The organism is Sphingomonas quercus (assembly GCF_018863195.1).
Classification (GTDB): domain Bacteria; phylum Pseudomonadota; class Alphaproteobacteria; order Sphingomonadales; family Sphingomonadaceae; genus Solisphingomonas; species Solisphingomonas quercus.
Genome location: NZ_JAHKRT010000003.1, coordinates 1 through 114763, shown reverse-complemented (window position 1 = coordinate 114763; position 114763 = coordinate 1). Strand labels below are relative to the sequence as shown.

The 114763-nt window shown below is 68.3% G+C and carries 97 protein-coding genes, 2 pseudogenes and 1 other annotated feature (1 of these 100 cut by a window edge); of the genes and pseudogenes, 53 read left to right on the top strand and 46 right to left on the bottom strand.

The features are described 5' to 3' along the window. The 8 genes from KOF26_RS06480 to KOF26_RS06445 form a co-directional block, all read left to right on the top strand. Window positions 1–971, top strand: partial view of an MFS transporter gene (locus KOF26_RS06480; RefSeq protein ID WP_216322070.1) — the 3' portion only. Its footprint begins 334 nt before the window's first position; only the last 971 of its 1305 coding nucleotides appear in the window; the start codon falls outside the window, past its left edge; the stop codon is at window positions 969–971. A gap of 77 nt (window positions 972–1048) precedes the next feature. After that, window positions 1049–1927 (top strand): MurR/RpiR family transcriptional regulator, encoded by an 879-nt coding sequence (locus tag KOF26_RS06475; protein ID WP_216322068.1) that lies wholly within the window; start codon window positions 1049–1051, stop codon window positions 1925–1927. A gap of 73 nt (window positions 1928–2000) precedes the next feature. Beyond that, the gene (locus tag KOF26_RS06470) at window positions 2001–3923 is read left to right on the top strand and encodes a bifunctional 5-dehydro-2-deoxygluconokinase/5-dehydro-2-deoxyphosphogluconate aldolase (RefSeq protein ID WP_216322065.1); all 1923 of its coding nucleotides are present in this window, start codon (window positions 2001–2003) and stop codon (window positions 3921–3923) included. A gap of 146 nt (window positions 3924–4069) precedes the next feature. Beyond that, window positions 4070–6694: a TonB-dependent receptor domain-containing protein gene (locus KOF26_RS06465; protein ID WP_216322062.1), complete on the top strand. Its 2625-nt coding sequence runs from the start codon at window positions 4070–4072 to the stop codon at window positions 6692–6694. 77 nt (window positions 6695–6771) lie between these two features. Then, on the top strand, window positions 6772–8619 hold the full coding sequence (gene iolD / locus KOF26_RS06460; RefSeq protein ID WP_216322060.1) for a 3D-(3,5/4)-trihydroxycyclohexane-1,2-dione acylhydrolase (decyclizing): 1848 nt from the start codon (window positions 6772–6774) through the stop codon (window positions 8617–8619). Continuing rightward, entirely contained in the window at window positions 8616–9419 is an 804-nt protein-coding gene (gene iolB, locus KOF26_RS06455; protein ID WP_363181955.1) for a 5-deoxy-glucuronate isomerase, read from the top strand. The genes iolD and iolB overlap by 4 nt, the downstream gene beginning before the upstream one ends. A gap of 43 nt (window positions 9420–9462) precedes the next feature. Further along, window positions 9463–10017 carry a methylated-DNA--[protein]-cysteine S-methyltransferase gene (locus KOF26_RS06450; protein ID WP_253201246.1) on the top strand — a complete coding sequence of 185 codons (555 nt, stop codon included), beginning with the start codon at window positions 9463–9465 and terminating at the stop codon, window positions 10015–10017. Between the two features lie 134 nt (window positions 10018–10151). After that, window positions 10152–11027, top strand: a complete 876-nt coding sequence (locus tag KOF26_RS06445) for an SMP-30/gluconolactonase/LRE family protein (protein ID WP_216322056.1) — start codon at window positions 10152–10154, stop codon at window positions 11025–11027. A 27-nt stretch (window positions 11028–11054) separates the two neighbouring features. Here the strand turns inward: KOF26_RS06445 and KOF26_RS06440 are convergent, their stop codons facing one another. Beyond that, window positions 11055–11234 carry a hypothetical protein gene (locus KOF26_RS06440; protein WP_132907286.1) on the bottom strand — a complete coding sequence of 60 codons (180 nt, stop codon included), beginning with the start codon at window positions 11232–11234 and terminating at the stop codon, window positions 11055–11057. Between the two features lie 66 nt (window positions 11235–11300). Further along, window positions 11301–12047 (bottom strand): glucose 1-dehydrogenase, encoded by a 747-nt coding sequence (locus KOF26_RS06435; protein ID WP_216322053.1) that lies wholly within the window; start codon window positions 12045–12047, stop codon window positions 11301–11303. A 113-nt stretch (window positions 12048–12160) separates the two neighbouring features. On the opposite strand from KOF26_RS06435, the gene KOF26_RS06430 reads away from it, so the two are divergent. Beyond that, window positions 12161–12499, top strand: a complete 339-nt coding sequence (locus KOF26_RS06430; RefSeq protein WP_216322050.1) for an ArsR/SmtB family transcription factor — start codon at window positions 12161–12163, stop codon at window positions 12497–12499. Between the two features lie 36 nt (window positions 12500–12535). On the opposite strand, the gene KOF26_RS06425 is transcribed toward KOF26_RS06430, so the two are convergent. From KOF26_RS06425 to KOF26_RS06405, 5 genes are all read right to left on the bottom strand, one after another. Then, window positions 12536–14704, bottom strand: a complete 2169-nt coding sequence (locus tag KOF26_RS06425) for a TonB-dependent receptor (RefSeq protein ID WP_216322048.1) — start codon at window positions 14702–14704, stop codon at window positions 12536–12538. Window positions 14705–14738: 34 nt separating this feature from the next. After that, entirely contained in the window at window positions 14739–14921 is a 183-nt protein-coding gene (locus tag KOF26_RS06420; RefSeq protein ID WP_253201278.1) for a hypothetical protein, read from the bottom strand. Window positions 14922–14926: 5 nt separating this feature from the next. Next, a complete protein-coding gene (locus KOF26_RS06415; RefSeq protein ID WP_216322044.1) occupies window positions 14927–16111 on the bottom strand; it encodes a PepSY-associated TM helix domain-containing protein in 1185 nt (394 codons plus the stop codon). Window positions 16112–16218: 107 nt separating this feature from the next. Continuing rightward, window positions 16219–17316 (bottom strand): catalase family protein, encoded by a 1098-nt coding sequence (locus tag KOF26_RS06410; RefSeq protein ID WP_253201194.1) that lies wholly within the window; start codon window positions 17314–17316, stop codon window positions 16219–16221. Next, window positions 17316–17513: a hypothetical protein gene (locus tag KOF26_RS06405; RefSeq protein ID WP_216323170.1), complete on the bottom strand. Its 198-nt coding sequence runs from the start codon at window positions 17511–17513 to the stop codon at window positions 17316–17318. Before KOF26_RS06405 ends, KOF26_RS06410 begins: the two co-directional genes overlap by 1 nt. A gap of 51 nt (window positions 17514–17564) precedes the next feature. On the opposite strand from KOF26_RS06405, the gene KOF26_RS06400 reads away from it, so the two are divergent. From KOF26_RS06400 to KOF26_RS06390, 3 genes are read left to right on the top strand one after another with little or no spacing between them, the layout of a single operon-like run. Further along, entirely contained in the window at window positions 17565–17975 is a 411-nt protein-coding gene (locus tag KOF26_RS06400; protein ID WP_253201193.1) for a hypothetical protein, read from the top strand. Window positions 17976–17985: 10 nt separating this feature from the next. Next, entirely contained in the window at window positions 17986–19254 is a 1269-nt protein-coding gene (locus KOF26_RS06395; protein WP_216322037.1) for a hypothetical protein, read from the top strand. Further along, window positions 19241–20671, top strand: coding sequence for a Dyp-type peroxidase (locus KOF26_RS06390; protein ID WP_216322034.1), 1431 nt, complete (start codon window positions 19241–19243; stop codon window positions 20669–20671). Before KOF26_RS06395 ends, KOF26_RS06390 begins: the two co-directional genes overlap by 14 nt. Here KOF26_RS06390 and KOF26_RS17395 read toward each other — a convergent pair. The 3 genes from KOF26_RS17395 to KOF26_RS06375 form a co-directional block, all read right to left on the bottom strand. Beyond that, window positions 20658–22439: a GMC family oxidoreductase gene (locus tag KOF26_RS17395; protein ID WP_216322032.1), complete on the bottom strand. Its 1782-nt coding sequence runs from the start codon at window positions 22437–22439 to the stop codon at window positions 20658–20660. The genes KOF26_RS06390 and KOF26_RS17395 overlap by 14 nt on opposite strands. Then, the gene (locus tag KOF26_RS06380; protein WP_216322030.1) at window positions 22436–24859 is read right to left on the bottom strand and encodes a cytochrome c; all 2424 of its coding nucleotides are present in this window, start codon (window positions 24857–24859) and stop codon (window positions 22436–22438) included. Before KOF26_RS06380 ends, KOF26_RS17395 begins: the two co-directional genes overlap by 4 nt. A gap of 183 nt (window positions 24860–25042) precedes the next feature. Continuing rightward, the gene (locus tag KOF26_RS06375; protein WP_216322028.1) at window positions 25043–27658 is read right to left on the bottom strand and encodes a T6SS phospholipase effector Tle1-like catalytic domain-containing protein; all 2616 of its coding nucleotides are present in this window, start codon (window positions 27656–27658) and stop codon (window positions 25043–25045) included. A 217-nt stretch (window positions 27659–27875) separates the two neighbouring features. Here KOF26_RS06375 and KOF26_RS06370 point away from each other — a divergent pair, with 217 nt between their 5' ends. Then, on the top strand, window positions 27876–30674 hold the full coding sequence (locus KOF26_RS06370; protein WP_216322025.1) for a M14 family zinc carboxypeptidase: 2799 nt from the start codon (window positions 27876–27878) through the stop codon (window positions 30672–30674). Window positions 30675–30692: 18 nt separating this feature from the next. Here the strand turns inward: KOF26_RS06370 and KOF26_RS17390 are convergent, their stop codons facing one another. The 5 genes from KOF26_RS17390 to KOF26_RS06345 form a co-directional block, all read right to left on the bottom strand. Next, window positions 30693–32783, bottom strand: a complete 2091-nt coding sequence (locus KOF26_RS17390; protein ID WP_216322022.1) for an ATP-binding protein — start codon at window positions 32781–32783, stop codon at window positions 30693–30695. Beyond that, window positions 32776–34251 (bottom strand): ATPase domain-containing protein, encoded by a 1476-nt coding sequence (locus KOF26_RS06360; protein WP_253201192.1) that lies wholly within the window; start codon window positions 34249–34251, stop codon window positions 32776–32778. The genes KOF26_RS17390 and KOF26_RS06360 overlap by 8 nt, the downstream gene beginning before the upstream one ends. A gap of 262 nt (window positions 34252–34513) precedes the next feature. Further along, the gene (locus KOF26_RS06355; RefSeq protein ID WP_216322016.1) at window positions 34514–37285 is read right to left on the bottom strand and encodes a M14 family metallopeptidase; all 2772 of its coding nucleotides are present in this window, start codon (window positions 37283–37285) and stop codon (window positions 34514–34516) included. 74 nt (window positions 37286–37359) lie between these two features. Next, a complete protein-coding gene (locus KOF26_RS06350) occupies window positions 37360–40257 on the bottom strand; it encodes a TonB-dependent receptor plug domain-containing protein (RefSeq protein ID WP_216322014.1) in 2898 nt (965 codons plus the stop codon). Window positions 40258–40389: 132 nt separating this feature from the next. Then, window positions 40390–41295 carry a polyprenyl synthetase family protein gene (locus KOF26_RS06345; protein WP_216322011.1) on the bottom strand — a complete coding sequence of 302 codons (906 nt, stop codon included), beginning with the start codon at window positions 41293–41295 and terminating at the stop codon, window positions 40390–40392. 238 nt (window positions 41296–41533) lie between these two features. On the opposite strand from KOF26_RS06345, the gene KOF26_RS06340 reads away from it, so the two are divergent. Together KOF26_RS06340 and KOF26_RS06335 are read left to right on the top strand one after the other, a co-directional pair. After that, on the top strand, window positions 41534–43006 hold the full coding sequence (locus KOF26_RS06340; RefSeq protein ID WP_216322008.1) for a phytoene desaturase: 1473 nt from the start codon (window positions 41534–41536) through the stop codon (window positions 43004–43006). A gap of 31 nt (window positions 43007–43037) precedes the next feature. Continuing rightward, window positions 43038–43550, top strand: a complete 513-nt coding sequence (locus KOF26_RS06335; RefSeq protein WP_253201191.1) for a sterol desaturase family protein — start codon at window positions 43038–43040, stop codon at window positions 43548–43550. Here KOF26_RS06335 and KOF26_RS06330 read toward each other — a convergent pair. Both KOF26_RS06330 and crtY read right to left on the bottom strand, forming a co-directional pair. After that, window positions 43528–44454, bottom strand: a pseudogene (locus tag KOF26_RS06330) (phytoene/squalene synthase family protein); the annotation flags it as partial. The gene KOF26_RS06335 and the pseudogene KOF26_RS06330 overlap by 23 nt on opposite strands. Continuing rightward, the gene (gene crtY / locus KOF26_RS06325; RefSeq protein ID WP_216322002.1) at window positions 44451–45614 is read right to left on the bottom strand and encodes a lycopene beta-cyclase CrtY; all 1164 of its coding nucleotides are present in this window, start codon (window positions 45612–45614) and stop codon (window positions 44451–44453) included. The pseudogene KOF26_RS06330 and the gene crtY, both read right to left, overlap by 4 nt. Window positions 45615–45710: 96 nt before the next feature. On the opposite strand from crtY, the gene KOF26_RS06320 reads away from it, so the two are divergent. Together KOF26_RS06320 and KOF26_RS06315 are read left to right on the top strand one after the other, a co-directional pair. Then, window positions 45711–46463 carry a sterol desaturase family protein gene (locus tag KOF26_RS06320; RefSeq protein WP_216321999.1) on the top strand — a complete coding sequence of 251 codons (753 nt, stop codon included), beginning with the start codon at window positions 45711–45713 and terminating at the stop codon, window positions 46461–46463. After that, window positions 46423–46818: a DUF2141 domain-containing protein gene (locus KOF26_RS06315; protein WP_216321996.1), complete on the top strand. Its 396-nt coding sequence runs from the start codon at window positions 46423–46425 to the stop codon at window positions 46816–46818. Before KOF26_RS06320 ends, KOF26_RS06315 begins: the two co-directional genes overlap by 41 nt. Here the strand turns inward: KOF26_RS06315 and KOF26_RS06310 are convergent. The 3 genes from KOF26_RS06310 to KOF26_RS06300 all read right to left on the bottom strand — a co-directional run bounded on the left by KOF26_RS06310 (window position 46815) and on the right by KOF26_RS06300 (window position 50715). After that, window positions 46815–47399: a PAS domain-containing protein gene (locus tag KOF26_RS06310; protein WP_216321993.1), complete on the bottom strand. Its 585-nt coding sequence runs from the start codon at window positions 47397–47399 to the stop codon at window positions 46815–46817. The genes KOF26_RS06315 and KOF26_RS06310 overlap by 4 nt on opposite strands. 75 nt (window positions 47400–47474) lie before the next feature. Continuing rightward, complete coding sequence (locus KOF26_RS06305) at window positions 47475–48395, bottom strand: hypothetical protein (protein ID WP_216321991.1); 921 nt, start codon at window positions 48393–48395, stop codon at window positions 47475–47477. Window positions 48396–48525: 130 nt separating this feature from the next. Further along, window positions 48526–50715, bottom strand: coding sequence for a methyl-accepting chemotaxis protein (locus KOF26_RS06300; RefSeq protein ID WP_216321988.1), 2190 nt, complete (start codon window positions 50713–50715; stop codon window positions 48526–48528). Window positions 50716–50951: 236 nt separating this feature from the next. On the opposite strand from KOF26_RS06300, the gene KOF26_RS06295 reads away from it, so the two are divergent. Then, window positions 50952–51314, top strand: a complete 363-nt coding sequence (locus KOF26_RS06295) for a hypothetical protein (protein WP_253201190.1) — start codon at window positions 50952–50954, stop codon at window positions 51312–51314. Here KOF26_RS06295 and KOF26_RS06290 read toward each other — a convergent pair. Together KOF26_RS06290 and KOF26_RS06285 are read right to left on the bottom strand one after the other, a co-directional pair. Then, window positions 51303–52217 (bottom strand): NAD(P)/FAD-dependent oxidoreductase, encoded by a 915-nt coding sequence (locus tag KOF26_RS06290; protein WP_216321985.1) that lies wholly within the window; start codon window positions 52215–52217, stop codon window positions 51303–51305. The genes KOF26_RS06295 and KOF26_RS06290 overlap by 12 nt on opposite strands. After that, window positions 52210–52977 (bottom strand): metallophosphoesterase family protein, encoded by a 768-nt coding sequence (locus KOF26_RS06285; protein ID WP_216321981.1) that lies wholly within the window; start codon window positions 52975–52977, stop codon window positions 52210–52212. The genes KOF26_RS06290 and KOF26_RS06285 overlap by 8 nt, the downstream gene beginning before the upstream one ends. A gap of 92 nt (window positions 52978–53069) precedes the next feature. Here KOF26_RS06285 and KOF26_RS06280 point away from each other — a divergent pair, with 92 nt between their 5' ends. Both KOF26_RS06280 and KOF26_RS17385 read left to right on the top strand, forming a co-directional pair. Then, window positions 53070–53321: a DUF6894 family protein gene (locus KOF26_RS06280; protein ID WP_216321979.1), complete on the top strand. Its 252-nt coding sequence runs from the start codon at window positions 53070–53072 to the stop codon at window positions 53319–53321. Between the two features lie 76 nt (window positions 53322–53397). Beyond that, window positions 53398–53556, top strand: coding sequence for a DUF3309 family protein (locus KOF26_RS17385; RefSeq protein WP_216321975.1), 159 nt, complete (start codon window positions 53398–53400; stop codon window positions 53554–53556). Here the strand turns inward: KOF26_RS17385 and KOF26_RS06270 are convergent. Further along, window positions 53484–54686, bottom strand: coding sequence for a LysR substrate-binding domain-containing protein (locus KOF26_RS06270; RefSeq protein ID WP_216321972.1), 1203 nt, complete (start codon window positions 54684–54686; stop codon window positions 53484–53486). The genes KOF26_RS17385 and KOF26_RS06270 overlap by 73 nt on opposite strands. Before the next feature lie 101 nt (window positions 54687–54787). Between KOF26_RS06270 and KOF26_RS06265 the strand changes: the two genes are divergently transcribed. Beyond that, a complete protein-coding gene (locus KOF26_RS06265) occupies window positions 54788–55069 on the top strand; it encodes a DUF4242 domain-containing protein (protein WP_216321969.1) in 282 nt (93 codons plus the stop codon). 25 nt (window positions 55070–55094) lie between these two features. After that, on the top strand, window positions 55095–55808 hold the full coding sequence (locus tag KOF26_RS06260) for an isoprenylcysteine carboxylmethyltransferase family protein (protein WP_216321966.1): 714 nt from the start codon (window positions 55095–55097) through the stop codon (window positions 55806–55808). A 16-nt stretch (window positions 55809–55824) separates the two neighbouring features. Here the strand turns inward: KOF26_RS06260 and KOF26_RS06255 are convergent, their stop codons facing one another. Together KOF26_RS06255 and KOF26_RS06250 are read right to left on the bottom strand one after the other, a co-directional pair. Then, on the bottom strand, window positions 55825–56805 hold the full coding sequence (locus tag KOF26_RS06255) for an SGNH/GDSL hydrolase family protein (RefSeq protein ID WP_435876842.1): 981 nt from the start codon (window positions 56803–56805) through the stop codon (window positions 55825–55827). A gap of 150 nt (window positions 56806–56955) precedes the next feature. Next, the gene (locus KOF26_RS06250) at window positions 56956–57348 is read right to left on the bottom strand and encodes a YybH family protein (RefSeq protein ID WP_216321961.1); all 393 of its coding nucleotides are present in this window, start codon (window positions 57346–57348) and stop codon (window positions 56956–56958) included. Window positions 57349–57425: 77 nt separating this feature from the next. Between KOF26_RS06250 and KOF26_RS06245 the strand changes: the two genes are divergently transcribed. Next, on the top strand, window positions 57426–57665 hold the full coding sequence (locus KOF26_RS06245) for a hypothetical protein (RefSeq protein ID WP_216321956.1): 240 nt from the start codon (window positions 57426–57428) through the stop codon (window positions 57663–57665). Window positions 57666–57715: 50 nt separating this feature from the next. On the opposite strand, the gene KOF26_RS06240 is transcribed toward KOF26_RS06245, so the two are convergent. Continuing rightward, window positions 57716–58204, bottom strand: a complete 489-nt coding sequence (locus KOF26_RS06240; RefSeq protein WP_216321953.1) for a DUF421 domain-containing protein — start codon at window positions 58202–58204, stop codon at window positions 57716–57718. Then, window positions 58204–58728: a hypothetical protein gene (locus KOF26_RS06235; protein WP_216321950.1), complete on the bottom strand. Its 525-nt coding sequence runs from the start codon at window positions 58726–58728 to the stop codon at window positions 58204–58206. Before KOF26_RS06235 ends, KOF26_RS06240 begins: the two co-directional genes overlap by 1 nt. 160 nt (window positions 58729–58888) lie before the next feature. Here KOF26_RS06235 and KOF26_RS06230 point away from each other — a divergent pair, with 160 nt between their 5' ends. Further along, window positions 58889–59059, top strand: a complete 171-nt coding sequence (locus tag KOF26_RS06230; protein ID WP_216321947.1) for a DUF465 domain-containing protein — start codon at window positions 58889–58891, stop codon at window positions 59057–59059. Here KOF26_RS06230 and KOF26_RS06225 read toward each other — a convergent pair. From KOF26_RS06225 to KOF26_RS06215, 3 genes and pseudogenes are all read right to left on the bottom strand, one after another. Continuing rightward, complete coding sequence (locus tag KOF26_RS06225; RefSeq protein WP_216321944.1) at window positions 59026–59556, bottom strand: hypothetical protein; 531 nt, start codon at window positions 59554–59556, stop codon at window positions 59026–59028. The genes KOF26_RS06230 and KOF26_RS06225 overlap by 34 nt on opposite strands. Window positions 59557–59573: 17 nt before the next feature. Next, on the bottom strand, window positions 59574–59714 hold the full coding sequence (locus KOF26_RS06220; RefSeq protein WP_216321941.1) for a hypothetical protein: 141 nt from the start codon (window positions 59712–59714) through the stop codon (window positions 59574–59576). Further along, a pseudogene (locus tag KOF26_RS06215) lies at window positions 59711–61193 on the bottom strand (SulP family inorganic anion transporter). Before KOF26_RS06215 ends, KOF26_RS06220 begins: the two are co-directional and overlap by 4 nt. 21 nt (window positions 61194–61214) lie before the next feature. Further along, window positions 61215–61270: a sequence feature (sul1 is cis-regulatory element that is thought to sense ions involved in sulfur or methionine metabolism; They are found in Alphaproteobacteria), on the bottom strand. Window positions 61271–61607: 337 nt separating this feature from the next. Here KOF26_RS06215 and KOF26_RS06210 point away from each other — a divergent pair. Genes KOF26_RS06210 through treF form a run of 3 tightly spaced genes read left to right on the top strand, consistent with a single transcriptional unit; the run spans window position 61608 to window position 64950 of the window. After that, window positions 61608–62789, top strand: a complete 1182-nt coding sequence (locus KOF26_RS06210) for a serine hydrolase (protein WP_216321938.1) — start codon at window positions 61608–61610, stop codon at window positions 62787–62789. A gap of 56 nt (window positions 62790–62845) precedes the next feature. Further along, the gene (locus tag KOF26_RS06205) at window positions 62846–63370 is read left to right on the top strand and encodes an MgtC/SapB family protein (RefSeq protein WP_253201189.1); all 525 of its coding nucleotides are present in this window, start codon (window positions 62846–62848) and stop codon (window positions 63368–63370) included. Then, the gene (treF, locus tag KOF26_RS06200) at window positions 63370–64950 is read left to right on the top strand and encodes an alpha,alpha-trehalase TreF (protein ID WP_216321935.1); all 1581 of its coding nucleotides are present in this window, start codon (window positions 63370–63372) and stop codon (window positions 64948–64950) included. The genes KOF26_RS06205 and treF overlap by 1 nt, the downstream gene beginning before the upstream one ends. 20 nt (window positions 64951–64970) lie before the next feature. Here treF and KOF26_RS06195 read toward each other — a convergent pair whose 3' ends face one another. Beyond that, on the bottom strand, window positions 64971–65828 hold the full coding sequence (locus KOF26_RS06195; RefSeq protein WP_216321932.1) for a trypsin-like serine peptidase: 858 nt from the start codon (window positions 65826–65828) through the stop codon (window positions 64971–64973). Window positions 65829–65962: 134 nt separating this feature from the next. On the opposite strand from KOF26_RS06195, the gene KOF26_RS06190 reads away from it, so the two are divergent. Continuing rightward, complete coding sequence (locus KOF26_RS06190; protein WP_216321929.1) at window positions 65963–66502, top strand: hypothetical protein; 540 nt, start codon at window positions 65963–65965, stop codon at window positions 66500–66502. 62 nt (window positions 66503–66564) lie between these two features. On the opposite strand, the gene KOF26_RS06185 is transcribed toward KOF26_RS06190, so the two are convergent. Further along, window positions 66565–67368 (bottom strand): SDR family NAD(P)-dependent oxidoreductase, encoded by an 804-nt coding sequence (locus tag KOF26_RS06185; RefSeq protein WP_216321926.1) that lies wholly within the window; start codon window positions 67366–67368, stop codon window positions 66565–66567. Between the two features lie 156 nt (window positions 67369–67524). Here KOF26_RS06185 and KOF26_RS06180 point away from each other — a divergent pair, with 156 nt between their 5' ends. The 4 genes from KOF26_RS06180 to KOF26_RS06165 are packed head-to-tail and all read left to right on the top strand — an operon-like array spanning window position 67525 to window position 72386. Beyond that, window positions 67525–68106 carry a TetR/AcrR family transcriptional regulator gene (locus tag KOF26_RS06180; protein WP_216321918.1) on the top strand — a complete coding sequence of 194 codons (582 nt, stop codon included), beginning with the start codon at window positions 67525–67527 and terminating at the stop codon, window positions 68104–68106. A 58-nt stretch (window positions 68107–68164) separates the two neighbouring features. Beyond that, window positions 68165–69892 carry an efflux MFS transporter permease gene (locus tag KOF26_RS06175; protein ID WP_253201188.1) on the top strand — a complete coding sequence of 576 codons (1728 nt, stop codon included), beginning with the start codon at window positions 68165–68167 and terminating at the stop codon, window positions 69890–69892. Further along, window positions 69889–70998 carry an HlyD family secretion protein gene (locus KOF26_RS06170; RefSeq protein WP_216321915.1) on the top strand — a complete coding sequence of 370 codons (1110 nt, stop codon included), beginning with the start codon at window positions 69889–69891 and terminating at the stop codon, window positions 70996–70998. The genes KOF26_RS06175 and KOF26_RS06170 overlap by 4 nt, the downstream gene beginning before the upstream one ends. Beyond that, window positions 70998–72386, top strand: a complete 1389-nt coding sequence (locus KOF26_RS06165) for an efflux transporter outer membrane subunit (protein ID WP_216321912.1) — start codon at window positions 70998–71000, stop codon at window positions 72384–72386. Before KOF26_RS06170 ends, KOF26_RS06165 begins: the two co-directional genes overlap by 1 nt. 52 nt (window positions 72387–72438) lie before the next feature. On the opposite strand, the gene KOF26_RS06160 is transcribed toward KOF26_RS06165, so the two are convergent. Continuing rightward, window positions 72439–72753: a hypothetical protein gene (locus KOF26_RS06160; RefSeq protein WP_216321909.1), complete on the bottom strand. Its 315-nt coding sequence runs from the start codon at window positions 72751–72753 to the stop codon at window positions 72439–72441. Between the two features lie 316 nt (window positions 72754–73069). Here KOF26_RS06160 and KOF26_RS06155 point away from each other — a divergent pair, with 316 nt between their 5' ends. The 6 genes from KOF26_RS06155 (at window position 73070) to KOF26_RS06130 (ending at window position 80597) form a co-directional block, all read left to right on the top strand. Then, window positions 73070–74083, top strand: coding sequence for an alpha/beta fold hydrolase (locus KOF26_RS06155; protein ID WP_216321892.1), 1014 nt, complete (start codon window positions 73070–73072; stop codon window positions 74081–74083). After that, a complete protein-coding gene (locus KOF26_RS06150; RefSeq protein ID WP_216321889.1) occupies window positions 74080–74670 on the top strand; it encodes a peptidylprolyl isomerase in 591 nt (196 codons plus the stop codon). The genes KOF26_RS06155 and KOF26_RS06150 overlap by 4 nt, the downstream gene beginning before the upstream one ends. 136 nt (window positions 74671–74806) lie before the next feature. After that, window positions 74807–76135, top strand: coding sequence for a heavy-metal-associated domain-containing protein (locus KOF26_RS06145; RefSeq protein ID WP_216321886.1), 1329 nt, complete (start codon window positions 74807–74809; stop codon window positions 76133–76135). Next, the gene (locus KOF26_RS06140; protein ID WP_216321883.1) at window positions 76132–76740 is read left to right on the top strand and encodes an HdaA/DnaA family protein; all 609 of its coding nucleotides are present in this window, start codon (window positions 76132–76134) and stop codon (window positions 76738–76740) included. The genes KOF26_RS06145 and KOF26_RS06140 overlap by 4 nt, the downstream gene beginning before the upstream one ends. A gap of 25 nt (window positions 76741–76765) precedes the next feature. After that, window positions 76766–78961, top strand: a complete 2196-nt coding sequence (locus tag KOF26_RS06135) for an RNA degradosome polyphosphate kinase (RefSeq protein WP_216321880.1) — start codon at window positions 76766–76768, stop codon at window positions 78959–78961. 82 nt (window positions 78962–79043) lie between these two features. Beyond that, the gene (locus tag KOF26_RS06130) at window positions 79044–80597 is read left to right on the top strand and encodes a Ppx/GppA phosphatase family protein (protein WP_216321877.1); all 1554 of its coding nucleotides are present in this window, start codon (window positions 79044–79046) and stop codon (window positions 80595–80597) included. Between the two features lie 154 nt (window positions 80598–80751). Here the strand turns inward: KOF26_RS06130 and rnd are convergent, their stop codons facing one another. Then, window positions 80752–81927, bottom strand: a complete 1176-nt coding sequence (gene rnd, locus KOF26_RS06125) for a ribonuclease D (protein ID WP_216321874.1) — start codon at window positions 81925–81927, stop codon at window positions 80752–80754. A 93-nt stretch (window positions 81928–82020) separates the two neighbouring features. On the opposite strand from rnd, the gene aspS reads away from it, so the two are divergent. From aspS to KOF26_RS06110, 3 genes are read left to right on the top strand one after another with little or no spacing between them, the layout of a single operon-like run. Next, complete coding sequence (aspS, locus tag KOF26_RS06120; protein WP_216321872.1) at window positions 82021–83811, top strand: aspartate--tRNA ligase; 1791 nt, start codon at window positions 82021–82023, stop codon at window positions 83809–83811. Beyond that, window positions 83808–84572: a polyphosphate kinase 2 family protein gene (locus KOF26_RS06115; RefSeq protein ID WP_216321870.1), complete on the top strand. Its 765-nt coding sequence runs from the start codon at window positions 83808–83810 to the stop codon at window positions 84570–84572. Before aspS ends, KOF26_RS06115 begins: the two co-directional genes overlap by 4 nt. Continuing rightward, window positions 84572–84895, top strand: coding sequence for an HNH endonuclease signature motif containing protein (locus tag KOF26_RS06110; protein ID WP_216321868.1), 324 nt, complete (start codon window positions 84572–84574; stop codon window positions 84893–84895). The genes KOF26_RS06115 and KOF26_RS06110 overlap by 1 nt, the downstream gene beginning before the upstream one ends. Window positions 84896–85136: 241 nt before the next feature. Here KOF26_RS06110 and KOF26_RS06105 read toward each other — a convergent pair whose 3' ends face one another. The 3 genes from KOF26_RS06105 to KOF26_RS06095 all read right to left on the bottom strand — a co-directional run bounded on the left by KOF26_RS06105 (window position 85137) and on the right by KOF26_RS06095 (window position 88615). Further along, the gene (locus KOF26_RS06105) at window positions 85137–85886 is read right to left on the bottom strand and encodes a class I SAM-dependent methyltransferase (protein WP_216321865.1); all 750 of its coding nucleotides are present in this window, start codon (window positions 85884–85886) and stop codon (window positions 85137–85139) included. Between the two features lie 68 nt (window positions 85887–85954). Next, window positions 85955–86434, bottom strand: a complete 480-nt coding sequence (greB, locus tag KOF26_RS06100; RefSeq protein WP_216321862.1) for a transcription elongation factor GreB — start codon at window positions 86432–86434, stop codon at window positions 85955–85957. Between the two features lie 150 nt (window positions 86435–86584). Next, window positions 86585–88615 (bottom strand): lytic transglycosylase domain-containing protein, encoded by a 2031-nt coding sequence (locus tag KOF26_RS06095; RefSeq protein WP_216321859.1) that lies wholly within the window; start codon window positions 88613–88615, stop codon window positions 86585–86587. Window positions 88616–88697: 82 nt separating this feature from the next. Between KOF26_RS06095 and dapA the strand changes: the two genes are divergently transcribed. From dapA to alaS, 7 genes are all read left to right on the top strand, one after another. Then, window positions 88698–89573, top strand: a complete 876-nt coding sequence (gene dapA / locus KOF26_RS06090) for a 4-hydroxy-tetrahydrodipicolinate synthase (protein WP_216321856.1) — start codon at window positions 88698–88700, stop codon at window positions 89571–89573. 4 nt (window positions 89574–89577) lie between these two features. Then, window positions 89578–90060, top strand: coding sequence for an SsrA-binding protein SmpB (gene smpB / locus KOF26_RS06085; RefSeq protein WP_216321853.1), 483 nt, complete (start codon window positions 89578–89580; stop codon window positions 90058–90060). After that, entirely contained in the window at window positions 90057–90620 is a 564-nt protein-coding gene (locus KOF26_RS06080; protein ID WP_216321852.1) for a DUF2062 domain-containing protein, read from the top strand. The genes smpB and KOF26_RS06080 overlap by 4 nt, the downstream gene beginning before the upstream one ends. Window positions 90621–90719: 99 nt before the next feature. Beyond that, entirely contained in the window at window positions 90720–93161 is a 2442-nt protein-coding gene (locus KOF26_RS06075; RefSeq protein ID WP_216323057.1) for a hybrid sensor histidine kinase/response regulator, read from the top strand. Between the two features lie 116 nt (window positions 93162–93277). Beyond that, a complete protein-coding gene (locus tag KOF26_RS06070; protein ID WP_216321850.1) occupies window positions 93278–93628 on the top strand; it encodes a response regulator in 351 nt (116 codons plus the stop codon). Window positions 93629–93726: 98 nt separating this feature from the next. Next, the gene (recA, locus tag KOF26_RS06065) at window positions 93727–94800 is read left to right on the top strand and encodes a recombinase RecA (RefSeq protein ID WP_216321848.1); all 1074 of its coding nucleotides are present in this window, start codon (window positions 93727–93729) and stop codon (window positions 94798–94800) included. Window positions 94801–95069: 269 nt separating this feature from the next. Then, on the top strand, window positions 95070–97736 hold the full coding sequence (alaS, locus tag KOF26_RS06060) for an alanine--tRNA ligase (RefSeq protein WP_216321846.1): 2667 nt from the start codon (window positions 95070–95072) through the stop codon (window positions 97734–97736). A 174-nt stretch (window positions 97737–97910) separates the two neighbouring features. Here alaS and KOF26_RS06055 read toward each other — a convergent pair whose 3' ends face one another. From KOF26_RS06055 to KOF26_RS06035, 5 genes are all read right to left on the bottom strand, one after another. Then, window positions 97911–99086, bottom strand: a complete 1176-nt coding sequence (locus tag KOF26_RS06055) for an acetyl-CoA C-acyltransferase (RefSeq protein WP_216321844.1) — start codon at window positions 99084–99086, stop codon at window positions 97911–97913. A 14-nt stretch (window positions 99087–99100) separates the two neighbouring features. After that, entirely contained in the window at window positions 99101–99562 is a 462-nt protein-coding gene (locus KOF26_RS06050; protein ID WP_216321841.1) for a MaoC family dehydratase, read from the bottom strand. Between the two features lie 84 nt (window positions 99563–99646). Further along, entirely contained in the window at window positions 99647–100654 is a 1008-nt protein-coding gene (locus KOF26_RS06045) for a DNA topoisomerase IB (protein WP_253201187.1), read from the bottom strand. Window positions 100655–100808: 154 nt separating this feature from the next. Next, window positions 100809–101105 (bottom strand): hypothetical protein, encoded by a 297-nt coding sequence (locus tag KOF26_RS06040; RefSeq protein ID WP_216321835.1) that lies wholly within the window; start codon window positions 101103–101105, stop codon window positions 100809–100811. Continuing rightward, on the bottom strand, window positions 101102–101290 hold the full coding sequence (locus tag KOF26_RS06035) for a hypothetical protein (RefSeq protein ID WP_216321832.1): 189 nt from the start codon (window positions 101288–101290) through the stop codon (window positions 101102–101104). The genes KOF26_RS06040 and KOF26_RS06035 overlap by 4 nt, the downstream gene beginning before the upstream one ends. Before the next feature lie 86 nt (window positions 101291–101376). Between KOF26_RS06035 and KOF26_RS06030 the strand changes: the two genes are divergently transcribed. After that, window positions 101377–102033, top strand: coding sequence for a S24 family peptidase (locus tag KOF26_RS06030; RefSeq protein WP_216321829.1), 657 nt, complete (start codon window positions 101377–101379; stop codon window positions 102031–102033). Between the two features lie 10 nt (window positions 102034–102043). On the opposite strand, the gene KOF26_RS06025 is transcribed toward KOF26_RS06030, so the two are convergent. Further along, on the bottom strand, window positions 102044–102226 hold the full coding sequence (locus KOF26_RS06025; protein WP_216321827.1) for a hypothetical protein: 183 nt from the start codon (window positions 102224–102226) through the stop codon (window positions 102044–102046). A gap of 97 nt (window positions 102227–102323) precedes the next feature. Between KOF26_RS06025 and KOF26_RS06020 the strand changes: the two genes are divergently transcribed. Next, complete coding sequence (locus KOF26_RS06020; protein ID WP_216321826.1) at window positions 102324–104312, top strand: autotransporter assembly complex protein TamA; 1989 nt, start codon at window positions 102324–102326, stop codon at window positions 104310–104312. Continuing rightward, complete coding sequence (locus tag KOF26_RS06015) at window positions 104312–108502, top strand: translocation/assembly module TamB domain-containing protein (RefSeq protein WP_216321825.1); 4191 nt, start codon at window positions 104312–104314, stop codon at window positions 108500–108502. Before KOF26_RS06020 ends, KOF26_RS06015 begins: the two co-directional genes overlap by 1 nt. Window positions 108503–108891: 389 nt before the next feature. Here KOF26_RS06015 and KOF26_RS06010 read toward each other — a convergent pair whose 3' ends face one another. The 3 genes from KOF26_RS06010 to KOF26_RS06000 all read right to left on the bottom strand — a co-directional run bounded on the left by KOF26_RS06010 (window position 108892) and on the right by KOF26_RS06000 (window position 112367). After that, window positions 108892–110466 carry a M28 family metallopeptidase gene (locus KOF26_RS06010; protein WP_216321824.1) on the bottom strand — a complete coding sequence of 525 codons (1575 nt, stop codon included), beginning with the start codon at window positions 110464–110466 and terminating at the stop codon, window positions 108892–108894. A gap of 112 nt (window positions 110467–110578) precedes the next feature. Then, window positions 110579–111991 carry a type I glutamate--ammonia ligase gene (gene glnA, locus KOF26_RS06005; RefSeq protein ID WP_216321823.1) on the bottom strand — a complete coding sequence of 471 codons (1413 nt, stop codon included), beginning with the start codon at window positions 111989–111991 and terminating at the stop codon, window positions 110579–110581. A gap of 37 nt (window positions 111992–112028) precedes the next feature. After that, the gene (locus KOF26_RS06000; protein ID WP_216321813.1) at window positions 112029–112367 is read right to left on the bottom strand and encodes a P-II family nitrogen regulator; all 339 of its coding nucleotides are present in this window, start codon (window positions 112365–112367) and stop codon (window positions 112029–112031) included. Between the two features lie 197 nt (window positions 112368–112564). Here KOF26_RS06000 and KOF26_RS05995 point away from each other — a divergent pair, with 197 nt between their 5' ends. Together KOF26_RS05995 and KOF26_RS05990 are read left to right on the top strand one after the other, a co-directional pair. Further along, window positions 112565–113338 carry a phosphocholine cytidylyltransferase family protein gene (locus KOF26_RS05995; protein ID WP_216321810.1) on the top strand — a complete coding sequence of 258 codons (774 nt, stop codon included), beginning with the start codon at window positions 112565–112567 and terminating at the stop codon, window positions 113336–113338. 8 nt (window positions 113339–113346) lie between these two features. Then, window positions 113347–114474, top strand: coding sequence for a CDP-glycerol glycerophosphotransferase family protein (locus KOF26_RS05990; RefSeq protein ID WP_216321808.1), 1128 nt, complete (start codon window positions 113347–113349; stop codon window positions 114472–114474). Window positions 114475–114763 lie beyond the last annotated feature (289 nt).

Here is a 114763-nt window from a genome sequence, read left to right as displayed (position 1 = left end):
AGGCGATCTGGCTCGGCATGTTCGTCAACGGCCTCGGCTGGGGCGCGACCGAGGGGACGATCAACCCGATGGTCTCCGCCCTCTATCCGGAAGACACCACGCACCGCATGAACATCCTCCATGCGTGGTGGCCGGCGGGGCTGGTGGTGGGCGGGCTGCTCGGCATCCTCGGCACCGGCGGGGCGATGGACTGGCGGCTGATGTTCGCGCTGGTGCCGCTGATGGGCATCGCCATCGCGCTGTGGGCCGCCACCAAGCGCTTCCCGCAGACGACCAGCGCCGCGCTCGGCGTGTCGCGCGGCGGGCAGATGCGTGAGCTGATCCGCAGGCCGAGCTTCTTCATCTGGTTCGCGCTGATGCTGCTCACCGCCGCGTCGGAGCTGGCGCCGGGCCAGTGGGTGGACGTGTCGCTGAGCAACGTCGTCGGCATGCGCGGGGTGCTGCTGCTGTCCTATGTCGCGGCGATCCAGTTCGTCGGCCGGCATTTCGCCGGGCCGATCGAGCGGCGCTTCTCGACCGAGGGGATGCTGTGCCTGTCCTGCGTGCTGTGCACGATCGGCCTGTTCTCGCTCGGCTATGCGCGCTCGCCGGCGATGGCGATCCTGTCTGCGACCTTGTGGGGGGCCGGCGTCTGCTTCATCTGGCCGACGATGATCGCCGTCGCCGCCCAGCGTTATCCGCGTGCCGGCGCGCTCAGCATCGGGCTGATGGGCGTGGCGGGCTCGATCTCGACCTGGTTCGTGCTGCCGGTGCTCGGCGCCATCTATGACAGCGCGAAGATCGAGGCCGCGGGCGGCGCGGCCCGGTTCGAGGCGCTTGGCGGCGAACAGCTGCAGGCCGTGCTGACCTATGCGGCGTCCCAGTCGTTCAAGGCGGTGGCGGTGATTCCCGCGGTGCTGGTGGCGGTGTTCGGCCTGCTGTGGCTGCTGCGCGGCCGCACCGCGCGCACGGCTTCCGCCGCAGCCGAATGATCCGCCGGCAACGGGCGATTGTGCGATCCGAAACTTTGGCGGTAAGGATCGGCATAGACACGACAGATGGCCTTTGAATGTCCAGGAATGAGGATACGCCGCTCGCCTCCGTCGAACGGCTGCGGCAGGAAATACTCGATCGCTACGACTCGCTCAGCAAGCGGCTGAAGCAGATCGCCCGCTACGTGCTGGACGAGCCGCATGCCTTCGGGCTGGAGACGCTGGCCGAGATTTCCGAGCGCTCGGGAGCCCAGCCCTCGGCGATCGTCCGCTTCGCCAAGCATTTCGGCTTTTCCGGCGCCAGCCAGATGCAGCGCGTGTTCCGCGACGGCCTTCTCTCCAACCACGCCCAGCTCGGCTATAACGAGCGGGTGCGCGCGTTCAGCGCCTCGATGGAGGGCGCGAACCCGGTGGATTCGCACGCCGTGCTGATGGAGTTCGTCCATGGCAGCACCATCGCCCTGGACAATCTGCCCGAGACGGTGACCGGCGAGGATCTGCAGCGGGCGATCGATCTCGTCGCCGAGGCGGAGACGATTTACATCATCGGCTATCGCCGTTCCTTCCCGGTGGCGAGTTACCTCGCTTATTCTCTGCAACAGACCGGCAAGCGCACCACGTTCGTCGACGGCATCGCCGGCCTTTCGCTACAGCAGGTGCGCGCCGCGGGCGCCCGCGACCTGCTGATCGCCGTCAGCTACCATCCCTATTCGCCGGAGACGACCGAAGTCAGCGAGTTCGTGGTCGAACGCGGCGCCGCGCTGCTCGCGATCACCGACACGCCGGTCAGCCCGATCGCCAAGCTCGCATCCTCGATCCTGCTCGTGCGCGAGACCGAGGTGCGGTCGTTCCGCTCGCTGTCGGCATCGCTATGCCTCGCCCAGGCGCTGGCGATCGGCTTCGCCTTCCGCCATTCCGGGCCGGCAGACGCACCCGGAATCGAGGCACAAGGCTGATTGGAACAGTTTTGGCACTTGAAAGCATAATAGAATAAGTGTTACGCACCCGGCGAAACATCGGCGGGGCATCATGACCAACAACGCACCCACCCTCGATTTCATCGCCATCGGCCGCTGCGGCGTCGATTTGTACGGCGAGCAGATCGGCGGCCGGCTGGAGGATATGTCCTCCTTCGCGAAATATCTGGGCGGCAGCCCGACCAACACCGCCGTCGGCGCCGCCCGGCTCGGCCTGCGTCCCGGCATGCTGACGCGGGTCGGCGCCGATCATATGGGTCGTTTCCTGCGCGACGAGCTGGTGCGCGAGGGCGTCGACGTGCGCGGTGTGGTCTCCGATGCGGAGCGGCTGACGGCGCTGGTCATCCTCGGCATACGCGATCGCAACACCTTCCCGCTGATCTTCTATCGCGAGAATTGCGCCGACATGGCGCTGTCGGCGGACGATATCGACGAGGCATGGCTGGGGACCGCCGGCGCGGTACTGCTCAGCGGCACGCATCTTTCGAAGCCCAACGTGTTCGCCGCCAGCCTCAAGGCCGCCCAGCTCATCAAGGCCAGGGGCGGCAAGGTGATGTTCGACGTCGATTACAGGCCGGTGCTGTGGGGGCTGACCGGGCGCGACATGGGCGAGAACCGCTTCGTCCATGACCGCGGGGTCACCGAACGGCTGCAGCAGATCCTTCCGCTATGCGACCTCATTGTCGGCACCGAGGAGGAGATGCACATCCTCGGCGGCTCCACCGATACGCTGACCGCGCTGCGCGCCATCCGTGAACGCACGCCGGCACTACTCGTCTGCAAGCTTGGCGCGGAGGGCTGCGTCGCCTTCCCCGGGCCGATCCGGCAGGCGTTGCGCGACGGCTGCTATGCGCCGGGCTTCGCGACCGAGGTCTATAATGTGCTCGGTGCCGGCGATGCGTTCATGGCCGGCTTCCTCAGCGGCTGGCTGCGCGGCGAGGATCTGGCACAATGCTGCCGGCGGGCCAATGCCTGCGGCGCGATCGTGGTGTCGCGCCACGGCTGCGCGCCGGCGATGCCGACCGCGATCGAGCTCGCCTATTTCCTGGACCGGAGCGATCATTTCTTCCGCCTTCGCGACGACCACATGCTCGATCACATCCATTGGGCAACGACGCGGGAGGGCCGCTACGAGGACCTCACCGTGCTGGCGATGGATCATCGCAGCCATTTCGAGGAGATGGCCGAGGAATTCGGCGTCGGCGAGGATCGCATCACCAGCTTCAAGGCGCTGGCGCTGCGCGCGATCGACGCCGTGGCGAGCGACGCCGGCGCGTTCGGCGTGCTGCTCGACGGGCGCTACGGCGCCGAAGGGCTCGCCGAGGCGGCGGAGCGGCCCTACTGGATCGGCCGCCCGATCGAGGAGCCGAAATCGCGCCCGCTCGCCTTCGAGGGCGGCGCCGATGTCGCCGCCGAGCTGCGCACATGGCCGCGCAACCATGTCGTCAAATGCCTGGTCTACTATCACCCCGATGACGAGGCGGAGCTGCGCGAGCGGCAGGAACGACAGCTGCTGCGTCTGTTCGACGCATGTCGCAAGACCGGCCACGAACTCCTGCTGGAGGTGATCCTGCCGCCGGGCATGCCGAGCGCGCCGACCACCGTCGCCGAGGCGATGCGGCGCCTCTACGCGATCGGCATCCGGCCGGACTGGTGGAAGCTGGAGCCGCTGTCGGACCCGGCGTCGTGGGACGCGATTCAGGAGACGATCCTCGACAATGACCCGCTCTGCCGCGGCGTCCTGCTGCTCGGCCTGTCGACCCCGGCGGGCGAGCTGATCCAGTCGCTGTCCTGCGCGGCCGCGTTCCCGATCGTGAAAGGCTTCGCGGTCGGACGCACCATCTTCGACGACGTCGCCCGCGGCTGGCTGGCCGGCCAGCTCGATGACCAGGGCGCCGTCAAGGCGATGGCCAGCCGGTTTGCCGGCCTGGCCGATGCCTGGCGCCACGCCCGTCTCGCCCAGAAGGCGGCCTGACGAATGAACCGCCAGTTTCGGTATACAGTGTAATACGAAATTTCAGACCGAGTCTAATTTGCTATTTACATTCCATTTCGCCGACCATACACAATGGAACCCACAAGCGCGGCCACCCGAAGAGCGCGCGCATCCGGAGGGGTCCAATGGAAAATCTGCTATCGAATGCGCGCGCCTCCCGTTCGCGGCGGCGCCTGTTGCGCGGCACGGCGCTGCTCATCGCGACCGCGATGCCGGCGGCAGCGGCGATCGCCCAGCAGGGCGCGCAGGCGGCGCCCGGCGCGCCCGGCGCGACCACGGCTCTCGACGAGATCGTCGTCACCGGTACCAGCATCCGCGGCGTCGCCCCGACCGGCTCCAACCTCATCTCGGTCGGCCGCGACACCATCACCAAGACGGCCCCGGCCAATGCCAGCGACATCATGTCGCAGGTGCCGCAGCTCGGCAGTTTCAACACGCCGTCCGAGACCTCGACGCCCAACCGTTTTCGCACGCCCGGTTTTCAGCCGAACATCCATAATCTCGGCATCTATGCGACGCTGACCCTGTTCAACGGTCATCGCTTCGCGGCGGTCGGCGGCGAGGCGGTGTTGCCCGATCCGTCGATCATCCCGGTCAACGCCATCGAGCGGGTCGAGGTGGTCGCCGACGGCGCCTCCGGCGTCTACGGATCGGACGCGGTGGCGGGTGTCGTCAACTTCATCTATCGCCGCAACGTCAATGGCTTCGAGGCATCGGGCACGTGGGGCTTCAGCCCCGACAACGCCTATGAGCAGCGCAGCGCCTCGGCCCTGTGGGGCAAGACATGGTCGGGCGGCGGCGTGATGGTCGCCTATCAATATTCGGACCGGGATTCGCCGTTGCAGGGCGATATCGATTATCTGCGGCTCGACCAGCGTTTCCGCGGCGGCCGCGACCTGCGCACCACCGTCTGCTCGCAGCCGAACGTGCGCATCGGCAGCGTCACCTATGCCTATCCCAGCTTCTCGACCACCGCCAACCGCTGCGAGAATGCGCTGGAGCGGACGCTGGTGCCGATTTCGCATCGCCACGCCGTGCTCGTCACCGCCCATCAGGAGATCGGCGACCGGGTCGAGCTGTGGACCGAGCTCAACTATTCCAACTACAAGACCCACGGGATCAGCGCGCCGCGCGCCATTTCGGTGACGGTGCCCAGCACCAATCCGTATTTCGTGCTGCCCCCGGGCGTCTCGGCGTCGTCGGTGCTGGTGACGCGCGACGGGCGCGGCCTGTTCCCCAACCCGGTCTCGCGGCAAAGCTCCGAAGTGATGGGCATCACCGCCGGTGCCGATATCGATCTTGGCGGGGATTGGGCGCTCAACATCATGGGTCATGTTTCCAAGACCAATGATTTCAACGACGATCCCGAGATCGACACCGGCGTCGCCGCGGCGCTTGCCCGCGGCACGACGCGGACCACCGCGTTCAACCCGTTCGGCCAGGCGGCGGACAATGATCCCGGCGTGCTCGCCCAGATCAACAACGGCTATCAACAGGCCAATTTCGCCAGCCAGTATCTGCGCGAATTGCAGGCCAAGGCGGACGGCACGCTGTTCACCATGCCGGGCGGGCCGGTGAAGATCGCGATCGGCTCCAGCTTCCGCCAGGAACAGGCGGTGCAGTTGCAGGTCGCCGGGCCCAAAGGAGCGAACGAGATCGTCGCCCGCGACGACGACATCAGCCGCACCGTGATCGCCGGCTTCGCCGAGGTGCATGTGCCGTTCTTCGGCCCCGACAATGCGCGGCCGGGCCTCCAGCGACTCGAACTCGCCGTTTCCGGCCGCTACGACTATTACGACAAGCTCGGCGGCCGCTTTAATCCCAAGTTCGGGCTGGTCTGGGACCCGTTCGAGATGCTGACGTTGCGCGGCAGCTACGGGACCTCATTCGTGGCGCCCAATCTCGGCAAGATCACCGCCACGTTCGGCGGCCCGCAGGAGGCGCAGACCATCTCCGGCCTCGGCGTGTTCAACACCTACAACATGGCCGGCGGCAATCCCAATCTGGAGCCGGAGCGCGCCAAGACCTGGTCGGTCGGCGGCGATTTGAAGCCGGCGCGCAATCTCCGCCTGAACGCCACTTACTTCAACGTCCGCTACAGCAATCTCATCTATCAGCCGTCGACGACGGACCTGTTCTTCAACCCGGCCTTTGCCTCGATGGTCATCGCCAACCCGACCGCACAGCAGATCGCCGACACCATCAAGGCGGCGCCGCCGGTGCGGCCGGTGCCCCCGACGATCGACTATATCTACTTCACTTATGGGGTGAATCTCGGCGTGCGGAAAGTCGCCGGCCTCGATCTGGCAGTAAACTATGCTCTGCCGGCGACGGGTTTCGGCGATTTCCTGTTCGGCCTCAACGCCACCCGCTTCCTGACCTTCAAGCAGGAGATCGTGCCGGGCTCGGGTTATACCTCGCTGCTCGACACCAACGACGCGATCAAGTGGCGCGGCCGGGCTAATCTCGGCTGGAACCTCGATCCCGTGTCGCTGACGCTGTTCGCCAATTATACCGGCCGCTATTACAACCGCACGCTGACGCCCAACCAGCACGTCAAGGCGTGGACCACCTTCGACCTCGTCGGCTCCTACAAGATACCGGTGCTTGAGGAGACGACGCTGCAGGTGCGCATCTCCAATTTGTTCGATCGCAAGGCCCCGTTCTATAACGCCGGCAACGGCTATGACGCGCGGGCGGCCAATCCGTTCGGCCGGCTCGTCGAGGCCACGGTGCGGGTGAGGTTCTGAGGCGGCGGGGGCGGCCCGGCGCCGCCCCGCCATGAAGGTTTGCAAATGATGGGCTCGAATGATTGCGGAGTAACGGGGTGAGCCGCCAGCGCCGGACGGCGGCACAGGCCGCGATCGCCTTCCTCGCCCGCCAGCTGGTCGATTGGGGCGAGGGGCCGCAGCCTTTCTTCGCCGGCGCCTGGGCGATCTTCGGCCACGGCAATGTCGCCGGCGTTGGCGAGGCGCTGCACGCTTCCCGCCGCGAACTGCCGACCTGGCGCGCGCATAACGAGCAGGGCATGGCCCATGCCGCGATTGGCTATGCGCGCCAGATGCGGCGGCGGCGGGCGATGATCTGCACCAGCTCGATCGGGCCGGGCGCCACCAACATGGTGACGGCGGCCGCACTCGCCCATGTCAATCGCCTGCCGGTCATGTTCCTCCCCGGCGATGTCTATGCGAGCCGCCGGCCCGATCCGGTGCTGCAGCAGATCGAGGATTTCGGAGACGGCACCGTCTCCGCCAATGATTGTTTCCGCCCGGTCTCGCGCTATTTCGATCGCATCACCCGGCCCGAGCAACTGCTCGAGGCGCTGCCGCGCGCGATGGCGACCTTGCTCGATCCGGCCGATTGCGGCCCGGTGACACTCGCCTTCTGCCAGGATGTGCAGGCCGAGGCGTTCGACGTGCCGGACGATTTCCTCACGCCGCGCCTGTGGCGGCCGCGCGTCGTCCAGCCGGATCCGGCCGACATCGCCATGCTCGCCGGGCGGCTGCGCGACGCGGCCCGGCCGCTGCTCATCGTCGGCGGCGGCGTGCGCTATGCCGGCGGCGAAGCGGCGCTGGCGCGGCTGGTGTCCGCGACGGGCCTTCCCTTCGCCGAGACCCAGGCAGGCAAGGGCAGCCTGCCGCATGACCATGCCGGCAATCTCGGCAGCATCGGCGTGACCGGCAGCACGGTGGCCAACCAGGCGGCGGCGGAGGCCGACCTGATCGTCGCCCTGGGCACGCGGTTGCAGGATTTCACCACCGGCTCGCGGGCGCTGATCACCGGCGGTCCGCGGCTGGTGCAGGTCAATGTCGCGCCGTTCGACGCCTACAAGCATCGCGCCACACCGGTGGTCGCCGACGCGCGCCTGATGCTCGAGGCGCTGACGGAGGCGCTGGCCGAAAGCGCCGGCGTGCCGGCGGCGTGGGCGGATCGGCTCGTCGAGGCCCGGCGCGGCTGGCAGGCGATGGCGGCGGAGGCGATGGCGCCGCCCGCCGGCAACATGCTGCCGTCCGACGCGCAGGTCATCGGCGCGGTCGCGCGCGGGGCGCCGCGGGATGCGGTGGTGGTCGGCGCTGCCGGCGGCCTGCCGGGCGAGCTCCACAAATTATGGCCCGCCGGGCAGAGCGGCGGCTATCATGTCGAATATGGCTTCTCGTGCATGGGCTATGAGATCGCCGGCGCGATTGGCGTGAAGATGGCCGCGCCCGGTCGCGATGTCTATGTGATGCTCGGCGACGGCAGCTACCTGATGATGAATTCGGAGCTGGCGACCGCCGTCTCGCTCGCCACCAGGATCATCGTCGTGCTGCTCGACAATCGGGGTTTCGGCTGCATCAACCGGCTGCAGCACGCGACTGGCGGGGCGCCGTTCAACAACCTCCTCGTCGATGCGCCGCATCAGGGCTTTGTCGGCATCGACTTCGCCGCCCACGCCGCCAGCCTCGGCGCCCATGCCGAGAAGGTGGATTCGATCGAGGGGCTGGAGGAAGCGCTCGATCGGGCGCGGCAGCGCGACGGCAGCAGCGTCATCGTCATCGACACCGATCCGATGATCACCACCGGGGGCGGGGCGTGGTGGGACGTTGCCGTGCCCGAGGTGTCGGATCGCGGCGATGTCGGCGTGGCCCGGCGCGCCTATGAGGATCGCCTCACCGACAAGGAGACTAGGCTGTGACCCTGCGCGTCCGCCCGCACGCCCCCGACGCCACCGGCTGCGTCCTCGACATCACCCCGGACAGCGCCGGCTGGCAGCATGTCGGCTTCAAGATGGTCGTGCTGGCGCCGGGCCAGCCGCTCGCCGGGCGCGACGATGGCCGCGAGACCTGTCTGGTGATCCTGAGCGGCGTCGCCGACATCGTCGCGGGCACGCACCGCTGGACGGGGCAGGGCGGCCGCGCGAGCGTGTTCGAGGATCGGCCCCCGGCGGCGGCTTATGTGCCTGCCGGTACGGCGTGGTGCGTCGAGGCGGGAAGCCGCGTCGAGCTTGCGATCTGCACCGCGCCGGGTGAGGACGGCCTGCCGCCGCGCCTGATTGATCCGGCGGCCATGTCGCGCGAGGTGCGCGGACAGGGCACCAACCAGCGCTTCGTGCGCAATATCCTGCCGGAGACCGAGCCCGCCTGTGGTCTGCTGGTGGTCGAGGTGATCACGCCGGGCGGGCATTGGTCCAGCTACCCGCCGCACAAGCATGACCGCGACACGCCGGGCGAGGAGACGATGCTGGAGGAAACCTATTATCACCGGCTCGACCCGCCGCAGGGCTTCGCCTTCCAGCGCGTCTACACCGACGATCGCTCGATCGACGAGGCCATCGCGGTCGAGGATGGCGATGTCGTCATGGTGCCGCGCGGCTATCATCCGGTGGGCGCCCCCCATGGCTATGACCTTTACTATCTGAACGTCATGGCCGGCCCGCGCCGCCAATGGATGTTCCGCAACGATCCCGCCCATGACTGGATCGTCCGGCGCGCCTAGTCTTGCGTCGCGGCGCGGAGGCGCCGACATTGCGCGGGTGAGCATGCGCCGCCATTTCCTGTTCGAGACCTGCGCCGGCTTCGCCGCGATCGGCTGGGGCGCGTCGGGCATCTCCTGCTTCCGCCTGCCGGCAGCCGGTCGTGGCGCGGCGGAGCATTCGCTGTTGGCGCGTTTTCCGTCCTCCACAGCAGCCGAGCCGCCCGGCGAAATCGCGGCGGTGGTCGACGCTGCCTGCCGCTATTTCATGGGCGAGCGGATCGACTTCTCCACCGCGCCGGTCGACCTCGGCGCGCAGGTGCCGTTCTTCGCGCGCGTCTATGATTTCGTGCGCCGGCTCGGCTGGGGCGAGACGACCACCTATGGCGCCGTCGCCAGGGCGCTCGGCGAGGGGCCGGAGGCGGCGCGCGCCGTCGGCGAGGCGATGGCGCGCAATCCCGTGCCGCTGATCGTGCCCTGCCATCGGGTGACGGCAGCGGGCGGGCGGATCGGCGGCTTCTCGGCACCAGGGGGCGCGACATCCAAGGCCCGCATGCTCGCGCTGGAAGGCGCCGCGCCGGCCGCGCCGTCCGCCAGCCCGCAAATGGGTTTCGGCTTCTGATCCGGTCGTCGCGGATGCGGGGAAACGTGACGAAGCGTGACCAGGCGCGATGCGGACGAGATATGGCTAGAAGATCATGGCGCTCAGCGGCTATCGATCCGCTCATCCGGGGTTAATTGACAAAGGACAGGACCATGATCCGCGCCGCCTCCCTCGCTCTGGCCGCTTTTGCCCTCTCTCCCGCTGTCGCCAGCGCGGCGGAGTTCGTCATCAACGACGACAAGTCCCAGCCCGAGAATCTGGCAGTGGCGCCGGACGGCACGCTCTATGTCGGCAGCGCCAGCAGCCCTTATGTCTATCTGGTCAAGAAGGGCGCCACCACCGCCACCCGCTTCGTCGATGTCAGCGCCGCGGGGCCTGGCACCTTCTTCCTCGGCGTGCTTGCCGAGCCGGCGACCAATACGCTGTGGACCTGCCAGCTCACCCCGCAGCCGGGCGCGCCGCAGCGCCGCACCACCGTGCTGCGCGGCTTCGACATGAAAACCGCCGCGCCCAAGCTGAGCTGGACGCTGCCCGGCGAGAGCTCGACCTGCAACGACTTCGTCGTCGGGCCGGACAAGGCGCTCTATATCAGCGACACCTCCAACCAGAAGATCTACCGCCTCGCTCCCGGCGCGCAGACCCCCGAGCTTTATCTCGAGCATCGCACCCTGCTCGGCATCGACGGCATCACCTTCCTTGACGGCACGATGTATGTGAACAACGTCTTCTTCAACAAGCTGTACCGCATTCCCGTCGGCGCCGACGGCAAGCCCGGCGCGCCGGTCGACATCTGGATGGATGCGCCGGTGCGCGGGCCGGACGGCATGCGCGCCGCCAATGGCAAGCTGTTCGTGGCCGAGAATGCCGGCGGCAAGATCAGCAGCCTGACGATCAACGGCGACACTGCCCACGTCACCGTCATCAAGGACGGGCTGAAGACCCCGACCGGCATCGAGCCCGCCGGCGACACGCTGTGGTTCACCGAGCGTGGCACCGGCAAGGTCGGGTCGGTGCCGATGCCGAGATAACTGGAGGAGGGGAGCGCGCCGGCCGCCTCAGTGCAGCTTGGCGATCGACAGCCCGTCAAGCTTGGCGCGCTCCTTCACCGATTCCTCGCTGCGGGTCAGCGCCTTGGCGATCGCCTTTAGCGCCATGCCCTTCTTGGCGAGGGTGTGGAGTTTCTGGATTTCGTCGGGCCGCCAGGGCTGGCGGTGTCGTTCGAAGCGTTCGGCCATGCCTGAGCTTAGCGGCCTGGGGCGGCGCTGGCCAGAGAGCGGCTCGCTCCCGGCCAGCGCGCGCGCTCAGCGCAGGCCGCCGCTCGCGGTGATCTTCTCACCGGTCAGCCAGCGCGCGTCGTCCGAAGCGAGGAAGACGGCGATGCCGGCGATGTCGTCCGGCTGGCCGGTACGGCCGAGCGGCGTCTGGGCGACGATGCCGGCCTCGAAATCGGTGCCGAGGAAACCGGCGCTATGCACGCCCTCGGTCTCGACCATGCCGGGATTGATGGCGTTGACGCGGATCTTGCGCGGGCCGAGCTCATTGGCGAGCACGCCGGTAATGGCGTCCACCGCGCCCTTGGTCCCCGAATAGATGGCCGAGCCCGGCGGGTGCAGGCTGGTCACCGCCGAGGAGATGTTGATGATGCTCGCGCCCTCGCCGAGATGCGGCACGGCGGCCTGGGTGGTGAGCAGCAGGCCGAGCACGTTGACGCCGAACTGCTGGTGATAGAGCGCTTCGGTCGTCTCCTCGATCGACGCGAAGGCATAGACGCCGGAATTGTTGACGAGCACGTCGAGCCGGCCGAATTCCTTTACCGCGGCCGCGATCAGCCCGGCCGCCTGATCGGCCTTGCTGACATCGCCCTGCACGGCGACGGCCCTGCCGCCGGCATCGGTGATCGCGCTGACCACGGCGTCGGCGCCGGCCTTGCTGGAGGCGTAGTTGACGACGACGGCGGCGCCTTCGGCCGCCAGCGCCCTGGCGATGGCGGCGCCGATGCCCTTCGATGCCCCGGTGACCACTGCCACCTTCCCTGCGAGTTTCGACATGCAACACTTCCTTCTTCGCCGGGAGTGGGCGAGCCGCCATGGCAGGCCATCGTCCCGTTGTTCGGGAATTTGGAACTGTTGAACTCTCCGTCAAGCCCCCCTAATTATTTTTCATGAGACCCTTGTTTCATCCGTCGGTGGAGGAGTTGCGGCCGGAGGCGATCCTGCATGCGCTGTCCGATCCGGTGCGCGCGGCGATCTTTACCGATATCGCGCGCGAGGGATGTGTGCAGGCCTGCTCCACCTTCGCCTCGGTGGGCGACCGGGTGATCCCGAAATCGTCGCTGTCGCAGCATTTCAAGATCCTGCGCGAGGCAGGCCTGATCCGCTCCGAGCGTCAGGGCGTGGAGATGCGCAACACCTCGCGTTGCCCGGAGGTGGAAGCGCGCTTTCCCGGCCTGATGGCGGCGATCCTTGCCGCCTATCAGCTCGTCCCGCCGGCCACGCGCTGACGGGGCGCGCGGCAGCGCCGCGCTCCCGTGCCATCGCTAGAGGTCGATCGAGGCGGACAGCTTGAAGGTTCGTGGATTGCCCTGCAGGAGCTGCGGCGAGAAGGTGTCGAACGCCGATGACCAATAGCGCTTGTTGGCGACGTTATCGACATTGGCGCGCAGCGTCAGCGGCTTGCCGCCGACCACCACGACATAACGGGCACCAAGGTCGAAGCGGGTCCAGCCGGGGATTTCCAGCGTGTTGAGCGCATTGACCTGCTGTTCGCCGGTGCGCACGACGCGGCCGGTCAGCGTCAGCGCGGGCATGAACGGCACATCCCATTCGACGTTGGCATTGGCCAGATAGTCGGGCACGCCGGGCGCCTTCTTGCCCTGTTCGGCGGCATTGCCCGTGTCGCGCAGCCTGGCGTCGATCACCGACAGGCCGCCGATCAGCCGCAGCCCTTCGGTCACCTCGCCGTCTAGGCTGAACTCGACGCCGCGATTGCGCTGCTCGCCGAACGCGGCGAAGCGGAAGAAGCCCGGCGCGGCGGGGTCGGGCGCCGCATAGGTGCGCAGCCGCCTCGTCTGGAACAGCGCGACGCTGGCATTGATCGCGCCGACGCGCACCTTGCCGCCGATCTCATATTGCGTCGACTTATAGGGCGGCAGCGCCTCGCCGGCATTGATCACCGGTATCGAATTGCCGTTGGCGTCGCTGGCGGTATTCGGCGCGGTATCGCCAGCCACCAGCGCCTGGATGCGGTTGGCGAACAGTGAGACGCCGGCGACCGGCTTGACGACAAGCCCGATGACTGGCGTCACCGCGTCCTTGTCGTAGCCGCCGCTGCGCAGGCTGGTCGCGGCGTCATAGCCGATGGTGCGGATGGTCTGCAGGCGGAGGCCGGCGGTGAGCAGGATGCGATCGTCCCAGATGCCGATCGCGTCGGACGCGAAGGCGCTGGTCAGGCGGCTGCGGCTGATCGGGAAGGGGTGGTCGAGATCGCCGCCGACAAAGCCGCTGCCGGGCAAGGGCACCACCGGCGGACTGTAGAGATTGGTCGCGAAGCCGCCTGAACCGCCAAGGAAATCATAGGCGTTGCGGTTGACCTGCCAGGATGCCGAGCCGCCGAGATTGAACTCGTGGCTGACGCCGCCCGCCGCGAGCTTGACGCGGATGCCCGCCTCGCCGGCCTCATTATTGTCGGTACGCGGCACGAACAGAGCGCTGCCGGTGCCGTCGCCGGTGGCGGCGTCGTTGACGGTCAGGCCGTCATAGATGCCGGTCTCCGACCCGTCGCGCGCGCCGAACGAGGCGTAGAGCATCGCGTTGTCGGCGATGTCCCATTCGGCATGGGCGACCCCGAACAGGTCGCGAAGGTTGGAATAGCCCCAGGCCTGCGCGAAATTGGCCTTGGCGCGCGGCACGCGCGGCACAGCGGTGACGCCCGCGCCGAGCGCTACCTTGGGCCGCAACCGGCTGACCCGGATGCGCTGATAGGCGAGGTCGAGCGACAGGCGGACCGCCTCGCCGCGCCAGTCGACCGCGCCGCCCGCGACATAGGTGCTGCGGAATTCGTCGTCGACCGACACGTCGCCGCGCCGCACCGCGCCGTTGAGCCGGACACCGAGCGCGCCGTCCGGCCCAAGCCGGCGGGCGACGTCGAAGCTGCCGCCGAGATGCGCGTCGGAGGTGTAACTGGCGGTGACACGGGCGAGATCGCTGCCGCCGGCGCGCTTGGGGATGAGGTTGACGGTGCCGCCGATCCCGCTGCCCCCCGGCGCGGCGCCGAACAGGAAGGCGCTGGCCCCGTTCAGCACCTGCACCGAATCATAGAGCTCCGGGGCGACCAGCTGGCGCGGCGCGATGCCGTACAGCCCGTCGATGGCGACATCGTCCCCATTCAGGGTGAAGCCGCGGATCACGAATTGCTCGGCGGCATTGCCGAAACCGTAGGTGGTGCGGACCGAGGGATCGTTCTCGAGCAACTGGCCGAGCGTCTGCGGCTGTTGGTTGAGGATCAGTGCCTCGTTGTAGCTCTTGATGCTGAACGGCACGTCCTCGGCCAGCTTGTCGCCGAGGGCGCCGAGTTGGCCGGCGCGCGTCACCTCGGTGCGGTTGAGCTTCTGGGCGGTGATGATGATCTCGGCGTCGTCCTGGGCGAAGGCCGGCGATGCGAGGGCCAGCGTCGACACGGCGACGACGGGGAGGAGCTTGGCGGACACGAACGATTTCCCTTTTTATGGACTATGCGATTGATCAGCTGGGACGGGCCCATGCCGCCCAGGCAGCGGCGGCGACGGGCACGGCCAGCCCGAGCCACGCCGTTGCGTCGCGCGCGCCGTCGCCGGTGAGCGCGATGACGAGGCCGGACAGGCTGGCGAGCGCGATCAAGACGAGCGGGCCGAAGATCGCCCGGTTGCTCTGGCGGCCTCTCTTCACGGCCCTCATTCCACCTCAACCAGCGCCGCGCCGGTCTCGATCTCGCGGACCTGCGCGGCGGTCGACGCGCGGCCATGACTGCGGCTGATCCAGAGGTAGATGCCGGAGCCGAGCACTGCGATGGTCATGGCGGTGAGCAGCGCCCACAGGATCTTGAGCGGCAGCCCGCCATAATCGCCGAAGTGCAGCGGCTGGGACAGCGCCAGCGCGTGTCCGTACCACGGCATCGGGGCGACCGCCGTCACCGTGGCGCGCTCGGCGTCGATCAGCGCCACGGTCAGCATGCGCTGGGTAAGCGGGGTGCTACCCTGGAAGAACACCGCATAGTGATGCTTGCTGCTGAATGCGCCGCCGGGAAAGGCGATGAACTGGGGGTTATAGCCGGGGATGGCGGCGCGGGCGGCGGCCATCGCCCTGTCGAGCGAGCCGTAGCGCGACGGCGGCAGGGCCTCGCGCCCGGCATAGGCACGCGTCATCGCCGCCAGTTCGTTGCGCTGCCAGAGCTGGTTGATCGGCGTGGCGAGGGTGTTGACGACGCCGGTCAGCCCGACGACCAGCGCCCAGGCGAGCGTCACCGCGCCGAGCAGATTGTGATAATCGAGCCATTTGATGCGCCGGCTGCGGCTTGCGCGCACCGTTCCGAACGGCAGCTTGCGCATGAACGGCGCGTAGAGAATGACGCCGGAGACGAGCGCGGCGGCGAACGACAGCCCCATCGCGCCGAGGAACAACATCCCCGGCAGGCCGAGGAACATGTCCGTGTGCAGTTGCAGCAGGAAATGCATGACGCCGTCGTCCGATGCGAGTGCGACCGGCCGCCCGCTGGCGCGGTCGAACGACTGCAGGGTCATGTCCGCGGCCGGCGCGTCGGGGGTCGGACCGGTGGTGATCGTCATCAGCGTCCGCTCATTGTCGAACGCCATGAACAGCGGCACCTCGCCCACCGGCCGTCTCGCCAGGGCGCCGGCCAGCATGGTGTCGAGCGGGCGTAGAAACGGCGCCTCGGCGGAGGAGCCGACCGGGACGATGCGCAGCGCGGGATCGCGTCCGCCGGGCGCGGCAAGGGTGTCGAGCTCGTCGTGGAAGATCAAGGGCAGGCCGGTGAGGCACAGCATCAGGAGGAAGAGAGTGCAGATCAGGCTGGTCCATTTATGGACCAGAAACCAGCCGCGGATGGCGCGCTGGGTCATCGCCTGATGATGTTATTGCGAGGCATTATCGCTACGAACTAGCAGCCTTGTCGCATCGTCGCAAGCGGCTGCCGCGCCTTGATTCCTGCTCCTCCCGGGGCCCCAGGTCAGTCGAACGCCTCATCTCCGGTCGGCTCGACATGGGTGACGCCATTCTGCGCCTGGCGGAAGCGCGACAGCTCTTCATAGAGCCGCCGACGGGCGCGGTTCTGGTTGCCAAGCGGGCGATGCTCGGGAATGGCATGCCACGGATTGAAGCTCAGCCGGTCGGCGAAGGCGAGTTGGGCGGGGCTGTCAAAGCGCTGTCGCGGGATGTGGAGCGTCGCCACCGGCACGCGCGGCGACAGCCGCTCGGGCCACAGCACGCCGGCATGCTCGATCGGCATGCGATGGGCGTCGTTTTGCACCTGCACCGTCATGGTGAAGCTGGCGTCGGTGCGCGCCAGCGTCTTCGCCATATTCTCGCGCAGGTAATTGTCGGACGGGCGGCGGGGCAGGCGGGGGACTGCCATGTCGACCGGGCCCGCTGGCAGAAAGGCATATTGCATCGCCGTCCCCTCGCCGAGGAGATAGGGCACGCAGCTATAATAGCCGGTGCCCAGCGGATTGCCCTGCGTCCGGCTCCACAGTCCCTGCATCAGGAGATCGCAGAGATGCGGGCGGCGCGGGTCGAGGAAGTACCAGAGCGGCAGCTCGTCGCGGCTCCACTGTTGCAGGATCGCATTCTCGGTGATGTTCGGTGTGGTGAAGGTGGGGCAGCTTATGCCGGTGAAATCCTGCGTGTGCGCCTCGTCCGCCATCAGCTTGGCGCCGGGCACGCCCATCAGCTTCACGCCGATGCTGAGCACGCCGACATCGTCGATATCGGGCGGCGTATGCGGCCCCGGGCCACCGAAGCGCACCCAGCATCTGAACCGTTGTGGTTCGCGGAAGACGCCGTGGGCAAGATGCCCGGGCAGGCCGGCATGGACGACCAGCTCGCCGCGCACCACGCCGTGCGTCTTGGTGTTTCCGCCGCGCTCCATGCGGCCGGGCGGGAAATCCTGCGCCATATGGGCACGCATCCGCTCGGTGATGCGCGCCAGGATCGCCTCCTCGTCGGGGCCGATCTTCTCCTCGGCCAGCGCCAGCCCGTCATTGCGGCGCCTCGCATTGACGATGGCCTGGACGATCGCCGTGCCGGGCCTCTGCAGCAGCCCGTCCATCAGCGGACGGATCCACGGATCGATGCGCCGCTCTGCATAAAGAACGCGTTGAAAAAGATCGTGAAGCCAGCGCAGGCGCATGCCGATCCCGCCATTTTGATGCCCTTGGCCAGTGTATCGGCAATGTCCAGTGATGGCCAGTAACGATGCCGTGACATGCGGATATGCTTGCAACAGCAGGCGACATGAACGATCATCGACGCCGACAATGAGGGGGAGTCGGGGCCGTGACTTTAGCTGTCGCTGATTTGCTCAAGAAAAGCCAAAGCGAGCTTGACGATCTGTTTCGCGCCGCCCGGCCCGGACCGATCCCGGACGGGGAGGCCAAGGGCACCGCGATCATCGCCCCGGGGACCGCGTTCAGCGATGAAATCGCCCAGGTCGTCAGTATCTTCGCCTGGCAGGGCAAGGTGTTCGATGCGGAGCGCGGCTTCCTGCGCAATCACATCCTGCCATTCGGGCTGAAGGCGATCGTCGCCAAAGTCTATATGGGGCCGAGCTGGCTCGACCAGAATGAATGCATCGTCATCGATTATTCGGAAACGTCGCTGGTCGCCTCGCGCGTGCGGGACGAAATCCGGCTGATCCAGCCCGGCCTCTATCTCGGCAAGGTCTATTGGGGCAAATCGCGGCTGATCGACTTCGCACTCGAAGTCTGAGGGCACAGCCATGCCCCGCCAGTCGCAGCTCCTCGTCGCGGCCGAGCTGCCCGACGCGGCGATCGCGCCGCTGAAGGCGTTGCTGGCGACGATGGAGCTGGCGGCCGGGCAGGCCGATCCGGACAATGCGCTGCTGCCGTTCGGGCGGATCGAGGGGCTCCACGTCGCCCGCTTCGTGATCCTCGAAGACCCTTCCCTGCCGGATCGCGCCGGGCTCACCGACCTGCCGCCGTGCGAGCCGGTGCGGCTGGCGCTGGTCGCGGAGGGCGATGGCAGCGCTGACGCGCTGATCGACCGCTTCGCCCGGGCCGCGACACCCGGTCTGGTGCAGATTTTCGGCCATTGCGCCGCTGGCCCGACCCCGGCCGACCTTGTCGGCTGGATGCGCCGCCATCGCGTGCCGGCGGCCGCCACCTATGCCAATTGGCCCGGGCGCAGCGCCGCTCAGGTGACCGAGGAGGCGCGGCTGCACGCCGCCCTGCTCGCCGTCCGTCTGTCCCATCCGGAGAGCACGCCCGAGCAATTATGGCCGGCGCTGGAAAAGGCCGGGGGTGCCATCGCGCTGACGCCGCTCGACCGGCCGGGTCTCGGCGAGAGGGTTGCCGAGCTTTGCCATTTCCTGTTGGTACCGGTCCTCGGCCTGATCCTCGCGCCCGTCCTGCTGATCGCGGCGCCGGTGCTGGTGGTGATGCTGCGCCGGCGCGAGACGACCGATCCGGTGATCGCGCCGCGCCCCTCGCGTGAGCGCAACCGGACGCTGTCGGCGATCGAGGATCATGACGTCGCGAACCAGTATAGCGCGATCGGCAGCCTCAAGCCGGGCGCGTTTCGCCGGTGGCTGACCGTGCTCATCCTGTGGCTGATCAACTGGAGCACGCGGCACATCTTCCGTCGCGGGCGGCTGGCGCGGGTCAATACCATTCACTTCGCGAGCTGGACGTTCTTCGACGACAGGAGGCGCGTATTCTTCGCCAGTAATTATGACGGCAGCCGCGAAGCCTATAACGACGATTTTATCAATAAGGTGGCGTTCGGCCTCAACGTCTCCTTTTCGAACGGCCTCGGTTATCCGCGTACGGATTGGCTGATCATCGGCGGCGCGCGGCACGAACAGGACTTCAAATATTATCTGTTCCACCACCAGATCCCGACCCAACTCTGGTACAACGCCTTCCGCGGCCTCACCACCTACGACATGGCGCGCAACGCGCGGTTGCGGCGCGCCTTCGAGGCGCGGCCGACGGGCGAGGCATTGCGCCGCTTCGTTGCGGAGATCTGAGGCGATGGCGGCGCGCGACGAGATGGACGACATCCAGGCACTGGTCCGCTCCGGGCTCGGCTCGCTCGGCAGCGCGCGCTATCTGCTGCTCCGCATCGGCGATGCCGCTCGCGCCAGGGCGTGGCTGCGCGGGCTCGCACCGACGCGGGCGAGCGAGGTCGGCGGCGGCAAGACGGTCGATCGCGCGATCCAGATCGCCTTCAGCCGCGCAGGCCTGGTGGCGCTGGGATTTGCCGATGCCGACCTTGAGGGGCTCGCCCCCGAATTTCTCGACGGCATGGCCGGCGACGAGCGCCGCTCGCACCGCCTCGGCGATGTCGGCGCCAGCGCGCCGGAGCATTGGCGGTGGGGCAGGCGCGAGGCCGAGCCGCATATCCTGGTGATCCTCTGCGCCCGTAGCGCGCTTTTCAAACCCTGGGCCGACGGCATCGAGGCGGACGCGCTGGCGTCGGGCTGTCGTCGCACCGCTGCTTTCGACAGCTGCCCGGGGCGCGAGGACGGATCGGTCGCGCAAGAGCCGTTCGGTTTCGCGGACGGCATGTCCCAGCCGGATATCGACTGGGACGGGCGGCTTGCCGTCACCGGGGCGGTCAATCGCGATTATCGTGCCGGCATCGCGCCGGGCGAGGTGCTGATCGGGCACAACAATGAATATGGCTTCGTCGGCGATATGCCGCAGGGGCGGTTGTCGGCCCGCAACGGCAGCTATCTCGTCTATCGTCAGCTGGAGCAGGACGTGACCGGCTTCTGGCGCTGGGCGGCGGCCGAAGCGGGGCCGGAGCGGGCGGTGTGGCTGGCCGAGCAGATCGTCGGCCGCTGCCTCAATGGTACGGCGCTGCCCGGCCTGGGCGGCAAGGACAATGATTTCCTGTTCAAATCCGATCCGGAGGGTCGCGCCTGTCCGCTCGGCGCTCATGTCCGCCGCGCGAATCCGCGCTCCGGCGACGATCCGCTCGGCCGACGGGGTTTCGTGCGCGACGTCATCGCCTCGCTCGGGCTCGAAGGGAGGGCGGCCGACGATGCCGTCGCCTCCGCACGCTTCCACCGGCTGCTGCGGCGCGGGCGGCCCTATGGCCGCATGCTCTCGCCGGCGCAGGCGATGGCGCCGGGCCAGCCGCCGGTGGAGGCCGGGCTGCATTTCGTCTGCCTCAACGCAAGCCTCGCCCGCCAGTTCGAGTTCGTGCAAGGGGCGTGGCTGACCAGCGCCACCTTCGGTGGCCTCTCGGGCGAGGGCGATCCGCTGACGGGCCAGCGCCTGCCCTTTCCCGATGAGGGGCGCACTGATCTGTTCCGCTATCATGACGAGGCCGGCCTGCCGCGCATCGCCCAGCGCCTGCCGGCCTTCGTGACGGTGCGCGGCGGCGCCTATTTCCTGCTGCCGGGCATCGCCGGGCTGGCGAGCATCACCCGCGGCTGAGCATGTCCGCGGCGATCTTCTCCGCCGCCATCATGATCGGCGCGGCGATGAACAGGCCGGGGATGCGCGGGAAGATCGAGGCATCGACCACGCGCAAGCCCTCGACGCCGTGCACCCGCGCCTGGGCGTCTAGCACCGGGCCGATCGCAGCCGTGCCGCAGGCGTGATGGCCCCAGGCGTTGCAGCTGATCCATTGGCGCAGCGCCTCGCCGGTGACGCTGCTGCCGGGCACTTCCTCTTCCGCGATGAGGCCCTCGTCCAGCAGCGCCGCGGAAAGGGCACGCGCCATGCCCACGCTTTCGACCAGCGCATCGAGGTCGGCATCACCGCCCTGCTCGAAATTGTGGAAGTCGATCTCCGGCTGGCCGCGTGGATCTCGCGGATCGAGACGGACGGTGCCGGCGCGATTGCGCGTCTGTCCCTTGAGGATCGCCCAGGTGAAGCCGTCGAGACCGGGCCAGGTCTCGGCCGCATAGCCGGTGCGATAACCGCTGAACCGGCCGAGCAAGCCCATCAGGATCAGGTCCGGGTCGCGCCCTTCGGACTGGCGCGAGCGGCGCAACGCTGCGATGGCGCCGCCATTTGAGGTGTACATGCCGCGCCTCAGCCAGCGCCACTGGCGATAGAGCCGGTCGCCGGGCGCAAAGCTGGCGCCGCGCAGCGATGCCCAGGGTCGTGCCATGCGATGGACGATGCCGATCTCATAGCGATCCTGCAGGTTGCGGCCGACCTCCGGAAGGGCGGCGCGCACGGGGATGCCGTGGCGTCCGAGCTGCTCCGGATCGCCGATTCCGGAGAGCATCAGCAGCTTCGGGGTCTCGAACGTGCCCGCGGCGAGGATCACGTCGCCCGTCGCATGGTCCTCGCCGGCGGCGGTGACGGGGGCGCCCCGGCCGGCCCGCTGCTCCCAGCGCACGCCGCTCGCGCGCCCGCCGTCGAACAGCAGCGCGCTCGCCCAGACATGGGTGCGGATCTCCAGCCGGTCGGGATGGCGCCGGGCAACGTCCAGCAGCCGCTCGCGCGTGCCGGTGCGGGCGTGGTGGCGGGTCGCGATCGGCAGATAGCAGAGCTGCTCGCCGCCGCCGCGACGGACGTCGTTGGGATCGCCCCAATTTGCCAGGAACAACGCGAGCCGCTGTCGCCAGCCGGCGTCGCGACCGAGGTCGGCCAAGGCGAGCCGCGCCAGCATCCGCACCAGCCGGAGGTCGCCGAGGGCCTTCAGCGGCATCGCCCTCTCGACGCTGAGCCAGCCCCTCCAGCCATGGCCGGTGGGATCGTGGCCGAGCATCGCCAGCAGCCGGCGCACCAGCCGGTGGCGGCATGCCTCGAGCGACAGTCGATGGCGCCGCATCGCCGCCGCCGACCAGCCGGCATCGCCGGTGAGCGCCGCGAGATGATCCCAGTCGGCATCCGGCGGCGGCAGGAAGATCATCGCATTATGCGCGGTGCAGCCGCCCAGCGCTGCGGCGCGCGGGTAGAAGATGCCCTTGTCGCAGAGGTTGCGATCGCCCTTGCTGCGCGCCGCATCGGCGAAATGGCGAACGAAATAGGGCCAGTCGAACGCGCTGTTCTCGGACGCCATCGGGTGGAAGACCGGCACCCGATAATCATCGGCTGTCCGGCCTTCGCCGGCCGTCAGCGGATCGCCGCCGCCTTCGAGAACCAGCACCGAGCGCCCCGCCTCGGCAAGCCGGGCGGCGATGGTGCCGCCGCCCGCGCCCGACCCGATGACGATATGGTCGTAGCGCGGGCCGGCGCGGCCCGTCACAGCGTCTTGAGGAAGGCGATCAGCGCCCGCTTGCGATCGTCGCTGAGCGGCGCCTCCTGCCCGAAGCTGCGCTCCTCCGGCGTCAGCCCGTGCTGCTGGTTGAACTGCGCCGTGCCGAAATAATGGCCGCGATTGACGACGAAGTCCGGGCATTTGCTAAGCGCCATCAGCTTCGCCCGCATCGGTGCGAAATGGGCGCGGAGCGCGGCATCGTCGGCGCCGCGAGGCAGCGTCAGCAACAGCCGCTTGAGCTCGACCAGCGCCACCAGCACCTCATGATAATGGCGTGCGATGGCGACCGGGTTGGCGCTTTCGGCGAGCGGCTGGAAGGAGGCGAGCAGGTTGACCGGCATGCCCTTGGGGATCGGGCCGATGCTGATATCGCCATTGGCGTTGACCAGCGACTTCAGCAGCGCATTGTCCTCGGGGCTGGTGCCGGGCAGGCGCGGGATCCAGCTTTGCGGCACGAAGAAGAAGCTGCGCGCGGTGGTGCGGTCGATGACGCCCGTGGCGTTCGGCGTCTCGCCGTCGCGCGGCCGCCGCTCCGGCCAGAGCATCTGCTGGATGGCGACATCGAACATCTTCATGCGCCCGGCCACCGAAGGATCGCCGTTGAAGTCGCCCACCGAATTGTTGAGCAGATAGGGCGCCGTCGACCACAGCGAGATCAGCGAGGGCGGCCGCGTGAAGCCGCGCCCGCCGGCGGGCATGGTGTAGACCAGCATCCTGCCGGTAAATGGATCCTGATAGGAGGATTGCCCGATCGACGGGAGGTCCTTGTAGGTCTCGGACGAGAAATTGTCCCAAATATTACCGCGCAGGGCATTTGTGGCGAGCGGGCTGCACATGTTGGTGCGCAGCAAGGTCTGCGGCACGCGAATATCGCTGCTCAGGAAATTATTGTCGAGAAAGTCCGGTCGCGCCGCGATCGCCCGCATCCTCGACTTGAAATCGTCGGTCTGCGTCCAGCGCCACCAGGCATGAAAGCGCTTTACGTAATCGGCCCCGATCGGATCACCGAGCGAGGCAGCGGGCGGGGCGTCCGGCTGCTTGCTCGAATGGCAGCGTGCGCAGGTCGTGGCGAACACGTCGCGACCCTGTGCGACCAGCGCCGCATCCTGCGCGAGATAGGCCGCGCCGCCCGGCGCCGCGCTCAGCCGATCCGGCCGGGCCGCCTTCAGGAAGAAGAGGGCGGTGGCCGGCGTGCCCATTTCGGTGGCACGCCAATAGGCGTTCTTGCGGGCGCTCTCGATGGTGATCGGGCTGATCGGCTTGCCGCCGACGACCGGATTGAAATGCTTCAGCCATTCCTCGCTGTCGAGGCCGATATTGATATAGACGCGGTTGAGCGCGCCCAATGCGCCGACGGAGTCCGAGCCGTCCTTCAGCACATGCGGTGTCCACACATCGCGCGGCGCATTGAAATAGCGGGTGAGGGGGCCGTCCTTCACGAACTCGTTGAACTGGCGATTATTGTCGCTGCCCTTGCCAAGCTGTTCGTGCGCCAGTCGCCTCGCGATCTCGAGGCGTGGCCCGAGGCTGTAGACCGCGTTCATCGTGCGCGGGTTGTTGATATTGTCGGTCGACACCAAAGACGTGTCCATGGAGCCCGGCCGATAGGTCTTGACGAGCTGGTACATGAAATTGGCGGGATTGGGCGACCAGAAGAAGATCCGGTCGACCCACATATATTGCGCGCCGACTGTCGAGTTAAGCTCGGCGAAAGTCGGATGTTCCGGGTCCTTGGGTGGATGGATCGGGCTCGGCCCGACGTGGCAGAAGCCGCAGCTCATGCCGACCCGATAGGGGCGGATAAGGTCCTTGCGGTTGTAATAGTTGGGATCACTGTAATAACGCTTGCCGTCCCAGGCGGCGCGCGCCTTCTCGTCGAAGTCCGGATTGGGGAACAGTCGCAGCCCGACTATGCCAGTCGGCTCGCCATAAAAGGAGCCCGCCGGCAGCACGCGGCCGAGCGCGCCGCTCTTCACGCCGGGATATTTCTGCGCGTTGGCGAAGGGATCGGGCGGGCAGCTCGTCTGCCGCTGGTCGCGCCACAGGCCGAACTGATCCGGCCGGGCGGGGGCCGCGAAGCACGGCTCGTTGACGATGCCAAGCTGGCGCCAGCGATTGTCGCGGCGGTTGGGGCCGTTGGGATCGGGTGCGACGATCTTCAACAAGTCGAAGCCGCCAAGCGTCGGCTTGTTCATGAAATCCCAGAAGCGATCATTGCCGCCCGACCAGACCAGCCACATGTTGCGGCCCTGCACTTCCTCGCGGGTGAGTGCGACGGCATTGTCCATATCGTGGAAATAATCTTCGTCGGCGTGGACGAAATTGTCCTGCTTCGCCTTGCCCTGACAGCCGGCAAGCGCCGCCAGCGCAGTCAGCGCAAGAGCGGCGCGCATGGCGTTAGACCGCATGACCCTGTTCCCCTCCCAAGACGTGCCGATTGTCCCGGCTTGTCGTGCAACGGCCCCGATCCGCATGCCTATAGTGCTGGATGAATCCGCTGTTCGTCAAGCGCTGTATTTCAAGATAAACTATTGTAAAGCCACAGTTATGACCACAGGGCACGCAAGTCCTGTCTACGGAAATGGCGAGACTCATTCGCCGACCGGCTCGATCGTCACACGCGCCGATCCGTGATTGCCCCGGCGGGGACTGTCGTAGAACCATGTCGGGCCGCCATTATGGATGAAGTCCGGTATCAGCCAGTCCGGGAAGGCAGCGTCGTTGACGAACATATAAGGCCGGCCGGTCCGGTGTGCGGTGTAGAAGGCGGTGTAGAGGCGTTTGCGCCGCTCGGCGGTGATCGCCGGGGCCGCAACCTCGCCACGACGCGGCCGCGCCCGGCGCGTCGCCGAGGCCGGCATCATCGTCAGCGTGTCGATGCTGATCGACGGCAATTGGCGGCCATTGGCGGGCGCGGAGCGGATTTCGATCAGCGGCACCATGCCGTCCGCGCCGACCACCCGGCGGAACGGCGCGCCGAGCCATTGCGGCAGGCGTTGCAGGAGTGTGGCGGGATGGAGCCCGGTCGGATCGGCCGGCGTGCCGCCATCGTTCCACGCCTCCAGCACCTCGAGCGTGATCCGGTAGGTGCGATCCTTCTCGAGCGTTTCCGGCAGATCGGCGGCGCCGCTCGGGCTGGTCACGCTGATCGCGTTGCACGGCAGGCCGGTGCGGAAGTTGGCGCCGGCCGGATCGGTGGACGGAGCGGTGCGGGCGCCGCAGAACAGGTCGCGCCGTTCCTGCACGGTGAGCAGCCCCTGCGTGACGATGATGACGATCGCGTAGAGGATCAGCGCGATCATCGCCGGCCCGATCACCGACGGCAGCAACCGCCACTTCACCCATTGCAGCGGCGCCTGATAGGCCCTGGACGTGCGGATGCGGCTCAGGCGGGAATCGGTGGCCCCGGGCAGCGGGTCGCCCGGCGCGCGTCCGGGCTCCATCGCCTTCCACCAGAGCTCGCGCGTCCGGTCGCGCAGCTTGAGTTCCTGCGCCGTGGCGACGATCATCAGCACGCCGATGCCTGCGCAGATTCCGAGAAAATAGATCGACCCGGCGGCAAATGCCTCCACCCAGCGATGGGCGAAGCTCGGCAGCACATAATCCAGCCAGCCGATCACCGAACCGAGGAACCAGCGCCCGTCCGAATAGGCGGGGATGGTCGGCGCGCTCGGTTGCCACCACGGCATCGCGACGAGGCTCAGCGACAGGAACAACGTCGCGAAATAGGTCCAGCGGCGCAGCCAAACCCAGTTCCAGATCACCTCCTGTCGCACGGCGCGCTCTTCGGCGGCAGCGCTGAGCGCCTGGACTACTGCGGGCGCGATCAGCGGCGGCGCCGCCGGCGCATTGCCATCGCCCGGAGGCGGCGGGGGCGCCACCGTGAAGCAGCGCGGCAGCACGATCGGGGCATAATTGTCGGTGCCAGTGGCGATGCGGGCGAGCACGCTTTCATGCACCGCGCAGGACAGCAGCAGCCCGCGCGGCCGCTCCGGCTTCTCGCCGACGCGCGGATCGCGCAGGATAAGAGTCTCGGACATCGGCCGCGCGCCCGGCGCCCCGGGCGCCTCGGCCGTGCCGACATGGAGCAGTGCCTCGATCTTGCGCGGCTGGTAGCGATAATAGACGCCCATGCCGTCACGGCTGTCATGCATCGGTCCGAAGCTGTTGGCGGTGGCGGCGATGCGCTGGGCCTCGCCGCCGAGGAAGACGAGGCCCGCCGCCCGCGCGTGGCCGATCATCCAGTTCAGCGAAACATAGCTGAGGCTGTCGTCAGGGTAGCCGCCGCCGACATCGGCATGCATGCCCGTGAACCACACTTGCTGGAGCCGGGCGGCGGCAGCTTCGCCGGCCTGCGCGTCAGTTTCGGCGATGGCGCGGGCGCGACGGCGTTCATGGAATTCGTCCCACAGCAATGGCTGGAACGCGTCGCGTTCGTCGTCGAGCGCCAGTGCGTGGCGGGCGGCGACGACATGGTCGCCGAGCCGATAGTCGGTCATCGTCAGCGGCCACAGCCAGTCGTCGATGGCGCGCGTGATCTCGATGATCGGGCCGCCATAGGCCGCCACCGTGTCCCACACGCCGACGAAACGAACCGGCGTATTCTCGCGGCCCGGCCGATAAGGCGGCTTGTTCCATCGCCACACCCGCAGGAACAGGTCGCGGAACCAGCGCGTCACGCTGGTGCCCCAGCTCAATACGTTGGCGCGGTTGGCGCGGCAGAATTCGCGATAGGCGTCGGCGGACTGGCGGGCGAGGTCGCGCTCGTCGGTATAGGGCACGACACCCTGCGATCCGATCAGCGCCACCAGCAGACGGATCGTGAATGCACCTCGGCTGAAGCCGAATGCGAAGATCTCGTCACCCTCAGTATAGTTGCGGCAGAGATAGCGATAAAGATGGAGGATGTTGCGTTTGAGGCCGATGCCGAACACGCCGCCGAGGATCGCCAGCGGCTTGAAGGAGGAATTGCCGACGCCGTTGTCGTAATTGGCGATCTGGATGGTCTGGGCGCCGCCTGGGCCGAGGTCGAGCGCCTGATACATCCGCCAGACGTTGGTCTTGAACAGCTTGCCGCTGCCGTTGCCGGTGCCGTCCGACAGCAGGATGATGCGCTTGCGCGTGGCGACCGGCGGCTGCGGGGTGATCGTCGCCCCGGCCGCGTCGCCCGGCTCGGGCCTTTCCGGCGCCTCGTCCTGCCCCAGCATATCGCGCTCACCCCATGACGTGCCCAGCCTGTGATCGGTCCGCGGTAGCCATTCGTCGCGGCGCCGGCGCGCCCGACGCGACGAACCCCGCAGCATCGGCGCCCAAACTGCCGCGCGGGCCGCGATCTGTGGCATCGGCCCGGCATTCCGCGCTTGCAGCCTCTCCGTCACACGCCATACGATCGCGCCGGGCAGATCGACCCGGGGGGCAATCGGAATGAAGCTTGGTGCACGCATCTTGATGGCGACGACGGCGCTCGCCCTCGCCGCGCAGGCAGCCGCCCAGACGATGGACGCCGACTTCGCCAGCATGGTGAGGCAATGGACGACGAGGCCCGAATTCATCAGCCCGCTGGTCGATCACCTGCCGGTGTCGACGACGATCCCGTCGCCAAAGCAGGTGTTCGGCGACCACATCGGCGTGCCCAACAAGCTGCATAGCCAGGAGGAGATCAACGCCTATTTCCGACGCCTGGCCAAGGCTGCGCCGGATCGGGTGCGCATCCTCGACATCGGCAAGACGAATGAAGGCCGCGACAATATCGTGGTGATGATGTCGAGCGCCGCCAACATGGCCAGGCTGGACAGCTACAAGAGCAACCTCGCGCTGCTCGCCGATCCGCGCCGTACCACGCCCGATCAGGCAGCGAGGATCATCGCCACCACCAAGCCGATCTATCACCTCACCGCCTGCCTCCACAGCGCCGAGACCGGCCCGTGCGAGATGCTGATGGAACTCGGCTATCGTCTGCTCACCGAGGATTCGGCGCTGATCCGCAAGATCAACGACAATCTCATCGTCGCGTTCAGCCCCGTGCTGGAGGGCGACGGCCGCGACCGCTATGTCGACTGGTATCACCAGAGCCTCGTTGACGAGACGGACGATCTCGCCAAGCCGGGCGGTCCGCCTTATTGGGGGAAATATATCTATCACGACAATAATCGTGACATGAACTATTCCGATCCGAGCGCCCGGGAGCTGCTCGCCTATTATCTCGAATGGCACCCGCCAGTCATGCATGAATTGCATGAATCCGTGCCGTTTCTCTACACCTATTCCGGGCAGGCGCCGCAGAACCCGGATCTCGACCCGATCCTGTACGGGGAGCTGCCCTTCTTCTCCAATTTCGAGATGTCGCAGCTCACCAAATACGGCATGCCCGGCGTTTGGACGCACGGCTATGTCGATGCGTGGTCGCCCGGCTATGTCGGCTTCATGTCGTCGAACCACAATGGCATGCTGCGCATGTACGAGACCTTCGGCAATGGCGGTGCGACGACGATGCTGCGCCACGTCGACAACGGCCTGAGCGAGCCGGGCGCGCGCGCCACCGGCCAGCTCGCCCGCGACTGGTTCCGGCCCTTCCCTCCCTATCGGGAAGTGATGTGGTCGATGCGCAACAACGTCAATTATATGCAGACCGGCGTGCTCACCGCGCTCCAGCTGGCTTCGAGCTTTCCGGAGGTGATCCTCGAGAATTTCTACAAGAAAAGCCTGAATGGCATTCAGGCCGGGCAAGCCAAGGCTCCCTATGCCTATGTCATTCCGGCCGGCCAGAAGGATGAGAGCCGGATCAAGTTCGTCGTCGATCAGTTGTTGATGCAGGGCGTCGAGATCGGCCGCCTTTCCTCGCCGATGAAGGTGAAGGAGGGCGAATATCCCGCCGGCTCCTTGCTGGTGAAGCTGGACCAGCCATATGGCCGCCTCGCCAAGACCCTGCTCAAGGTCCAGAACAATTATCCGAACCCGAACGTCATGACTTACGACGACGCGGCATGGACGATGGGCCTGATGGCGCATGTCAATATTGTCGAGATCGCCGACAAAGCCGTGCTCGCCGCCGCCACCGCGCCGGTGACCTCCTTCGCGCTGCACGGCACCGCCGCCGACGCCGGTCCGGGCGGGTTCGTCATCCTCGACAATGGTTCGGTCAATCTCGCGCGACTGCGCTATCGCCTGCCGAAGGTAGCGATCCGCGTCGCCGAAAAGCCGTTCAGGGTGGGCGCCACGGACGTTCCGGCCGGCTCGTTCATCGTCCCGGCCAGCGCCGCTGCAACGCTGAAGCCGCTCGTCGAGCAGTTCGGCCTCACCGCGGTCGCCGCCCCGGCGAAGATCGAGGCGCCGACCCATGAGATCGGCGTGCCGCGCACCGCCTTGTTCAGCACCTGGGGCTCGACCCAAAGCGTCGGCTGGGTGCGCTACGCCTTCGATCAGGACGAGACGCCCTATGATCTGATCTACAAGGAACAGGTCCGCGCCGGCAATCTGCGCGCAAGATATGACGTGATCATCATCCCTAATCAGGGCAATAGCGCGCAAAGCATCGTCTATGACGTTCCGATGAAGGGCAAGCCCTTGCCCTATAAGCCCAATGCCAAATTCAAGTCGCTCGGCGAATATGGCCAGTCGGACGACATTCGCGGCGGCATGGGAAATGAGGGCGTGGCCGAACTGCGCAAGTTCGTCGAGGCCGGGGGCACGCTGATCACCACCGGCAATGCTTCCACCGTGCCGGCGGCGTTCGGCATGGTCGACGATATCAGCGTCGGTGCCGCCGGCGGCAATTTCTACGCGCCCGGCCCGATCGTGAAGGCGAAGCTGCTCGCCCCCGCCAACCCGATCTTCTACGGCTATACGGACGAGACGATGCCGGTGCGCTGGGCGACGAGCACACTGTTCGCGGTGCGGCCGGCCTCGCGCGAGCAGGTGCTGATGGAATTCCCGGGCGGCGCGGGTTCGGTGATGAGCGGGCTGATGCGCGGCGCCGATCAGGTGCGCAACCGTCCGGCGATCATCAACGTGCCGCGCGCCCGCGGCCGCATCGTGATGTTCGCCACCAACCCGATCTGGCGCCGCCAGACGATCGGCGAATATCGCATGCTCTACAACGCGATGCTCAACTGGAACGCGCTCGGGGTGATGGCGCCCAAGCGGTCGGACCCGGGCCTGCCGGCAGATGCCGCGCCGGTTTACGACGACGGCTCGCGCGGAGCAGGGGACGGCCGCGGCGGCTGAGCGGCTCGCCGGCGACGATCAGGGTGGGCTCAGCATCTCGCTGATCTTCGCCGACAGCACCTCGATCTGGAACGGCTTGGTGATCATCGCCATGTTGGTGCCGAGGAAGCCGGCCCGGATGGCGGCATTCTCGGCATAGCCGGTGACGAACAGGATCGGCAGGTCGGGGTGGTTCTCCCGCGCGATCTCGGCCAGCTGTCGGCCGTTCATGCCTGGCAGGCCGACATCGGAGACCATCAGGTCGAAGCGCTGGCCGGATCGCAGCAGTTCCGTGGCCTTCAGCGCCTCGGCCGCCTCGAAAGTCTCGTAGCCCAGCTCCTCCAGCACGTCGCGCACCAGCAGGCGAACGGAATCATCATCCTCGACCAGCAGCACGGACTGGCCCGAGCCTTCGTGCACATCGCCGCCGGCACTGCGGATATCGCCCTGCGCCGGCGCCTCCGCGGCAGGCACGAAGATGCTGACGGTGGTGCCGCTGCCCGGCGCCGAGTGGATGCGCACCTGCCCGTTCGATTGCTTGGCGAAGCCATAGACCATGGACAGGCCGAGGCCGGTGCCCTGGCCGATCGGCTTGGTGGTGAAGAACGGGTCGAATACCTTGTCCACCGTCTCCCGGTCCATGCCGACGCCGGTGTCGGACACTGCGATGACGACGTAGCGGCCCGGCTTCACGCCGGGGCGGGCCTCGCAATAGGCTTCGTCAAGATTGGCGACGCGCGTCTCGATGGTCAGCTTGCCGCCCTCGGGCATGGCGTCGCGGGCGTTGATCGCGAGGTTCAGCACCGCGCTCTCGAGCTGGTTGGCGTCGACGATGCCGGCGGGCAGATCGGCGGCTGGCGCGATCGACACCTCGATCTTCTCGGTCATCGTCCGGCGGAGCAGCTCTTCCAGCGAAATGATGAGGGCGTTCACGTCCATCGCCCGGCTGTCGAGCGACTGGCGGCGGGAGAAGGCCAGCAGCCGCGCGGTGAGGCTCGCCGCGCGCTGTGCCGAAGTGGCAGCAGCGTCCATGAACCGGCCGAGGTCGTCATAGCGGTTCGCCGCCATCCGCCGCTTCATGATGTCGAGGGCGCCGATGACACCGGTCAGCATATTGTTGAAATCATGGGCGATGCCGCCGGTCAGCTGGCCTACCGCCTCCATCTTCTGGGATTGGCGGAGCGCTGCCTCCGCGCGTTCGCGATCGGCGGCCTCGGCCTTGAGCCGCTCGAGCGCGCCTTCCAGGTCGGCGGTGCGCGCAGCGACCTGGGCTTCCAGCGTGCGGGCGGCGGCGGCCAGCGCCTCCTGGCTGCGTTTCTGCTCGTCGATGTCGACGATCACCGAGATGGCGCCGGTCACCACGCCATTGTCGTCATGGAGCGGGACCCCGCTGATCCGCGTCCATATCTCGGCATCGCCGCCGCAGTAGATGAACTCCATGCCGTGGACGACTTCGCCGCGCAGCGATCTGGAGCCGGGAAAACCGTCCGGCTCGATCCGGTTTCCCCCGGGATCGACCGCCCTCCATCGCTCCTGCGCCCGCTGATCCATCGAGGGGATGACGCCTTCCGGGCTGAACCTGCGGAACGCCGGATTGGCGAGCTGCGTCTCGCCGGACGGGCTGACGAAGGCGACGCCGACCGGCAGGTTCTCGAGCAGCGTCGACAGGCGCCGCCGCTCGGCATCAAGCTCTGCAACCTGATCGCGGATCAGGAACTGCTTCTGCCGGGCGCGCAGCGCCGACGCGACCGCGCTGACCAGCGATTCGGTGCTAAGCGGCCGCTCCAGCAGGACGACATTGGTGGCGTTGGCGGGCAGCCGCCGGCGCACCGCTTCGGCCGGGCTGTGGCGCTTCGCCTGACGCCCCGCGAGCAGGATGAACGGGATGTCCGACCAGGTTGGCTGAGCCTCCAGCGCGCGATGGAGCGGCCCGAGATCGGTGGCGAGCGCCTCCTCGGTGACGAGGATCGCGCCGGCATGCTCGTCGAGGCGCCGCGACAGATCGCCAAGATCCGCGCAGACCTGCGCCCGATAGCCGCGCTCCTCGAGCAGCGCGGCGACGCTCTCGCCGTCGCGGCCATAAGGTGCGGTGACGAGGACCGGATAGCCTTCTGACGTCGCCCTATGCACCGGTCCCACGATCCTCCATCAGTGGAGACTGGGACCCGACATATTCGGGCGTGCCGGTGAGGATGCCGCGGAAATTGGCCAGCGGCGCGCCGACGCGGGTCCCCTGTCCATCAATGCGGAACTCCCGGATCGCGTCTTCGTGCGCGCCGCTGCGATTCTTGACGATCGAGATCGCCTTGCGGATTCGCCCCTCGGCTTCGAAGAAGCGCAGCAGGATGACGACGTCGGCGATGTACGACACATCCAGGCCATGGGTATGCATGTTGCCGAAAAAGCCCTGCTGCGGATTGACCAGCAACGTCAACACCCCCGCCTGGCTGAGATAGGAGAGCAGCTCGTGGAGCTGGAGGATGAGCTGCTGTTCCTGCGGCATCGCCGCCAGATAGCCGTTGAGGCTGTCGATCAGCACCAGCCTGGCGCCGCGGTTCTCGACCTGGTCGATCACCATCGACGCGAACTGCCCCGGCGCCACTTCGGCCGCGTCGATCTGGCGAAGGGTCAGGCACCCATCGTCGATGAATTTCTGGAGGTCGATGCCGAACGCCTTGGCGCGCGCAATCAGCGTGCCGATGCGCTCGTCGAACTGGTAGATGGCGCAATGCTCGCCGCGCTTGCAGGAGGCGGCGATATATTGGAGCGCGAGCGAGGTCTTGCCCGATCCCGCCGGCCCGGTGATCAGCGTGCTGGTGCCACGCGCCGGCCCGCCGCCGAGCAGCGCGTCCAGTTCTGCGACGCCGCTGCCCACGGCCTCACCGGTGAACTCGCCGCGATGTTCGGTGGCGATGAGGCGCGGGAAGACGTCGATGCCGCCCTTGCGGATGATGAAGTCATGATAGCCGGCCCGGAAGTCGACGCCACGCATCTTCTGCACCTGCAGCCGCCGGCGCGCCGCACCGAAATCCAGCGTCAGCCTCTCCAGCGTGACGACGCCATGGCACAGGCTGTGCAGGTGGCTGTCGCGCTCGTCGCGGGTGCCGGTCATGTCGTCGATCAGCAGCACGGTAGTGTGCAGCCCGCCGAAGAACTGTTTGAGGAGCAGCAGATGGCGACGATAGCGGAGCGGATCCTGGGCCAGCAGGCGCAGCTCGGAAAGGCTGTCGAACACGACACGGGTCGGCTTTACCCGCTCGACCTCCCGCTTGATCAGGTCGATCGTGCCACCCAGTTCCATTTCCCAGCTGTGCAGGATCGACTGGTCGCGCCCGGCGCCGAGCACCTCTTCGGCGGAGGCCAGCTCGAACAGGTCCATGCCGTCCAGCTTCCAGCCATGGGAGCGGGCGACGACCTGTAGCTCCTCGCCGGTCTCGGAAAGCGTGATGTAGAGGACGGGTTCGCCCTTGGCGACGCCGTCTAGCAGGAATTCCAGCGCCAATGTGGTCTTGCCGGATCCAGGCGTGCCCTCGACAAGGAAGAGGCGATTCTGCGGCAGGCCCCCGCGGAGGATTTGGTCGAGCCCTGCATTACCCATCGAAATCCGCGCGTCTGTGCCGCTCATCGATTCACCCAGCTGTTACGACGGGGCTTAACGCATATCGGCGCGAAAGGACCCCCCTCTGCGCGAATGTAGAGCATAGGCCGGACGTTCGGGAGATGCTCCTTGGGGCATGTTCACCGTTGCGTTCGGCTTTGAACGCAAGCGCCTGGCGCTCGCCGCGAAACGTCCGCAGCGAGGGCCAGGTCTGTGCCGTCGACAATGGGGTCGGGCGGGGCGGGGAAGGGCAGCTCGGGCTTTATCGGCTGGCCTGTGCCGGGCCGTAGAGCACGGCGTTGAAAAGGAACTTGAACGTCGAATAGGGCTGGCCGCGCTGGGTGACTTCGGGCCCGAGCAGATAGACATGGCCCTTGCCGAGCGTGCCGTCGACCACTGCCGTGGTGCCGTTGAGCCGCTTCTGCCCCCACGCCCAGCCGGAGCGCAGCGGGTCGTCGCTGGCGAACCAGGCGACGCGCCGCACGCTCGGGTCGCCGTCCGGCAAGCTGTAGACCGGGTTGTTATAGTAGAATACGTCCGCCGTCGCCGGCAGCCCGTAGGCCAGCGGATCGCTGACATCGACCTGGGCGCTGAGGATCGATCCGGGGACGTAGAATTGCGTGCCCGGCACCGGCACGCGCTTGCCGTCCTTCTCGGTGGTGAGCGCGTTGACCACCGGCAGGCCGAGCTTGGCACCCACCGCCGTGGCATCGCCGACCGCGACGACGGTGCCCCCCGCCCGGGCGAAGGCGGCGACCTGCGGCAGCGTCCTGTCGTCGGTCATGGCGCCGAGCATGTGGCGATATTCGGCCGGGATGTCCTCGGCCCGGGGCCCGCTGCGGGTGCCGCGACCCTCGCGGCCGAACACGTCGCTCTGGAAAACCAGCACGTCATATTTGGCCCTGAGGTTGCCGGCATCCAGCTCCTGCGGGAATACCTTGGTGTAGGGGAATTCGAACTGCTCGAAGATCCAGCGATTCCACCCCGACGCCATCGAGCCGCCATAGATGTCGACCAGGCCGATGCGCACGGGACGGATCGCCACGCTCTCGCCCGCCGGTCTGGCGGCGAGCGCATAGGCATCGATGCCGAGCGGCGCCACCGCCGCTTCCACGATCGCCCGGGACCTGGCCGAGGCCGGAATCCACAAGGCGCCCGGCGCCAGCGTCTGTCCGCCGGCCGTTACCGAGCCCTTCAGCCAATAGACCGGCAGTTTCGCCTTCAGCAGGCGGTTGGTGAGGCGGAAGCTGTTGTTGGTGGCGTGGCTGACGACATAGCCGGCCTTCCCGGTCCCGACGATATGCCCCGCCGGCGGTGTGGCGATGAGATCGGGCACGGCCGGCATTGCCGGCGGCGCGCTGTCCAGCAGCCGGTCGAACCTGACGTTCATCTGGAAGGCGAGCGTATAACCGGTAATGTCGTACGGACGTAGCGGCGGTCCGCCCGGATAGGCGAAGTCCTGCGGGTGATCCTGCGGCTCGAACATGTCGAGCACATGCGGGCGGAACGCCTGATCGGCGCGCACGATATAGGAGCCTGCCGGATAGGATTTGCCGTCATGGGTGAAAGCGGCATCGGCCTGCTGCACCTCGACGCCGTTCTTGATCAGCGTGTTGAGGAAGGCGACCGTGGTCGGCATGTCCGGCTGGGCATCGGCGGGAAGGATGTAGGCGCGCGGCGCCCGCTTCGCCGGATCCTGAAGCACCGTCTTGTAGAGGCTCGACGGCACCACGCCTTCGCCAGCCGGCGCGCGCGCCTCCCCGGCGGCGGCCGGCTTCAGTGCCTTCGCCGCCGCGGTGACGGCATCCACCCGCTTCGGCGTGATCACCCAGCTGTCCTGGCTGCCGTTGCGGATCTGGTTCCGGCCCATGACAAAGCGGTTGTAGAGCACCGTCTCGCGATTGCGCGAGGCATAGTCGAGCGTCGCGCGATCCAGGGTCTTCATATAGTCCAGCGATTGCTGGAAATGCCAGGTCTGCGGCGCGATCGGCGCGGCGAGATCCTCGCGGGCGAGCTGGTTGCGCGGCACCAGGGGGATTTCCATCGGCGTCGGATTGCCGATGATCTCGGTGAGGATGCCGGGCACATTATGGAAATAGCCGACGGTGCGCAGGCCGCCGTTGAACCAGGTCGAATAAGGCGCGCCGGAGCGCATGATCGAGCCCGGCTTGCCCTCCGCGATCAGCCGGCCGTGCATGGCATAGGCGAGGCTGTCCGTCTCGTTGATGACCAGCGGCTCGTTATTGTAATTATAGGGATCACGGAACGGCGGAATGAAGACGACGGTGCCGACCGGCCCGGTCTGGTGCTGGTTGTAATTGAGTTGCGGAAACCAATCCCGATACATCGCCTTGTTGATATTGGTCGTCTCAGCCTGGGTGACCGCGAAGCTGTCGCGATTGTCGTCGTGGCCGATATAATGCTGGTAGAGAAGCGGGATATCCATCTTGCGCTTCTTCGGATCGGCCTCGCGCATATACCAGTTGGCGACCAGCTCCAGCCCGTCGGGATTGGCGTAGACGAACAGCGCGATGTCGTCGTTGAGGAAGCGCAGCATCTCCGGATCGTTGGCGGTCAGCATCTCGTGGATGAACTGGATATGCGCCTGCCCGTTGACGGTCTCGGTGGCGTGGATGCCGGCATCGATCCATACCATCGCCTTGCCCTCGCGGGCGAGCGCATGCGCCTCCTCGTCCGAGAGGCCCCTGGCGAGGGCGAGCTTCTTCGCGATTTCCTTCTGGCGGTCAAGATTGCGCAGGTTCTCCGGCGAGGAGATCACTGCCATCCATTGCTCGCGCCCCTCGGCGGTCTTGCCGATCGAGACCAGCTTCATCCGGTCGCTTTCTCCGGCGACCTTTTGCAGCCACTTGCCGATATTGGTGTAGTTGGCGAGGAAATAGTCGGAGCCGACCACGCCACCCACCACATCCTTGGGATCGGTGATACGGGCATTGGTCGGCGGCGCGAGCTGCGCCGGGGCGGGCGTGGCCGCGATCGCGGCAAACATGGTGGTCGTCAGCAGGAAACCGCGCATCGTCTTACCCCCGGGAATCGCCACATGGCAGGTATCGGATAAGGGCCCCGCAGTTGCAACGGGGCCGGTCAACATCAGCCGAGATTGAAGCGCAGGCCGATGCGGAAGCTGCGGCCGAGGAAATCATAGAGCGAACGATTGGTGCCCGGATCCGGACTTGAGGTGTCGGATGGGCCGTTGCCGACCAGCCCCGGGTCGCGATTGAACAGATTGTTGACCTGTACATAGAGTTCGCTGGCGAGGCCGCCGAATTGCAGCTTCCGGGCGAGATAACCATCGACGTAAAAGGCGCTGGGCAAGTGATTGTCCGAAATCGTGCGATTGAGCGCGGTAGACGCCGGGCAGCCGCTGGTGCATTCGATATAGGTGTTGCTGTAGACCCCGGCGCTGAAACCGCGGCCGGTCAGCTGGAATGTCCAGTCTTCCAAAGCGTAATTCGCCGTCACGCGATATTTCCACTTGGGCAAGGCGCCGCTGTTCTGCCCGACGCTGTTGGTCGGCGGCTGCGTGCCATTGTCCGAGGTGCGCTCGATGAAGCGGGTGGCGAGGCCGCGAAGCGAAAGCGTGCCCGGCAGGCTTTCCGCGATGCGGGCGAGCGGGGTCTGGTAGCTCACCTCGAGATCGACGCCGCGCGTGCGCTCGACGACATAGTTGAAGCTGGTGGTGTAGACCCAGATGTCGCCGAGATTGGGGACGGCATTGGGGCCGGTCGTGCGGTTCCAGCCATTGCCATAGGCATAGGTCGGCGCCACTGCGTTATCCGCCGTGGCGAGCGAGATCTGCCGGCAAAGATCCTCATTGCCCTCGAAGCAACGGTCGACGATCTGCTGCGCGCCGAGCGATCCGATCGATCCCTTGATCTTGATGTCATAATAATCGACCGACAGACCGAAGCCCGGAATGAAGGACGGGCGGTAGACGAGGCCGAAGTCCCAGGTGTCGGCCTTCTCCGGCCGCAAGTCGAGATTGCCCTGCGGCACGCCGCGATAGCGCGCCGTCTTGCCGGTCCATGGATTGAGCAGCGAATTGGTATTGCCGCCGCCCGACTGGAACAGTTCGGACAGATTGGGGGCGCGGATGTCGCGTGATCTGACGCCGCGCAGGCGCAGGTCGCCGATCGGGCTCCACGTCAGCCCCGTCTTCCAGGTCACGACGCGCCCGGCCTGACTGTAGCTGGTCAGCCGCGCGGCGCCGTTGAACTCGACATTGAGCGGCAACGACACCAGCGTCTCGACATAGCCTTCGGTGACGTCGTAATGGCCGGCGACCTGCTCGTTGTCCGGGAAATTGCCGCTATACCAGCCGCTCTGCGCGAAAGGCGGCGTATAGGCCGAGGTCGCCTCGCGCCGATGCTCGACGCCGAAGGCGAGCCCGATCGGCTTCAGCCACGGGTTGGCGATGTCGGTGCTGAAATTGAGCGCCGCGACATCCTGGGTGAAGCGCGTGTTGGTCCAGGGATTGCCCATGATGTAATCGACGGCGGCCTGCGAATTGACGCCGATGCCGAAGCTGTTCCACGGCACGCAGCCCTGCGCGAGCGGGTCGCTGCTGCCGTCGCGGGTGACACGGCAGACGATCTGGCTATGCGCCGCATTCCACACCGCGTCGCGCGCATAGCCGAGCTGGATGCGATTGGGCGAGATCAGCGAGATATGGTTGTCGGTGACGCCGCGCTGATAATAGCCGTCCCATTTCCAGTCGGCGAACAGTGAAAAACTGCCCTCGGCGCCGATCACATAGCGCTGGACTTCACGGCGATTATAGCTTTGCCGGGTCGGATAATCGGCATTGAACGAGCCGAGCGTCAGTCCGCTCGTCGCCAGCGTGGGATATTGGGCGAGCAGCGCCGCCGGGATGAACGCATTGTCGCCCCTGATCGCGATATTGCCGCGATCGGTCTGCCGCCCGCCCCAGTTGAGGCCGAGGGTGCGATTGTACGATGCTTCGCCATAGACGGTGACTCCGTCGACAATTTCGTAGCTCAGCCGGCCATAGACGCTGCGGATGCGCTCGCCCGGTTGCAGCGAAGTGCCGTCGATATGCTGATTGACCCGCCAGTCGCCGCCGACCGTCCATTCGCTGTTGCCCGCAAGATTGTAGTTTTCCCCATAATCATAACGGTTGATCGTGCCGCCTTGCCCGAAGTAGACGCCGCGCGCCGGGCCGCTGACGACGATGCCGCCGCCGGTCACGCTGTTAAGCCCGGCGCGGGTCGTCGGCAGATATTGCGGCTGGCCGTTGCCCGCGACATAGGCCGGGTTCTGGGTCATATACATGCCCCTGGCCGCCCAGGCGCGCGGCACGCCGTTGATGCCATCGCGCTGGATGAAGGTGCCGTTGAGCAGCACGTGGCCGCGCCCGCCGGCGAGTTTCAGCCCGGCCGTCAGCGTCGCGCGATAGCTGTCATCGTCGCCGTAGGTGGTCTGGCCATAGCTGATGTCGCCCTTGATGCCGGTATAGTCCTTGTCGAGGATATAGTTGACCACGCCCGCCACCGCGTCCGACCCGTAGACTGCCGACGCGCCGCCGGTGACGACCTCGACGCTCTTCACCAGCCCCTGCGGGATGGTGTTGATGTCCACCGTGCCGTCGGTCGTCGATGCGACCGAGCGTCGCCCGTCGATCAGCACCAGCGTACGGTTGCTGCCGAGGCCGCGCAGATTGACGGTGTTGAGGCCGGCGGCCCCGCTGGCCAGCGAGCGGTTGGAATTGGCCGGCGTGGTGCTGCCGGCCACGGAGGGAAGCTGGTTGACGAAATCTGCGAGGTTGGCCGGCGCGGATGCTTGCAGATCCTGGGTGCTGATCACGGTCAGCGGGGTCGGCGCGTCATAGCCGTTGCGGATGATGCGCGACCCGGTGACGGTGACCTCCTCGATCTTCGCGCCGCCATCGCCCGCCGTCTGCGCGGACAGCGCGGTCATCGGCAGCGACGCGACGGAGACGAGTAGCGCAAGACGAACGGCACGGAGCATGCAGGCTTCCCCCAATGAGCACATGTCGGCGGTCCGGCCCGGCGGACGGCGACAGGGCGGGGGGATAGGCGCTAATCCCTAGTTATTCGATAGGAGAAATAGTTTTTGCCGGTAAAGCGGTTCGCGCCCCGGTCAGGACGATCGGCACACCGCGAACTCCGCGATGTCGTTGAGGGTGCGCGCCGTCCGCCCGAAGCGGGACAATTCGTCCCGGCAATGCCGCGCCAGCTGGCTGGCACGGGCGCTGGCGCGGCCGAGGCCGAAAGTGGCGACGGCGTTGCGGCGGCCGGCCCTCTCGTCCTTGCGCAGCTTCTTGCCGACCGCCGTGGCGTCCCCGGTACGATCGAGCAGATCGTCGCGGATCTGGAAGGCGAGGCCGAGGCTGTCCGCGAAGCGCAGCAGGCTCGCCCGATCCTCCGCGGTGCAGTGGCCGAGCATCGCTCCGGCCTCGACCGCGAAGCGGATCAGGCCGCCGGTCTTTTTCGCCTCGCACTCCATCACATGCGCCGGGCTCGGCGCAGCAGGCGGATAGAGGTCCATCATCTGCCCCGCGGCCAGCCCGTCATTGCCGATGGCACGCGCCAGCTTGACGACCAGCGCGATGCGCACGCCGGCGTCCGGATGGGTGCCGGCATCGCCCAGTATCTCGAACGCCAGCGCCAGCAGCGCGTCGCCGGACAGCACCGCCGTCGCCTCGTCGAACCGCCGATGCAGTGTCAGCCGGCCGCGCCGCATATCGTCGTCGTCCATGCACGGCAGGTCGTCATGCACCAGCGACTGGGCGTGCACGCATTCCACCGCCGCGGCGACGCGCAGCGCCTGCTCATAGGGTGCGCCGACCAGTTCGGCGACGGCCACCGTCAGCATCGCGCGAAAACGCTTGCCGCCCCCGACCACCGCATAGCGCATCGCCTCGTTGAGCTGCCCGGCGGGGCCGCCCGTCTCGGGAATCAAGGATGTCAGCAATGCGTCGACATCGCGGCGCAGGCGAGCGAGGCGATGCTGGAGCTGATCCTCCGGATCGTCGAGGAGCGGCATCACGCGGCGAGCCCGTGGCCGCACGTGGCCCGCCTGATGGCGTCCGGCACGTCCAGAGCGAATCTGTCAGCAATCATCTGAGCCCTCTCGACGATCCTTATCCATCAGGGATCGCAATTCCGCCATACGCCCGTAAGGGTATGTTGATCCGGGGCGTTCAGACTTTAGCTAATTTGGCGGAGCTGGTCGGAGCCGGCATTCATGACGCGCGTTGGGCGTGTCACCGGAAGGGGTTTCGATGCGGCCAGGCCAAAGCGCCATCATCATCGGCGCCGGCTTCGGCGGACTGGCGCTGGCCATCCGCCTCCAGTCGGCCGGCGTCGCCACGACGATCATCGAGGCGCGCGACCGGCCCGGCGGCCGCGCCTATGTGTGGCGAGAGCGCGGCTATGTGTTCGATGCCGGGCCAACCGTCATCACCGATCCGGCCTGCCTCGAGGAATTGTGGGCGCTATCCGGCGACACGCTGTCGCGCGATGTCGATCTGATCCCCGTCCAGCCCTTCTACCGGCTGTTGTGGAACGACGGCACGCGCTTCGATTACGGCAATGATGATGCGCTGCTCGATGCCGAGATCGCCAGCCTCGATCCTGCCGACGTCGCCGGCTATGCCCGCTTTCTCGACTATGCGCGCGGCGTTTACGACGAGGGCTATGTCAAGCTCGGCGCGGTGCCGTTCCTGAATTTCGGAGCGATGATCAAGGCGGCGCCGGCGCTCGCCCGCTATCAGGCGTGGCAGTCGGTCTACGCCGTCGTCTCGCGCTTCGTGCGCAACGAGAAATTGCGCCAGGCGCTGTCTTTCCACACGCTGCTGGTCGGCGGCAATCCGATGCGGACGAGCAGCATCTACGCGCTCATCCACCAGCTGGAGAAACAGGGCGGCGTGTGGTTCGCGCGCGGCGGCACCAATGCGCTGGTCGCCGGCATGGCCGCGCTGTTCGAGCGGCTGGGTGGCACCCTGGTCCTCGGCGATCCCGTAAGCGCCATCACTCATGAGGGGCGCCGCGTGTCCGGTGTCACCACCATGGGCGGGCGGCGCCTTGCTGCCGACATGGTCGCCACCAACGGCGATCTCGTCCACAGCTACGGGCTGATCCACGGCTCGGCCTATGCCGCGCGGCGGGTGGCGTCGCTGCGTCGCAAGCGCTTTTCGCCGAGCCTGTTCGTCGTCCATTTCGGCCTGCGCGGCAGTTTCCCGGATATCGCGCACCACTCCATCCTGTTTTCCGATCGCTACGGCCCGCTGCTCGAGGACATCTACGACCGCGGCCGGCTGGCGCCCGATCCGTCGCTCTATCTCCATCACCCCAGCGCCACCGATCCCGGCATGGCGCCGGAGGGCCATTCCACCTTCTACGCGCTGGCGCCGGTCCCGCATCTCGGCAAGGCGCCGATCGACTGGGTGACGGAAGGCCCGGCCTATCGCGAGCAGGTGCTCGATCGCGTGCAGGCGATGCTTATCCCCGACCTGCGCGACCGGCTCGACCTCTGCTTCCACTATACGCCGGAGGATTTCCGCGACGATCTCGGCGCCCATCTAGGCAGCGCGTTCAGCCTCGAGCCGCTGCTGACCCAGAGCGCGTGGTTCCGCGCCCACAACCGCGATGATCACTTCGCCAACCTTTATTTCGTCGGTGCCGGTACCCACCCGGGCGCCGGCATCCCCGGCGTCGTCGGCAGCGCCAAGGCGACCGCCGGGCTGATGCTTTGAGCGGCGGCGGCCCGGCCCTATATTCGCCGCGATGACCCTGCTTGCCGGCCTCGCCCTGTTCATCGCCACCGTCGCCGTGATGGAAGGGGTGGCCTATGCCGCGCACCGCTGGGTGATGCACGGGCCGGGCTGGTTCCTCCACGCCAGCCACCATCGTCCGCGCACCGGCGCGTTCGAGCTCAACGATCTCTACGCGGTGATTTTCGCCTTGCCCTCGATCGTGCTGCTGGCGGGCGGAGTGCGCTGGGGCTGGTGGCCGGGCTGCACCTGGATCGGCGCCGGCATCGCGGCCTATGGCGCGATCTATTTCGGCTTCCACGACTGGATCGTGCATCGCCGCCTGCCGCACCGCCACGTTCCGCGCTCCGGCTATATGAAGCGGATCATCCAGGCCCATCGCCTCCATCATGTCGTCGAGACGAGGGAGGGGGCGGTGAGCTTCGGCTTCCTCGTCGCCCCGCCGCCAGAGGCGCTGAAGGCGGAGCTGGCCCGCCGTCATCGACAGGGCGTGCGCGCGCCCAGCGCGGCCGCGTCCACAGATTGAGGCGCGGCGGCTCTGGCGTGCTCGCCGGCAGCGCCGCCGACACCGCCGCGCTGATGATGAAGCCGAGCTTCTCCAGCTTGCCGGTGACGACCCGCTTCGTCAGCGCGGCCTCGCCCTGATCGGCTACCTTGCGCGCGACGGCACCGTAAATCCCCGCCGCCGCCAGCACGGCCCAGCGGGAGCGATAAGGCAGGCGCCGCGCGCCGATGCGGGCGCTCTCCTCATAGCCGAGCGCCGCTTCCGCCAGCCGCGCCGTGAACCGCGCCAGCGCCGTCGGATGGTCGAGCATCGCCAGGCCCGGCACGATGCCGTCCTCAGCCAGCCACTCGCCCGGCAGATAACAGCGCCCGACCGCCGCATCCTCGCCGACATCGCGCGCGATATTGGCGAGCTGGAAGGCGATGCCGAGGTCGCAGGCCCGGTCGAGCGTCGCATCGTCGTGCGGATCAACGCCCATCACGATCGCCATCATGCAGCCGACACTGCCCGCAACGTGATAGCAATAGCGATAGAGGTCCGCCTCGCTGTGCGGCCGCCAGCCGGCCGCGTCCAACGCGAAGCCGGCGATCAGATCATAAGGATAATGGGCGGGCAGGCGCGTCTCGCCTGCCACCATCGCCAGACAGTCGAACGCCGGGTGGCCGGTCGCCTCGCCCTCCAGCGCCTTGCCGGTCAGCGCCTGGATCGCCTCCAGCCGCGCCGCGCCGTCGTCCAGCCGGCGCATGCCATGCCCCATTTCCTGCCCGTCGATCATGTCGTCGCACGCCCGGCACCAGGCGTAGAGCAGCTGCGCGCGCGCCCGCACAGCCGGTGCGAACAGGCGCGATGCGGCGGCGAAGCTCTTCGATCCCGCGGCGATCGTCTGCGCGGCATAGGTGACCAGCGCGTCGCGACCCGCGGTCATCGTCGCCACCCCATGATCGCCGGAATGGCGTGCAGAATCGGCACCGGCGGCCGCCCGGCGACGATGCGCAGCCGGTCGAACGCGGTCGACCGCGCCGCATAGAAGCGCGCGACCAGCCCCTCGTCGAGTCGATAGAACCGCTCCAGCACCCGCCAGCGGTCGGCCGGCGGCGCCGCGCGGAACAGCATCCGGTCGAGCATCCGGTAAAAGCCGCGGCTCTGCCACCGCGCTCTCGCGAAGGCGTGGAGTTGCGCCGGCAGGTCTGGCGCGGCCGGATCGGGGAGCGCCGCGACATGCCGCGCCAGCGCCACCGCATCGGGCAGCGAATAGCCAGTGGTCGGGTGGAACAGCCCGGCGCGTACCCCGGCCTTGGCGATGCCGTCGCCGGTTGATCGCCAATAGCGCTCGAAATCGCCACCCATCACCACCGGCAGCACGCCGCGCTCCTCATGCTCCACCGCCTGCACCCGCCAGCCCCGCGCCGCCGCATATGCGGCGATGCGGCCGGCGAGCCGGTCCCGGTCTAGCTCGGGCGTGTCGCTGTAATAGGTATCCTCGACGAACAGCCGGTCCGCTGCGACCGGAAGTACGTAAACGAAGCGATAGCCCTCGCTCTGGTCGACCGTCGCATCCATGATGATCGGGCGGGCGAGGCCGTGCGGCGCCTCCAGCCGCAGGGTCTGGCCGACGAATTTCTGCCAGCCGCAATCGAGCCGGCCGAGGTCGCCGGCCCCGCGCGCGTCGATCACCGCCCGCGCCGCGATCACGCTGCCGTCTGCCAGCGCCACCGCCTCGGCCGTGACCTGCGCGACGCCGCGTCCGGTGAGGATGCGCGCTGCCGGGATCGCCTCGCGCAGCACCGCATCGAACCGCGCCGAGGTGATCGAGCGATAGCCGCCCGCCAGTGTGCGGCGGAGCGTCGGAAAGGCGACGTCATGGCCCTCCCAGCGATGGGCGACGAGCGGCGCGAGCAGCGCCGCGTCCTCGGCCTCGACGTCACTCGCGAAGAAGGACCATACATGATTGCCGCCAAGCTGGCCGGCCTGCTCGATCAGGACAATGTTCAGGTCCGGCCGCCGGCGGGCGAGGGCGAGCGCGGTCAGCCCGCCCGCGAGGCCGCCGCCGACGATCGCCAGATCGGATCGCAAGGGGAGCCGCATGGCACCGGCTTAGCCGGCTGCCGGCCATACGTCACCTGCCCATAAGGGAAAGCCATGGCGGCTGGCTTTCGGGCGCGACGATGGTAAGTCGGTGCCATGGCTCTGCCCATCCTGCTGGCGGTGGTGGCGATGACGTTGATCATCGCCGTGCGATACCTCGCCGTCTCGGGCGCCTTCGCCTGGGCGACGGCGCGGCGCATGCCCGGCGTCTATGCCCGCCAGCGCCGCCAGATCGGGCGGGAAATCTACTGGAGCCTGTTGTCCGCCGGCATTTATGGCCTGCCGGCCGGCGTCGTCGCCTGGGGCTGGCAGCATCGCGGCTGGACGCTGATCTACGCGCGCCTCGGCGATTATCCGCTCGCCTGGTATCCGCTGTCGATCGTCGCCTTCCTGCTCGCCCATGACGCCTGGTTCTACTGGACGCACCGGCTGATGCATCGCCCGGCGCTGTTCCGCATCGCCCATGCCGTCCACCATGCCAGCCGCCCGCCCACCGCATGGGCGGCGATGAGCTTCCATCCCTGGGAAGCGCTGACCGGCGCGGTCGTCATTCCGGCACTGGTGTTCGTGGTGCCGATCCACATCTCGGCGCTTGGCGTGGTGCTGGCGATCATGACGGTGATGGGCGTCACCAATCACATGGGTTGGGAGATTTTCCCGCGCCGGTTCGTGGAGGGCCGGGGAGGGCGCTTCGTCATCACCGCCAGCCATCATCAGCGGCATCACAGCGATTACAGGTGCAATTATGGGCTGTACTTCCGGTTCTGGGATCGGCTTTGCGGTACGGACCGGGGCCTTGGCGTGTTTCATGACGATCCTCGTCGGGGCAGCGCCGACGGCAAGCCTTGACGTCCATGTCATCGGCCTGCGCGCGGCGAGCGGAATGATCCGCATTTGCCTGACGGCCAACCCCAAGGCCTTTCCGGATTGCGACGGCGATCCCGCGGCGCGCCACAAGAGCGTGGCGGCCGCTCAGGCCGGCGATGTCCGGTTCGACGATCTGGCGCCCGGTGACTATGCGGTCTCGCTGTTCCACGACCAGAACGGCAATGGCCGGCTCGACAAGATGCTGATCGTGCCGACCGAGGGCATCGGCTTTTCCAACAACCCCCGGCTGCGCTTCGGCCCGCCCAGCTTCGCCCAGGCGCGCATCGCCGTCACTGGTCACGTCGAGGCGACGGTGGCGCTGCGTTATTTCCTCTAATAACCGGCCTCGATCGCCAGCCGGATCGCTTCGGCCGCCGATCGCACGCCCAGCGCGCGGACCAGCCCGGTGCGGTGCATCTTGACGGTGCGCTCGGCGAGGCCGAGTTCATGGGCGATCTGCTTGTTCATCCGGCCGGTGGCCATCGCCGCCAGCACCGTCTTCTGACGGGGCGACAGCGCCGCCACGCGCCGCGCCGCCTCCGCTCCGCCGAACCGCCCGCGCTGCCGCTCGTCGATCTCCACCTGCGATCCGAGGAAATAGCGCAGGCTCCCGTCAGCCTCGAAGATCGGTGCCACCAGCACGGCGTTGCGGAACGGCGTTCCGTCCTTCTTGTAGTTGAGGATCTCGACCATCACCGGTCGCCCGGCGGCGATGCCCTGGCGCAGCGCCTCGGTCGCCGCCGGGTCCGTGCCCGGTCCGGCGAGGAACCGGCAGTTGCGACCGATAATCTCCTCGCGCGGATAGCCGGTCAGCGCCGCGAACGCCTCGTTGCATTCCACGATCGGGTTATCGGGCAGGCGCGGATCACTGATGACGGCGGCGATCGCGCTGCCTGAGATCATTTCCGAAAGCGACATGCCGTCCAGCGTCTCCGATCAGGCGGGCCAAGGCAAGGGAGCGATTGCATTTTCCCCCTGCCAGCGGCCAGCCCGTTATTTCGCGGCGGTCGCCGGGGCAGGGGCCGTCACCACCGCCGCCCACGCCTGCGCGGCGGCAGCGCTGGGCAGCCAGGCGCTGGTCTGGTCCGCGGTCTCACCGGGTCTGGCCGGGCGCACCGCGCCGGTCCTGGGGTCGCCGATGAAGCCGCTGTCCTGCGTCAGGGCCTTTAGCGGGCCGTCACCCCGGCCTAGCCGCTGCGCCAGCACTTCGGAGAAGAAGGTCCGCGCCAGCGCCGGCGAATGGCCCTCGACATGCGCCAATCCCTTTTCCTGAACATAGCCCCACAGGGCTCCCGCGCGGCGGTTCATCAGGAACAGGCCCGAGACGATGCCGGTACGCGACGGCATGTCGGCCTCGCCGGCGAAAAACAGGCCCGGCGTGCTCCGCGCCACGTCGCCGAGGATGCCCGAATAATAGACGCCGCCCTTGTTGACGATGAACGCGGCGACCCGCTCCGGCTTCCATGCGGTGAACTCGTAATTGAACTCGCCGCCCGCCGACATGCCCCACAGCAGCAGCGGGGCCGTCGCCAACTCGGCGTGACCGGCCGTGGCGCCGAGGCGGGCGATGGCGGTCAGCAACGCATCGCCGCTGCCACGCTTCACATCGATATATTGTTCGATGAAGCCGCGCGGCGGCTTGTCGGCGAACTGCACGCCGATCAGCGCGACATGCTCGCGCGTCGCGAACGCCTGCCATTCCGGATCGTCGACCGCGCCGCGTCCGTCGCCGTTCGAGCCCGGCACCAGCACCAGCGCCGCCCGCACAGCGCCGCTGCCCTGCGGCAGCCACAGGCGGAACGCCGCGGTCTGGTAATTGGCGCCGGCCGGCATTGCCTCGTCCCAATGGCCGGCCGTGGCCGCTGCCGGCTGCGCCGCTGCCGGTGCAGCCGTGGCGAGCAAAAGCGCCGCCATGGCCATTCCGCCCGCGCGCGAAATCCCGTTCGCAAATCTCATCGCATTCCCCCCCCGCTTTCGTCTTTTCGGACATCAAGGGCCGCGCCCGTTCGCCCGTCAAGCCCTTTGGTCCGGCCGGAGGGGGCCGTTACTGCCGCTCCCGCCGCAGCGTGAACACGTCGACGATCCCGTCGAGTTCGGACGCGCGCGATTCGGTGTCGCGCGTGGTGGCGTTGAGCTCGCGCACCAGGTCGGCATTGTGGCGGGTAATGCCCTCGATCTTGTCGATCGCCGCGCTGATCCGGCTGATCGAGGCGGTCTGCTCCGCGCTCGCGTCCGCGATCGTGCCGAGATGGGTGTTGTTGTCGTGCACGGCGCGCAGCATCGCCGACAGGCTGCCCATCATCTCGGCCATCAGTGCCGAGCCGGCGGCGACCTCGCCCGCCGTCCGGTCGATCAGCCGCCGCGCCTCGCTGGATGCGGACGCCGCCTGTCCGGCCAACGTCTTGACCTCGGTCGCCACCACCGCGAAGCCGCGCCCGGCCTCGCCGGCGCGGGCCGCCTCGATGGTCGCGTTGAGCGCGACGAGCGCCGTCTGTGAGGCGACGGAATCGATCATGCCGATGATGCTCGACACCGTCGCCGACGAGGCGTTCAGCCGCTCCATGGTGGCCAGCGCGCCGGCCAGCACCGCGCTGCTTTCCTGCGCCGATCCGGCCGCCTCCTGCGCCCTGTGGCTGGCGACCTGCGCGCTCGCGGCATTCTCCGCCACCTTCTCGGTCAGGCGCTGGATCGCATCGGAGGTGGCGACGATGGCATCGGCCTGATCGGCGGTGCGCTGGGAAAGTTCGGCGGTCTCGGCGCTGAGATCGTGTGTCGCCGTCTTCAGCTGGCGCGAGGTGTCGCGCAATTGCCCGATGACGTCCTCCAGCTTGTCCGCGACGGCGTTGGTACTGGTCTTGAGCGCGGCGAACGCGCCGGAGAAATCGCGATGGACACGCCGGGTGAGGTCGGTCTCGGCCAGGGCGGCGAGCACGCTGCCGGTCTCGCTGAGCCCGAGGTCGATGGTCTCGACGAGCTGGTTCACCGAACGCGCCAGCGCGTTCAGTTCGGCATCCGTGTAGCGTTCCGTGACCCGCGGCGAGAAATCGCCGGCGATCGCCGCATCCACCACCTTGCCGAACGACGCCTGAAGGTCGCTCATCATCAGCGCGCGGTCCTCGGCCTGCTGGGCCAGCCGGACGCGCTCGGCGGCGTTGAGTTCGGCGATGCTGCGGCCATTCTCGCGAAATACCTCGATGGCACGGGCCATCGCGCCGATCTCGTCCTCGCGATCCGCGCCGACAATCTCGATGTCGTAGCAACCGGAAGCGATCGTCTTCATCGCCGCGATCATCCGCCGCAGCGGGGCCAGCACGATCTTCGCCAGCACCAGCCACACGATGAGCAGCGACGCGCCGCTGACCAGCGCAGTGCGCAGCATCGTGCTCCAGGTCTCGGTGGCGAGCTCGCCATAGGCGCTGCGCCCGTCGATCGACACGCCGACATACCATTTCGCGCCAGGCAGATTCTCGATCGGCGCGAAGGTCACGCTATGCTCGGTCCGCCCGTCATGGACGGTGGTCACCGCCGCCGAGATGGGCGGGGTGCGTCCGACGAAGACATCGGCCAGCGTCTTGCCGACCATTGCGGCGTTCGGATGGACGAGGATGCGGCCCTGTTGGTTGACGATGAAGATGTAGCCGCCCTCCGGGTTGCTCTCACGCAGCATCTGGACGAGGGCGGCGAGCGAGAAATCGGCCGCGGTCACCCCGATCAGCCGCCCGTCCGCATATTGCGGCGTCGCCATCGTCACCACCGGATGCGGCAGGGTGGGGTCGCGATAGGGATCGGTCAGCGTCGTCGCATGCCGGGCCGCGGCTTGCCGGTACCATGGCCGATTGCGCGGATCATAGCCGGCCGGCATCACGCGCAGCCGCGGATAGCTGTGCAACGAGCCGTCCGCGGCCCCGAAATAGGTACCGAGGAAATTCTGGGCGAGCGCCTCGCGCTTGAAGGCCTGCTCTACCGGCTCGCCCGGCAGGCGCCTGGCGACGCCCTCATTGGCCGTTTCGACGAGGAGCTGCCGCCCCTGGAACCAGAAGCTGATGCTGCGCGCGCGTGAGGTGCTGATGCGATGCATCGTCTCGACCAGCGCGCGCTGGACGGAATCGCGCCGGTGGCGATAGGAGCTGGTCGCGCTGACCGCGAACATCAGCAGCCCCACGGTGGCCGTCGCCAGCAATACCCGAGCCGCGATGCTTCGGCGCAACAGCATCGTCGACTGCCAGATGCGCATGTTTCAATCCCCAGCCACTAACCGGCCCGGAATAATCAGCCGTGCTAAACGCTGGGTTAAAGCTTGCCGGCGGCACCGAAGACTTCGGCCCGGCCCGGCTTTTCTTCGGGCGATCATCGCAGTCGGTGCGGTCCCCCGCCGCGCCGCCCGCGCGCGCATCCGCCCCACCATTGCCGGCCGGCCTCCCGCCGAAGTCGTTCATTTTGTGGACGGGCATAATCGGGTTAAAGGGGGGAATGACCGGTTTTGCGACACCCCGCCTGATTGCACTCGCCGCGGCCTGCTGGCTGGCGCCGGCCGCGTTGGCGCAATCCGCGCCGCCCGCCGACGGCGACACGATCCGCCTCACTGACGCGCAGCGCCAGGCGATCCTTGATCGCAGCACGGAAGACAGCGCCGCCCGGGCCCGCGGCGAATCGACCGGCAAGGGGCTTGGCGGCATCCATGGCGAGGTCGGCGCGATGATCGGATCAAACGGCACGCGCGGCATCTACGGCACCGCGGCGATCCCGCTCAGCGACAATGCCGGCGCTATCGTCTCGTTCGAATCGAGTCGATATGGCTATCCGCGCTACGATCGCCGCCGGTCAGCGAAGTAACGGCACGTCCGCGGCGAGATCGTTGCGGATCGTCGTCGCGGCGACCCCGGCCTCGCCCATGGCGTGGCTGATCTGGTCGAGCCCCTTGGCGACGTCGCCGGCCGCGTAGAGCCCGCGCACCGTCGTCCGCTGGTGGGCATCGACGACGAGGCAACCATCCTCGCTTGCCTCCGCGCCGAGCGACACCGCCAGCTCCGAGCGGATCACTGAGCCAAGCGCCGGATAGACGCTGTCGAAGGCAAGCTCTCCCTCGGGCGTCGGCACCAGCATCCGCTCGCCATCGATACGCAGCGGCTGGCACGGCCCATCGACGAGCCGCACGCCCATCTTCTCCAGCTCGCGCCGTTCGCCATCCTCCAGGGCATGCGCATCGTGCGGCGCGATCAGCGTCACGTCCTTCGTATACATGCGCAGGAACACCGCCTCGTTGCGACCATGCGTCCGGGTGCCGATCACCGCGACGCGCCGGTCGGTAACTTCGTAACCGTCGCAGATCGGACAGTAGCGCAAAAGGCCGCGCGCCAGCGCCGCGTCATGGATTTCCGGCGCGATCGGCGGCGGGTTGTTGACCACGCCGGTCGCCAGCAGCACCGTTCGCGCCGCGACGCTGTCGCCGTCGAGATGGGCGATGAAGATGTCGCCGTCCCGCTCGATCCGCTCCACCAGCCCTTCGGTCACCTGCGCCCCGAACTCGCTCGCCTGCGCGCGCATCAGCGACAGCAACTCGGTCCCCGAAATGCCGCCGGGATAGCCGGCATGGTTGCGGGTGCGCGGGATCAGCGCCGCCCGGCTGTGCCCGGCATCGATCAGCCGGATCGCCAGATGGAAGCGCGCCAGATAGATGGCGGCGGTCAGCCCGGCGGGCCCGGCGCCGATGACGAGGCAGTCGATCGGCTCAGCCACCGGCGGCGCCCGCGGTCAGCGCCACGTCCGGTTCGCCGAGCTTGCGCGCGATCACCTCGATGGCGCCGTCGGCGATGCGGATGTCATTGAACGACGGCGGCTCCGCGCGCACCCGCCGCGACAGCGTGCCCGCCCCGATCAGCCGCACCACCCGGCCCTCCACCTCATGCGCGATGTCGAAGGGATCATGGACATGGCCGGTCAGCACCGCCTGCACGCCGGCCCCGGCGAGGGCCGCCAGCGCCGCCCCGCCATGACGGGTGCGCCCGCTTGACCGCGTCGCCGTGGCGATCAGCGGGTGGTGGGCGGTGACGAGGATCAGGTCGCCGGCCGGCGCCGCCTCGACCAGGGCGAGCGACCGCCTGAGCGCGCCGTCGCTGACATGGCCCTTGGACCAGTTGAGCCGCCAGTGGAACCGCGCCGTCGTCTTCAGCGGCACCACCGCCACCCCCTTCACCGCCAATGGTCGCTCGATCATCCCTTCCAGCGCGCGATAGCGACGATAGGGGGCGGCGAAGCGCGCCACCGGGTTGAAATAGGGCAGGTCGTGATTGCCGACCTCGATCGTGGTCGGCAGGTCGAGCGATCGCAGCCACGCGCAGGCGGCGGCGAACTCGTGCGATCGCGCCCGCATCGTCAGGTCTCCGGTCATCAATATCGCGTCGGGCCGCTCCGCCCGCGCGCACTGGCGGAACCAGTCGAGCGCGGTCGGATCCTCGGCGCCGAAATGGATGTCGCTGACGTGGAACAGTCGTGCCATGGCCGATCCCAACGCATGAACGCCGATCCGGCTGCGCCCTCCTTATCCGCGCGATTTCGATCAGGAGATGAAACCGCGCATCGCGAGGCGAGTTGTCTGGCACGATGCAGCGCTATTACTTCAACATATACAATGACGCGGATGCTCTCGATGAAATGGGCAGCGAGCATGCCGACCTTGCCGCAGCCAAGGCGGAGGCGATCCGTGGTGCGCGCGCGATGATCGCGGAGCATATCGTCAATGCCCGCCCGGTGCATCTCCACCACCGTATCGAGATCGTCGGCGAGGATGGCCGCGTGCTCGCCGTCATCCCGTTCGGCGAGCTGATCACGATCAGCGATTAAGCGATGGCGATCAATGCTGTCCTGAAACCAACCACGCCGCGGTAAGTTTAGCATCAGGAACAGAGAGGCCCGCTACATGCTTTTCACGATCCTCATCATCCTGCTTATCCTGGCCCTGATCGGCGGCCTGCCGACCTGGCCCTACAGTGCCGACTGGGGATATTACCCGAGTGGCGGCATCCTCATCCTGCTTGTTATCGTCGTCATCATCCTGCTTACGCGCCGCCGCGTCTGACGGAGAGGAGGCCCGCCATGCCCAAGCCTACGCCTTCCGGGCCGCATTCCGACATCAGGGGCGTCAACATGGACGCCCGCGTCGGCACTCCCAATCGTGACGCCGCGCTCGGCACCGCCAAGGAAAAACAGGAGGCCGAAAGCCAGTCGAAAGGCCGGCCGAAGCCGTCGCAGGAGCGCGGCGGCTGATCGTTCAGCGCTTCGCGGTCCATTGGCCCAGCGCGGTCGCCGTCCGCGCCGCCTGCTCTGCCAGCCAGTCGCGCAGGCGCTCGACGTGGCGCGCGCCCTCCCGCCGATACGATAGCGCGCGACATAGGCCTGCCCGGTGCGCTCGCCCGGCAGGTCGGGGTAGGGCAGCGCCACTGCCCCGGCCGCCAGCCGGTCCGCGATGAGGGCAACCCCGCAGAGCGCCACGCCGGCATCGGCGCCGATCGCGTCGAGCGCGCCGGCGATCCGGCGATAGCGCATGCCCCGCTCCGAGGCGGTCCGCGCAATGCCGTGCCGCGCGAACCAGGCCGGCCACGACAGGTCGACCGGATCGCCCTCATAGACATCGACATGGAGCAGCGGAAAACCCTCCAGCCGGGTCGCTGCATCGCGCGTCCGGATCCGCTCGGCGTTCGCCGGCGAGCAAAGCGGCAGCACCATGTCATGGAACAGCAGATCGCCGTCGCCCGCCCCGGCCGCCTCCGGGCCGGCGAGGAGGATTTCGCAATCCGCCCGGCCAGTGCCGGGCTTCGCGTCGCCGGATCCGTTGATCGACACCCGCAACTGGGGCAGCCCGGCGCGAAATGCCGCCATGCGCGGCGCCAGCCACAATTCGGCGAAATCCGCCGGGGCGGTGATGTGGAGATCATGGCCGCGCTGCAATTCCAGCGCGGCGCTCGCCGCCTCGATTGCCGCGAAGCCCTCGCGCAGATGGGGCAGTGCTGCGAGCAGCCCGGCAGTCGGCTCGATGCCGTGGCGACCGCGGCGAAGTAGCTCGATTCCAAGGAAATCTTCCAATGCCTTGACGCGCTGGCCCGCTGCGGCCGGCGTAATCGCCAAGATATCCGCCGCCGACACCAGCGAACCCGTCCTCACGGCAAGCTCTACAGCCTGAAGAGACTTGAGATGACTGGGCGCGGTCATAGTCTCATCATAAGGCAAATCTTTAGTTTCCACCAAAATCTTTCGATTGTGCTCAATCATGGGCGGCGCGATCATGTGGCCATACAGGGAGGGTTGAGGCCATGACTATGAAACGTTACCTGATCGAGCGGGACATCCCCGGCGTCGGCGCGATGTCGATCGTCGAGCTGTGCGGCGCTTCCCGCGCCTCCAATTGCGCGATCGAGAAGCTGCAGCCGAACATCCAGTGGCAGCACAGCTATGTCGCCGCCGATCGTACGTTCTGCATCTATCTCGCCGATAGCGAGGCGACGATCCGATCCCATTCCGAGCTGAGCGGGATTCCGGCCGGCACGATCACCGAGATTCCGCAGATCATCGACCCGCTGACCGCGAACAATTGATGCGCAGGAAAGGGGAGGGCGCGTTATGAAACGCACAGGCTTCATGCTTTACGGCGGGGTGGCCTATATCGTCTTCCTGCTGACATTCCTTTACCTGGTGGCGTTCGTCGCCGCCTTGCCGCTGGTGCCGCGCACCATCGATTTCCCGGCGAGCGCGATGCCGGCCGGGCTGGCGATGCTGGTCGATCTCGCGCTGGTCGCGCTGTTCGGCGTGCAGCACAGCGTCATGGCCCGCGCCGGATTCAAGGCGGCGTGGACGCGAATCGTGCCGCCCGCGATCGAGCGCAGCAGCTACATGATCTGCGCCTGTCTGGCGCTGATCCTGCTGTTCGTCCTGTGGCAGCCGCTGCCGGCCTGGGTCTGGGACGTGCGAGACAGCGCCGCCGCGCCGTGGCTATGGGCGCTGGCTGCGGCCGGCTGGGCGATCGTACTGCTCAGCACCTTCATGATCAGCCATTTCGAGCTGTTCGGGCTGGTGCAGGTGTGGGACCACTGGCGCGGCGCGCCGGCAAAACCACCCAGCTTCCGCCACCCGCTTTTCTACCGGCTGGTCCGCCATCCGCTCTACAGCGGCTTCCTCATCGCCTTCTGGGTGACGCCGGCGATGAGCTATGGCCATTTGCTGTTCGCGCCGCGATGTCGCTCTACATCCTCATGGCGATCGAGTTCGAGGAACGCGATCTCGTGCGGCTGTTCGGCGCGGATTATGAGCGCTACCGCGCCCGCGTCGGCAAGCTGATGCCGCGGCTGCGGCCCTAGGCTGCGATCGGCATCGCCAGGCGCTGCCGCCGCAGCGCCACGCCGATCCCGCCGAAGCCGAGGATCATCGTCAGCCACGCCGCCGGCTCCGGCACCGCGGGCGCGTCGAGCTGCGCGAGGATCGCGCCGGCGATCGCCTGATGGACGATGGTGGTCGGGTGGATGCCGTCGAAGTAAAGCGAGTTGGCGCAATTGGCGAGCTGCGGCGAGCCGCCCAGCGGGATCTGGCATGGCGTCGTCGTGTCGAGCCCCGCCGGCAGGCCGAAGGCGGTGGGATCGGCGAGCAGGTCATGCTCATAGCCGAACAGGTCGAAGAAGCTGGCATTGACGCCGGCCAGCATGTCGAACGCCGCCGTCTTCGCCTCGAACAGGTCGCTGATCTGCATCGAACGATCGGTCAGCTCGCCCAGCCGCACCGCATTGCCGCCGGTCGCGGCCAGGGACGCCGGCAGCAGGCCGATATCGGGCGAGCCGGTGATCACGAAATTGCGCGCGCCGAGCGCGTAGAGCAGGTTGAGGCCGGTCGCGAAATCATTCGCCGCGGCGGTGAAGTCGATCGCGCCGCCGGTGGCGATCGTGTCGCGCACGTCGTTACCGCCGAAGGTGACGAGGACCAGGGCGTCGCTCGCGATCGGGCCGTTGCCGAGCGTGCCGCTGTACAGGCCGATCTGGGAGATGAAGCTGGGGCTGACCTCGCCCGGCTTGGTCTCGGCATCCGCGCCCCCGACGGCGACGTTGGTGCCGCCGATCAGCGCCGGCTGCGTCGGCGTCCCGCTGATCGCCAGGCTCAGATAGTCAGCGAAATTATAGCCGTTGGAAAAACGGCCCTGATAATAGCCATTGATCGGGCTCGCCTCCGCACCGCCGGTGGCGAGGAAGGCATTGCCGGCGTCGACGAGGCTGTCGCCAAAGACGTAAAGTCCGGAATAATTCACCGCCTGCGCCGACGCGCAGGGCGCCACGACCAGCGCAAGCATGGTGAGACAACGGCCGATCGTCTTCATGATCATCCCCCTCTTGTTAACCATGACGATATCCGAACGGCCGGGCGGGGCCAAGCACAGGCAATCGCCGCCCGAAGAAATATTCGAGTCTATCGGTGATGGCCCGGAGAGAGTCCTGATCTGTCAGGAAAGCGTCAGGTAAAGCTCCGCCTCAATCACCCAGCTGCCGGAGGCTGATTGTCGCCACTTGGCGGTATAGCTGCCGCTCGCCTGCACGCCGCCATTGGCCGCCGCCACGCCCTGCCACCGGCCATGCTCGAAGGCGATGGGGAAGGCGGGTGAGATGATGATCGTCTCCGGGGTGCGCACGTAAAGCGTCCGGTCGCGCGTGGCGAACTCACGGCGCCACGCGAGAAGCTGCGCCTTGCGGCCGCTGATCACCGCGCTGTCGGTGCCGGCGACGAGCACGACGTCGGCGCCGAGCAAGGGGGCGATGGCGTCGGTGTCGCCGTCTGCCAGCGCGCGGTTGAAGGCGGCGCGGGCGATGCGGATGGCGATTTCGGAGTCCGGCTGCATGATCGCCGACTTAGGCCGGGACAGATGAATTGCGCCAGGGGCTTGCCTGATCGTTCGCTTTATGTTCTCATCCTGCCATGAACGAGCGCACCGATTCCTTTGTCCGTATCGCCGACACCGAGCTGGCCCAGGCCTTCGCCCGCTGGATCCGGCAGGCGCCGCGCCACTGGTTCGAGGAGATTCAGCGCGGCCGCGGCGAGGTGAGCGAGGCCGCCGCCGTGTCGCTGGGCGATTATCTCGTCGAGCGCCTCAACGCGGCCGAGCGCGGCGTCTATCGCGCCGCCGAACCCACCTTCGACTTCGGCCGAGCTGCCTGACTCGGTGGTGGGCGAGGCGCCGCCATTGGCCGCCCCGATCGCCGTCCCCCTCAGCCCGCCGGCCCGTCGTCGTTCTGCTGCGCTGCCGGCTTCTGCGCCGTTTCCCGCTCGATGAAGCTGATCTTGCCGTTGGTCTCCAATATTCCCCAGGCGACATCGGCGATCTTGGCGATCCCGGCCAGCCGCATCTCCGTCTCCACCTCGCGGCGGGTCAGCCGGTCGCGGCGGAGATTGTCGCCGAGCAGCGCCCCGTCGCGGATGATGACCCGCGGCTCGCCCTCGAGCAGCCGTTCGGCGCGCGGCGAGAGATAGCTCGCCCAGCTCATCACCAGCCCCCAAAACAGGAAGGTGGTGATCGCCAGGGTCGCTCCGATCAGGCTGAAATCGTTATGCGTCACCCCCTGCTGGATCAGGTCGCCCATCACGATCAGCGTGACCAGCTCGAACGGCGTCATCTGGCTGAGCTCGCGCTTGCCGAGCATGCGCAGCAACCCAAAGAGCACGAAGAACATCACGCTGGCGCGCAGCACGATATCCATCAGGGCAGCACCCTCATCTGAACCGGCAGGGCGACGAGCCGGGCCTTGCCGTCATAGACCGCGATCTCCCCGCCATTGCGTCCGATCAGCGCCGGGTTGATCTGCCCGTCGAACTTGATCAGCACCGGCTCGCCCGGGGCGGCCTTGCCGAAGGTGAGGCGGACCATGCCGTCCTCGAACGCTTCCTTCTCCGCTTCCGGCGTCGTCGCGTTGATCGTGATGTCGCGCCACAACTCGGGCGAAAGGGCGATGACCAGCTCGTCGACAGGCCGTTTCGGCTCGATCCGCACCCGCATCTCGAAGATGGTGCCGTTGCGCAGCGTGGCCGGCGCGTGAATGGTGAGGCGCGCCGCTTCGCTGTCCGCCGTTCGCGCCGGGCTGCGCCCGCCGCCGAGCAGGCCGAGCAGCGCCACCGCGACGACGGCGGCAAGCAGAATGAGGGTTCCGGGATTGGCGCGCCGCCGCGACGGTCGGAGATGCACGTCCGCGATGCCATCGGGGGCGGGTCCGCTAAGCTGCGCCATCGCCGGGACATAACCGGGACCCCGGCAGAGCGTTCCGTCGTTTGATAGTCGGTGGGCTGGTAAGGCTTCCGTAACCCTGCCGCCCCCACGCTGCTCCGGATCAAAGGCCCGCATGCCGTCATCGGCGTGACAAGGGGCCGCATTAGGAGAGGAGAGAAGGATGTCCGACAGGTTCGCGCGTTATCTGCATCGGGAGCATAGCCGGCTCGAGGTCGAGCTGGAGGCCGCGCTCCGGAAGCGCTTCCCGGACGAGCTTGCCTGCAATCGCCTCAAGAAGCTGAAGCTGGTGGTGAAGGATCAGATCCGCGAGGCGGAGCGCCTGCCCGCCTGATCGGCCCTGAGGTCGGCGGACTGGATGTGCCAGCGGCGCTGCTCCGCAGTGGCGCCCGGCACATCGTTCACGCGGCGCAGCACGTAACTGCCGATGAAACGCTGCCGCGTCCCGTCCGCCAGCGCCGCTTCGACCGTCACCGGCACCGTCACGTAAAGCGATCCCGCCGCCCCTTCGACCGTGCCCGGCGGTCCGAGCGTCGCGCGCACCGCGCGGGTGTCGGCAAAGCCCTTGCGAAACCCGGCCTCATCCTGGCGGCTGGCGCGGCCGCCGTCTGCCCATTGCCGATAGGCTGCGGCGTAATCGCCCGCCGCGATCGCCGCATAATAAAGCTGCACCACCGCGGCTGCCGCCTCGGCGCTGTCCGGCGCCGGCACCGGCGCGGCGCCGGCCTGCGGTGCCGGCGCGGAGACGGTGGCGTTCTGCGCGGCCGGTTCGGCCGATGGCGCGGCGTGGCATGCGCCCAGCGCCAGCGCGATGACGAGGCAATTGCGCATCCCCGGCTCCTGCTTGCTCAGCCGCCTGCTGCCACGCGCGCCGCCGCGTCGGCAAAGGCTTTCGGCGCATTGTGCGGCGGATCGTGGCCGATGCCGTCCGGGATGAGGCGATGGGAGTGGCGGCCGGTATCGCCGCCGACCGCCGACGCCACCTTCAATGCGGCACGGCGCCGAGCTCGAAGCCGGTCTTGTCATGCATGGCGAGGCGATCGACGAGATCGGCGCTGGCGCGGTTATTAGCCGATCACCTCCACCGCCGTGCCGTCGCGGCGCAGCCGGGCGATGATCTTGTCGAGCGCGCCGACCGCCGAAATGTCCCAGAAATGCGCGGCCGAGACGTCGATCAACACCCGCCGTGCCGCCTCGCCGGGCAGGAATGCGCGGCGGAAGCGGTCGACCGACGCGAAGAAGATCTCGCCCTCCACCCGATAGGTCGCACTCCGCTCGTCCGGCTCCTCGCTGCGGGTGACGGTGAACATCCGTCGCGCCTTGCCGGCGAAGAAGATGCCCGACAGCAGCACGCCGGCCAGCACGCCCTGCGCGAGGTCGCGCGTCGCCACCACCACTGCCACCGTCACCAGCATCACCACCGACGAGGTCGGCGGATGGCGGCGCAGGTTGGGGATCGAGTTCCAGCTGAACGTGCCGATCGAGACCATGATCATCACCGCCACCAGCGCCGGCATCGGGATGCGCCCGACCACCGGCCCCAGCACCGCCAGCAGGAACAGCAGGAACGCGCCGGCCACGAAGGTCGACAGCCGCTTGCGCCCGCCCGAGGTGACGTTGATCACCGACTGGCCGATCATCGCGCATCCGCCCATGCCGCCAACCAAGGCGGCGGCAATGTTGGCGCCACCCTGGCCGAGGCATTCGCGGCGCTTGTCGCTGTCGGTCATGTCGTCGACGATCTGCGCGGTCATCATCGATTCGAGCAGGCCGACCGCGGCCATCGTCAGCGAATAGGGGAAGATGATGCGCAGCGTGTCGAGGGTCAGCGGCACGTCGGGCAAGGCGAGGCTCGGAATGCCTTCGGGCAGCCGGCCCATGTCGCCGACGGTGCGTACCGGCAAGCCGAGCGCGATCCCGGCACCGGCCAGCACGAGAATCGCCACCAGCGGCGACGGCACGGCCCGCGTCACGCGCGGAAACAGGTAAATGATGGCGAGCCCTGCGGCCACCATGGCGTATGTGTGCCAGGTGACGCCAGTAAGCTGGGGCAATTGCGCCATGAAGATCAGGATCGCCAGCGCGTTCACGAAGCCGGTGATCACTGACCGCGACACGAACTGCATCAGCAGGTCGAGCCTGAGCAGCCCGGCCACGGCCTGGATGACGCCCATCAGGATCGTCGCTGCGAACAGATAGGCGACGCCATGGTCGCGGACGAGCGGCGTCACCACCACCGCCACCGCCGCCGTCGCCGCGGAGATCATCGCCGGCCGCCCGCCCAGCAGCGACACGGTGATCGCGATCGCCACCGAGGCGTAGAGGCCGACGCGCGGATCGACGCCGGCGATGATCGAAAAGCCGATCGCCTCGGGGATCAGCGCCAGCGCAACGACGATGCCGGCGAGCACGTCGCGGCGCGCCTCGCCGGCGTCGGCGAACCATTCGGTCCGGAAACGGGAGAACATGGGTCTGGCCTGTTAATCAGCGCATGCCCGGCGGATCGGCGGCCGGGATAGCCATCCGGATTTGCACCGGATCCTTGCGAATGGGGCGCGTCTAGCCGCGACTCCGGGCGCGGCGCAAGGCCGGCGGCCCTGGCGCAAAACGTCTACACGCCATTTGTTCTCTTTATGTTCTTTCCTAATAGGATCGGTTGGGTCAGTCTCGAGTCCATGAAAGGAGTCTGACCATGGTTGCGATCGATCCCTCTCTCATCATGGCCCTGTCGACGTTCCTCACCAGCCTGGCCGGGCTCGTCTGGGCCTTTCGGCGGCGGCGCTAGTGTCCGGCGGTGGGCCGGGTGGCTGGTCGCCGCCCGGCCGCCGTTAAGGATCGGGCAAGGCGCGCGCCAATATTCTCGTCCCAAACAAGGCGAGAGAATGGCTGAACGACGGAGCCCTGCGACCATCCTGCCGCGTCTTCCCCGGCTGACGCTGATTTCGCTCGCTCTGCTCGGCGCCTGCCAGCTTCATTCCGATCATGCGCCCCAGGCCGCCGATCCGGCGCCGGCGGGTTCGGCCCGCGCCGTGCTGCCGCCGCCCGTCGATCCGGTGGTGGCGCCCCGCAGCACCATCGTCACCCTCACGCCGGCCATTCCCAGCGCCGCCGTCGCCCTCGACGCGCGGCTGCGCCGCCTCGGCGAGGGATTCAGGGGTGAGGTCGGCCTCGCCGTGCGCGACGTGCAGACCGGCTGGACGTCCCATTATAATGGCCTGGATTATTTCCCGCAGCAGAGCGTCAGCAAATTGTGGGTCGCGGTCAGCCTGCTCGACCGGGTCGATCGCGGCGCGCTCGGCCTCGGCGACCGGGTCACCGTCTCGGCTGACGACTTGACCCTGTTCCACCAGCCGATCCGCCCGCTGGCGCTAAAGCCCGGCGGCTTCCGCACCACTAACGAGGACCTGCTCGTCCGTGCCCTCACCCAGAGCGACAACACCGCCAATGACCGGCTGCTGCGCGAGGTCGGCGGGCCGGACGCGGTGCGCGACACGCTCGCCCGCAAGGGGCTGATGGGTATCCGCTTCGGCCCCGGCGAGCGGCCGTTGCAGAGCGGCATCGCCGGCCTCGAATGGAAGCCGGCCTATGCCCAGGGCGGCGGCTTCTACGCGGCGCGCGATACGCTGCCCGATGCCGTGCGGCGCGCCGCTTTCGACGGCTATGTCGCCGATCCGGTCGATGGCGCCACCCCGTTCGGCATCGTCGACGCGCTCGCTCGCCTCAAGACCGGCCAGCTGCTCTCGACCGGCGCGACCGAGCAGATGATGGACATCATGAGCCACACCCGCACCGGCCCGCAGCGGCTCAAGGGCGGCCTCCCGCCCGGCTGGACCTTGTCGCACAAGACCGGCACCGGGCAGGTCTTCCAGGGTGAGCAGGCCGGGTATAATGATGTCGGCATCCTGACCGCGCCCGACGGCCGCGCCTATAGCGTCGCCGTGCTGATCGGCCGTACTGCCCGCCCGCTGCCGGAGCGGATGGCGCTGATGCAGGCCGTAGTCCGCGCCACGGTCGCCTATGACGCGGCGCTCGCCACCCAGCGCGAGGCCGCCGCCGCCGACTGATCGGCACCGTCGGGCCTGCGGCGCGTTCACCCCTCGAACAGGCGCGGGAGCTGGATTTGCCTGAACTCGGCACAAGCTGGGAATCGATCGCGTTGCGGCTCGGGCTCGCCACTTTGGTCGGCCTCGTCCTCGGGCTGGAGCGGGAATGGCGCGGCCGTGATGCCGGCCTGCGCACCCATGCCCTCGTCGCGCTCAGCTCGGCGGCGATCACCGTCTCGGCGCTGCTCATCACCGAATCCCAGCCGGCCGGGCGCAGCGATCCGCTGCGCGCGGTGCAGGGGCTGGCGCAGGCCATCGGCTTCATCGCCGGCGGCCTGATCTTCGTGCGCGGCGGCGATGTCCGCAACATGACCACCGCCGCCAGCCTGTGGCTCGCTGCCGCGGTCGGCATCGCCGCCGGGGCGGGGCAGCTCCGGCTGGTGCTGCTCGCCGCCGGCATGGCGCTGGCCGTGCTGTCGCTGGTCGGGCTGGCGGAGCGGCTGTTTCCGGCCCGGCGGCGGGCAGGTGACCAGGCGGGCGAGCTTGGGCTACCCAATCGGCGCGGCGCCATCGATCGCGGCGCGGGTGAGGACCGAAGGTGATGACATCAACGATGCGATGGCTGGCGGCGCTGCTCTGCGCGACGACGGCCGCCCTGCCGGCGCTCGCCCAGCCTTCGCCGGCCGATCTCTACGGCGCCCTGTTCGAGCAGGTCCAGACCGAGCGCATCTTCGCCGACGGCAAGACCTTCGTCGACGCCGCCCCCCGCCGACCGGCGGCCGAGATCATGGCGGATTTCGCGCGGGAACGGCCGCAGGGCAAGGCGGCGCTGCGTGCCTTCGTGCTCGCCCGCTTCACCGTCCCCGGCGTCAATGATCATCAGGCGGCGGACCTGCGGGATCACGTCCGTTCGCTGTGGCCCCTGCTCACCCGCCAGCCGGTCGCGGCGCGCCCGGGCAGCTCGGCGCTGGCGATGCCCGCCCCGTTCGTGGTGCCGGGCGGCCGCTTCCGCGAAATCTATTATTGGGACAGCTATTTTACCATGCTCGGGCTCGTCGCAGACGGCCAGGAGCCGCTTGTCGAATCGATGCTCGCCGATTTCACCAGCGTCATCGAAAGCCACGGCCATATCCCGAACGGCATGCGCACTTATTATCTCAGCCGCTCGCAGCCGCCCTTTTTCGCGCTGATGCTTGATCTTTCGAAGGCGACCGATCCGAAGCTCGCGGCCCGCCGCCTGGCGGCGCTGCGCCGCGAACATGATTTCTGGATGAAGGGCGCCGCCTGCCTCGATGTCTCGGGCGCCTGCGCGCGGGTGGTGCGCATGCCGGACGGCAGCCTGCTCAACCGCTATTGGGACGATCGCGACACGCCGCGCGACGAATCCTTCGCCGAGGACGTCGCCACCGCCCGGTCCGCTGCGGGACCCGCCGCGATCACCTATCGCCACCTCCGCGCCAGCGCCGAAAGCGGCTGGGATTTCAGCGCCCGCTGGCTCGCCAATCCGGCCTCGCTGGCGACGATCCGCACCACCGACATCGTCCCGGTCGATCTCAACAGCCTGCTGTTCGCCATGGAGCAGCGTATCGCCGAGCGCTGCCGCGTGGCCGGAGACCGGCCTTGCGCTACCCGCTTCGCCGGACTGGCGGCGCGGCGCAAGGCGGCGATGGACCGCTATCTCTGGGTGCCGGGTGAAGGGCGGTACGCCGACTGGGACCGCATCGCCCGCAAGCCGACCCCGATCCTCTCTGCGGCGACCCTCTATCCGCTGTTCGTCGGCGCCGCCTCGCCCGAGCAGGGTCGCGCGGTCGCCGACACCACCCGCCGCCGTCTGCTCGCCCATGGCGGGCTGCGCACGACGCCGCTCACCACCGGCCAGCAATGGGACGCGCCCAATGGCTGGGCGCCGCTGCAATGGGTGGCGATCGACGGCCTTGCCCGCTACGGCGCCGGCGATCTCGCCCGCGACATCGCCCGCCGCTGGATGGAGACCGTCGCCACCGCCTATGCCGAAACCGGCAAGATGCTCGAAAAATACGACGTCGAGGAGCGCAAGCCCGGCGGCGGCGGCGAATATCCCCTGCAGGACGGCTTCGGCTGGACCAATGGCGTGTCGAGCGCGCTGCTCGAACGCTATCCGGGGCTGCTCGGCGGATCGTTCACCGCCCCGTCGTCACCGTGAACCCTTCGACGACCGGATCCCTAATCGTCACCCGCGTCGTGCAGCACGGGCTGGATCTTGCCCCAGAAGGCGTTGCTGGACAGGCAGATATTGACCAGCGCGTCCTTGTACGGCTTCGGCGTCGGATCATATTCGCCGGTGATCAGCATGCAGGTCAGCCGAAAGCGATTGTCGGCGCCGCGATAAAGGATCGCGCCGCCGGAATCGCCTTTCAGCGTCGGGCAGTCCGTCGCCCACACATCGTCCCATAGCCGCTCGGGCGAACGGAAGCTGCGCTTCTCCTTGGGGTCATAGCCGTTGCGCAGCTGGCCGGTGATGCGGCAGCGCAGCTGCACCCAGGCGCCAGCCTCCATCGGCTTGTTGCCGGGATGGCCGACCTTCGTGAAGCTGTCGGTCAGCGCGGCGAGCTGGGCATAGCCCACCGCTTCTACTGCGACATGGCCGTAAAGCTCCGGCGTGCCGACGCAATCCTTCAGGCGCAGCAGCATCCAGTCGTTGGCCGCGTTCTCGAAGCTGTTCTTGGATTTGTCGAAATCGCCCCATGCGACCGGCGTCGCCTGGACCAGCCGCTCGACATGGCGCCCGTCCCTGGCCGGCCCCGCGCCGAAGCGGAACGACCAGCCCTCGCGGCGGCTCTCCGCCTGATCGTTGGTGGGGATGAAATGGCGCACCGTCAGCACATGGCAGGCGCCGATCAGCGTGCCCGATCCGGTTTGCAGCGAGACCATGTCGAGCACCACGCCGAACGGCGAATAATCGGAGCCATGGGCGCGGCTCATTGGCACCTGATCGTCACGGTAGAAGATGCTGGCGGCGAGAGGCGAGCTGGTCACGCACAGGGCGACCAGCAACGACAGACCGGGGCGGATCAAAGCCACGCGCATCTCCCACGGCCGGCCGGGCGCCGGGCGGCTTGCCCCGGATAGCATGTTTGTGTTCAACTCGCATGCATGCCGCGTGGAGCCGTCGTCGCTCCCGGTCGTTTCGTCGCCGGTCATCCCGGAGAAACAACGTGTCGCGACCCCTTCTTCCCGTCCTAGTCCTGCCGGCGCTTGCGGCGCTGGCGATCCCCGCTTCGGCGCAAGACGGCGTCGGCCAACGGGTCGAGCGCGAGGCGACGAGGCCGCTGCGCGACACCCGCCTGCGTGATGAGAAAATCCCGCCGATCCTCCAGCTCGCCGCCTCGGCCCCTTATTCGCTGCGCAACATGAACAGCTGCGCGCAGATCCGCGCCGAGATCGGCAAGCTCAACACCGCGCTGGGCCAGGACGTGGATACGCCGGCCCGTGAGCAGGGCGAGGGCGCGCGCCTTGCCGCGGCGGCCGCCGGGGAGGCGATGCGCGCGATCATTCCGGGGCTCGGCCTCGTGCGCATCGTCACCGGCGCCGACAAACAGCAGAAGCGCGTCGAGGCAGCGGTGCTCGCCGGTGCCATTCGCCGCGGCTACCTGAAGGGGATCGGCCAGACCAAGGGCTGCCCGCCCCCGGCCGCCGCCACCCGTGCCGCGCGGAGCGCCGTGCCGAAGCTGATGCCGGTGAAGGACGACGACTAACTGCTCCCCGGGCATGCCGGGGAGGGGGAGGGGGAGTGGCAGGCCCGGGTCGGGGATGAACGCTAGGCGGCCACCCGGTAGCGCGGCGCCACCTCGCGCAGCGACAGGTTCGGCCCCATCGCCAGCCGCGCCGCCTGCATCGTCTCCCACTGCGCCTCATCGGGCAGCGGCGGGATGGTCACCGTCTCGCCCCGGTCATAGCCGGCAAGGGCGGCGGCGACGAGGTCGTCCGCATCCATGATCCTCTCGGCGCCGAGCAGCGCGTCGATATCCTTGCCCGAACGCTCCCAGATTTCGGTCCGCGTCGCGCCGGGCAGCACGGCCTGGATGCGGACGCCCTTCGCGGCAAGGGGCGCGGCCAGCGACTGGGTGAGGTTCAGCAGGAACGCCTTGGAGCCGCTATACACGCCGTCGAACATTTCCGGCGCCAGCGCCAGCACCGACGCGATGTTGATGATCCCGCCCTGCTCGCGGCCCGCGAAGGCGCGCGCGGCGGCGCCGGCGAGCAGCGTCGGCGCGGTGACGTTGAGCGCGATGAGCTGCTCCACCTCGGCCGGGGCGACGTCGAGGATCGTGCCGTTCATCGACTTGCCGGCATTGTTCACCAACAGGGTGATGCCGGCATCCGCCGCCAGCCGCGCCTCGACGACGGCGAGGTCGGCGCGATCGGTAAGGTCGGCGCGCAGCACCTCGACGGCACGGCCGGTTTCGGCCTGCAGCCGCGCGGCCAGCTCCGAAAGGCGCTGGCCGTCGCGGGCGACGAGGATGAGATCATAGCCGCGGCGGGCGAGATGATCGGCATAGACGGCGCCGATGCCGCTCGATGCGCCGGTGATGAGCGCGGTTCCTGGCGTGCTGACGGTCATGATGAAACTCCCTTGGTCCTTGCAGTTGATATGATGGGCGTCATATAGATGACGCACGTCATATGTGTCGAGTGACGCCAGGGCGCGAAAAATCGATGACGCTGATCGGCAGAGCGCGCTTGGCGGCGCCCGGCGCGGGCGACATAGGAGGAGATCATGATCGACGGATCGAGCCACAAGGAGCGTACCCGCGCCCGTATTCTCGACGCGGCCGCGCAGGCGATGCGCACGGCAGGGGTGGAGGGCATCGGCGTCGCCGCGCTGATGAAGCGGGCGGGCCTTACCCATGGCGGCTTCTATGCCCATTTCAGCTCGCGCGACGATCTCGTCGCCCACGCCATCGCTCGTATGTTCGAGGACAGCCGGGCGCTGGTCGCCGATTATTTCGGGGATGAGGATCCTGCGCGCGGTCTCGCCGGGCTGATCGACGCCTATCTCTCGGACGAGGCGCGCACCGCGCCCGGCCTGTCGTGCCCGCTGCCGTCGCTTGCCGGGGAGGCGGCGCGGCTGCCCGAGGGCGCGCGCGATCAGTTCGTCGCCGGCATCGAGGCGATGCAGCAGGCGCTCGCCACGGGCCTCGCCGCCCTCGGCCATGCCGAGCCGGCGCGCCTCGCCGCCTCGGCGCTAGCCGAAATGACCGGTGCCGTCGCTCTCTCCCGCGCCTTTACCGATGAGAGCAGCGCCAGCGGCTTCCTCGCCGCCGCGCGCGCCACGCTGAAGCAGCGGCTCGGCCTCTGAGGCGCGATGATCCCGGTTGACGCCCGCGCGCGTTGTGTAAAGACAGTGCGACGTAACGTTGCTGCACGGCAACAAATGGGGTGGGCAGAGCGGGCGGATGGCGCGATCGCCGGACTATGTGTTTCAGCCGCATGAGCGCCCGACGCTGCCCGGCTCTCCGGCCAATCCCGAACATCCCGCCCGCCGGCGGATCGGCTACTTCCTGGTCGGCGCGCTGATCGGCATCACCGGCGGGCTGGGCAACGCCCTGATCACGGTCAACCTCAACTTCGCGCAGGGCACGCTCGGCCTCTACAGCGACGAGGCCGCCTGGCTGACCGCGGCCTATTTCATGACCAACGTCACCGCCAACCTGCTGCTCGTCAAATATCGTCAGCAATTCGGCCTCCAGCCCTTCGTCCGCTACATCCTCGGCGCCTATGCGCTGACGACGCTGATGCACCTCGCGCTGCACGGCTTCTGGAGTTCGGTGGCGGTGCGCGCGATGAGCGGGATCGCCGCGTCCGGCCTGTCGACGCTCACCATCCTCTATTTCATGCAGGCGATGCCGCCTGCCCGGCGGATGGCCGGGATCATGATCGGCATCAGCGTGCCGCAGCTGGCGACGCCGCTCGCCCGCGCCTTGTCGCCGAGACTGCTCGATTGGGGCGACTGGCACATGCTCTACTGGCTGGAGCTGGGGCTGGCGATGGCCATGCTGGCGGCGGTGATGGCGATGCCGTTGCCGCCGAGCGAGCGGACCAAGGCATTCGAGAAATATGATTTCCTCACCTTCGCGCTGCTCGCCCCGGGGCTGTGGCTGCTCATCGCGGTGCTGTCCGAAGGGCGTATCGAATGGTGGACGGATCGCGCCTGGATTGGCTGGGCGCTGGCCGCGGCGCTTGCGCTGATCGCCGCGGCACTGATCGTCGAGCATCGCCGCGCCGATCCGCTGATCAACACCCGCTGGCTGGGCTCGCGGGAGATTGCCCGGCTGATGATCGTCGCCGCGTCGGTGCGCGTGCTCCTGTCCGAACAGGCATTCGGCTCGGTCGGGCTGCTGTCGGTGGTGGGCATGCTCAACGATCAGATGATCGGGCTGAACCTGATCATCGTCATCGCCTCGCTCGCCGGCCTCGCGACCGCGGTGTTCACGTTCCGCCCGCAGGACGTGGCGCGCCCGATCGGCTTCGCCGTGGGCCTGATCGCCATCGCCGCGTTCATGGATGCCGAGGCGACCAATCTCACCCGCCCGGCCAATTTCTACCTGAGCCAGGCGCTGATCGGCTTCGCCTCGCTGCTGTTCCTCGCCCAGGCAATGGTCATCGGCATCTCGCGCACGCTGCTCGCCGGTCCCAAGCATTACATAAGCTTCGCGGTGCTGTTCAACATCAGCCAGAGCGTCGGCGGGCTGGTCGGCAACGCCCTGCTCGGCACCTTCCAGGTGCTGCGCGAGAAATATCACTCGCACGAGCTGACCCAGGCCGTCGTGCTCACCGATCCGCTGGTCGCGGCCCGTATCCGCGCCGGCTCCAACGTCGTCGCCGGCGCGGTCGGCGATCCGGCGCTGCGCGGCGCGGAAGGCAGTGTCCTCCTCGCCCAGCAGATTGCGCGCGAGGCGAACATCCTTGCCTATAACGACGTTTTCCTCCTCGTCGGCATGCTTGCGGTGCTGGCGACCCTGTGGGCGGTGGCGATCCGCATCGGCATCCGCCGGCGCGGCGAGGTGTCGCCGGTGGTCCTCCTTCAGGAGAAGATGATGCAGGCACAGGCACAGGCACAGGCGACACCGGGCGGCAAGGGATGACCGACACCACCACCACCACCATGGCCGCCGATCCGCAGGTCAATCCGCCGCCGCGCGGCTGGCGGCCGCCCGACAAGAGCCCGGCGGTGGTCATCGCCATCGCCGTCATTGCCATGGCTGGCGTGCTGGCGATCCTCTATGCGTGGCGCCTGCCGCCCTTCGCCGGCCTCACCGAGCAGACCGACAATGCCTATGTGCGCGGCCGCGTCACCGTGATCAGCCCGCAGGTGAGCGGCTATGTCACCAGTGTGCCGGTACAGGATTTCGCCGAGGTCAGGGCCGGTCAGGTGCTCGCCACCATCGACGATCGGATCTATGCCGCCCGCGTCGCCCAGGCCAAGGCCAACGTCGCCGCGCAAGAGGCCGCGCTCGCCAATTCCACCCAATCCCAGCGCTCGCGCGAGGTGGCGACATTGAGCCAGGACGCGGCGATCGCCAGCGCCCGCGCCCAGCTCACCCGCGCCCAGGCCGACATGCGCCGCGCCGACGCGCTGGTCGCGGATGGTTCGATCTCCGCGCGCGAGCAGGATCAGACCCGCGCTGCCCTGCTTGCCGCCGAGGCTGCCGTCCGCCAGTCCGAGGCCGGGCGTGCCATCGGCACGCAGGACGTGCGCACGGTGCTGGTCGGGCGCGGCGGCTTGCAGGCGTCGGTGGAGGCGGCGCGGGCTCAGCTCCGCCTCGCCCAGGTCGATCTCGACAACACCGTCATCCGCGCGCCGGCCGCCGGCCAGCTGTCGGAAATCGGCGTCCGCCTCGGCGCCTATGTCACCGCCGGCACCCAGCTCATGTTCCTCGTCCCGCATGACGTGTGGGTGGTGGCCAATTTCAAGGAAGCGCAGACCCACGACATGCGCGTCGGCCAGCCGGCCAGCTTACGCGTCGATGCGCTCGGCAATGCGCGGCTGTTCGGGCGGGTAGAGAATCTGTCGCCGGCCGCCGGCTCCGAATTCTCGGTGATCAAGCCGGACAACGCCACGGGCAATTTCGTCAAGGTCGCCCAGCGCATCGCCGTGCGGATCCGCATCGGCGCCGGCCAGCCGCTCGCCCACCGCCTGCGTCCCGGCATGTCGGTGGTGGCGAAGGTCGACACGCGCGGGGCGCGCTGATGCGCACGGCCTTGCCGCCGCTGCTGATGCTCGCCGCCTGCGCCGGCCCGGCCGTGGAGACGGCGCGCGTCGATCCGGTCGCGCCACCGGCGACGTGGCGAACCGATGCCGGGCCGGCCGCGCCGCTCGATCGCCGCTGGTGGAACGGCTTCGGCGATCCCGCCCTCACCGCGCTCGTCGAACGGGCGCTGGCCTATAATCCCGACATCGCCATCGCCGGCGCGCGGCTGCGGGAGGCGCGCGCCAACATCATCGCCGCCCGCGCGCAAGTATGGCCTGCGGTCGACGCCGGGCTCGCGGCGGGGCGCTCGCGCACGGTGAGCGGCATCGGCACGCCGCTCAACCAGAATTTCGTCCAGCCGCAGCTCCAGGTCGGTTACGAACTCGATCTGTTCGGCCGCCTCGCCGACCAGCGCGCCGCCGCCCGCGATGCCTATCTGGCGAGCGCGGCGGCGCGCGATGCCATCCGCCTCTCCGTCGCCGGCACAGTGGCATCCAGCTACATCACCTTGCTCAGCCTCGACGCCCGGCTGGAGGTGACCCGGCAGACGTTGCAGGCGCGCGCCGACTCGCTGCGCATCGCGCGCTCGCGCGTCACCAACGGCTATTCGCCGAAGCTGGAGCTTGAACAGGCGCAGGCGGAATATGAATCCGCCGCCCAGCTTATCCCGCAATTGCAGCTGGCGATCGATCGCGTCGAGGCGGCGTTGAGCCTGCTGACCGGCGCCACGCCGGGCGACATCGCGCGCGGCCGCGGCCTCGACGCGCTCCGCCAGCCGCCGGTGCCGGAGGGGTTGCCGTCCGACCTGCTCCGCCGCCGGCCGGACATCGCCCAGGCCGAATATCAGCTCGCCGCCGCCGACGCCTCGCTCGCGGTCGCGCGCAAGCGGTTCCTGCCGCAATTCCGCCTGTCGGCGACGGCGGGCACCGCCTTCTCCAACGCGCTCGCCGATCCGATCACCTTGTGGAGCCTCGGCAGCAGCATCCTCGCCCCCTTGTTCCAGGGCGGACGGCTGGAGGCGCAGGCCGAAGCCGCCGGCGCCCAGCGTGATCAGGCGGCCTTCGCTTATCGCCGCGCCGTGCTGGCGAGCTTTCGCGATGTCGAGGACGCGCTGTCCGCCGCCGCCCGGCTCGACCAGCAGGTCGCCGGCGTCACCCGCCAGCGCGATGCGCTTGCCGAAGGGCTGCGTCTCGCCACCAATCGCTATCGGGAGGGCTATTCGCCCTTTCTCGAGCAGCTCGACGCCCAGCGCGGCCTGCTCTCGGTGGAATTATCGCTGATCCAGATCCGCGCCGACGCGCTGGCCGCGCGGGTGCAGCTCTATCAGGCGATGGGGGGCGGCTGGAGCGCCGACAGCCTCGCGGCGCTCGCGGCCGACGCTCGCTGAGAAAGAAAGGGCCGCCGGACGCCGGGGGAATGGCGTGCCGGCGGCAGGGGGCTCACTTGCCGTCTTCGATCTTCACGCCTTCGGCGAGCCACTGCTCGCGGGTCTTGCAGACCTTGCGCTTGAGGATCGAGCCGGTGATGTTAGCGTCGCCGCTGGCAGTGCGGCCGGTGCAATAGACCTTGGCGCGCGTTGTCGAGCCGCCGTCCGACACCTGTTGATCGCTGGCGGCCGTGTCGTTGCCGACGATGGCGGCAGTGGCCGCCGCGCTGGCATGGGCGGTCGCCGCCTGCGCCATGCCGGCTGCGGGCACCAGGCTGATCGCCGAGATGATGATCGCGCGGCGGATGGAATTGGAAAGGGTGATCATGATGGCCTCCTCTGGTCTGCAGGCCCGATCGCTTGGCGCCTGCTGCAATGACTACAGCAGTAATCATGCCAAACGCTTAGCTGCTGTAATTGCTGGATATTATTTTTCGGCATCGTGAATCATGTGCCGACACTTGGCGAAATTCGCCGATTGTCGGCGACTTGGACTGCCACCATGACGCCTTCGACAGGCTTGGGACCGCCCTGTTTCACCGTCCGCTCGTGCCACGGCGCCTGTGCGCGCCACCCACTGGCTTGAGGCGACCCCCGCCAGCCCCTATCACTGCCGGCAAACATGGCATTTTCGGGGGATGATGATGCGCCTTCCCGCTCTCGTGCTGTTCGCGCTGTCGCTGGCTGCCGCGCCCGCCCTGGCGCAGGCCGTGCCGGATTACGGCGCCGACCTCGAACGCTATGATTATCCGGCGCCCGTCCAGTGGTTCGAGGTGCCCGGCCGCGATCAGGTGCGCATGGCCTATCTGGAGCTGCTGCCGGCCAAGCCGAACGGCCGCGCCATCGTCCTTCTCCACGGCAAGAATTTCTGCGCCGCCACCTGGTACGAAACGGCGCGCGCGCTGGCCGACGCCGGCTACCGCGTGATCGCGCCCGACCAGATCGGCTTCTGCAAATCCTCCAAGCCCGAGGATTTCCAGTACAGCTTCCAGGCGCTGGCCGACATGACGCTGAAGCTGCTTCAGGCCCGCGGCCTGACCCGGGTGACGGTGGTCGGCCATTCGATGGGCGGCCAGCTCGCCGCCCGCCTCGCGCTGATGCATCCGGAGCGGGTCGAGCAGCTCATCCTCGTCGCCCCGCTTGGCCTCAACGACCGGCTGACCGACGGCAGCAGCTACACGCCGCTGCCCCAGCTCCTCGCCACCGAGATGCGCACCAGCTTCGAGAGCATCAAGGCCTATCAGCTCGCCGCCTATTATCATGGTGAATGGCGGCCCGACTATGATCGCTGGGTGACGATGCGCGCCGGCATGTATCAGGGCGAGGGCCGCCGCCGCATCGCCATCGCCCAGGCGCGCACCAGCGACATATTGCAGACCCAGCCGGTGATCTACGAACTCGACCGGCTGCGCGTGCCGACCAGCTTCATCATCGGCATGCTCGACGGCACCGGTGCCCGCCACGAAGGGCCGCCGCGCGCCGTCCGCGCCGCGCCGGGCTCGATCCCGGCGCTGGCCGAGGAGGTGGTGCCGCGCATTCCGGGCGCCCGGCTTGTCCGCATGGAGGGCCTCGGCCATTCCCCGCAGGTCGAAGCGCCGGCCGAATTCCAGCGCACCTTGCTGCAAGTCCTGTCCACACGGGGAGCCACTGCCCGATGATCCGCCGCACGTCTGTCTTCGTCCTCGCCCTGTTCGCGCTCACCGCCGCCGCTCCGCCGGGCCGGGCGCCGCGGGTCGCGATCGAGACCAGCGAGGGGCGGATCGTCGTCGAGGTCGCCGAGAAGCAGGCGCCGATCACCGCCGGCAATTTCCTGCGCTACGTCGATCAGAAGCGGCTGGACGACACCAATTTCTATCGTGCCGCGCGCAACCGGCTCGGGCAGGGCCTGATCCAGGGCGGCACCCGCAACAATGATTTCCGTCGCCTGCTCCCTGCCATTCCGCACGAGCCGACGACCAAGACCGGCCTGCATCATGTCGACGGGACGCTGTCGATGGCGCGCAACACGCCGGGCACGGCGATGGGGGAGTTCTTCATCCTCGTCGGTCCGGCGCCGAGCATGGATGCCAATCCCCGGGGCAAGGGCGACAATGCCGGCTACGCCGCCTTCGGCCATGTCGTCAGCGGGATGCCGGTGGTGAAGAAGATCCTCAACGGCCGCGTCGATCCCAAGGCTGGCCGCGGCGCGATGAAGGGCCAGATGCTGATCAAGCCGGTGAAGATCATCACCGCGCGCCGGCTGTAGGCGCGCCCTTTCGCACCGCGCGCGAAGGGCCCGTCGTCCGTCCACCTGTCGAAGGGTTCAACATGACGGCGCGCTATCCGGCGTCGACGCAACCGGGGGCTTCACATCCCCGCGCTGACCGGCCAGAAGGGCGCGCGTGACGTTCGCCCTTCGCTTACATGGCCCCCGCCCGGTCTGGATCGCCGCTGCCTGCGTCGCCGCGCTGGCCGGGCTTGCCGCGGTCACCACCGTCACCGCACAGATCGAGGAAGGGGAGCGCGGCGTCGCGCCGGTCGATTCCACCTCCAATTACGAGGTGCTGGGCATCGCCGTCGATGCCGGCGGGCGTAATGCCGACGCGGCCCGCATGGCCGGCTGGCGCGAAGCGCAGCGGCGCGGCTGGAAGATGCTGTGGGCGAAGCTGCACGATGGCGCTGCCGGGCCGACGCTGCCGGATGCGACGCTCGATTCGATCGTTGCCGGCATCCTCGTCGAGGAGGAGCAGATCGGCGTCCACCGCTATGTCGCGAAGCTCGGCGTGCAGTTCGATCGCGCCCGCGCCGGACGGCTGCTTGGCGTCGGCGGCAACTTCACCCGCTCGGCGCCGATGCTGGTCATCCCGGTGATGTGGTCCGGCGGCACCTTCCAGACCTTCGAGAGCCGCACCGAATGGCAGAAGGCCTGGGCGCGGTTCCGCTCCGGCGCCAGCGCCATCGATTATGTACGCCCCGTCGGCACTGGCGTCGATCCGCTGCTGCTCAACGTCGCCCAGAGCCGGCGGCCCGGTCGCCGCTGGTGGCGGATGCTGATCGACCTTTACGGCGCCGCCGACGTCGTCGTGCCGGAGGTGGCGCTGCAACGGCAATGGCCCGGCGGCCCGGTGATCGCCCGCTTCACCGCGCGGCACGGCGCGGACGCCACCCTGCTCGGCGGCTTCACCCTCACCGCGCCCAATATCCGCGCGCTGCCCGCGACCCTCGACGAGGGCGTGCGCCGCATCGACGCGATCTACACCGACGCGCTCAACGCCGGCCGCCTCAACCCCGACAAGTCGCTCGCCATCCGCGAGACGGCGCCGCCCGACGTCGTGCCGGGCGGCGAGGGCGGCGGCGAGGGCGATCCGCTTGCCGAGGTCGTTGCCACCCCGTCGGCCGCCGCGCAGAGCTTCACCGTTCAGGTCGAGACCCCTGATGCGGCTTCGGTCGGCGCGATCGAGGCGGCGATCCGTGCCGCGCCGGGGGTCTCGTCGGCCGGCGTCACCAGCCTCGCCGTGGGCGGCATCTCTCTCGTCCATATCGGTTTCGCGGGCGATCAGGGCGCGCTCGCCGCGGCGCTTGCCGCGCACGGGCTGAGGCTGGAGGATGCCGGCGGGGTGCTGCGCATCCGGCGCGGGGCGCCCCCGGCGGCGCCGGCACCCGCTGCCCCGCCACCGGCGCCTGCCGCCGCCGCGCCCGCACCGACGGCGCCCACGCCCCAGCCGCGATGAGCCAGATCGCCCTCCCGCTCGACTGGCCGGCGGAGGAGCGTGAGGATGCCTTCATCGCCTCGTCCGCAAATGCCGAAGTGCTGCGCCATCTCGGCCATGTCGGGCTGTGGCCGGTCAAGGCGACGATCCTCGTCGGTCCGCGCAAGTCGGGCCGCTCGCTGCTCGGCCGCATCTTCGCCGCCAAGACCGGCGGACGGCTGATCGACGACGCCGAGCGCCAGGAGGAGGAAGCGATCTTCCACGCCTGGAACCACGCGCAGGAGGCGCGCCGCCCGCTGCTCATCATCGCCGACGCGCCCCCGCCGGGCTGGCGCGTGGCACTGCCCGATCTCGCCTCGCGCCTCGCTGCCACGCCGGTCGCGCGCCTCCAGGAGCCGGACGACGCGCTGATCCTCGCGCTGGTCGAGCGGCTGCTCGCCCGGCGCGGGCTGGTGCTGCCGCCGGAGGTGGCTCGCTGGCTCGCCACCCGCATCGAGCGCAGCTATGTCGGCGTGCTGCGCGCGGTGGAGATACTCGATGCCGAGATGCTCGCCCGCCGCCAGCGTCTGACCGTGCCGCTGGCCCGGCGCGCGCTCGAAGCGGCCGGTGTCATCGACGAGACATAGAAGCAGCGCTAGATTGCTCGGCACTATGGAAGAACCGAGGCCCATCACCGTCGCCGAGCACACGCCCGAGCCGCTCCCGGAACCAACGCCGCCGGTTGCCCCGCGCGAGCGCTATTTCAACCGCGAGCTGTCCTGGCTGGCGTTCAACCGCCGCGTGCTCGACGAGGCCTGCAACCCGGCCCATCCGCTGCTCGAACGGCTGCGCTTCCTGTCCATCTCCAGCAACAACCTCGACGAATTCTTCATGGTCCGCGTCGCCGGCCTGCGCGGCCAGCAACTGGAAGGGGTCGAGCTGCACTCCGCCGACGGCCTCACCCCCACCCAGCAGCTCGACGAGGTGACGGAGGCGGCAAACCGCCTGATGGCCAATCACCAGACGGTATGGCGCCAGCTCCGCCGCGAGCTGGCCGCCGCCGGCATCCTCGTCATCGACGACAAGGATCCGCTGGAGGCCGACGCCGACAAGTGGCTGGAAAAGCATTTCCACGAGCAGATCTTCCCGGTCCTCACCCCCCAGGCGCTCGATCCGGCCCATCCCTTTCCGTTCATCCCGAACAAGGGCTTCAGCCTCGTCTTCGACCTGAAGCGGATTTCCGACGGCCAGCCGATCCAGGAATTGCTGATGGTCCCGGCGACGCTGCCGCGTTTCGTCCGGCTGCCCGGCAAGGGCTCCGGACCGGACGACCCTGCCCGCTACATCCCGATCGAGGCGCTGGTGCGGCGCTATGTGCGGGTGCTGTTCCCGGGCTATGAGGTGCGCGGCTCCGGCGCCTTCCGCATCATCCGCGACAGCGACATCGAGGTGGAGGAGGAGGCCGAGGATCTCGTCCGCTACTTCCGCTCGGCGATCAAGCGCCGGCGGCGCGGCCGCGTCATCCGCCTGCGCATGGAAGCGCGCATGCCCGACGCCCTCGAAAAGCTGGTGCTCCAGGAGGCCGGCACCGCCGCGATCGTGTCCGAGGCGGACGGCGTGCTCGGCATCGCCGATCTCGCCCAGCTCGTCGACGAGGACCGGCCGGACCTGAAGTTCACGCCGTTCAGCCCGCGTTTCCCGGAACGCATCCGCGAGCATGGCGGCGATTGCTTCGCGGCGATCCGCGACAAGGACATCGTCATCCACCACCCCTATGAGAGTTTCGAGGTGGTCATCGCCTTTCTCCAGCAGGCGGCGCGCGATCCGGACGTGGTGGCGATCAAGCAGACGCTATACCGCGCCGGCAAGCAGTCCGCGATCATCCGCGCGCTGGTCGACGCCGCCGAGGCCGGCAAATCCGTCACCGCCGTCGTCGAGCTGAAGGCCCGCTTCGACGAGGAGCAGAACCTGATGTGGGCGGCGCAGCTCGAGCGGGCCGGCGTGCAGGTGGTCTATGGCTTCATCGACTGGAAAACCCACGCCAAGGTGTCGATGGTCGTCCGCCGCGAAGAGAATGGCTATCGCACCTACTGTCATTTCGGCACCGGCAATTATCATCCGGTGACGGCGCGCATCTACACCGACCTTAGCTTCTTCACCGCCGATGCGCGGGCCGGGCGCGATGCGGCGCAGCTGTTCAACTACATCACCGGCTATGTCGAGCCGACGGGGCTGGAGCTGCTCACCATCTCGCCTCACGGCCTGCGCGACGAGCTGGCCCGCCTGATCGACGTCGAGATCGACAATGCGCTGGCCGGCCAGCCGGCGGCGATCTGGGCAAAGATGAACTCGCTGGTCGATCCCGCGATCATCGAGAAGCTGTACCGCGCCTCTGCCGCCGGCGTGGAAATCGATCTGATCGTGCGCGGCATCTGCTGCCTGCGCCCCGAGGTGCCCGGGCTGTCCGAGCATATTCGGGTGAAATCGGTGGTCGGCCGCTTCCTGGAGCACAGCCGTATCATCTGCTTCGGCAATGGCGCGGCGCTGCCCAATCCGCAGGCGAGGGTGCTGATCTCGTCGGCCGACTGGATGCCCCGCAATTTCGACCGGCGCGTCGAATATCTGCTGCCGATCGAGAATGCGACGGTGCACGCGCAGGTGCTGGATCAGGTGATGGTGGCCAATCTCCTCGACAGCGAGCAGAGCTGGCGGCTGCGCGCCGACGGCAGCTACGAGCGGATGAAGGGCGGCGCCCGGCCGTTCAACCTCCACCGCTACTTCATGACCAACCCCTCGCTCTCGGGCCGCGGCAACGCGATCAAGACCAGCGAGGCGGTGCCGACGCTGAAGCTGCGCCGCGGGGGCTGAGCTCCTCGTCAACGGTTCGCTTCGAGCGCGTCGAGCATTGGTGGCGTGGTTCTCGACACGCTCGAAGCGGACGGACGTCGGGATGGGAAAACAACTGACTCAACCGAAATCACCCTTTAAGGGACGCCTCGTGCTCGGATCCGCCCTCACCCGTGGCAAGCAGCCCGCGCCGGAGACCGCCCGGCCGGGGCGCGTCGGCATCATCGATATCGGCTCCAATTCGATCCGCCTCGTCGTCTATGAGGGGCAGGCGCGCATCCCCTCGATCCTGTTCAACGAGAAGGTCATGGCCGGGCTTGGCCGCGGCCTTGCCGCCACCGGCGCGATCGACGCCGAAGCGCTGGATCGCGCCATCACCGCGCTCGCCCGGTTCGCGCGCCTCGCCGAGGAGATGGGGGTCACCGACCTCACCACCGTCGCCACGGCCGCGGTGCGCGATGCCTCCAACGGCCATGTGCTGCTCGATCGGCTCGCCGGCATCGGCCTGCCGGTGCGGCTGCTGTCCGGCGAGGAGGAGGCCTCGCTTTCGGCCGAGGGGCTGCTCGCCGGCATTCCCGATGCCGACGGCATCGTCGGCGATCTTGGCGGCGGCAGCCTCGAGCTCGTCCGTGTCTCCGCCGGCCGCATCGCCGAACGTGCGTCCTTCCCGCTCGGCGTGCTGCGCGTGGCGGCGATCCGCAAGCGCGGCGGCCGCTCGCTGGCGCAGGTCGTCGGCAAGGCGCTGAAACAGGGCGGCTGGGGCGGGCGGGGGCAGGGGCTGCCCTTCTACATGATCGGCGGCTCGTGGCGCGCGCTGGCGCTGCTCGACATGCACCTCACCGGCTACCGGCTGCCGATCGTCCACCAGTATTGCATGGCGCCGGATAATGCCGCCTATCTCGTCCGCGTGCTGGCGCGCCTCGACAAGCGCCGGCTGAAGGCGATCCCGGCCATATCGTCGAGCCGCGCGCCGAGCCTGCCCGATGCCGCCGCGCTGCTGGCGATGCTGGTCAAGCAGCTCGGCTCCAGCGCGCTGATCGTCTCGGCCTATGGTCTGCGCGAGGGGCTGCTCCACAATGCGCTGCCGCCCGAGCTGCGCGACGCCGATCCGCTGATCGAGGCGACGCGCGAGGAAGGTCGCCGGCAAGGGCGCTTCCCCGAACATGGCGACCTCCTCCACCGCTGGATCGCGCCGTTGTTCGCCGGCGAGACGCCCGCCGACGAGCGGCTGCGCCACGCCGCCTGCCTGCTCGGCGATGTCGGCTGGCGTGCCCATCCCGATTTCCGTGCCGAGCGCGGACTGGAGACGGCGCTGCACGGCAACTGGGTCGGCGTCGACGCGCGGGGCCGCGGCATGATGGGGCAAGCGCTGTTCACCAGCTTCGGCGGCACCACCGGCTCCGACATCGTGCAGCGCGTCTGCACTGACGAGGAGATCAGCCGCGCGGTGCGCTGGGGCCTGGCGATGCGCCTCGCCCAACGCCTGTCCGGCGGAGTCGCCCCCCCGCTGGAGGCGAGCCGGCTGGCGCTGGGGCGGGGCAGCGTCGTCCTCCATCTCGCGAGGGGCGATCTGGCGCTCTATGGCGAAGCCGTCGAACGTCGCCACAAGGCGCTGGCCCTCGCCTTCGGCATGCGTCCGGAGGTGGTGACGCCCTAGTCGCTCCGCCCTGCCGGGACGCGATCCGTCACCCTGAACCCGTTTCGCGATCGGCTCGGCCGCGATCGCCGGAGCCCGTGGCCGGCTGGCTGCCGAACCGGGCTCAGCATGAGGACGGCAGGAATCCGCGGCCGGCCCTGCTCCCGCGCGCTGACTATTGCCCCTCTTCGGTCCGCGTCATGCACAGGCGGCCATTGCGCACCGCGAAGGCCAGCCGGCCCTCGACCAGATCGAGCGCGTCCCGGCCGAACTGGTCGTAGCGCCACCCGGTGAGGAAGGGGATGCCGTCGCGCTTGCCGGCGGCGAGCAGCTCAAGATCGTCGCTGCGCGCGATCAGCTTCGGCGCGACGTCGGTGTCGCGCGCGCGGATCTTGAGCAGCAGCTTGAGCAGGTCCGCGACGAGCGCGCCGTCCTTGCCGAGGCCGGGCTTGCGATCCTCGCGCGCCGGCATCTCCTCGTCGGTCAGAGGCTGCGCATCGGCCAGCGCCGCGAGCAGCCGCTTGCCGATATCGTTCGTCGCCCAGCCGCCGGACAGGCCACGCACCTTGGCGAGGTCCGCCTGCACCCGCGGCGGGTGGCTGGCGAGGTCGGCCAGCGTCTCATCCTTGGCGATGCGCCCGCGCGGCAGGTCCTTGCTCTGCGCCTCGCGCTCGCGCCATGCCGCCAGCGCGCGCAGCCGGCCGAGCACTTCCGCCTTGCGGGTCGGCGCGCGCAGCCGCTGCCAGGCGGTGTCCGGATCGTTCACATAGCTCGACGGATCGGCCAGCCGCTCCATCTCCTGGTCGAGCCATTCGCCGCGCCCGGTCTTGTGCAGGCGGGCGAGAAGCTTCGGGAAGACCTTCACCAGATAAGTCACGTCGCCGATGGCATATTCGAGCTGGCGCCTGTCGAGTGGCCGGCGCGCCCAGTCAGTGAAGCGCGCGCCCTTGTCGAGCTTTACGCCGAGCCAGCTTTCGACGAGGCTGGAATAGCCGACCTGCTCGCCCATGCCGAGCGCCATCGCCGCCACCTGGGTATCGAACAGCGGGTGCGGCGTCTTGCCAGTCATGTTGTGGATGATCTCGAGATCCTGGCCGCCGGCGTGGAACACCTTCAGCACGTCCTCATTGCTGACGAGCAGGTCGAGAAGGGGGTTGAGATCCAGCCCGGGCGCCTTGGGATCGATTGCGGCGGCTTCGTTGCCATCGGCTATCTGGATCAGGCAAAGGTCTGGCCAATAGCTGTTCTCCCGCATGAACTCGGTATCGACCGCCACGAAGTCGGACTTCGCAAGGCGGGCGCAGAGCTGGGCGAGGGTCTGGCTGTCGTCGATCAGCGGGTGGATTATCATCGTCGAGCCCCATAGCGCCGCTCGCCGGGTTGACAAAGCGCTGGTTGAGGGGAAAGCGCGGGCGCTCCTGAATTCATGCCAGAGATCGCCATAATGCACGCCTATCGCACCCATAATTGCGCCCAGCTCCGCGAGGCCGATGCCGGCGCGAGCGTCCGCCTGTCCGGCTGGGTTCATCGCGTGCGCGACCATGGCGGGCTGCTGTTCGTGGATCTGCGCGATCATTATGGCATCACCCAGATCGTCTCGGACGTGGATTCGCCGGTGTTCAAGGCGCTCGAATCCCTGCGCGCGGAGAGCGTCGTCACCGTCACCGGCGACGTGGTGAAGCGCGCCGCGGAGGCGGCCAACGCCAATCTGCCGACCGGGGCGATCGAGGTCCGCGCGCGCGAGGTGGTCGTCCAGTCGGCCGCGCAGGAGCTGCCGCTGCCGGTGGCCGGGGAGGCGGATTATCCGGAGGACATTCGCCTGCGCTATCGCTTCGTCGATCTCCGCCGCGAGCGCATCCACAAGAATATCGTGCTGCGCTCCCAGGTGATCGCCTCGATCCGCCGCCGCATGATCGACCAGGGCTTCACCGAGTTCCAGACGCCGATCCTCACCGCTTCCAGCCCCGAGGGCGCGCGCGATTATCTGGTGCCGAGCCGGGTCCACCCCGGCAAGTTCTACGCGCTGCCGCAGGCGCCGCAGATGTTCAAACAGCTGCTGATGGTCGCCGGCTTCGACCGTTATTTCCAGATCGCGCCCTGCTTCCGCGACGAGGACGCGCGCGCCGATCGTAGCCCGGGCGAATTCTACCAGCTCGATTTCGAAATGAGCTTCGTCACCCAGGAAGACGTGTTCGCTGCGATCGAGCCGGTGCTGCACGGCATCTTCGAGGAGTTCGCCGATTTCGACGGCAAGGGCCGTCAGGTCTCGCCGCTGCCCTTCCGCCGCATCCCCTATCGGGAATCGATGCTGAAATACGGCAATGACAAGCCGGACCTGCGCAACCCGATCGAGATCTCCGACGTCTCGGCGCTGTTCCAGGGCTCCGGCTTCGGCCGCTTCGCCTCGATCGTCGAGGGCGGCGACGTGGTCCGCGCCATCCCCGCGCCGGGGACCGCCGAGAAGAGCCGCAAATTCTTCGACGACATGAACAGCTGGGCCCAGTCCGAGGGCTTTGCCGGCCTGGGCTATGCCACGCGCAAGGGCGGCGAGTTCGGCGGCCCCATTGCCAAGAACCACGGCGAGGCGGGCATGCAGGCGATCGCCGAGGCGCTCGGCCTCGGCCCGGACGACGGCGTGTTCTTCGCCGCCGGCAAGGAGGCGCAGGCCGCCAAGCTCGCCGGCCTCGCCCGTACCCGCGTGGGCGAGGAACTGGGGCTGATCGACCCGAAGCGCTTCGAATTCTGCTGGATCGTCGACTTCCCGATGTTCGAATATGACGAGGACAACAAGAAGATCGACTTCAGCCACAACCCCTTCTCGATGCCGCAGGGCGAGCTGGAGGCGCTGGAGACGAAGGACCCGCTCGACATCCTCGCCTATCAGTATGACATCGTCTGCAACGGCGTGGAGCTGTCGTCCGGCGCGATCCGCAATCACAAGCCGGAGATCATGTACATGGCGTTCGAGATCGCCGGCTATGGCCGCGAGGAGGTCGACACCAATTTCGCCGGCATGATCAACGCCTTCAAGTGCGGCGCGCCGCCGCACGGCGGCTCTGCCCCGGGCATCGACCGCATCGTCATGCTGCTCGCCGATGAGCCCAATATCCGCGAGGTGATCGTCTTCCCGATGACCCAGAAGGCGGAGGACCTGATGATGGGCGCGCCGGCGCCCGCGACGCCCAAGCAACTGCGCGAACTCTCCATCCGCGTCGTCGACGGGCCCAAGGCGTGAAGCCGGTCCGCCTCTCCGACTATGAGGAGGGGCGGCCCTTCAACGGCGATTATGACGAGGCGCTGAAGCAGATACAGAAGTGCCTCGGCCATATCCAGGTCGCCCACATTGTCCACAAACAGCGGGCGGTGATCGCGATCGAGGGCTGGGACGCGGCCGGCAAGGGCGGCATCATCCAGCGGCTGACTGCCGGCTGGGACCCGCGCGGCTTCGAGGTGTGGCCGATCGGCGCGCCCAACGGCATCGAGAAAGAGCAGCATTTCCTCCAGCGTTTCTGGGCCGGACTGCCGACCGACGGTGAAATCTCGGTGTTCGATCGGACCTGGTATGGCCGCGTGCTGGTCGAGCGGGTCGAGGGTTTTGCCAGCGAGGCGGAATGGCGCCGCGCCTATGCCGAGATCAACGCCTTCGAGCGCACCCAGCTCGCCGAGGGCACGACCTTCATCAAGCTGTTCGTGCACGTCACGCAGGCCGTGCAGGACAAGCGCCTGCGCGAGCGGCTCGACCATCCGTGGAAGCGCTGGAAGATCGGCCCGGACGATTTCCGCAACCGCGCGCGCCGGGCGGATTATCTCGACGCCATGCACGACATGTTCGATCGCGCGGACCTGCCATGGATCGTGATCGACGGCAATGACAAGAAGGCGGCGCGCATCGCCGCGCTGACCGCCATCGCCGAGGCGCTCGAGCAGGGCGTCGACATGACCCCTCCCAGGCCGGACGAAGCCGTCGAGAGGCTCGGCAAGGCGATATTCGGCTGATGGTCGGCCGCCGCGCGGTGCGCTGGCGGGGTGAGACGCCGGCGGCGGGCGGGGGCGAGGCGGCGCCGTCCGCCTGCGCGCTCTGCCGACGCCCGCTCGGCCGGCGCGTCGAATGGCATCACGTCGTGCCCAGGTCGGAGGGCGGCCGCGACACGGTGCCGCTTCACCCGATCTGCCATCGGGCGATCCACGCCGCCGTGCCCAACCGCGACCTCGCCCGCCTCTATCCGACGCTCGACGCGCTGCGCGCACTACCGGCGATCGCCCGGTTCCTGCGCTGGATCGCCGGCAAGCCGCCCGACTTCCACGCTCCGACGCGGTGAGCGGGACGGCGCATGCTTCGTCAGGCTCAGGACAGACTTGTTCGAGGGGTTCACCGCGTCACGGCGCCCTCGGGTCGAGGCGGGGTGGATGCTGCCCCCAGTCCAGCATCACGAGTGGACCGGCGGACGCGCCCCCGTGACGGCCCGCAACCCGGTCCAGCCAACTCTCCGTGAGCGCAGAGGCTCGTGGATGGCTGGCTGGGCCGGGTCCGGCATGGCCGTGGCACGGGAAGCGGTCAGCTCACCGCGGCTTGACGAAGGCCATCACGAACTGGTCGGTATGCCCGCGCAGCACCGGGTCGAACACGCGCAGCGTATGGTCGTCCTCGGCATTGGCGAGCGCGTTGCTGGCGCCGGCATAGCGGAAGCCCGCCGTCTCCAGCGCCTGGCGGACATGCGCCGCCTCGATGCGGTGGAGCGTGCCGGTCTGGGTCTGGCCGGTACCGGGGGCGCCGGCATGGTCGATGACGATGAAGCGGCCGCCGGGCTTCAGCGCCGCCAGCACCTGCTTGCCGAACGCCGTCAGATCGAGGCTGCCGAAGCCCGGGTTCGGGAAATCGTGAATGTTTTGCGAGGTGAAGATGACGTCGGCCGGCTTCGGCAGCGCGAAGGCCCCGAACGGCACCACGAGCTGCTCGTTATTGGCCATCTTCTCCTCGCCGAGCGCCTTGACCCGCGCCTCGCCGGGCTTGCCGGCGCCGGCCATCGTGTCCGGCCACACCGAATAGACATGGCCGCGCGGCCCGACCGCGCCCGAGAAGATGCGCGTCCAATAGCCGCCGCCCGGCACCAGATCGGCGACGGTCTGGCCCTGCTTGACCTCGGCGAAAGTGAGGATTTCGGCGGGATGCCGGCGCGCGTCCTCGGTCGCGTCCTTGGCGCGGGACGGCGCGGCGAGGGCGGTGGTGACGTTGGCCGGCGCCTGCGCCAGCGCGGGGGCAGCGCTGGCGGTGGCGGTCAACATCAATAGGGCGATCAGACTCCGGCGCATGGACCTCTCCTCTTTTTGCGATGCGCCAACCTGCCGCATTTCCATGACAGGCGAAACTGCCTTGTCACTCAGTCCGGATAGCGGATCGCGACCACTTCATAATCCTTGGTCCCGGCCGGCAGCACGACGCTGCGCAGGTCGCCTAGCGCGGCCCCTCGCAACGCCCGCGCCAGCGGCGAACGCCAGCTGATCCGCCCGGCGGAGGCATCGGCCTCGTCCTCGCCGACGAGGGTGACGGTGCGCTCCTTGTCGTCATCGTCCGCGATGGTCACGGTGGCACCGAACCATGCGCGGCTCCGATCCTCCTGCTGGGCAGGATCGACGACCTTGGCCGCCTTCATCCGCTTGGACAGCCAGCCCAGCTCGCGGTCGATCTCGCGCAATTTCTTGCGGCCATAGATGTAATCGCCATTCTCGGATCGATCGCCATTGCCTGCCGCCCAGCTGATCGTCTCGACCAGCTTCGGCCGCTCCACGGCGAACAGCGTCTCGTAGCGGGCGCGCAGCGCCGCGAAGCCGGCGGGCGTGATGTAATTGGGGCGGTCCATCCGGGCCTTCTAGCCGGGGCGTCCGGCAACGGCCACTCCGCCCCGCCAAACGCCGCTCCACCCGATACCGTCACCGTGGACTTGATCCGGGGTCCATGCCTCCACAAGCGCGCGGACGATAGCGGCAGCATCGCCTGTCGGCGCGAGCGGTCACCCCGCGCTGGTCTTGCCCAGATAAGCCGACAGCCGGTTCGCCGAGACCCGCATGCGCGCCTTGTCGGGGTTCATCAGGTCGTAGACCACGGCATTTTCGAGTACGCGCTGCACATAGCCGCGCGTCTCGGTGAACGGGATGGCCTCGATCCAGTCGACCACGTCGACGCCCGGATCGCGCGGGTCGCCATTGGCCCGGATGAACTTGGCGACATTGCCAGGCCCGGCATTATAGGCCGCCACCGCCAGCACATGATTGCCGCCGAAGCGATCGAGCAGCTCCGCGAAATAGGCCGAGCCGAGCGCCATGTTATAGGCCGGGTCGCTGGTCAGCCGGCCGGCATCGAAGGGAATGCCGGCCTTGCTCGCGGTCTGCCGCGCGGTCGGCGTCATCAGCTGCATCAGCCCGCGCGCGCCGGCCACCGAGATCGCCTCGCGGTCGAACTGGCTTTCCTGCCGCGCGATCGAATGGACCATCACCCACTGATAGGAAAGCGATGCGGGCAGCTTCACCTCCGGAAAGCCGGAGCGCGCATAATCGGTCGATCCGTCCAGCCGTGCGGCGCGGGCGACCATCACTCCCAGGTCCGGCCGCGCCAGTTCGACCGCGAGGCGCGTCGCCAGCAGATGGTCGCCCTCGTCCTTGAGGCTGGCGGCGATAGCGCGGACGAACTGGGTCTGATCCTGCCACCGGCCGTTTTGCCCGAGCCAGCGCACCGCGCGGACCAGCTCATTGGCGTCGAACGCCGCCTGCGCCGTGGGGGTCACCGCCATCACCGACGGCGGCGACGGGAGCGGGAGCGGCTTGCCGAGCCGCTCACTGGCGAGCTGGCCGTAGAACTGGTCATAATGGCTCGCCGCCTGCGTCAGCCAGCTCGTCGCCTCCGGCTGCTGCCCGGCCGCGGCGGCGGCGCGTCCCGCCCAATATTGGCCCTTGGACTGGCTCTGCGGCGTCCGCGAGGCAGCCGCATAGCGCGCGAACATCCCCATCGCGTCGGCCGGCCGCGCCAGCCGCTTGAAGGCGGTATAGCCGCCCAGCCAGGCGAGGCTGGTATAGTCGTCGCGTTCGCCGGCCGTGCGCTCGCGGACATTGGTGCCGGCCGGGAACGCCGCATCGAGCCGTGCCGCGATGCCATAGGCCAGCGACCATTGGCTGTCGGCGGCGGCGCCCCGGGCGATCGTCAGCATTCCCTCCAGCCATTTCTCGGGATCGAAGGGCAGGCCGTCATAGACGACGCCGCTGCGCGCGAGATAGGCGCGCGCCTCGGGCGAGCGCGCCGTGTCGCGCAGCCACATCGCGCGATCGAGCTCGAAGCCGGGATCGCGATCCGCCGCCGGGCGCAGCGCCTCGGCCAGCGAATCCGCCTGCGGGCTGCGCATCTGCATGGCGAGGCGCGCGGCATAGAGCGGCTGGCGCGCCGCCGAGACGAAGGCGAGCTGCCGGCTCGCCGCGCCCGCCGCGCGATCCCAGAGCAGCCGCTCCATGCGCTTGTCCTGATCCTCGGCGGTGAAGGCCGCCCCGTAGCGGGACTGCACGCGCGCCTCTTCCTCCGCGGGCAGGCCGCCCCCGGTCCACGCCGCGCGCGCCTCGCCCCGCGCCTCTTCGGCGCGGCCGGTGGCCATCAGCGCGTCGGCATAACGGGCGTGGCCGACGCCGCTCAACGGCGGCATTCGCTGGAAGAGCGCGATGACCTGCGCCGGCTGCTCCTGATCGACGCGGATCGCCTTTTCGGCGGCGCGGCGCAGCGCCGTCTCCCCCGGCCAGCCGGGATGGGCGATGAGGAACGCGGCGTAATCGGAAAAGGGCAGGGCGTCGCTCTGCCTAAGCCGATTCCATTCGCCGACGGCAATGCCGATCGCGGGATCGTTGACCACCGCCCTCGGGGCGGCATTGAGCGCCAGCGGCGCGGACGGACCGTTGACGACAGGCGCGCTGGCGCCCGGCCAATCCGTCTGATAGGTGGCGGCAGCCGCGACCGATGCGATCAGGGCTGCCGGCAGGACGAGCTTCTTCGGCATACTGGACATAACGCGGACGGCGTCCTTATCAGGCGTCGAACGAACACCTTATGCCCGCGAATGTCCGCGGGGTGAAGGAGAGAAGGTCGAGATGTTTCGCGGTTCCATTCCGGCGCTGGTCACGCCGTTCCGTGACGGCATGGTGGACGAGGCGGCGTTCCGCGCTTTCATCGACTGGCAGATCGCCGAGGGCTCGACCGGGCTGGTGCCCTGCGGCACCACCGGCGAAAGCGCCACCATGTCGATCGAGGAGCATCACCGCGTCGTCTCGGTCTGCGTCGAGCAGGCGGCGGGGCGCGTGCCGGTGATCGCCGGCTGCGGCTCCAACGACACGATGGTCGCGCTCCAGCATATGCGCCACGCCCAGGCGGCGGGTGCGGACGCGGCGCTGGTCGTGCTGCCTTATTACAACCGCCCCAATCAGGACGGGCTGGTCGCCCATTTCACCTTTCTGGCCGAGCAGTGCGACCTGCCGATCGTGATCTACAACGTGCCGGCGCGCACCGTCACCGACATCAGCGTCGAGACGATGGGCCGGCTGGCCGAGCTGCCGACCATCGTCGGCGTCAAGGACGCAAGCGGCGTGCCCGCCCGGGCGAGCGCCCAGCGGCTCGCCTGCGGCACCGACTTCTGCCAGCTGTCCGGCAATGACGACATGGCCCTCGGCTTCATGGCGATGGGCGGGGTGGGCTGCATCTCGGTCACCGCCAATGTCGCCCCGGGTCTTTGCGCCGCGTTCCAGGCGGCCTGCCTCGACGGCCGCTGGTCGGAGGCGCTGGCGTTGCAGGACCGGCTCTACCCGCTGCACGCGGCGCTGTTCAGCGATGCTTCACCCGGGCCGACCAAATATGCGCTTTCCGTGACCCGCCCCGGCTTCCCCACCGATCTGCGCCTGCCGATGACCTGGCCGTCCGCTGCCAGCCGCAAGGCGGTGGACGAGGCGCTGGCGCATGCGGGCCTGATCTGAGCTGATGGCCCGTCCGCGTCCGGTCGAGTTCGACAAGAAGAAGGTGGTCGCCGAGAATCGGCGCGCCCGGCACGAATATTTCCTCGAGCAATTCTTCGAGGCCGGCATCGCGCTCACCGGCACGGAGGTGAAATCGCTCCGTTTCGGTGAAGGTTCTATCGCCGAAAGCTATGCCGAGGTGAAGGATGGCGTGGTCAACCTGATCAACGCCAACATTCCCGAATTCAGTCACGGCAACCGCTTCAACCACGAGCCCAAGCGCCCGCGCCGGCTGCTGCTGCACGAGCGCGAGATCAACAAGCTGCACATCGCCGTCTCGCGCGAGGGGATGACGCTGATCCCGTTGTCGGTCTATTTCAACGCGCGTGGCCGTGCCAAGGTCGAGCTGGCGCTGGCCAAGGGCAAGAAGCTCCACGACAAGCGCGACACCGAGCGCGAGCGGGACTGGAAGCGCGAGCAGGCCCGCCTGCTTCGCGATCGCGGATGAGCGAGCGCCTCGGCCGGCTCGCCCGCTGGTTCAGCCGGCACATGCCCACTCGCGAGAGCTTCGAGCAGAGCCGCCTGATCGGTCCGGTCGCCCATCTCGTCCTCCGTCCGGAGCTGTGGCGCTTCACCCGCCGCTCGGTGCCGCGCGGCGTCGCCCTCGGCACGGTGGTCGGCATCTTCGTCATGATCCCCGGGCTGCAGATCGTCGGGGCGGCGCTCGCCTGCATTCCGGTGCGCGGCAACATCCCGATCGCGGCGGGAATGACGTTCCTGTCCAATCCCGGCACCACGCCGTTCATCCTCGCCACCTCGCTGGGGGTGGGCAACTGGCTGCTCGGCTCGAACGCGACGATGGCGGCGGTATGGGCGCTCTATGCCGGCCACGCGCCGCTGTCGGCCTATGGCCGCTGGCTATTGTCGGAAGCGGCGCCTGCGCTGCTCACCGGCCTGCTGCTGATTTCGCTCGCCCTCGGCCTGATCGGCTACGGCCTCAGCGCGCTGTTGTGGCGGCTGTGGACGGCCCGCAAATGGGGCCATCGCAGCAATGGCGGCAGAGGCTGATCCGAATTGGGACGTATCGCCCCGTTTCGACGGGGTTAACCACATTCACCGCAGAACTGCTTGACGGAGTTGCGGCACGAAGCCGAGATGTCCCGCATAATGCCGGCGTCGCCATTTCCGTCCTTCGTACCTGAGCCTACCCGCTCGCGGCGGGTGCTGCGATTCGCTGTCTTCGGCGTGGTCGCCTCGGGACTTGCCTCGGCTGCCTTCATTCTCTGGCTGTTCGGCGAGCAGATGGTCGCGGCGGGCTTCGTCGCGGCCTTCCTCGCCCTGGCCGTGGTCGCTCTGGTCGTCGAGCATCTCCAGGTCCGCCGTGTCCGCGATGTGTCGGATCCGGACTGGGCGCTGTTCCGCGCCATCGCCGATAACGAGGGCGAGGCGGTGGCGATCACCAATCAGCAGGATGCGCTGGTCTGCGCCTCGGGCAGCTTCGGCCACTGGTTCGGCGGGCTAGTACCGCCGCCGCGCCTGTCGCTGCCGGACGGCGGCGGCGCGGCGCTGGCCGCGGCGGGCCTTTCCGCCTGGCGCGACGGCGAGGCGCGGCTGATCGGCCTGGCCGGGCCCAACGGCCTGTTCGACGTCCGCGTCACCCGCGCCGGCCGGCGCGACGATCACCTCATCTGGCGCTTCGCCCATGCCCGCTCGCTGGACGTGGTGGGCGAGGCGCGGGCGATCGTCCAGGGGCGCTACGGCGTCGGCCTGGGCGAGGGCGGGGCGATGGCCGCGGTGGTCGATGCCGACGGCCGGCTGCTCGCCTGCAACACGCTGTTCGCGACGCGCGCGCTCGGCGGGCCCAGCATGCGGCCGGAGGGGCTGGAATTTTCCCAGCTCTTCGCCACCCGCGGCGAGGATCAGGTCCATCTCGCCGCCGAGCCGGCCGGCCCGCCATTGCGCTTCATCCGCATGTCACTGCCGGGGGATGATGGCGCCGGCGCCAGCCTGTTCCTGATGCTCGACGAAAAGCCGCCGGTGCAGGTGGTCGCCAGCAGCAGCAATAACAGCGCCAATCCGGAAAGCCTGCTCGGCATCCTGCCGCTCGGGCTGGCGCTGGCCGATCGCGACGGGCGCTTCCTGTTCCTCAACGCCGCCTTCCGCAAGGCCGCCGGCCTCGGCCCTGAAGAGGCGCCGGTCTATCCCAGCGACCTGGTGGTGAAGGACGACAAGGCGGTGGTGGCGGACGCCGTGCGCCGCTTCGCCATGGGCCAGTCGGTGCCCGGCGACGTCGCCGTCCGCCTCAAGCGTCGCGCCGAGGAGCCGGTGGCGCTGACCATCGCGCCGGCGCGCGGCCTCGGCGACGATGCCGCGATCCTGCTCAGCCTCAAGGACAATAGCGAGGAATCGCGCCTGAAGCGGCAGGTCGCGCAGGCCACCAAGATGCAGGCGGTCGGCCAGCTCGCCGGCGGCGTCGCGCATGATTTCAACAACATCCTGACCGCGATCATCGGCTATTGCGACCTGATGCTGATGCGCCACGCGCCGGGCGACAGCGATTATGACGACATCCAGCAGATCAAGCATAATTCGAATCGCGCCGCCGGCCTGACCCGCCAGCTGCTCGCCTTCTCGCGTCAGCAGACGCTGCGCCCGCAGGTGCTGCAATTGTCCGATGTCGTCGCGGAAGTCTCCAACCTGCTCAAGCGCCTGCTCGGCGAACGGATGACGCTGGTCACCAAGCACGGCCGCAATCTCGGCGCGGTGCGTGCCGATCCCGGCCAGATCGAGCAGGTGATCGTCAACCTCGCCGTCAACGCCCGCGATGCCATGCCCGATGGCGGCGCGCTGACCATCCAGACCTATGCCGTCTCGGCCGACGAAGTCCGCCGCATGGGGCATGAGATGATGCCGATCGGCGACTATACCGCGCTGTCCGTGACGGACACCGGCCACGGCATCCCGGCCAGCATCATCGGCAACATCTTCGAGCCTTTCTTCACCACCAAGGAGGTCGGCAAGGGCACCGGCCTCGGCCTGTCCACCGTCTACGGCATCGTCAAGCAGTCGGGCGGCTTCATCTTCGCCGAATCGCCCGAGGAGGGCGGGGCGCGGTTCGTCATGTATCTGCCGGTCCATCGCAGCGCCAAGACCGGCGAGAGCGAGGGCGACGCCGCGCCGGTGCGCGAGCGCCCGACCGAGCTGTGGGGCACCGGCAACATCCTCCTCGTCGAGGATGAGGACATGGTCCGCGCCGTCGCCGAGCGCGCGCTGGTCCGCCAGGGCTATCGCGTGCGCACGGCGGCGAACGGCGAGGATGCGCTGGAGATGCTCGAGGCCAATGCCGACCCGATCGACCTGCTCATCTCCGACGTGATGATGCCGAGCATGGACGGCCCGACGCTGGCCGGGCACGCCCGCCGGCTGATGCCGGACCTGCCGATCCTGTTCATGTCGGGCTATGCCGAGGAGCAGCTGCGCAAGTCGATCGACCTCGACCGCGTCCACTTCCTCCCCAAGCCCTTCTCGGTCCAGCAACTTGCCGAAGCCGCCCGCGACGTGCTCGCCATGGCGCCGGTGAAGGGCGGCCTCGCCGCGAACCAGAACTAGCGCCGGGCCAGCCGTCGCGCGATCGCCGCAGAGCAGGGTTGTTTCGCAATATCTTGATCCACATCAACCAAATGTTACTGGCCGGCGCCCCGCCCCCGCCCTATGCACGGGCCACCATGGGGGCCGCTCGCAGAATTCTGCTCGTCGAGGACGAGCCACTCATCGCGATGATGCTCGAGGACCTGCTCGCCACGCTCGGCCATGAGGTCGTCGGCAGCGTCGACAATGTCGGCGACGCGCTGGTCAGGGTGGCCGAGGGCGGCTTCGACTATGCCGTGCTCGACGTGCATCTCCGCGACGGCGAATCATGCTGGCCGGTGGCGGATGCGCTGTCGGGCGCCGGCATCCCGTTCGTGCTCGCGAGCGGCGGCAGCGCCGACGTCCCGCCGGAGGCGCACCGCAACGCGCCGGTGCTGTCCAAGCCGTTCACCGGCGGCGATGTCGAGCGCGTCGTGGGGGCCGTTTAAGGCCGGTATCGTTCCTCTCTTGTTCTGGCGGAACAAAGCTGATACAAAAAGCCCCTGTTGATGCGGCGCTCGGGCCCATCTAGGCAGGGAGCTCCCACATGGCGGCAAGTCCCAAGGTAGTCGATTTGGTCGAGAAAATGGCAAGCACCGACAGGCAGAAGGCGCTCGACGCGGCGCTGGCGCAGATCGATCGCGCGTTCGGCAAGGGCTCAGCGATGCGCCTCGGCTCCAAGGAGACGATGCAGGTGGAGACGATCTCCACCGGCTCGCTCGGCCTCGACATCGCGCTCGGGGTCGGCGGCCTGCCGCGCGGCCGCGTTATCGAGATTTACGGGCCGGAAAGCTCCGGCAAGACGACGCTCGCCCTCCACGTCATCGCCGAGGCGCAGAAGAATGGCGGCACCGCCGCCTTCGTCGATGCCGAGCATGCGCTGGATCCGGTCTACGCCAAGAAGCTCGGCGTCGACATCGACGAGCTGATCGTCTCCCAGCCGGATACCGGCGAGCAGGCCCTGGAAATCACCGATACCCTGGTCCGGTCCAACGCCATCGACGTGCTGGTCGTCGATTCGGTGGCGGCGCTGGTGCCCCGCGCCGAGATCGAGGGCGAGATGGGTGACAGCCATGTCGGCCTGCAGGCGCGCCTCATGTCGCAATCGCTGCGCAAGCTCACCGGTTCGATCAGCCGCTCGCGCTGCATGGTGATCTTCATCAATCAGCTGCGCATGAAGATCGGCGTGATGTACGGCAATCCGGAGACGACGACCGGCGGCAACGCGCTGAAATTCTACGCCTCCGTCCGCCTCGACATCCGCCGCACCGGCCAGATCAAGGATCGCGACGACATCATCGGCAGCTCGACGCGCGTGAAGGTGGTGAAGAACAAGGTCGCGCCGCCGTTCAAGCAGGTCGAATTCGACATCATGTATGGCGAGGGCATCTCCAAGATCGGAGAAATCCTCGATCTCGGCGTCAAGGCCGGGCTGGTCGAGAAGTCCGGCGCGTGGTTCTCCTATGATTCGATCCGCATCGGCCAGGGCCGAGAGAACGCCAAGACCTATCTGCGCGAGAATCCCGAGCTGGCCGCGCGGCTGGAAAAGGCCATCCGCGCGCAGCGCGAGGGCCTCGGCGAAGCGCTGATGGTCGGTCAGGACGACGAGGACGACGTCTGAAGATCCCGCGAAGCTCGTCACCCTGAAACAGGTTCGGGGTGACGAGCTTTGCCCCGCCGTGGCTGCTTCTCGACAGGCGCAGCGAAGGGCGGTGGTTCGCATTTCAGCGAAAATGGTTTGCGCTTCGATGTGGCTCGACCATGGCGCCCACGTCCGGCGACTTCGTCAACTTGGACCCTCACCCATGGCAACCAAGCGCCGGGCAGAGTGCATCCGTCCCACGCCCCACGCCGCTTGAGTCCGTGTCCCCCCTCCATTAAGTCGGCGAGATGACCTCGACCAACGACATCCGCCGCTCCTTCCTCGACTATTTCGGAGGCGAGGGGCATCAGATCGTGCCTTCGGCGCCGCTGGTGCCGCATAACGATCCGACGCTGATGTTCACCAACGCCGGCATGGTGCCGTTCAAGAACGTGTTCACCGGCCTGGAAACGCGCGGTTATTCCACCGCTACCTCCTCCCAGAAGTGTGTGCGCGCCGGCGGCAAGCATAACGACCTCGACAATGTCGGCTACACCGCGCGCCATCACACCTTCTTCGAGATGCTCGGCAATTTCTCGTTCGGCGATTATTTCAAGGAACGCGCGATCGGCCTCGCCTGGAACCTGATCACCAGGGAATGGGGGATCGCCGCCGAGCGGCTGACGGTCACCGTCTATCATACCGACGACGAGGCCTTCGACCTGTGGCGCAAGATCGCCGGCCTGCCGGAGAGCCGCATCATCCGCATCCCCACCTCCGACAATTTCTGGGCGATGGGCGACACCGGGCCGTGCGGGCCCTGTTCGGAGATTTTCTTCGACCATGGCGATCACATCCCCGGCGGCCCGCCCGGCAGCCCCGACGAGGACGGCGATCGCTTCGTGGAGATCTGGAACCTCGTCTTCATGCAATATGAGCAGGTGACGAAGGACGAGCGCGTCACCCTGCCACGCCCGTCGATCGACACCGGCATGGGGCTGGAGCGCATCGCAGCCGTGCTGCAGGGCGTCCACGACAATTACGACACCGACACGTTCAAGGCGCTCATCGCCGCTTCCGGCGAGCTGACGCGGACAGTGACGGACGGCGCCAACAAGGCGTCGCACCGCGTCATCGCCGATCATCTGCGCGCCGCGGGCTTCCTCGTCGCCGACGGCGTGCTGCCGGCCAACGAAGGGCGCGGCTATGTGCTCCGCCGCATCATGCGCCGCGCCATGCGCCACGCCCACCTGCTCGGCGCCGCCGAACCCCTGATGCACCGCCTCGTGCCGGCCCTGGTCTCGGAGATGGGCCTTGCCTATCCGGAGCTGGTCCGCGCCCAGCCGCTGATCGAGGAGACGCTGAAGCTGGAGGAGACCCGTTTCCGCCAGACCCTGGCCAACGGCCTCAAGCTGCTTGAGGAGGCCACCGCCGGCTTCGGCGAAGGCGCAGTGCTGCCGGGCGCGGTGGCGTTCAAGCTCTATGACACCTTCGGCTTCCCCTATGATCTCACCGAGGACGCGCTGCGCACGCAGGGCCACGGCGTCGACCGCGCCGGCTTCGATGCCGCGATGGCCGAGCAGAAGGCCGCCGCCCGCGCCGCCTGGAAGGGCTCGGGCGAGAAGGCGTCGGACGAGATCTGGTTCGACATCGCCGAGGAACTGGGCGGCACCGAGTTCACCGGCTACAGCTCGACCGAGGGCGAAGGCCGCGTCGTCGCGCTGATCCGCGACGGCCAGCGCGTCGACACCGCGATCACCGGCGACGAGGTCGTCATCCTCACCAACCAGACGCCCTTCTATGGCGAGAGCGGCGGCCAGATGGGCGATGTCGGTGTCATCACCGGCGACAATGGCTTCGAGGCGGAGGTGACGGACACTTCCAAGCCGCTCGGCCGGCTGCATGCCCACAAGGCGGTGATCGAGGGCGGCGAGGTGCGCGTCGGCGACGCCGTCAGCCTGAAGGTCGATGTCGAGCATCGCAACCAGGTCCGCGCCAATCATTCGGCCACGCATTTGCTGCACGCTGCGCTCCGCCGCCATCTCGGCGCCCATGTCACCCAGAAGGGCAGCCTTGTCGCGGCCGACCGGTTCCGCTTCGATTTCTCGCATCCCAAGGCGCTCACCCCCGGCGAGCTGGCGCTGGTCGAGGCCGAGGTGAACCGCCATATCCGCGAGAATGGCGCGGTCGGCACACGCCTGATGACCCCTGACGCCGCCGTCGCCGCGGGCGCGATGGCGCTGTTCGGCGAGAAATATGGCGACGAGGTCCGCGTCCTGTCGATGGGCCGGTCGGGCGAGCAATCCTATTCGGTCGAGCTGTGCGGCGGCACCCATGTCTCGGCGCTGGGCGACATCGCGCTGTTCAAGATCGTCTCGGAAAGCGCCGTTTCCTCCGGGGTCCGCCGCATCGAGGCACTGACCGGCGAGGCGGCGCGGCAGTGGTTCGTCGGCCGCGAAGATCGCCTCAAGGAGGCCGCCGCCGCCCTTAAGGCCGCCCCCGAAGAGGTGCCGGCGCGCGTCGCCACCCTCGTCGAGGAGCGTCGCCGGCTGGAGCGCGAGCTGGCCGACGCCAAGAAGGCGTTGGCGCTGGCCGGCAGCGTCGCCGGCGTTTCGGCCGGCAACCCGGCCGCGCCGGAGCAGGTCGGCGGCCACGGCTTCATCGGCCAGGTGCTGCACGGCCTCGATCCCAAGGGCCTGCGCGGATTGGTCGACGAGACCAAGCAGCGCCTCGGTTCCGGCGTCGCCGTGCTGGTCGCGGTGACGGAAGGGCGCGCCTCGGTCGCGGTCGGCGTCACCGACGATCTCGTCGGCGAGCGCGATGCCGTGGCGCTGGTGCGCGACGCAGTGGCGGCGCTGGGCGGTCAGGGCGGCGGCGGCCGTCCGGACATGGCCCAGGGCGGCGGCCCGGACGCTGCCGCCGCCGACGCAGCGGTGGCCGCGGTGCGCGCCGCGCTGGAGAAAGTGACGGCGTAAGGACAAAGAAAGCCCTCTCCCCGGAGGAGAGGGCTTTTTCAATGCCCTGGCCGACGCCGCCGGACGACCGACGTGCTGGCGATCATAGGCGGGACGGCTCCCGCGCCTGCGGGTGACGACGGGCTCGCCCGCATGCCGGCATCCGCCCTGCTGGCCACCCGCCCAATGCGGCGGCTACAGCACCTCGAACAGGGCGGCGGCGCCCATGCCGCCACCGATGCACATCGTCACCACGACGTGGCGGGCGCCGCGGCGCTTGCCCTCGATCAGCGCATGGCCCGTCATCCGCGCACCGGACATGCCATAGGGATGGCCGATCGAGATCGCGCCGCCATCCACGTTCATCAGTTCGTTCGGGATGCCGAGCACGTCCTGGCAGTAGAGCACCTGGACGGCGAACGCCTCGTTGAGCTCCCACAGACCGATATCGTCGATGGCGAGGCCGAAGCGCTTGAGCAGTTTCGGCACGGCGAAGACCGGGCCGATGCCCATCTCGTCGGGTTCGGTGCCGGCCACCGCCATGCCGACATAGCGGCCGAGCGGGGTCAGCCCGCGTGCCGCGGCGATGCCTGCCTCCATCACCACACAGGCCGAGGCGCCATCCGAAAGCTGGCTGGCATTGCCGGCCGTGACGAAGGCGTCCGGCCCCATCACCGGCGGCAACGCCGCCAAACCTTCGAGCGTCGTCTCCGGCCGGTTGCCCTCGTCCTTTGCGAGCGTGACCTCCTGCTTCGAGACCGCCTTCGTCTCCTTGTCGGTGACGTTCATCGTCGCGGTGACGGGCACGATCTCGGCATCGAAGCGCCCGGCCGCCTGGGCGGCGGCAGTGCGCTGCTGGGATTGGAGGGCATAGGCGTCGGCGCGCTCGCGGCCGATGCCGTAGCGCTTGGCGACAACCTCGGCGGTCTGGAGCATCGGCATATAGATGTTGCGGTGCATGGCCACGAGTTCGGGGTCGGGCTCCAGCCGCATGGCCGGCGTCTGAACCATGGAGATGGATTCGACGCCGCCGGCGACGATCATGTCCATGCGGTCGACGATCACCTGATGCGCGGCGTTGGCGATCGCCTGCAAACCGGAAGCGCATTGCCGGTCGACCGAATAGCCCGCCACCGTCACCGGCAGGCCGGCGCGCAGAGCGGCGGTGCGGCCGATCGTCGCCTGCACGCCCTGCTGGAGGGCGGCGCCGATGATGCAATCGTCCACTTCCGCCGGATCGAGGCCGGCGCGCTCGACGGCGGCGCGGATGGCGTGAGCGGCGAGGGTGGGCGATGGCGTGGCGTTGAAGGCGCCGCGATAGGCCCGGCCTATGGCTGTGCGGGCGGTGGAGACGATGACGGCGTCGCGCATCCGGGAGATTCCTTTCAGGCGTAGAGCTGGAAGAGCCATTCGGCGACGAGCGCGGGCTTGTCCTGCCCCTCGATCTCAACCGTGGCTTCGATGGTCTGCTGATACTGGCCCGGACGGCGCTCCTCGAAAGCGCCGTGGACGAAGCGGCCGCGCACGCGGCTGCCCGAGCGCACCGGCGTCAGGAAGCGGACCTTGTTGGTGCCGTAGTTGATCGCCATGCGCACCCCGTCCACGCTCGCGGCCTCGCTGCGCTGGAGAAGCGTGGTGAGCAGCGACAGGGTGAGGAAGCCGTGGGCGATGGTCCCGCCGAAGGGCGTCATCCTCGCCATGTCCGGGTTGACGTGAATGAACTGATGATCGTCGGTGGCGTCGGCGAAGCGGTCGATCATCGCCTGATCGACCGTCAGCCAGTCCGACACGCCAAGCTCGGTGCCCGCCGCCAGCGCCTTCATCGCCTCGATGGTGGTCGTTGCCATGCCCGCTCGCTCCCTTTGCTCGTCATCGCAAGAGATGGCCCCGGTTGACGCGAACGTCAATCTTGCGGCGCGGCGGCCCTGCCGTCAGGCGGCCTTGCTGTCCGGCGCGGCGGCGACCGCGTCGAGGAAGGCGAGCAGGCCGCGTTCGGCCGGCGACAGAAATTTGGTCGCCCGCGGCAGACGCAGGCGCGGCTGGCCTTTCAAACCGCCGGCGCGGGCAAGCTCGATCAGCGCCGGGTGGACATAGGCCTTGCGGCTGATCGCAGGCGTGTTGCCGAGCGCGGCCGCCACCGGCTCCAGCATCGCCTTGAGGCCGAGCCCCTCCGGCCCGGCCGCCACCAGCGCGGCAAAGGCGATGACGCTGGCGCCCCAGGTGCGGAAATGCTTGGCGGTGAAATCGGCGCCGGAGGCCTCGCGCAGATAGGCGTTAACCTCGGACGAGGTGACCGGCCGGGCCTCGCCATGCTCGTCCAGATATTGGAACAGGCGCTGGCCGGGCAGATCCTGGCATTTGCGGACGATGCGGGCGAGCCGCTGATTCTGGATGGTCAGCCGTTGCATCTTGCCGGACTTGCCGCGATACTGGAGCATCACGCGCGGGCCGCGCACCTGGACGTGACGGCCGCGCAGCGTCGTCGCCCCAAAGCTGCCGTTGGCGCGGGCGTAATCCTCATTGCCGACGCGCACGCGGCCGAGATCGAGCAACCGCACCACCGCCGCCACCGCCGCCCGCTTGGGCAGGCCGCGGGCGGCGAGATCCTGCTCGACACGGGCGCGGACACGGGTCAGGGCGCGACCGAAATCGGCGCAGCGATCGAACTTCTCGCTATCCTGGGCGGCGCGGAAATCCGGGTGATAGCGATATTGCTTGCGGCCCTTCTCGTCGCGGGCGGTGGCCTGGATGTGGCCGGCGGGGTCGGGGCAATACCAGGCATTCTGATAGGCAGGCGGCAGGCCGACGCGGTTCAGCCGGTCGATCTCGTCACGATCGGTGATGCGCTTTCCGTCTGGATCAAAATAGGCCCAGCCGCGTCCCGCCCGCCTGCGAGTGATGCCGGGCACTGCATCGTCGACGAAACAGAGGGCGGGCAAGGCGTTCTCCTGGGTGGCTCCGTCCCCGTGAACGCCATGCTTCGCGCGATCGTTCCTTTGGGCGGGGCGGGACATCGTCCGCCCCCCCTTTGCCCCCCGGGCCGGCATGTCGACGGCCCCATCCTCTGCCCAAGGGGCGAATGACGAGCGACGGCTAGTCCGCCACCACCGTCAGCGCCGAAAAGCGGAGCATGTCGCCGCTCGCCCGGGCGTCAGCGAGGTCGGCGACGATATGGCCGTCCAGCGCGAATTCATGCTCCGGCAGCAGCCGGGCGAGACGGGCGGCGATGCCTTCATCGGCGCAGCGCAGCGCGATGCGATGGCGGGCGCCGCGGAAGGTAAGGCTCTCCCACGGCACGCTTTCCGCCTCGGCGACGACGCCGCCCCCGGCCAGGGTGCGGACGGCGCGGATCACCGCGCCGGCGGCGGGATCAATACGAGGGCGGCTCATGCACGGGCTCCTGTGCTCTCGGTTGAAAGATAGGCATCCAGCCGGGCGGCCACTGCTGGCCCGATCTGCCGCCCGTTGCGGATGTCGCGGACCAGGCGTGGATCGCCCACTGCCTCCCGCCCGATGCGCGTCGCGGGCACGCCCGTCGTCGCAATGAAAATCTCGATTCGCCTGAGCAGGGTCATCAACGCCTCCCGAGTCAGTGTTCCCGGTATGTTCTCAGACGCATTTTCCTACTTGTCTAGGAAAATTCCTATGGCATATATCCGACATGGAAGGACTTGATGTTCGCGAGACGCTCGACGCGCTGATCCATCGCCATGGCGAGGATTATAGCTCGCTGTCGCGCATGCTCGGGCGGAATACGGCCTATATACAGCAGTTTATACACCGCGGTGTGCCGCGGAAGCTGGCCGAGGACGACCGGCGGACGCTGGCCCGTTATTTCGGCGTGGATGAGGAGCTGCTCGGCGGCCCTGCCACCGAACTGAGGAATCTTCCTGGAGATTCCGATCTGGTGCTGGTTCCGCGGCTTGACGTGCATGCGTCCGCCGGACCCGGCGCGATCAATCCGAGCGAGCGCCCGATCGGGCGGATCGGCTTCCCGCCGGACTGGTTGCGCGAGCTGGGGCCGAGCCGCATCGACAACCTGTCGTTGATCCGGGTGGATGGCGTGTCGATGTCACCGACGCTCAATCCGGGCGACGATATCCTCGTCGATCTCGGCGACGCGGAGGAGCGGCTGCGCGACGGCATCTATGTGTTGCGCATCGAGGAGGCGCTCAATGTGAAGCGGCTCGCCGTTTTCCCTCAAGGGCGGCGCTTCACCATCAAGAGCGACAATCGCGCCTTCCCCGACTGGGTGGATTGCACGACCAAGACGGTGACGATCGTCGGCCGGGTGCTTTGGGCCGGTCGGCGGCTCTAGGGCCTGAACCCTATTCCCGGCGGCTGCGATCGTGCAGCCAGATTGCCACCGCGATTGCGATGCCGATGACCAGGCCCGCCAACGTACCGAGCGTCGGCTGCTGCATGGCGACGCCGATCACCGCCCCGGCGATGACAGAGAGGGCGAGGATCGCGCCGCCCGCGCGTGAGGGGGATTCGTCAGGGCTAGCCATGATTGCGCCTGTGCCACGACGCGACGCGGCGTGGAAGGGGTGGGACGGTCAATCGCGGCCATTGCCGCTCCCCGGTTCCGGCCCTAGGGAAAGCCGCATGTCGCGCGCCCGCCCGTCTGCCGGGCTCATTGTTTTCTACCTGTTGATCAGCGGGACGGCGCGCGCCCAACAATCCGAGCCGCCGCTGATCGAGGGCGCGATCCTCGATCCCGCATCGCCGATGGCGCCTCTGCCGGATCTGGGCGTTGAATGGCCGGATCCGATCGCCCCGCCCGAGGCTGAGCGGCCGGCACCGCCGGTTGCGGCGCAGCCGGCTCCGGGCGCGGCACGGACGACGGTGCGCCGCCAGGCGGCGGCAGCGGCGAAGGAGGCCGGCGAACAGCGCTATACGGTACGGCTGGCCGGGACGGAGGCGCTCGGCGAGGCGCATTTCCGCGAGCGCTTCGACGCCGTGTCCGCGCTGGTTCTGCAATCGGGCGAGCCGGCCAACGTCGCCCAGATCGATCGCCGCGCGCGCGAGGACGCCGAGACGCTGAACCTGCTGTTGCGCGCCGAAGGCTATTATGACGGCGAGGTGGATACCGCCGTCGCCGCCGAAAACGGCCGGATCGTGGTGACGCTGACGGTACGCCCCGGCCCGCAATATCATTTCTCGGCGGTGACGATCAGCGGCCTCGATGCGCTGCCCGGGCCGGTGCGTGGGAGCTTCGCGGTCAAGGCCGGCGATGCGGTGGACGCCGACGCCGTCACCACGGCCGCGACCGCGCTCAAGACGGCGCTCGGCCACGCCGGCTACAGCTACGCGAACGTGGCCGATCCGGACATCACCGTCGATCACGACGCCCGCACCGCGACGCTGAAACTGGCGGTGGCGCCCGGAGAGGTGCAGCGGCTCGGCCGCTTCGTGGTCGAGGGGCGGCAGTTGTTCAGTCCGGATCATCTCGCGATCATCTCCCGCGTGCGGCCGGGCGAGCCGCTGGATGCGGCGCGCATCGACGATCTGCGGCGCGCACTGATCGCCACCGGGCTCGTCTCAACAGTGCAGCTGACGCCGACCGCCACCGCCGATCCCGGCGTGTCGGATCTTGCCGTGCGGCTTGAGCGCGCGCCGCGGCGGACGATCGCTGGCGAACTCGGCTACGGCACCGGCGAAGGCGCGCGCACCGAAATTTCCTGGACGCATCGCAACCTCATCCGGCCGGAAGGCGCCGTCACCTTCCGCGGCGCGCTCGGCACGCAGGAACAGCTGATCGGCGCCTCCCTGCGCCAGGGCAATTTCCGCCAGCGCGACCAGGTGCTCAACGCGCAGATCGTCGCCAGCCATACCCAGCGCGACGCCTATGACGCGCGGACTTTCACGCTCAGCGCCAATCTGGAGCGCCAGACCAACATCATCTGGCAGAAGAAATGGACATGGACGTTCGGCGGCGAGCTGATCGCGTCCGACGAACGCGACGTGCTGCTGTCGACCGGCCTGCCCCGGCGACGCACCTATTTCATCGCCGCAGCGCCGACCGGCCTTGCCTATGACGGCACCGACGATTTGCTCAATCCCAGCCGGGGCTATCGGCTTTCGGGCCGTTTCTCGCCCGAGGTGTCGCTTCGCGGCAAGCCGTTCACCTATGGGCGCACCCAGATCGACGGCAGCGCCTATCTGCCGTGGGGGGACCGGGTGGTGTTTGCCGGCCGTTTCCGCTTCGGCTCGATCCTCGGGACGGGGCGCGACGATATCGCGCCGTCGCGGCGCTTCTATGTCGGCGGCGGCGGCTCGGTGCGCGGCTATGGCTATCAGGATGTCGGCCCGCGCGACGGCAACAACGATCCGGTCGGCGGGCGCAGCCTCAACGAATTCTCGCTGGAGACGCGGATCCGCTTCGGCGATTTCGGGGTGGTGCCGTTCCTCGATGCCGGCAATCTCTATACCAGCGCGCTGCCGCGCTTCACCGGCCTGCGCTACGGCGCCGGGCTTGGCGCGCGCTATTACACCAGCTTCGGGCCGATCCGCGTCGATCTCGGCACGCCGATCAATCCGCAGCGCGGCGACCCGCGGCTCGCCGTCTACGTCTCGCTCGGCCAGGCTTTCTGATGGACGAGGAGGAGGCACCCCCGCCGTTCCCGCCGCAGCGCCGTCGGCGGTGGTGGCGCAGGCTGTCGCGCTGGGTCGGCCTGGGCGTGCTCGGCTTGGCGACGGCGGCGCTGCTCGCCCTGTGGGGGATCGACACCACCCCCGGGCACCGTTTCGTCGCCGATCGCATCGGCGCGTTGCGCCCGGCGACGGGCCTGCGCATCCGCGTCGGGCGGATCGACGGATCGCTATGGGGCGCAGCGCGGCTGCGCGACGTGCGCCTCTACGACCCCCAAGGCCTGTGGCTGGAGGCCCCGGAGATCGCGCTCGACTGGCGGCCGACCGCCTGGTGGCATAATCGGCTCGACATCCGTTCGCTGCGTGCCGGGCTGATCATCCTCCATCGGGGGCCGCACCTCCGCCCGACCGGACGACAGGGCCCGATCCTGCCCGGATTCGACGTCCATATCGGCAGCCTCGACGCGCGCATCCGGCTGGAACCGGGGCTGGCGGGCAAGGAGCGGCGCCTCGCCCGGCTGGTCGGGCGGGCCGACATCCGCAATGGCCGCGCGCTGATCGATGCGGCGGCGCAAGCGGCGGGCGGGGACCGGCTGCACGTATTGCTCGACGCGGCACCGGACCGGGATCGCTTCGATGTCGATGCCGCCCTCGACGCGCCGGCCGGCGGCACGATCGGCGGGCTGCTCGGCACGAGGCGGCCGATCGCGATGAAGGTGGGAGGCGACGGGTCATGGACGCGCTGGCGCGGACATGCGGCGCTGGACGTGTCGGGCCGGCGCACCGCCGACCTCGCTCTCACCGCCGACGCCGGCCGCTACGGCTTGAACGGCATGGCGGAGCCGGCGCCGCTGACCCAGGGCAAGAAGCAGCGGCTGACCTCGCCGCGCGTGGCGGTGAACGGGTCGGCGACGCTGGTCGACCGCCGGCTCGACGGCCGGCTGTCGCTGCGTTCGGGCGCGCTGGACCTGGCGATGCGCGGCGGCGTCGATCTCGCCGCCTCCGCCTTCCGGCGCCTCGATATCGACGTGAAGCTGCTCAAGCCCGAGGCGCTGTTCCCGAACATGTCCGGGCGCGGCATCATCGGCGGCACGATCAGGCTGGACGGTCCATTCCGCACCGCGCGCTTCACCTATCATCTCGCCGCGCCGCGCATCGCCTTCGACCAGACCGGCTTCGAACTCGTCCACGCCACGGGCTCGGGCCAGCTGTCGCGGCTGCCGATCGCGGTGCCGATCGTGCTGACCGCCGCCCGCGTTACCGGCGTCGGCGACGTGGCCGGCGGCATCCTCGCCAATCTGCGCGTTGCCGGCACGCTCAAGGTGACCGACAAGCTGCTCACCGGCGAGGGGCTGGACGTCCGCTCTGACAAGCTCAACACCAAGCTCGCCCTGCTCGTCGATCTCGTCACCGGCGAATATCGGGTCAGCCTGTCTGGCGGCCTCAACCGTTATCTCATCCCCGGCCTCGGCATTGTCGACGTGCTGAGCGAGCTGCGCGTCGTGCCGGGCGCGGGCGGGCGGGGCACGGTGGTGAGCGGCCGGGGGCGGGCATGGGTGCGGCGGTTCGACAACGCCTTTCTCGCCGGGCTGGCCGGCGGCTTGCCGGAGCTGGACACCGAGCTGGTGCGCGGTGCCGACGGGGTGATCCGGTTCAGCAACCTCGTGCTCACCGCGCCGTCGATCCGCATCGGCGGCGACGGGCTCCGACAGCGCGACGGCCGGTTCCAGTTCAACGGCAGCGGCAACCAGGCAACCTATGGCGCCTTCACCCTGGCGCTCGACGGCGACATCTCGCGGCCGAAGCTCAACCTGCTGCTCGCCGCGCCGGCCCGGGCGCTAGGGCTGTCGGCGGTGCGGCTCGATCTCGATCCGAACGCGCAGGGCTATGACTGGACGGCGGCCGGCGGCTCGACCCTGGGGCCGTTCCGCGGGCGGGGCGCGATCCTGATGCCGCAGGGGGCACCCGCGACGGTTCAGGTCGCGCAACTCGAGGTCAGCGGCACGCGCGCCGCCGGCGCGCTGCGTTCCGATCCGGGGGGCTTCAACGGCGCCCTGCAGGTTGGGGGCGGTGGGCTATCCGGACAATTGCTGTTCGCGCCGGCCGGCCAGATTCAGCGAATCGAGGCCCACCTCAAGGCGGACGACGCCCAGCTCGGCGGGGTCGCCAACCTGTCGGTGCGGCGTGGCGCGCTGGACGGCGTGATCCTGCTCGACCCTGCCGGCACGGCGTTGGACGGCCACGTCGTCGGTCAGGGCATGCGGCGGGGGGCGATCTCGCTGGCCCGGCTCGACGCCACCGCGCGGCTGCGCGCGGGGGAGGGCGAGGTGAAGGCGGCGCTCGCCGGATCGCGCGGCCGCGCCTTCGCGCTGGAGACCAGCGCCCGGCTGGAGCGGGACGCGGTGACGGTGACCGGGGGAGGCACGGTGGACGGCCGGCCGATCAACCTCACCAGTCCGGCCCGTCTCTCCCGCGACGGCGACGGCTGGCTGCTCGCCGAAACCGGCCTCGGCTTCTCGGGCGGCTCGGCGCGCGTCTCCGGACGGTTCGGGCCGGTCGCCAATCGGTTCGAGGCGAGCCTCGATCGCATGCCGCTGTCGGTGCTGGACATGGGGTTTCCGGGTCTCGGCCTCGGCGGGCTCGCCTCCGGCAAGGTCAGCTATGCGCAGGCCGCCAATGGCGAGGCGCCGCGCGGGCGCATGGACCTGCGTGTCTCCGGACTGACGCGCTCCGGCCTCGTGCTGTCCTCGGCGCCGGTCGATCTCGGCCTCGCCGCGGTGCTGGAGGGGCGCAACGCTGCCGCCCGCGCCGTCGTCGCCAATGGCGGCAAGATCATTGGCCGGGCGCAGGCGCGGCTGTCGCCGCTGCCGGATGCGGGCGATATCGTCTCGCGCCTTACCGCCGCGCCGCTGTTCGCGCAGCTGCGCTATGAGGGGCCGGCCGACATCCTCTGGCGCCTGACCGGGGTGGAGACGGTCGACCTGTCGGGTCCGGTGGCGATCGGTGCCGACGTGCGCGGGACGGCGCTCGATCCGCGCATCCAGGGCTCGCTGCGCACGACGGCGGCGCGGCTGGAAAGCGCGGTGTCGGGCACGGTGATCACCAATCTTGTCGCCAGCGGCAGCTTCGCCGGATCGCGGCTGCTCATCGATCGCTTCGCCGGCAGCACCCGCGGCGACGGCCGCGTCACCGGCCGCGCCACGTTCGACCTCGCCCGCGCCAATGGTCTCGGCATGGACATCCAGATGGACGCGCGCGAGGCGACGCTGCTCGATCGCGACGATATCGGCGCCACCGTCACCGGCCCGCTGTCGATCAAGTCGGATGGCCTGGGCGGCACGATCGCCGGCGATGTCAGCATCGATCGCGGCCATTTCCGCCTGGGCCGCGCCGCCGCCGCAACCGTGCCGCGCCTCGCCGTCAAGGAAGTAAACCGCCCCGCCGACGAGGCCGAGGTACAGGCGGCCCCCGTGCCGTGGTCGCTGAACCTCAAGGCGGATGCGCGCAATCGGCTTGCCGTCAGCGGCCTCGGCCTGGACAGCGAATGGCGGAGCAATCTCGTCATCAAGGGCACCGTCAACGATCCGCAGATCACCGGGCGCGCCGATCTCGTGCGCGGCAGCTATGATTTCGCCGGTCGCCGTTTCGATCTCGATCGCGGCATGATCCGCTTCACCGGCTCGGTGCCGGTCGACCCGGTGGTCGACATCGTCGCGCTCGCCAATATCCAGGGCCTCAACGCCACCATCCGGGTGAGCGGGACGGGCCTCAAGCCAGAGATTGATTTCCAGAGCGTGCCGGCGATGCCGGAGGACGAGCTGCTGTCGCGGCTGCTGTTCGGCACGTCGATCACCAATTTGTCGGCGCCGGAGGCGGTGCAGCTGGCCGCCGCCGTCGCCTCGCTGCGGAGCAATGGCAACGGCCTCGGCCTTGACCCGATCAACGCGGTGCGTCGCGCGGTGCGGCTCGACCGGCTGCGCATCCTGCCCGCCGATGTGACCACCGGGCAGCGTACGTCGGTGGCGGCCGGCAAATATATCGGGCGACGCACCTATGTGGAGCTGATCACGGACGGTCAGGGCTATTCGGCGACGCGGGTCGAGTTCCAGATCACGCGCTGGCTGTCGTTGCTCTCGACGCTCTCCACGATCGGCCGACAGAGCGCCAACATACGGATTTCGCGGGACTATTGAGGCGCGGACTGGCCGGGTGCGCAGTTGTCGCGGTGCCGCCCGATTCGCCAGTGGTACCCTCGACGGCGACGACCCGCGCCTTTCGGGCGCTGGCGTATCAAGGCCGTCGAAGGAGGTGGTTGCATATCAAGGATAAACGTAAGTCACAGTTGCTCACGGCGATCGCGACGCTTTGCATCGCCTTCGCCACCCTGGTGCTGAAAATCATCGAGGTCGCCCGAATGGGCAAGTGAGTGACGGAGGCCGGCGTTCCAGCGCCGGCCTCCAATCTCAGAATTCAGGATGAGCAAGCATCCGAATTCCTAGGCGGTTGCCTGTCAAAGACAAACGAACGTCACGTCCGCCGAGTAGCCCAAAAACGCCCTGATTTCAAGAGCCGAAACGCCTTGTCAGTCGGCGAAGCGCTTGAAAAAGCTGTCGGTATTCCATGTCGGCCGCGTCGGCGCGTCGGCGATGCGAAGCACCAGGTCGCCGACATAGCGGTCAAGCTTCACCGCCTCTTCCTTCATCACCGGCTGGGCAGGATCGTCCGACGGGGAGTGATAGCGGTTGGCGCGCCAGGCACGTTCCGTCTCCGCGTCCGGCGTGCCGGCGCGGAAGCCGAACTTGACGAACAGCGACGGGATGCCCGCGCGGATGAAGCTGTACTGGTCGGAGCGGACGAAGACGTTGCGGTCCGGGAAGGGATCGGTGACGAGCGGCAGACCATGGTCCTGTCCGACGCTCGCGGCGAGCGTGCCGAGGCTGCTCTCGCCCGCGCCGTGCATCAGCACGCTGGTCAGCGGCCATAGCGGCAGCGCCATGTCATAGTTGACGTCGGCGACCAGCGAGGCCTTGGGCACTGTCGGCCGCGCCGCGAAATAGCGCGAGCCGAGCAGGCCCTTCTCCTCCGCCGTCACCACCACGAACAGGATCGAGCGCTTCGGCCGCGCCTTGTCCGCCTGGAAGCGACGCGCGATCTCGAGCAGCGACGCGACGCCCGAGGCGTTGTCGATCGCGCCGTTATAGATGCGATCGCCGTTGATCGGCTCGCCGACGCCGAGTCCGTCGACATGGGCGGAGACGATGACGTTCTCGGCCGCCAGCTTCGGGTCGCTGCCGGGCAGGCGGCCGACGACATTGGCGGAATGGACCGGCGCGCGTTCCGCGCTGATCGCTGCGCGGATCGACTGGTTGAGCGCGAAGCCAGGAACCGCGGCGGAGGCATCGGCCAGCGCCGCCATCTCCGCGAAGCTGTGGCCGGAGCGGGTGAACAGCTTTTCCGCCTGGGCGGGATCGACGCGCGCGTCGAATAGCGGCCGCGCCGAATCGCGCAGCGCCGGGTCGGCGAGATACATGCCCGGCTGGCTGGAGAGCAGCATCTGGCGGGCCCACGGGATTTCGATCGCCTTGGGTGTGGTGAGGTCGATGATGCCCAGGCCGCCTTGCGAGGCGACATAGGCGGCCCGCTCGCGCCGCGCATGGGATTTGAGCGCGCCGGAGATGGTCTGCGGCCCGCCGCTGATCACCACCACCACCTTGCCGCGGATGTCGAGCCCGGCAAAATCATCATGTCCGGCCTCGGGCAGATGCAGGCCGTATCCGGCGAAGACCAGCGGGGCCTCGATGCTCGCGGGGCGCGGACCGCCGCCGGCGCCGATGATGATGTCGCGACCGACGGTGAGCGGGGTGGACGCCCCGTCAGCGACCAAGGCGGCCCGGGAGCCTGCGGCGACGACGCGCTGCTGCTCCAGCGCCACCGGCTGGATATAGCCGTCCACCCCGGCGGGCTGGAGACCGAAGGCACGGAAGCGATCGGCGACATAGGCCACGGCGCGGGCATGTCCGGGCGAGCCGGTGAGCCGGCCTTGCATATCGTCGGTGGCGAGGATTTCGACATGCTTCCACCATATCTCGCCTTGCGTCTGGGCGAGCGCCGGGGCGGCGCTGATCAGCAGGGCGGCGGCGAGGGATATGGGCTTCATCCGCGGGTCTCCGGTCGATCGAATCCGCCACTGATGCCTGCAACCGCGCGTAAACGAAAGAGGCGCGCCGGTTGCCCGGCGCGCCTCCTTTTCGTCATCCTGTCCGGAAGGATCAGGCGGAATAGTACATGTCGTACTCGACCGGGCTGGGCGTCATCTCCCAGCGGGCCACTTCCGCCCACTTCAGCTCGACATAGGCCTCGATCTGATCCTTCGAGAACACGTCGCCCTTCAGCAGGAAGTCGTGGTCGGCATTGATCGCGTCGAGCGCCTCGCGGAGCGAGCCGCACACGGTCGGAACCTGCGACAACTCCTCGGGCGGCAGATCATAGAGGTTCTTGTCCATCGCCTCGCCGGGGTGGATCTTGTTCTCGATGCCGTCGAGGCCGGCCATCAGCAGCGCGGCGTAGCAGAGATAGGGGTTGGCCATCGCGTCCGGGAAGCGGAACTCGACGCGCTTCGCCTTGGCGCCCGTGCCGTACGGGATGCGGCAGGAGGCCGAGCGGTTGCGGCTGGAATAGGCCAGCAGCACCGGCGCCTCATAGCCCGGCACCAGACGCTTGTAGCTGTTGGTGGTCGGGTTGGTGAAGGCGTTGAGCGCCTTGGCGTGCTTGATCACGCCGCCGATGAAATAGAGGCACATGTCCGACAGGCCGGCATAGCCGTCGCCTGCGAACAGCGGCGTGCCGCCCTTCCAGATCGAGATGTGGGTGTGCATGCCCGAGCCATTATCTTCCTTGATCGGCTTCGGCATGAACGTCGCCGTCTTGCCATAGGCATGGGCGACCTGGTGAACCACATATTTGTAGATCTGCATGCGGTCGGCGGTGGTGACCAGCGTGCCGAAGGTCAGGCCGAGCTCGTGCTGGGCGGCGGCCACCTCATGGTGGTGCTTGTCCATCGGCAGGCCCATTTCGAGCATGGTCGACACCATCTCGCCGCGGATGTCGACAGCCGAATCGACCGGCGCCACCGGGAAATAGCCGCCCTTGGCGCGCGGACGGTGGCCCATATTGCCACCCTCATATTCGCGGTTGGTGTTGCCGGGCAGCTCGATGTCGTCGATCTTGTAGGAGCTCGAGGAATAGGTGTTCTCGAAGCGCACATCGTCGAACATGAAGAACTCGGCCTCGGGGCCGACATAGACGGTGTCGCCAAGACCGGTGGACTTCAGGAAGGCCTCGGCGCGCTTGGCGGTGGAACGCGGATCGCGGCTGTAGAGCTCGCCGGTGCCCGGCTCGACGATGTCGCAGACCAGGATCAGCATCGGCGTCGCCGAGAACGGGTCGATCCACACCGCATCGAGATCCGGCTTCAGGATCATGTCGGATTCGTTGATCGCCTTCCAGCCCTCGATCGAGGAGCCGTCGAACATGAAGCCGTCCGTCAGCTCGTCCTCGCCGATCACGACCTTGGACATGGTCAAATGCTGCCACTTGCCCTTGGGGTCGGTGAAGCGGAGGTCGACCCACTCGATCTCCTTGTCCTCGATCATCTTCAGAACGTCTGCAGCCGTGTTGGCCATAATCTGTCCCTCGCTCCTTAAACCTTAGCTCTTCGAATCAGATCGCGTCGGCGTCGCGTTCGCCGGTGCGGATACGGATGGCGCCCGATACGGGCAGGATGAAGATCTTGCCGTCGCCGATACGGCCGGTCTGCGCGGCCTGCTGGATGGCCTCGACCACCCGCTCGGCCATCGCGTCGTCCACCACCACCTCGAGCTTCACCTTGGGCAGGAAGTCGACGACATATTCGGCGCCGCGATAGAGCTCGGTATGGCCCTTCTGGCGGCCAAACCCCTTGGCCTCGGTGACGGTGATGCCGGATACGCCGACATCGTGCAGCGCTTCCTTCACCTCATCGAGCTTGAACGGCTTGATGATGGCTTCGATCTTCTTCATCTCGCGCTCCCTCCCCGAACGCTCGGGACATGGCTTTCAATAAGCGTGCCAGTCGGCGAATCGCAAGCGACGGGGGACGGGTGCCCACATATATTTGTTGCGGTGCCACATTAACGGGCAGAACTTCGTCGATTGCCCGATTCTTGGGCAGGAGCGTTTGCCGCACGGTCGCCGTAATCCATGGGTAGATGAATTTGATGACGTCGCCACGCCTTCATGCGGTCCTGCTCTGCGCGGGCCTCGGCTCGCGCCTGCTGCCGCTCACTGCCGACCGCCCGAAATGCCTTATCGAGGTCGGCGGCCGGACGATCCTCGATCATCAGGTGAGCGCGTTGCGCGCCGCCGGGATCGAGGCGATCACCGTCGTCGGCGGCTATCGGATCGATCGGCTGGAGGCTTATCTCGGCGAGCGCTGGAACGCCGCCGAGCGGCCCGAGCTGGTGTTCAACCCCTTCTATGCCATCTCCAGCTCGATCGGCAGCGTCTGGGCGGCGCGGGGGCGGCTCTCCGGCCCGTTCTGCCTGCTGAACGGCGACACCATCTATGATCCGGCGCTCATCGCCGACGGGCTGTCGCGGCTGGCGGAAGGGCTGAACCTGTTCGTCGAACCGGTGGCGGCGCCGGCGCTGGACGACATGCTGGTCCGGGTCGAGGAGGACCGGGTGCTGGCGGTGGCCAAGGATCTGCCGGCGACGATGGCGCGGCATCGCTCGCTCGGCTTTATCGCCGCCAATGCCGCCGACGGCGCCGGCTATCTGCCGATGCTCGAGCGGGTGCTGCGCGAGGTCGAGGGCGCGCAGAGTTTCCATCACGCGGTCGTCGATCGGCTGGCGCGGGACCGTGTCGTGCATGCGGTGCCCTTCGCCGGCGGCCTCTGGAACGAGATCGACCGGCCGGAGGATATGGCCCGCTGGCTGGTCGACTCGGCTTCGCCGGCGGCGCCGGTGGATGCCCACGCGATCGCGCTCTGAGGGCGGTCATGCGTTCGGGCCGGCGGCCTAAGGTCGCCTTTCTCTTCCTCGGCGAAACCCTGCTGGTGCCCCATCTCTGGCCGATCGCCGAGCGGCTGGCGACGATGGCGCCGGATGTGGATATCGACATCTGGGTGTCGACGTCGGTGCACGAGGCGCTGATCGGCGGCTGGCTGGCCGGGATGGGGACGGGGCAGGTCCGCATCCGCCGCGCCCCCGGCTATCGCCGCCATCCCGAGCTTCTCCATGGCGAAAATCCGCCGCTGCCGCCCAAGCTGCCGATGCTGGCGGGCCTGCTGCCGCATCTGCTGCGCGCCGCGGTGGTGGTGTGTGCGGAGCGGACCAGCCTGTGGTTGCCGCGCGCGCTGCCGTTCCTGCCGCTCGACTTTATCATGACCCAGCATGGCGCCGGCCCGGTGGCGGTGCGCGGCGACAAAAGGCGCGATGCAGCGAAGCTGCTGATCGTGCCGAGTGAGATCGAGAAGGCGCTGCTCGTCCAGGCCGGACACGACGGCGCGCGCATCCACCCGGTCGGCTATGTGAAGTCGGGCTTCCGCCACGGCACCGATCCGCGCCGCCTGTTCGCGACCGCGCGGCCGACCCTCGTCTATGCGCCGCACTGGCAGCGCCATCGTTCCTCCTGGTGGAACTGGGGGCGCGAGGTGGTGGCGATGCTCGCCGCGCAGGATCGCTGGAACGTGATCCTCGCGCCGCACCAGCGGCTGGCGGAGAAGGATCCGGCCATCGTCGCGCTGTTTGCGGGCCTCGCCGATCTGCCCCATGTCCATGCCGATCTGCACAGCTTCGCGATGGTCGACGGCAGCTATATGCGCGCCGCCGACCTCTATCTCGGCGACACTTCCAGCCAGGTCGTGGAATTCCTCGCCAGCCCGCGGCCTTGCGTGTTCCTCAACAGTCACGGCGTCGACTGGCGGGCGCGGGAGGATCATCATTTCTGGGAATACGGACAGGTGATCGACCGGCTGGACGACCTTTCCGCCGCGCTCGACAGCGCCCCCCTCCAGCAGCCGCGCTTCGAGGCGGCGCAGCGCGCCTTCGCCAGCCGGCTCGGCGAGATCGGCGATGCGCCGGCCGAGCGCGCCGCGGCGCTGGTGCTCGCAGCGGCGCGGGGGTGAGCCGACGGGCCGCACCTGGGCGATCCGGGCGTCCGATGACCGCCGCCGCGACGGCACCCATCCCCTGACCGTCGACAGGCTCACGTCAGGCCCGCTCCGACGGAACTCATCGCCGGGTGGATGCTGAACCGGGTTCAGCATGACGTGGGACCGAGGCCGCAGCCCCCGCCGTCCGACCCGCGTGGTTCTGCGTGTGTTGTCGTGGGTCAATCGCCGGCGGTGGTGCCGAGATTGGGGTATTTGATGCCGAGCTGGTCGAGGTAGGTCGGGTATTTGGCGGGGTCGTAGT

Bases quoted from the DNA above. Each gene is read 5' to 3' on its own strand.
- KOF26_RS06475 (WP_216322068.1), top strand. From the start codon at position 1,049: ATGTCCAGGAATGAGGATACGCCGCTCGCCTCCGTCGAACGGCTGCGG.
- KOF26_RS06470 (WP_216322065.1), top strand. From the start codon at position 2,001: ATGACCAACAACGCACCCACCCTCGATTTCATCGCCATCGGCCGCTGC.
- KOF26_RS06465 (WP_216322062.1), top strand. From the start codon at position 4,070: ATGGAAAATCTGCTATCGAATGCGCGCGCCTCCCGTTCGCGGCGGCGC.
- KOF26_RS06450 (WP_253201246.1), top strand. From the start codon at position 9,463: ATGCGCCGCCATTTCCTGTTCGAGACCTGCGCCGGCTTCGCCGCGATC.
- KOF26_RS06445 (WP_216322056.1), top strand. From the start codon at position 10,152: ATGATCCGCGCCGCCTCCCTCGCTCTGGCCGCTTTTGCCCTCTCTCCC.
- KOF26_RS06440 (WP_132907286.1), bottom strand. From the start codon at position 11,234: ATGGCCGAACGCTTCGAACGACACCGCCAGCCCTGGCGGCCCGACGAA.
- KOF26_RS06435 (WP_216322053.1), bottom strand. From the start codon at position 12,047: ATGTCGAAACTCGCAGGGAAGGTGGCAGTGGTCACCGGGGCATCGAAG.
- KOF26_RS06430 (WP_216322050.1), top strand. From the start codon at position 12,161: ATGAGACCCTTGTTTCATCCGTCGGTGGAGGAGTTGCGGCCGGAGGCG.
- KOF26_RS06415 (WP_216322044.1), bottom strand. From the start codon at position 16,111: ATGACCCAGCGCGCCATCCGCGGCTGGTTTCTGGTCCATAAATGGACC.
- KOF26_RS06410 (WP_253201194.1), bottom strand. From the start codon at position 17,316: ATGGACGGGCTGCTGCAGAGGCCCGGCACGGCGATCGTCCAGGCCATC.
- KOF26_RS06405 (WP_216323170.1), bottom strand. From the start codon at position 17,513: ATGATCGTTCATGTCGCCTGCTGTTGCAAGCATATCCGCATGTCACGG.
- KOF26_RS06395 (WP_216322037.1), top strand. From the start codon at position 17,986: ATGCCCCGCCAGTCGCAGCTCCTCGTCGCGGCCGAGCTGCCCGACGCG.
- KOF26_RS06380 (WP_216322030.1), bottom strand. From the start codon at position 24,859: ATGCGGTCTAACGCCATGCGCGCCGCTCTTGCGCTGACTGCGCTGGCG.
- KOF26_RS06375 (WP_216322028.1), bottom strand. From the start codon at position 27,658: ATGCTGGGGCAGGACGAGGCGCCGGAAAGGCCCGAGCCGGGCGACGCG.
- KOF26_RS06370 (WP_216322025.1), top strand. From the start codon at position 27,876: ATGAAGCTTGGTGCACGCATCTTGATGGCGACGACGGCGCTCGCCCTC.
- KOF26_RS06360 (WP_253201192.1), bottom strand. From the start codon at position 34,251: ATGGGTAATGCAGGGCTCGACCAAATCCTCCGCGGGGGCCTGCCGCAG.
- KOF26_RS06355 (WP_216322016.1), bottom strand. From the start codon at position 37,285: ATGCGCGGTTTCCTGCTGACGACCACCATGTTTGCCGCGATCGCGGCC.
- KOF26_RS06350 (WP_216322014.1), bottom strand. From the start codon at position 40,257: ATGCTCCGTGCCGTTCGTCTTGCGCTACTCGTCTCCGTCGCGTCGCTG.
- KOF26_RS06345 (WP_216322011.1), bottom strand. From the start codon at position 41,295: ATGCCGCTCCTCGACGATCCGGAGGATCAGCTCCAGCATCGCCTCGCT.
- KOF26_RS06340 (WP_216322008.1), top strand. From the start codon at position 41,534: ATGCGGCCAGGCCAAAGCGCCATCATCATCGGCGCCGGCTTCGGCGGA.
- KOF26_RS06335 (WP_253201191.1), top strand. From the start codon at position 43,038: ATGACCCTGCTTGCCGGCCTCGCCCTGTTCATCGCCACCGTCGCCGTG.
- crtY (WP_216322002.1), bottom strand. From the start codon at position 45,614: ATGCGGCTCCCCTTGCGATCCGATCTGGCGATCGTCGGCGGCGGCCTC.
- KOF26_RS06320 (WP_216321999.1), top strand. From the start codon at position 45,711: ATGGCTCTGCCCATCCTGCTGGCGGTGGTGGCGATGACGTTGATCATC.
- KOF26_RS06315 (WP_216321996.1), top strand. From the start codon at position 46,423: ATGACGATCCTCGTCGGGGCAGCGCCGACGGCAAGCCTTGACGTCCAT.
- KOF26_RS06310 (WP_216321993.1), bottom strand. From the start codon at position 47,399: ATGTCGCTTTCGGAAATGATCTCAGGCAGCGCGATCGCCGCCGTCATC.
- KOF26_RS06305 (WP_216321991.1), bottom strand. From the start codon at position 48,395: ATGGCGGCGCTTTTGCTCGCCACGGCTGCACCGGCAGCGGCGCAGCCG.
- KOF26_RS06300 (WP_216321988.1), bottom strand. From the start codon at position 50,715: ATGCGCATCTGGCAGTCGACGATGCTGTTGCGCCGAAGCATCGCGGCT.
- KOF26_RS06295 (WP_253201190.1), top strand. From the start codon at position 50,952: ATGACCGGTTTTGCGACACCCCGCCTGATTGCACTCGCCGCGGCCTGC.
- KOF26_RS06285 (WP_216321981.1), bottom strand. From the start codon at position 52,977: ATGGCACGACTGTTCCACGTCAGCGACATCCATTTCGGCGCCGAGGAT.
- KOF26_RS17385 (WP_216321975.1), top strand. From the start codon at position 53,398: ATGCTTTTCACGATCCTCATCATCCTGCTTATCCTGGCCCTGATCGGC.
- KOF26_RS06270 (WP_216321972.1), bottom strand. From the start codon at position 54,686: ATGACCGCGCCCAGTCATCTCAAGTCTCTTCAGGCTGTAGAGCTTGCC.
- KOF26_RS06265 (WP_216321969.1), top strand. From the start codon at position 54,788: ATGACTATGAAACGTTACCTGATCGAGCGGGACATCCCCGGCGTCGGC.
- KOF26_RS06260 (WP_216321966.1), top strand. From the start codon at position 55,095: ATGAAACGCACAGGCTTCATGCTTTACGGCGGGGTGGCCTATATCGTC.
- KOF26_RS06255 (WP_435876842.1), bottom strand. From the start codon at position 56,805: ATGCTTGCGCTGGTCGTGGCGCCCTGCGCGTCGGCGCAGGCGGTGAAT.
- KOF26_RS06250 (WP_216321961.1), bottom strand. From the start codon at position 57,348: ATGCAGCCGGACTCCGAAATCGCCATCCGCATCGCCCGCGCCGCCTTC.
- KOF26_RS06245 (WP_216321956.1), top strand. From the start codon at position 57,426: ATGAACGAGCGCACCGATTCCTTTGTCCGTATCGCCGACACCGAGCTG.
- KOF26_RS06240 (WP_216321953.1), bottom strand. From the start codon at position 58,204: ATGGATATCGTGCTGCGCGCCAGCGTGATGTTCTTCGTGCTCTTTGGG.
- KOF26_RS06235 (WP_216321950.1), bottom strand. From the start codon at position 58,728: ATGGCGCAGCTTAGCGGACCCGCCCCCGATGGCATCGCGGACGTGCAT.
- KOF26_RS06230 (WP_216321947.1), top strand. From the start codon at position 58,889: ATGTCCGACAGGTTCGCGCGTTATCTGCATCGGGAGCATAGCCGGCTC.
- KOF26_RS06225 (WP_216321944.1), bottom strand. From the start codon at position 59,556: ATGCGCAATTGCCTCGTCATCGCGCTGGCGCTGGGCGCATGCCACGCC.
- KOF26_RS06210 (WP_216321938.1), top strand. From the start codon at position 61,608: ATGGCTGAACGACGGAGCCCTGCGACCATCCTGCCGCGTCTTCCCCGG.
- treF (WP_216321935.1), top strand. From the start codon at position 63,370: ATGACATCAACGATGCGATGGCTGGCGGCGCTGCTCTGCGCGACGACG.
- KOF26_RS06185 (WP_216321926.1), bottom strand. From the start codon at position 67,368: ATGACCGTCAGCACGCCAGGAACCGCGCTCATCACCGGCGCATCGAGC.
- KOF26_RS06180 (WP_216321918.1), top strand. From the start codon at position 67,525: ATGATCGACGGATCGAGCCACAAGGAGCGTACCCGCGCCCGTATTCTC.
- KOF26_RS06170 (WP_216321915.1), top strand. From the start codon at position 69,889: ATGACCGACACCACCACCACCACCATGGCCGCCGATCCGCAGGTCAAT.
- KOF26_RS06165 (WP_216321912.1), top strand. From the start codon at position 70,998: ATGCGCACGGCCTTGCCGCCGCTGCTGATGCTCGCCGCCTGCGCCGGC.
- KOF26_RS06160 (WP_216321909.1), bottom strand. From the start codon at position 72,753: ATGATCACCCTTTCCAATTCCATCCGCCGCGCGATCATCATCTCGGCG.
- KOF26_RS06155 (WP_216321892.1), top strand. From the start codon at position 73,070: ATGCGCCTTCCCGCTCTCGTGCTGTTCGCGCTGTCGCTGGCTGCCGCG.
- KOF26_RS06150 (WP_216321889.1), top strand. From the start codon at position 74,080: ATGATCCGCCGCACGTCTGTCTTCGTCCTCGCCCTGTTCGCGCTCACC.
- KOF26_RS06140 (WP_216321883.1), top strand. From the start codon at position 76,132: ATGAGCCAGATCGCCCTCCCGCTCGACTGGCCGGCGGAGGAGCGTGAG.
- KOF26_RS06135 (WP_216321880.1), top strand. From the start codon at position 76,766: ATGGAAGAACCGAGGCCCATCACCGTCGCCGAGCACACGCCCGAGCCG.
- KOF26_RS06130 (WP_216321877.1), top strand. From the start codon at position 79,044: ATGGGAAAACAACTGACTCAACCGAAATCACCCTTTAAGGGACGCCTC.
- rnd (WP_216321874.1), bottom strand. From the start codon at position 81,927: ATGATAATCCACCCGCTGATCGACGACAGCCAGACCCTCGCCCAGCTC.
- aspS (WP_216321872.1), top strand. From the start codon at position 82,021: ATGCACGCCTATCGCACCCATAATTGCGCCCAGCTCCGCGAGGCCGAT.
- KOF26_RS06110 (WP_216321868.1), top strand. From the start codon at position 84,572: ATGGTCGGCCGCCGCGCGGTGCGCTGGCGGGGTGAGACGCCGGCGGCG.
- KOF26_RS06105 (WP_216321865.1), bottom strand. From the start codon at position 85,886: ATGCGCCGGAGTCTGATCGCCCTATTGATGTTGACCGCCACCGCCAGC.
- greB (WP_216321862.1), bottom strand. From the start codon at position 86,434: ATGGACCGCCCCAATTACATCACGCCCGCCGGCTTCGCGGCGCTGCGC.
- KOF26_RS06095 (WP_216321859.1), bottom strand. From the start codon at position 88,615: ATGTCCAGTATGCCGAAGAAGCTCGTCCTGCCGGCAGCCCTGATCGCA.
- dapA (WP_216321856.1), top strand. From the start codon at position 88,698: ATGTTTCGCGGTTCCATTCCGGCGCTGGTCACGCCGTTCCGTGACGGC.
- smpB (WP_216321853.1), top strand. From the start codon at position 89,578: ATGGCCCGTCCGCGTCCGGTCGAGTTCGACAAGAAGAAGGTGGTCGCC.
- KOF26_RS06080 (WP_216321852.1), top strand. From the start codon at position 90,057: ATGAGCGAGCGCCTCGGCCGGCTCGCCCGCTGGTTCAGCCGGCACATG.
- KOF26_RS06075 (WP_216323057.1), top strand. From the start codon at position 90,720: ATGCCGGCGTCGCCATTTCCGTCCTTCGTACCTGAGCCTACCCGCTCG.
- KOF26_RS06070 (WP_216321850.1), top strand. From the start codon at position 93,278: ATGGGGGCCGCTCGCAGAATTCTGCTCGTCGAGGACGAGCCACTCATC.
- recA (WP_216321848.1), top strand. From the start codon at position 93,727: ATGGCGGCAAGTCCCAAGGTAGTCGATTTGGTCGAGAAAATGGCAAGC.
- alaS (WP_216321846.1), top strand. From the start codon at position 95,070: ATGACCTCGACCAACGACATCCGCCGCTCCTTCCTCGACTATTTCGGA.
- KOF26_RS06055 (WP_216321844.1), bottom strand. From the start codon at position 99,086: ATGCGCGACGCCGTCATCGTCTCCACCGCCCGCACAGCCATAGGCCGG.
- KOF26_RS06050 (WP_216321841.1), bottom strand. From the start codon at position 99,562: ATGGCAACGACCACCATCGAGGCGATGAAGGCGCTGGCGGCGGGCACC.
- KOF26_RS06040 (WP_216321835.1), bottom strand. From the start codon at position 101,105: ATGAGCCGCCCTCGTATTGATCCCGCCGCCGGCGCGGTGATCCGCGCC.
- KOF26_RS06035 (WP_216321832.1), bottom strand. From the start codon at position 101,290: ATGACCCTGCTCAGGCGAATCGAGATTTTCATTGCGACGACGGGCGTG.
- KOF26_RS06030 (WP_216321829.1), top strand. From the start codon at position 101,377: ATGGAAGGACTTGATGTTCGCGAGACGCTCGACGCGCTGATCCATCGC.
- KOF26_RS06025 (WP_216321827.1), bottom strand. From the start codon at position 102,226: ATGGCTAGCCCTGACGAATCCCCCTCACGCGCGGGCGGCGCGATCCTC.
- KOF26_RS06020 (WP_216321826.1), top strand. From the start codon at position 102,324: ATGTCGCGCGCCCGCCCGTCTGCCGGGCTCATTGTTTTCTACCTGTTG.
- KOF26_RS06015 (WP_216321825.1), top strand. From the start codon at position 104,312: ATGGACGAGGAGGAGGCACCCCCGCCGTTCCCGCCGCAGCGCCGTCGG.
- KOF26_RS06010 (WP_216321824.1), bottom strand. From the start codon at position 110,466: ATGAAGCCCATATCCCTCGCCGCCGCCCTGCTGATCAGCGCCGCCCCG.
- glnA (WP_216321823.1), bottom strand. From the start codon at position 111,991: ATGGCCAACACGGCTGCAGACGTTCTGAAGATGATCGAGGACAAGGAG.
- KOF26_RS06000 (WP_216321813.1), bottom strand. From the start codon at position 112,367: ATGAAGAAGATCGAAGCCATCATCAAGCCGTTCAAGCTCGATGAGGTG.
- KOF26_RS05995 (WP_216321810.1), top strand. From the start codon at position 112,565: ATGACGTCGCCACGCCTTCATGCGGTCCTGCTCTGCGCGGGCCTCGGC.
- KOF26_RS05990 (WP_216321808.1), top strand. From the start codon at position 113,347: ATGCGTTCGGGCCGGCGGCCTAAGGTCGCCTTTCTCTTCCTCGGCGAA.